General features: G+C 70.7%; 104 protein-coding genes and 3 pseudogenes (1 of these 107 only partly in view). 36 read left to right on the forward strand and 71 right to left on the reverse strand.

Annotated features, from left to right (window positions below; all coding sequences use genetic code 11):
- Positions 1–130 precede the first annotated feature (130 nt).
- The 5 genes from M1L60_RS20855 to uraD all read right to left on the reverse strand — a co-directional run bounded on the left by M1L60_RS20855 (position 131) and on the right by uraD (position 4,913).
- On the reverse strand, positions 131–1,624 hold the full coding sequence (locus tag M1L60_RS20855; RefSeq protein WP_253239137.1) for a DUF1996 domain-containing protein: 1,494 nt from the start codon (positions 1,622–1,624) through the stop codon (positions 131–133).
- A 214-nt stretch (positions 1,625–1,838) separates the two neighbouring features.
- Complete coding sequence (locus M1L60_RS20860; protein WP_253239138.1) at positions 1,839–3,194, reverse strand: 8-oxoguanine deaminase; 1,356 nt, start codon at positions 3,192–3,194, stop codon at positions 1,839–1,841.
- Entirely contained in the window at positions 3,191–4,051 is an 861-nt protein-coding gene (gene pucL / locus M1L60_RS20865; protein ID WP_253239139.1) for a factor-independent urate hydroxylase, read from the reverse strand. The genes M1L60_RS20860 and pucL overlap by 4 nt, the downstream gene beginning before the upstream one ends.
- A gap of 6 nt (positions 4,052–4,057) precedes the next feature.
- Positions 4,058–4,420 (reverse strand): hydroxyisourate hydrolase, encoded by a 363-nt coding sequence (gene uraH, locus M1L60_RS20870; RefSeq protein ID WP_253239140.1) that lies wholly within the window; start codon positions 4,418–4,420, stop codon positions 4,058–4,060.
- A complete protein-coding gene (gene uraD, locus M1L60_RS20875; RefSeq protein WP_253239141.1) occupies positions 4,410–4,913 on the reverse strand; it encodes a 2-oxo-4-hydroxy-4-carboxy-5-ureidoimidazoline decarboxylase in 504 nt (167 codons plus the stop codon). Before uraD ends, uraH begins: the two co-directional genes overlap by 11 nt.
- 165 nt (positions 4,914–5,078) lie before the next feature.
- Here uraD and M1L60_RS20880 point away from each other — a divergent pair, with 165 nt between their 5' ends.
- Positions 5,079–7,775: an ATP-dependent RNA helicase gene (locus tag M1L60_RS20880; protein ID WP_253239334.1), complete on the forward strand. Its 2,697-nt coding sequence runs from the start codon at positions 5,079–5,081 to the stop codon at positions 7,773–7,775.
- A 1-nt stretch (position 7,776) separates the two neighbouring features.
- Here the strand turns inward: M1L60_RS20880 and M1L60_RS20885 are convergent, their stop codons facing one another.
- From M1L60_RS20885 to M1L60_RS20900, 4 genes are all read right to left on the reverse strand, one after another.
- Positions 7,777–10,086, reverse strand: coding sequence for a putative bifunctional diguanylate cyclase/phosphodiesterase (locus tag M1L60_RS20885; protein ID WP_253239142.1), 2,310 nt, complete (start codon positions 10,084–10,086; stop codon positions 7,777–7,779).
- Between the two features lie 81 nt (positions 10,087–10,167).
- Positions 10,168–10,890 (reverse strand): PP2C family protein-serine/threonine phosphatase, encoded by a 723-nt coding sequence (locus M1L60_RS20890; RefSeq protein ID WP_253239143.1) that lies wholly within the window; start codon positions 10,888–10,890, stop codon positions 10,168–10,170.
- Between the two features lie 70 nt (positions 10,891–10,960).
- Positions 10,961–11,989: a hypothetical protein gene (locus M1L60_RS20895; RefSeq protein WP_253239144.1), complete on the reverse strand. Its 1,029-nt coding sequence runs from the start codon at positions 11,987–11,989 to the stop codon at positions 10,961–10,963.
- Positions 11,982–13,100 (reverse strand): transporter substrate-binding domain-containing protein, encoded by a 1,119-nt coding sequence (locus M1L60_RS20900; protein ID WP_253239145.1) that lies wholly within the window; start codon positions 13,098–13,100, stop codon positions 11,982–11,984. The genes M1L60_RS20895 and M1L60_RS20900 overlap by 8 nt, the downstream gene beginning before the upstream one ends.
- An 82-nt stretch (positions 13,101–13,182) precedes the next feature.
- Here M1L60_RS20900 and M1L60_RS20905 point away from each other — a divergent pair, with 82 nt between their 5' ends.
- Positions 13,183–13,869 (forward strand): hypothetical protein, encoded by a 687-nt coding sequence (locus M1L60_RS20905; protein WP_253239146.1) that lies wholly within the window; start codon positions 13,183–13,185, stop codon positions 13,867–13,869.
- Between the two features lie 1,093 nt (positions 13,870–14,962).
- On the opposite strand, the gene treZ is transcribed toward M1L60_RS20905, so the two are convergent.
- The 3 genes from treZ to glgX are packed head-to-tail and all read right to left on the reverse strand — an operon-like array spanning position 14,963 to position 21,076.
- Positions 14,963–16,696, reverse strand: a complete 1,734-nt coding sequence (gene treZ / locus M1L60_RS20910) for a malto-oligosyltrehalose trehalohydrolase (RefSeq protein ID WP_253239147.1) — start codon at positions 16,694–16,696, stop codon at positions 14,963–14,965.
- Positions 16,693–18,963, reverse strand: coding sequence for a malto-oligosyltrehalose synthase (treY, locus tag M1L60_RS20915; RefSeq protein WP_253239148.1), 2,271 nt, complete (start codon positions 18,961–18,963; stop codon positions 16,693–16,695). The genes treZ and treY overlap by 4 nt, the downstream gene beginning before the upstream one ends.
- A 1-nt stretch (position 18,964) precedes the next feature.
- A complete protein-coding gene (glgX, locus tag M1L60_RS20920) occupies positions 18,965–21,076 on the reverse strand; it encodes a glycogen debranching protein GlgX (protein ID WP_253239149.1) in 2,112 nt (703 codons plus the stop codon).
- A 221-nt stretch (positions 21,077–21,297) separates the two neighbouring features.
- Here glgX and M1L60_RS20925 point away from each other — a divergent pair, with 221 nt between their 5' ends.
- The 7 genes from M1L60_RS20925 to M1L60_RS20955 all read left to right on the forward strand — a co-directional run bounded on the left by M1L60_RS20925 (position 21,298) and on the right by M1L60_RS20955 (position 28,427).
- Entirely contained in the window at positions 21,298–21,525 is a 228-nt protein-coding gene (locus M1L60_RS20925) for a cation:proton antiporter regulatory subunit (RefSeq protein WP_253239150.1), read from the forward strand.
- Positions 21,526–21,529: 4 nt separating this feature from the next.
- The gene (locus M1L60_RS20930; protein WP_253239151.1) at positions 21,530–23,008 is read left to right on the forward strand and encodes a cation:proton antiporter domain-containing protein; all 1,479 of its coding nucleotides are present in this window, start codon (positions 21,530–21,532) and stop codon (positions 23,006–23,008) included.
- An 89-nt stretch (positions 23,009–23,097) separates the two neighbouring features.
- On the forward strand, positions 23,098–23,994 hold the full coding sequence (locus tag M1L60_RS20935) for a 3-oxoacyl-ACP synthase III family protein (RefSeq protein WP_253239152.1): 897 nt from the start codon (positions 23,098–23,100) through the stop codon (positions 23,992–23,994).
- The gene (locus M1L60_RS20940; RefSeq protein ID WP_253239153.1) at positions 23,991–24,725 is read left to right on the forward strand and encodes a glycosyltransferase family 2 protein; all 735 of its coding nucleotides are present in this window, start codon (positions 23,991–23,993) and stop codon (positions 24,723–24,725) included. Before M1L60_RS20935 ends, M1L60_RS20940 begins: the two co-directional genes overlap by 4 nt.
- Entirely contained in the window at positions 24,725–26,419 is a 1,695-nt protein-coding gene (locus M1L60_RS20945; RefSeq protein ID WP_253239154.1) for an AMP-binding protein, read from the forward strand. Before M1L60_RS20940 ends, M1L60_RS20945 begins: the two co-directional genes overlap by 1 nt.
- A gap of 50 nt (positions 26,420–26,469) precedes the next feature.
- Entirely contained in the window at positions 26,470–27,570 is a 1,101-nt protein-coding gene (locus M1L60_RS20950) for a cytochrome P450 family protein (protein WP_253239155.1), read from the forward strand.
- A 29-nt stretch (positions 27,571–27,599) separates the two neighbouring features.
- Entirely contained in the window at positions 27,600–28,427 is an 828-nt protein-coding gene (locus M1L60_RS20955) for an NAD-dependent epimerase/dehydratase family protein (protein WP_253239156.1), read from the forward strand.
- Here M1L60_RS20955 and M1L60_RS20960 read toward each other — a convergent pair.
- Positions 28,414–28,998 (reverse strand): fibronectin type III domain-containing protein, encoded by a 585-nt coding sequence (locus M1L60_RS20960; protein WP_253239157.1) that lies wholly within the window; start codon positions 28,996–28,998, stop codon positions 28,414–28,416. The two genes, M1L60_RS20955 and M1L60_RS20960, sit on opposite strands and share 14 nt — an antisense overlap.
- A gap of 60 nt (positions 28,999–29,058) precedes the next feature.
- Positions 29,059–29,784, reverse strand: coding sequence for an EcsC family protein (locus M1L60_RS20965; RefSeq protein WP_256516819.1), 726 nt, complete (start codon positions 29,782–29,784; stop codon positions 29,059–29,061).
- Positions 29,785–29,903: 119 nt separating this feature from the next.
- On the opposite strand from M1L60_RS20965, the gene M1L60_RS20970 reads away from it, so the two are divergent.
- Positions 29,904–32,231 carry a putative bifunctional diguanylate cyclase/phosphodiesterase gene (locus tag M1L60_RS20970; RefSeq protein WP_253239159.1) on the forward strand — a complete coding sequence of 776 codons (2,328 nt, stop codon included), beginning with the start codon at positions 29,904–29,906 and terminating at the stop codon, positions 32,229–32,231.
- Between the two features lie 58 nt (positions 32,232–32,289).
- The gene (locus M1L60_RS20975; RefSeq protein WP_253239160.1) at positions 32,290–33,198 is read left to right on the forward strand and encodes a proteasome assembly chaperone family protein; all 909 of its coding nucleotides are present in this window, start codon (positions 32,290–32,292) and stop codon (positions 33,196–33,198) included.
- On the opposite strand, the gene M1L60_RS20980 is transcribed toward M1L60_RS20975, so the two are convergent.
- The 11 genes from M1L60_RS20980 to M1L60_RS21030 form a co-directional block, all read right to left on the reverse strand.
- The gene (locus M1L60_RS20980) at positions 33,199–33,939 is read right to left on the reverse strand and encodes an alpha/beta hydrolase (RefSeq protein ID WP_253239161.1); all 741 of its coding nucleotides are present in this window, start codon (positions 33,937–33,939) and stop codon (positions 33,199–33,201) included.
- A gap of 14 nt (positions 33,940–33,953) precedes the next feature.
- Positions 33,954–34,589 carry an alpha/beta fold hydrolase gene (locus M1L60_RS20985; RefSeq protein WP_253239162.1) on the reverse strand — a complete coding sequence of 212 codons (636 nt, stop codon included), beginning with the start codon at positions 34,587–34,589 and terminating at the stop codon, positions 33,954–33,956.
- Positions 34,590–34,637: 48 nt separating this feature from the next.
- Positions 34,638–35,288, reverse strand: coding sequence for a hypothetical protein (locus tag M1L60_RS20990; protein WP_253239163.1), 651 nt, complete (start codon positions 35,286–35,288; stop codon positions 34,638–34,640).
- Positions 35,285–36,694 carry a selenium-binding protein SBP56-related protein gene (locus M1L60_RS20995; RefSeq protein WP_253239164.1) on the reverse strand — a complete coding sequence of 470 codons (1,410 nt, stop codon included), beginning with the start codon at positions 36,692–36,694 and terminating at the stop codon, positions 35,285–35,287. Before M1L60_RS20995 ends, M1L60_RS20990 begins: the two co-directional genes overlap by 4 nt.
- Before the next feature lie 59 nt (positions 36,695–36,753).
- Positions 36,754–38,757 carry a sensor histidine kinase gene (locus M1L60_RS21000; protein WP_253239165.1) on the reverse strand — a complete coding sequence of 668 codons (2,004 nt, stop codon included), beginning with the start codon at positions 38,755–38,757 and terminating at the stop codon, positions 36,754–36,756.
- Between the two features lie 41 nt (positions 38,758–38,798).
- Positions 38,799–39,419, reverse strand: a complete 621-nt coding sequence (trmB, locus tag M1L60_RS21005) for a tRNA (guanosine(46)-N7)-methyltransferase TrmB (RefSeq protein WP_253239335.1) — start codon at positions 39,417–39,419, stop codon at positions 38,799–38,801.
- A gap of 55 nt (positions 39,420–39,474) precedes the next feature.
- Positions 39,475–40,431, reverse strand: coding sequence for a TolB family protein (locus M1L60_RS21010; RefSeq protein ID WP_253239166.1), 957 nt, complete (start codon positions 40,429–40,431; stop codon positions 39,475–39,477).
- 99 nt (positions 40,432–40,530) lie between these two features.
- The gene (locus tag M1L60_RS21015; protein ID WP_253239167.1) at positions 40,531–40,854 is read right to left on the reverse strand and encodes an ArsR/SmtB family transcription factor; all 324 of its coding nucleotides are present in this window, start codon (positions 40,852–40,854) and stop codon (positions 40,531–40,533) included.
- Positions 40,851–41,303, reverse strand: a complete 453-nt coding sequence (locus M1L60_RS21020; RefSeq protein WP_253239168.1) for an SRPBCC family protein — start codon at positions 41,301–41,303, stop codon at positions 40,851–40,853. The genes M1L60_RS21015 and M1L60_RS21020 overlap by 4 nt, the downstream gene beginning before the upstream one ends.
- A gap of 113 nt (positions 41,304–41,416) precedes the next feature.
- Positions 41,417–42,667 carry a 3-phosphoshikimate 1-carboxyvinyltransferase gene (aroA, locus tag M1L60_RS21025; protein WP_253239169.1) on the reverse strand — a complete coding sequence of 417 codons (1,251 nt, stop codon included), beginning with the start codon at positions 42,665–42,667 and terminating at the stop codon, positions 41,417–41,419.
- 100 nt (positions 42,668–42,767) lie between these two features.
- Complete coding sequence (locus M1L60_RS21030) at positions 42,768–43,502, reverse strand: GNAT family N-acetyltransferase (RefSeq protein WP_253239170.1); 735 nt, start codon at positions 43,500–43,502, stop codon at positions 42,768–42,770.
- A gap of 331 nt (positions 43,503–43,833) precedes the next feature.
- On the opposite strand from M1L60_RS21030, the gene M1L60_RS21035 reads away from it, so the two are divergent.
- Entirely contained in the window at positions 43,834–44,433 is a 600-nt protein-coding gene (locus M1L60_RS21035) for a Type 1 glutamine amidotransferase-like domain-containing protein (RefSeq protein WP_253239171.1), read from the forward strand.
- A gap of 1 nt (position 44,434) precedes the next feature.
- On the opposite strand, the gene M1L60_RS21040 is transcribed toward M1L60_RS21035, so the two are convergent.
- From M1L60_RS21040 to M1L60_RS48535, 3 genes are read right to left on the reverse strand one after another with little or no spacing between them, the layout of a single operon-like run.
- Positions 44,435–44,878: a GNAT family N-acetyltransferase gene (locus tag M1L60_RS21040; protein WP_253239172.1), complete on the reverse strand. Its 444-nt coding sequence runs from the start codon at positions 44,876–44,878 to the stop codon at positions 44,435–44,437.
- Complete coding sequence (locus tag M1L60_RS21045) at positions 44,875–45,375, reverse strand: GrpB family protein (protein WP_253239173.1); 501 nt, start codon at positions 45,373–45,375, stop codon at positions 44,875–44,877. Before M1L60_RS21045 ends, M1L60_RS21040 begins: the two co-directional genes overlap by 4 nt.
- Positions 45,372–45,593, reverse strand: coding sequence for a hypothetical protein (locus tag M1L60_RS48535; RefSeq protein WP_438862139.1), 222 nt, complete (start codon positions 45,591–45,593; stop codon positions 45,372–45,374). Before M1L60_RS48535 ends, M1L60_RS21045 begins: the two co-directional genes overlap by 4 nt.
- 223 nt (positions 45,594–45,816) lie before the next feature.
- On the opposite strand from M1L60_RS48535, the gene M1L60_RS21060 reads away from it, so the two are divergent.
- Entirely contained in the window at positions 45,817–46,422 is a 606-nt protein-coding gene (locus tag M1L60_RS21060) for a hypothetical protein (protein ID WP_253239336.1), read from the forward strand.
- 334 nt (positions 46,423–46,756) lie between these two features.
- Here M1L60_RS21060 and ggt read toward each other — a convergent pair whose 3' ends face one another.
- From ggt to M1L60_RS21075, 3 genes are all read right to left on the reverse strand, one after another.
- Positions 46,757–48,544 (reverse strand): gamma-glutamyltransferase, encoded by a 1,788-nt coding sequence (ggt, locus tag M1L60_RS21065; protein ID WP_253239174.1) that lies wholly within the window; start codon positions 48,542–48,544, stop codon positions 46,757–46,759.
- A 283-nt stretch (positions 48,545–48,827) separates the two neighbouring features.
- Positions 48,828–50,741: an ABC transporter ATP-binding protein gene (locus M1L60_RS21070; protein ID WP_253239337.1), complete on the reverse strand. Its 1,914-nt coding sequence runs from the start codon at positions 50,739–50,741 to the stop codon at positions 48,828–48,830.
- A 2-nt stretch (positions 50,742–50,743) separates the two neighbouring features.
- A complete protein-coding gene (locus tag M1L60_RS21075; protein ID WP_253239175.1) occupies positions 50,744–52,585 on the reverse strand; it encodes an ABC transporter ATP-binding protein in 1,842 nt (613 codons plus the stop codon).
- 233 nt (positions 52,586–52,818) lie between these two features.
- Here M1L60_RS21075 and M1L60_RS21080 point away from each other — a divergent pair, with 233 nt between their 5' ends.
- On the forward strand, positions 52,819–53,364 hold the full coding sequence (locus M1L60_RS21080) for a Panacea domain-containing protein (RefSeq protein ID WP_253239176.1): 546 nt from the start codon (positions 52,819–52,821) through the stop codon (positions 53,362–53,364).
- Between the two features lie 366 nt (positions 53,365–53,730).
- On the opposite strand, the gene M1L60_RS21085 is transcribed toward M1L60_RS21080, so the two are convergent.
- Positions 53,731–55,197, reverse strand: coding sequence for an alpha/beta hydrolase (locus tag M1L60_RS21085; protein ID WP_253239177.1), 1,467 nt, complete (start codon positions 55,195–55,197; stop codon positions 53,731–53,733).
- A gap of 78 nt (positions 55,198–55,275) precedes the next feature.
- Here M1L60_RS21085 and M1L60_RS21090 point away from each other — a divergent pair, with 78 nt between their 5' ends.
- Positions 55,276–56,385 (forward strand): PQQ-dependent sugar dehydrogenase, encoded by a 1,110-nt coding sequence (locus M1L60_RS21090; RefSeq protein ID WP_253239178.1) that lies wholly within the window; start codon positions 55,276–55,278, stop codon positions 56,383–56,385.
- Between the two features lie 7 nt (positions 56,386–56,392).
- On the opposite strand, the gene M1L60_RS21095 is transcribed toward M1L60_RS21090, so the two are convergent.
- From M1L60_RS21095 to M1L60_RS21115, 5 genes are all read right to left on the reverse strand, one after another.
- On the reverse strand, positions 56,393–56,662 hold the full coding sequence (locus tag M1L60_RS21095) for a hypothetical protein (RefSeq protein ID WP_253239179.1): 270 nt from the start codon (positions 56,660–56,662) through the stop codon (positions 56,393–56,395).
- A gap of 68 nt (positions 56,663–56,730) precedes the next feature.
- Entirely contained in the window at positions 56,731–57,021 is a 291-nt protein-coding gene (locus M1L60_RS21100) for a hypothetical protein (protein WP_253239180.1), read from the reverse strand.
- A gap of 12 nt (positions 57,022–57,033) precedes the next feature.
- Positions 57,034–58,704, reverse strand: a complete 1,671-nt coding sequence (locus M1L60_RS21105; protein ID WP_253239181.1) for a sodium:solute symporter family protein — start codon at positions 58,702–58,704, stop codon at positions 57,034–57,036.
- 89 nt (positions 58,705–58,793) lie between these two features.
- Entirely contained in the window at positions 58,794–59,450 is a 657-nt protein-coding gene (locus M1L60_RS21110) for an HAD family hydrolase (RefSeq protein WP_253239182.1), read from the reverse strand.
- Between the two features lie 2 nt (positions 59,451–59,452).
- The gene (locus M1L60_RS21115; protein WP_253239183.1) at positions 59,453–60,316 is read right to left on the reverse strand and encodes an LLM class F420-dependent oxidoreductase; all 864 of its coding nucleotides are present in this window, start codon (positions 60,314–60,316) and stop codon (positions 59,453–59,455) included.
- Positions 60,317–60,591: 275 nt separating this feature from the next.
- Between M1L60_RS21115 and M1L60_RS21120 the strand changes: the two genes are divergently transcribed.
- A complete protein-coding gene (locus M1L60_RS21120; protein ID WP_253239184.1) occupies positions 60,592–61,752 on the forward strand; it encodes a glycosyltransferase in 1,161 nt (386 codons plus the stop codon).
- A 12-nt stretch (positions 61,753–61,764) separates the two neighbouring features.
- Here M1L60_RS21120 and fgd read toward each other — a convergent pair whose 3' ends face one another.
- On the reverse strand, positions 61,765–62,766 hold the full coding sequence (gene fgd / locus M1L60_RS21125) for a glucose-6-phosphate dehydrogenase (coenzyme-F420) (protein WP_253239185.1): 1,002 nt from the start codon (positions 62,764–62,766) through the stop codon (positions 61,765–61,767).
- A gap of 10 nt (positions 62,767–62,776) precedes the next feature.
- A complete protein-coding gene (locus M1L60_RS21130; RefSeq protein WP_253239186.1) occupies positions 62,777–64,582 on the reverse strand; it encodes a sigma-70 family RNA polymerase sigma factor in 1,806 nt (601 codons plus the stop codon).
- Between the two features lie 167 nt (positions 64,583–64,749).
- On the opposite strand from M1L60_RS21130, the gene M1L60_RS21135 reads away from it, so the two are divergent.
- The 3 genes from M1L60_RS21135 to M1L60_RS21145 all read left to right on the forward strand — a co-directional run bounded on the left by M1L60_RS21135 (position 64,750) and on the right by M1L60_RS21145 (position 66,904).
- The gene (locus tag M1L60_RS21135) at positions 64,750–65,136 is read left to right on the forward strand and encodes an ATP-binding protein (RefSeq protein ID WP_256516832.1); all 387 of its coding nucleotides are present in this window, start codon (positions 64,750–64,752) and stop codon (positions 65,134–65,136) included.
- 101 nt (positions 65,137–65,237) lie between these two features.
- A complete protein-coding gene (locus tag M1L60_RS21140; RefSeq protein WP_253239188.1) occupies positions 65,238–66,380 on the forward strand; it encodes a PP2C family protein-serine/threonine phosphatase in 1,143 nt (380 codons plus the stop codon).
- Between the two features lie 65 nt (positions 66,381–66,445).
- The gene (locus M1L60_RS21145) at positions 66,446–66,904 is read left to right on the forward strand and encodes a MarR family winged helix-turn-helix transcriptional regulator (protein ID WP_253239189.1); all 459 of its coding nucleotides are present in this window, start codon (positions 66,446–66,448) and stop codon (positions 66,902–66,904) included.
- Positions 66,905–67,036: 132 nt separating this feature from the next.
- On the opposite strand, the gene M1L60_RS21150 is transcribed toward M1L60_RS21145, so the two are convergent.
- Entirely contained in the window at positions 67,037–67,390 is a 354-nt protein-coding gene (locus M1L60_RS21150; protein WP_253239338.1) for a histone-like nucleoid-structuring protein Lsr2, read from the reverse strand.
- 188 nt (positions 67,391–67,578) lie between these two features.
- Here M1L60_RS21150 and M1L60_RS21155 point away from each other — a divergent pair, with 188 nt between their 5' ends.
- Together M1L60_RS21155 and M1L60_RS21160 are read left to right on the forward strand one after the other, a co-directional pair.
- Positions 67,579–68,007 (forward strand): hypothetical protein, encoded by a 429-nt coding sequence (locus M1L60_RS21155; RefSeq protein WP_221377811.1) that lies wholly within the window; start codon positions 67,579–67,581, stop codon positions 68,005–68,007.
- Positions 68,007–69,254, forward strand: coding sequence for a D-alanyl-D-alanine carboxypeptidase family protein (locus tag M1L60_RS21160; protein ID WP_369077247.1), 1,248 nt, complete (start codon positions 68,007–68,009; stop codon positions 69,252–69,254). The genes M1L60_RS21155 and M1L60_RS21160 overlap by 1 nt, the downstream gene beginning before the upstream one ends.
- Before the next feature lie 147 nt (positions 69,255–69,401).
- On the opposite strand, the gene M1L60_RS21165 is transcribed toward M1L60_RS21160, so the two are convergent.
- Positions 69,402–69,917: a DUF456 domain-containing protein gene (locus M1L60_RS21165; protein WP_253239191.1), complete on the reverse strand. Its 516-nt coding sequence runs from the start codon at positions 69,915–69,917 to the stop codon at positions 69,402–69,404.
- A gap of 200 nt (positions 69,918–70,117) precedes the next feature.
- On the opposite strand from M1L60_RS21165, the gene M1L60_RS21170 reads away from it, so the two are divergent.
- The gene (locus M1L60_RS21170) at positions 70,118–71,035 is read left to right on the forward strand and encodes a sigma-70 family RNA polymerase sigma factor (protein ID WP_253239192.1); all 918 of its coding nucleotides are present in this window, start codon (positions 70,118–70,120) and stop codon (positions 71,033–71,035) included.
- A 38-nt stretch (positions 71,036–71,073) separates the two neighbouring features.
- Here M1L60_RS21170 and M1L60_RS21175 read toward each other — a convergent pair whose 3' ends face one another.
- On the reverse strand, positions 71,074–73,359 hold the full coding sequence (locus M1L60_RS21175) for a HelD family protein (RefSeq protein WP_253239193.1): 2,286 nt from the start codon (positions 73,357–73,359) through the stop codon (positions 71,074–71,076).
- A 224-nt stretch (positions 73,360–73,583) separates the two neighbouring features.
- On the opposite strand from M1L60_RS21175, the gene M1L60_RS21180 reads away from it, so the two are divergent.
- Positions 73,584–74,099, forward strand: coding sequence for a hypothetical protein (locus M1L60_RS21180; RefSeq protein ID WP_253239194.1), 516 nt, complete (start codon positions 73,584–73,586; stop codon positions 74,097–74,099).
- Positions 74,100–74,156: 57 nt separating this feature from the next.
- Here M1L60_RS21180 and M1L60_RS21185 read toward each other — a convergent pair whose 3' ends face one another.
- Entirely contained in the window at positions 74,157–74,996 is an 840-nt protein-coding gene (locus tag M1L60_RS21185; protein ID WP_253239195.1) for a sigma-70 family RNA polymerase sigma factor, read from the reverse strand.
- A 288-nt stretch (positions 74,997–75,284) separates the two neighbouring features.
- On the opposite strand from M1L60_RS21185, the gene M1L60_RS21190 reads away from it, so the two are divergent.
- A complete protein-coding gene (locus tag M1L60_RS21190; protein WP_253239196.1) occupies positions 75,285–76,763 on the forward strand; it encodes a DEAD/DEAH box helicase in 1,479 nt (492 codons plus the stop codon).
- Positions 76,764–77,039: 276 nt separating this feature from the next.
- Here M1L60_RS21190 and M1L60_RS21195 read toward each other — a convergent pair whose 3' ends face one another.
- Both M1L60_RS21195 and M1L60_RS21200 read right to left on the reverse strand, forming a co-directional pair.
- Positions 77,040–77,285, reverse strand: coding sequence for a hypothetical protein (locus M1L60_RS21195; RefSeq protein ID WP_253239197.1), 246 nt, complete (start codon positions 77,283–77,285; stop codon positions 77,040–77,042).
- Between the two features lie 89 nt (positions 77,286–77,374).
- Complete coding sequence (locus M1L60_RS21200; RefSeq protein ID WP_253239198.1) at positions 77,375–78,244, reverse strand: helix-turn-helix transcriptional regulator; 870 nt, start codon at positions 78,242–78,244, stop codon at positions 77,375–77,377.
- A 100-nt stretch (positions 78,245–78,344) separates the two neighbouring features.
- Here M1L60_RS21200 and M1L60_RS21205 point away from each other — a divergent pair, with 100 nt between their 5' ends.
- Positions 78,345–79,427 carry an NAD(P)/FAD-dependent oxidoreductase gene (locus tag M1L60_RS21205; RefSeq protein ID WP_253239199.1) on the forward strand — a complete coding sequence of 361 codons (1,083 nt, stop codon included), beginning with the start codon at positions 78,345–78,347 and terminating at the stop codon, positions 79,425–79,427.
- On the opposite strand, the gene M1L60_RS21210 is transcribed toward M1L60_RS21205, so the two are convergent.
- On the reverse strand, positions 79,415–79,762 hold the full coding sequence (locus M1L60_RS21210) for a YceI family protein (RefSeq protein ID WP_308208519.1): 348 nt from the start codon (positions 79,760–79,762) through the stop codon (positions 79,415–79,417). The two genes, M1L60_RS21205 and M1L60_RS21210, sit on opposite strands and share 13 nt — an antisense overlap.
- 24 nt (positions 79,763–79,786) lie before the next feature.
- A complete protein-coding gene (locus tag M1L60_RS21215; protein WP_253239201.1) occupies positions 79,787–81,016 on the reverse strand; it encodes an RNA-guided endonuclease InsQ/TnpB family protein in 1,230 nt (409 codons plus the stop codon).
- Positions 81,017–81,030: 14 nt separating this feature from the next.
- On the opposite strand from M1L60_RS21215, the pseudogene tnpA reads away from it, so the two are divergent.
- Positions 81,031–81,285, forward strand: a pseudogene (gene tnpA / locus M1L60_RS21220) (IS200/IS605 family transposase); the annotation flags it as partial.
- A gap of 111 nt (positions 81,286–81,396) precedes the next feature.
- On the opposite strand, the pseudogene M1L60_RS47895 reads toward tnpA, so the two are convergent.
- A pseudogene (locus M1L60_RS47895) lies at positions 81,397–81,996 on the reverse strand (helix-turn-helix transcriptional regulator); the annotation flags it as partial.
- Between the two features lie 22 nt (positions 81,997–82,018).
- Between M1L60_RS47895 and M1L60_RS21230 the strand changes: the two are divergent.
- Positions 82,019–82,261 carry a hypothetical protein gene (locus M1L60_RS21230; RefSeq protein WP_253239345.1) on the forward strand — a complete coding sequence of 81 codons (243 nt, stop codon included), beginning with the start codon at positions 82,019–82,021 and terminating at the stop codon, positions 82,259–82,261.
- Between the two features lie 284 nt (positions 82,262–82,545).
- Here the strand turns inward: M1L60_RS21230 and M1L60_RS21235 are convergent, their stop codons facing one another.
- Positions 82,546–83,208 (reverse strand): hypothetical protein, encoded by a 663-nt coding sequence (locus M1L60_RS21235; RefSeq protein ID WP_253239202.1) that lies wholly within the window; start codon positions 83,206–83,208, stop codon positions 82,546–82,548.
- A gap of 17 nt (positions 83,209–83,225) precedes the next feature.
- Here M1L60_RS21235 and M1L60_RS21240 point away from each other — a divergent pair, with 17 nt between their 5' ends.
- Complete coding sequence (locus tag M1L60_RS21240; protein ID WP_221377799.1) at positions 83,226–83,402, forward strand: hypothetical protein; 177 nt, start codon at positions 83,226–83,228, stop codon at positions 83,400–83,402.
- On the opposite strand, the gene M1L60_RS21245 is transcribed toward M1L60_RS21240, so the two are convergent.
- The 5 genes from M1L60_RS21245 to M1L60_RS21265 form a co-directional block, all read right to left on the reverse strand.
- Positions 83,376–84,377 carry an App1 family protein phosphatidate phosphatase gene (locus M1L60_RS21245; protein ID WP_253239339.1) on the reverse strand — a complete coding sequence of 334 codons (1,002 nt, stop codon included), beginning with the start codon at positions 84,375–84,377 and terminating at the stop codon, positions 83,376–83,378. The two genes, M1L60_RS21240 and M1L60_RS21245, sit on opposite strands and share 27 nt — an antisense overlap.
- Before the next feature lie 147 nt (positions 84,378–84,524).
- Positions 84,525–85,253, reverse strand: a complete 729-nt coding sequence (locus tag M1L60_RS21250; RefSeq protein WP_253239203.1) for a hypothetical protein — start codon at positions 85,251–85,253, stop codon at positions 84,525–84,527.
- 86 nt (positions 85,254–85,339) lie between these two features.
- Positions 85,340–85,726, reverse strand: coding sequence for a hypothetical protein (locus M1L60_RS21255; RefSeq protein WP_253239204.1), 387 nt, complete (start codon positions 85,724–85,726; stop codon positions 85,340–85,342).
- A 120-nt stretch (positions 85,727–85,846) separates the two neighbouring features.
- Complete coding sequence (locus tag M1L60_RS21260) at positions 85,847–86,062, reverse strand: hypothetical protein (protein WP_253239205.1); 216 nt, start codon at positions 86,060–86,062, stop codon at positions 85,847–85,849.
- A gap of 54 nt (positions 86,063–86,116) precedes the next feature.
- The gene (locus M1L60_RS21265) at positions 86,117–86,947 is read right to left on the reverse strand and encodes a class I SAM-dependent methyltransferase (protein WP_253239206.1); all 831 of its coding nucleotides are present in this window, start codon (positions 86,945–86,947) and stop codon (positions 86,117–86,119) included.
- A 99-nt stretch (positions 86,948–87,046) separates the two neighbouring features.
- Between M1L60_RS21265 and M1L60_RS21270 the strand changes: the two genes are divergently transcribed.
- Complete coding sequence (locus tag M1L60_RS21270; protein WP_253239207.1) at positions 87,047–88,285, forward strand: ROK family protein; 1,239 nt, start codon at positions 87,047–87,049, stop codon at positions 88,283–88,285.
- Between the two features lie 111 nt (positions 88,286–88,396).
- Here M1L60_RS21270 and M1L60_RS21275 read toward each other — a convergent pair whose 3' ends face one another.
- The 8 genes from M1L60_RS21275 to M1L60_RS21310 all read right to left on the reverse strand — a co-directional run bounded on the left by M1L60_RS21275 (position 88,397) and on the right by M1L60_RS21310 (position 97,871).
- Positions 88,397–89,785, reverse strand: coding sequence for a GH1 family beta-glucosidase (locus tag M1L60_RS21275; protein ID WP_253239208.1), 1,389 nt, complete (start codon positions 89,783–89,785; stop codon positions 88,397–88,399).
- 62 nt (positions 89,786–89,847) lie between these two features.
- Positions 89,848–90,852 carry an ABC transporter ATP-binding protein gene (locus M1L60_RS21280; protein ID WP_253239209.1) on the reverse strand — a complete coding sequence of 335 codons (1,005 nt, stop codon included), beginning with the start codon at positions 90,850–90,852 and terminating at the stop codon, positions 89,848–89,850.
- Positions 90,852–91,922 carry an ABC transporter permease gene (locus tag M1L60_RS21285; protein ID WP_253239210.1) on the reverse strand — a complete coding sequence of 357 codons (1,071 nt, stop codon included), beginning with the start codon at positions 91,920–91,922 and terminating at the stop codon, positions 90,852–90,854. The genes M1L60_RS21280 and M1L60_RS21285 overlap by 1 nt, the downstream gene beginning before the upstream one ends.
- Before the next feature lie 3 nt (positions 91,923–91,925).
- Complete coding sequence (locus M1L60_RS21290; protein ID WP_253239211.1) at positions 91,926–92,906, reverse strand: ABC transporter permease; 981 nt, start codon at positions 92,904–92,906, stop codon at positions 91,926–91,928.
- Positions 92,903–94,018 (reverse strand): ABC transporter ATP-binding protein, encoded by a 1,116-nt coding sequence (locus tag M1L60_RS21295; protein WP_253239212.1) that lies wholly within the window; start codon positions 94,016–94,018, stop codon positions 92,903–92,905. Before M1L60_RS21295 ends, M1L60_RS21290 begins: the two co-directional genes overlap by 4 nt.
- A 71-nt stretch (positions 94,019–94,089) precedes the next feature.
- A complete protein-coding gene (locus M1L60_RS21300) occupies positions 94,090–95,778 on the reverse strand; it encodes an ABC transporter substrate-binding protein (protein WP_253239213.1) in 1,689 nt (562 codons plus the stop codon).
- Positions 95,779–95,865: 87 nt separating this feature from the next.
- On the reverse strand, positions 95,866–96,867 hold the full coding sequence (locus M1L60_RS21305) for a LacI family DNA-binding transcriptional regulator (RefSeq protein WP_253239214.1): 1,002 nt from the start codon (positions 96,865–96,867) through the stop codon (positions 95,866–95,868).
- Positions 96,868–97,022: 155 nt separating this feature from the next.
- Entirely contained in the window at positions 97,023–97,871 is an 849-nt protein-coding gene (locus tag M1L60_RS21310) for an NAD-dependent protein deacetylase (protein WP_253239215.1), read from the reverse strand.
- 46 nt (positions 97,872–97,917) lie between these two features.
- On the opposite strand from M1L60_RS21310, the gene M1L60_RS21315 reads away from it, so the two are divergent.
- From M1L60_RS21315 to M1L60_RS21330, 4 genes are all read left to right on the forward strand, one after another.
- Complete coding sequence (locus tag M1L60_RS21315) at positions 97,918–98,496, forward strand: TM2 domain-containing protein (RefSeq protein WP_253239216.1); 579 nt, start codon at positions 97,918–97,920, stop codon at positions 98,494–98,496.
- Positions 98,497–98,567: 71 nt separating this feature from the next.
- Entirely contained in the window at positions 98,568–98,933 is a 366-nt protein-coding gene (locus tag M1L60_RS21320) for a DUF2203 domain-containing protein (RefSeq protein WP_253239217.1), read from the forward strand.
- Between the two features lie 88 nt (positions 98,934–99,021).
- Entirely contained in the window at positions 99,022–99,687 is a 666-nt protein-coding gene (locus tag M1L60_RS21325) for a hypothetical protein (protein ID WP_253239218.1), read from the forward strand.
- Between the two features lie 34 nt (positions 99,688–99,721).
- A complete protein-coding gene (locus M1L60_RS21330) occupies positions 99,722–100,381 on the forward strand; it encodes a hypothetical protein (protein WP_253239219.1) in 660 nt (219 codons plus the stop codon).
- Positions 100,382–100,408: 27 nt separating this feature from the next.
- Here M1L60_RS21330 and M1L60_RS21335 read toward each other — a convergent pair whose 3' ends face one another.
- The 4 genes from M1L60_RS21335 to M1L60_RS21350 all read right to left on the reverse strand — a co-directional run bounded on the left by M1L60_RS21335 (position 100,409) and on the right by M1L60_RS21350 (position 106,797).
- On the reverse strand, positions 100,409–101,263 hold the full coding sequence (locus M1L60_RS21335) for an aminoglycoside phosphotransferase family protein (RefSeq protein WP_253239220.1): 855 nt from the start codon (positions 101,261–101,263) through the stop codon (positions 100,409–100,411).
- Positions 101,264–101,425: 162 nt separating this feature from the next.
- On the reverse strand, positions 101,426–103,948 hold the full coding sequence (locus tag M1L60_RS21340; RefSeq protein ID WP_253239221.1) for a DNA gyrase/topoisomerase IV subunit A: 2,523 nt from the start codon (positions 103,946–103,948) through the stop codon (positions 101,426–101,428).
- Positions 103,949–103,962: 14 nt separating this feature from the next.
- Positions 103,963–106,014 carry a DNA gyrase/topoisomerase IV subunit B gene (locus M1L60_RS21345; RefSeq protein WP_253239222.1) on the reverse strand — a complete coding sequence of 684 codons (2,052 nt, stop codon included), beginning with the start codon at positions 106,012–106,014 and terminating at the stop codon, positions 103,963–103,965.
- Between the two features lie 150 nt (positions 106,015–106,164).
- A complete protein-coding gene (locus M1L60_RS21350; protein ID WP_253239223.1) occupies positions 106,165–106,797 on the reverse strand; it encodes an adenylate/guanylate cyclase domain-containing protein in 633 nt (210 codons plus the stop codon).
- 189 nt (positions 106,798–106,986) lie between these two features.
- On the opposite strand from M1L60_RS21350, the gene M1L60_RS21355 reads away from it, so the two are divergent.
- The gene (locus M1L60_RS21355) at positions 106,987–109,779 is read left to right on the forward strand and encodes a helix-turn-helix transcriptional regulator (RefSeq protein WP_253239224.1); all 2,793 of its coding nucleotides are present in this window, start codon (positions 106,987–106,989) and stop codon (positions 109,777–109,779) included.
- A 151-nt stretch (positions 109,780–109,930) separates the two neighbouring features.
- On the forward strand, positions 109,931–110,707 hold the full coding sequence (locus tag M1L60_RS21360) for a DUF5995 family protein (RefSeq protein ID WP_253239225.1): 777 nt from the start codon (positions 109,931–109,933) through the stop codon (positions 110,705–110,707).
- Here M1L60_RS21360 and M1L60_RS21365 read toward each other — a convergent pair.
- Positions 110,693–111,892, reverse strand: coding sequence for an RNA polymerase sigma factor (locus M1L60_RS21365; RefSeq protein WP_253239226.1), 1,200 nt, complete (start codon positions 111,890–111,892; stop codon positions 110,693–110,695). The two genes, M1L60_RS21360 and M1L60_RS21365, sit on opposite strands and share 15 nt — an antisense overlap.
- Positions 111,893–111,899: 7 nt before the next feature.
- Positions 111,900–112,268 (reverse strand): YciI family protein, encoded by a 369-nt coding sequence (locus M1L60_RS21370; RefSeq protein ID WP_253239227.1) that lies wholly within the window; start codon positions 112,266–112,268, stop codon positions 111,900–111,902.
- 158 nt (positions 112,269–112,426) lie between these two features.
- Here M1L60_RS21370 and M1L60_RS48540 point away from each other — a divergent pair.
- Positions 112,427–112,756, forward strand: a pseudogene (locus tag M1L60_RS48540) (DUF2625 family protein); the annotation flags it as partial.
- Positions 112,757–112,808: 52 nt separating this feature from the next.
- On the opposite strand, the gene M1L60_RS21380 reads toward M1L60_RS48540, so the two are convergent.
- From M1L60_RS21380 to M1L60_RS21390, 3 genes are all read right to left on the reverse strand, one after another.
- Entirely contained in the window at positions 112,809–113,219 is a 411-nt protein-coding gene (locus tag M1L60_RS21380; protein ID WP_253239228.1) for a VOC family protein, read from the reverse strand.
- Between the two features lie 144 nt (positions 113,220–113,363).
- Positions 113,364–113,918, reverse strand: a complete 555-nt coding sequence (locus tag M1L60_RS21385) for a TetR/AcrR family transcriptional regulator (RefSeq protein WP_253239229.1) — start codon at positions 113,916–113,918, stop codon at positions 113,364–113,366.
- A gap of 94 nt (positions 113,919–114,012) precedes the next feature.
- On the reverse strand, positions 114,013–114,186 hold the final stretch of the coding sequence (locus M1L60_RS21390) for an MFS transporter (protein WP_253239230.1). It continues 1,347 nt past the right edge of the window; the window shows 174 of its 1,521 coding nt (coding positions 1,348–1,521); the start codon falls outside the window, past its right edge — the gene reads right to left on this strand; its stop codon occupies positions 114,013–114,015.

The raw sequence follows: 114,186 nt of genomic DNA on the forward strand, positions 1-114,186 counted from the left end.
GGGGCCCCCGCCCCCCCCCCCCCTCCCCCCCCCCGGGGGGCCCCCCCCCCGGGGGGGCGGGGGGGGGGCCCCCCACCGGTGGACGAGTGCGGTCACGGTTGGGGACTGGTGGCCGTGCCCGCACTCGCGATCAGAAGTTGCCGTACGTGTCGCACTTGGCCTTCTGGACCAGGCAGTCCTTGACCCGGTGGCCGAGAGCGGCGTCCTCCCAGGCGAGGAACGCATCGCCGTGCATCGAGCTGGCGTTGCCCGAGCTCAGCTTGAAGCCGGCGCTGGAACCCGAGGTCGGATAGCCGATCACGAAGGCGATCGACGGGATGGCCACCGGGAACTTGCCGCTGCACTTGCCGGACGAGTCGGCCCCGCCGGTGTGCGACTTGTGGTCGGGGCTGTCCAGGTGCACGCCGTCCCAGCAGTCCGGGAAGGTCAGGTGGAAGGTTAGCTCGGCAGTCTTGGCACAGACCGGCCAGTTGCCGTCGGCGCTGCGGCCGATCTCGCCACCGGCGCCGGCGCACCAGAACTGGCCGTTGGCGCCCTTCGGTGTGGCCACCTGGCGCTTGGCGTCGCCGACGACCATCCGGAAGCCCTGCGGCAGCGGCATGGTCCTGGTCGAGTCGGGCAGACGCGAGCCGTAGTAGACGGTGACACCGTGCGGTTCGACCTTCTGGCCGTTCTCGTAGAGACTCGGGATCCAGTACGACGAGTGGTCCTCGTCCGGCTTGCAGCTGGAACCGGTGTTCTTGAGCAGCGTGTCGGTCGTGGTGAACGCGTCGGTCGACTTGTTGCCCAGGAACGAGTGCATGTGCGAGCCGCCCGGCAGGCCCGGCAGCACGATCGGGTCGTCGGCCAGCGCGTGGCTCACCTTGCACGAGGCGTTGAACTCGGCCACCCGCACCGGGTTGCCGGTGACCGGCTTCATCTTCATCGCGTTGAACTCGGCGACCTGGGCCTTCCACTTGGCCTGGTCCATCACGACCCAGCCGGCGCCGGTGGCCGGCGGTGAGGTGGGCGTGGTGGTCGCCGGCGGCTTCGTGGTCGGGGCGGTCGTCGGCTTCGTCGTGGGCGGCGTGGTCGTGGGCGGCGTGGTCGTGGCCGTCGCGCCCAGCGTGAACCAGTTGATGTTGACGAAGTCACTGCCCTGCTTGCTCTTCAGTACGGCGAAGAGCTTCTGCTTGCCGGCCGGGGCCTTCACGGTGGCCGTCTTGGTGACCCACTTCTGCCAGCCACCGGTCCTGGCCACGGGGATGGTGGTGAGCAGGGTTCCGGTCTGCGAACCGACGCGCAGCTCGATCGAGCCGCCGGCGGAGTTGTCCGACGCGATCCGGGCCGTGACCGTGCTGCCGATGCTCACGTTGTCGTAGCGCAGCCAGTCACCGTTGGCGAGCCAGCCGACGTTCTTGCCGCCGTCCTGGTCACCGGTGTTCTCGGTCTGGGCGCCGGACTGGGCCGAGAATGCCTCGGCCTGCAGGCGGCCGGGCACGACGGTCTCGGCCGCGTTCGCGGTGGCGATGTAGACGCCACTGCCGCCGAGCGCGACGGCGACGGCCGAGGCCAGGACGACGCGGGTCACGCGGCGCCGGGTCTTGGGGTTGGGCGGGGCGACGTGGAGGGGATCCGTCCGCATTTCTAAATCTCTCGTCTCTGCCGTTCTGGTGAACCGGTGGGGGCAGTTTCACCAGGAGTATGCACAGGTCAGAGACTTGATTCAATCCGCGGAGAAAGAATTAGGAATGGCATTCCCAAGCGCCGCAGGTAGCCGCAATTCCTATTCTCGATAACGCTTTTCGGGGGAATTTTTCTTAAGTGTTTCTTAAATCCGCTGAGCGGCCGCCCGGTCGCTACGCGTGACGCGCCTTGTCCATCAGACGCCGGTGGGCCCGGGCCGCCTCGCGCGCCAGCGTTTCCGCGTCGGCGTGCACCAGCTCGCCCCGTTCCACCACCGGGCGCCCGCCGACCAGGGCCAGCTCGACCGGCGCGGCCGGGCCCAACACCAGCGCGGCCAACCGATCCTCGATCCCCGCGTGGCCGAGCCCGTCGAGCCGCCACACCACCAGGTCGGCCAGCTTGCCGGCCTCGATCGAACCGAGATCGTCCTGCCGCCCCAGACACCGGGCGCCGCCCATCGTGCCCAGTCGCAACGACTCACGGGCATTCAGCGCACCCGGGCCACCCCGGGTGCGGGCCGTGTAGAGCGCCTGCCGCAGTTCCTCCCCCAGGTGACTCGCCTCTTGCGAAGCCGAGCCGTCGACCCCGAGGCCGACCGGCACCCGGTGGTCGAGCAGTTCGCGCACCCGGGCCGCGCCCGCGCCGAGCCTGGCGTTCGAACTCGGGCAGTGCGCCACCCCGGTGCCGGTCGCGCCCAGCTTGGCGATCGCCGAGTCGTCCAGGTGGACACCGTGGGCCAGCCACACGTCGTCGCCGAGCCAGCCCAGCCGCTCGGCGTACTCGGTCGGCGTGCAGCCGAACCGCTCGCGGCAGAAGTCTTCCTCGTCGTCGGTCTCGGCCAAGTGCGTGTGCAGCCGGACGCCCTTGCGTCGGGCCAGTTGCGCCGCCTCGCTCATGAGGCGCTCGGTGACCGAGAACGGCGAGCACGGCGCCACGGCGATCTGCAGCATGGCGTCGGGTGACGGGTCGTGCCAGCGGTCGATGGCCTTCTCGGTGGCGATCAGGGCCTCGTCGGTGCTCTCGACGATGTTGTCGGGCGGTAGGCCGCCGTCCTTCTGCCCCAGGTCCATCGAGCCGCGGGTGGGGTGGAAACGCAGGCCGACGCGCCGGGCCGCCTCGATCTCGGCCTCGAGCACGTCACCGCCGTCGCGCGGGAAGACGTAGTGGTGGTCCATCGACGTGGTGCAGCCGGACAGCGCCAGCCAGCCCAGCCCGGCCCCGGCCGCCGCGCCGACGACCTCGGCGTCGAGCCGGCCCCAGATCGGATACAGCGTCCGCAGCCACCCGAACAGCGTCTCGTCGACGGCCAGGCCCCGGGTCGCCCACTGGTAGAGGTGGTGATGAGTGTTGATCAATCCGGGCGTGACCAGGCAGCCCGCGCCGTTGACGCGCCGGCCCTCTGCCGTGGGAGCCGTACCCGCACCCACCGCCGCGATCCGGCCGTCGTCGCCGACCACCACATGACCGTCAGCGTGATAGCTGTCCGAGTCGTCGACCGTAGCCACGGCGACGTTCTCGATGATGATCACGGGTACCACTCCGTTATCGCCGGGGGGACGTCGTCGCGGGTCACAGTGCCTTCGATCAGCCCGTACGGCCGGTCGCCGGCGATGAAGACCTCGTTGTGGTTGGACAGCTCGAAAGGTGACAGGTCGACCAGGTAGTGGTGCTTGTTGGGCAGCGCCAGCCTGATCTCGGCCACCTCGGGCAGTTCGGTCAGCACCCGGCTGCCCATCGCGTACAGCGTCTGCTGCAGCGAATAGCTGTAGGTGTCGACGAACGCGCCGGTCAGCGCCTCGACCGCGGCCGGGAAGGACTTGGCCCAGTCGGTGTCGTCGCGCAGATGCCGCCACCGGGCGTCGACCGCGGTGGCCAGGATGCGGTCGGTGGTCTCGGGCAGGGTCGTGTAGCGGTCCTGCGCGTACCCGTGGAACTCCGAGTCGGTCGCGTTGAGCAGGGTCAGGCCGGAGACGCCGCTCACCACCTGGGTCTGCTCGACGGTGACGGTGACCTCGGCCGTACGCGTGTGGTCGCCCTGGCGCCGGAACGAATGCGGCCCGAGCCGTTCCCAGCCGAACGACTCGATGCCGACCCGGGCCGCGCGGATCTGCGTGTGGGTCTCGACGAAGTGCCGGGCCAGCAGTAGCGCGAACTCCTCGGGCTCGCCGACCCCGGGCTCCTTGGCGAAGGCGTACACCGTGTTCTTCATGGTGTCGGTGGGCAACACGCCCGCGTTGTCGCCGGTCAGGTGGGTCGCGGCCAGGTCGCCCGAGAGCGCGACGCTGACGTTGAGATCGGCCAGCGTGTGCGTCTCGCCGTCGCGGGAGACACGGACCAGCCGCACCTCGGCCTTGCCGTAACGGTTTTCTCCGAGCACGATCGCCACGCGCGTTCAGCTCCCTCGATAGGTCGTGTATCCGTAGCGGCTGAGCAGCAGCGGCACGTGGTAGTGCCGCTCGGGGTCGCGGACGTGGAAGGCGACCGTGATCTCCGGGAAGAAGCAGTCGGCGCCCAGGTAGGGCTCGACGTAGAAGGACAGCCGGTAGCCGCCCGCCTGCCAGTCGTGCATCGGCACCCGGTAGCGCAGCCGCCCGTCGTCGTCCGTGCGCCCCTCGGCGATCGTCCCCCAACCCTGCGAGTCGCGTCGCTCCAACCGCACATAAACATCGCTGGCGGGCTCACCGTTCACCGTGTCGAGGATGTGGGTCGAGATCTTGGCGTGGAACGCGGGCGCGGTGCCGTCGTCAGAGGGCATCGAGCACCCGCTCGAGTCGCAGCAGCGCGATCCGGCGCAGCTGGTCGGTGACAATCGGGCGTTCGGTCGCCTCGTCATTAGTCAGACGTTCCCGCGCGGCGGCCAGGATCTCGCCCTGCGTACGGCCGCTCGCGAAGATCAGAAAGACATGGCCGAACCTTTTCTCGTACGCCTGGTTGGCCTCGATCAGCGCGACCCGGGTGGCCTCGTCGGCGCCCTGGGCGGCGGACTGCTCGCGCCGGGACCAGGCCGCCTCGGCCGAGTTGCCGGCAGCGCGCTCGCCGATGCGCGGGTGGGCGGACAGGCCGGCCAGCACCTCGGGCCAGCTCAGCGCCCGGGCGGCGGCATCGGCCGCGGCCAGCAGCTCGGCCCGCGACTCGTAGGGCCGTTTCGCGAGGACGGCGGCGCCCCAGGCAGGCGCGGCGCAGCAGGCGTGCAGATCGGGCTCGAGACGGGCGTCGGGCAGCGAGTTGAACACCTCGACCACGTCCATCGGCACCCCTTCCGGTATCAGTCAGCACCGTAGCGTTTTCCTGTTTCGCCAACCCTGCCATGCCGGTCCGACAGTTTTCGGTTATCCACATTCCGGCGATGTCCACAGGCGCCCGTCCGGTCCGGCGACTTTGTCGGACCCGTGCGCCAGGATGGTCCCGTGCTGATCGCCGACGACGCCCTGCCCGAGCTTCCGATCCGTGCGGTGCTGCCGCGGGTTCGCGAGGCGCTGTCCGGCGCGGGCGCGGCGGTGCTGGTGGCCCCGCCCGGCACCGGCAAGACCACGCTGGTGCCGCTGGCCCTGCCCGGCCGGGTCGTGGTGGCCGAGCCCCGACGACTGGCCGCCCGGGCCGCGGCCCGGCGCATGGCGTCGCTGCTGGGCGAGCGCCCCGGCGAGCGGGTCGGTTACACGGTGCGCGGCGACCGCCAGGTCTCCCGCCGCACCCAGGTCGAGGTGGTCACCACCGGCGTTCTCGTGCGCCGTCTTCAGCGCGACCCCGAGCTGGCGGGCACGGCCGCCGTGATCCTCGACGAGTGCCACGAGCGTCACCTCGACACCGACCTCGCGCTGGCCTTCCTGGTCGAGGCGCGGGCTGCCCTGCGTCCCGACCTGCAGCTGCTGGCCACCTCGGCCACGGCCGACGCGGGCCGGCTGTCCGAGGTGCTGGGCTCGGTCCCGGTGCTGACGGCGACGGCCCCGCTGTTCCCGGTCGACGAGGTCTGGGCGCCACCCACCGGGCCGATCACGCCGCCGCTCGGTCTGCGGGTCGACCCGCGCCTGCTCGACCACGTCGCCGCGACCACCCGCCGGGCGCTGGGCGAGGGCGAGGGTGACGTGCTCGTCTTCCTGCCCGGCGCCCGCGAGATCGACGCGGTGGCGGGCCGCCTGTCCGGGGTCGAGGCCGAGGTGATCCCGCTGCATGGGCGCCAGCCGGGCGCGGTGCAAGACGCGGCCCTGCGCGCCGCTCCGCGGCGGCGGGTGGTGCTGTCGACGGCGGTCGCCGAGAGCAGCCTGACCGTCCCCGGGGTCCGGGCGGTGGTCGACGCGGGGCTCAGCCGGGTCCCGCGCATGGATCACGCCCGCGGCCTCGGCGCGCTGACCACGGTCCCGGTGTCGCGGGCCGCGGCCGTGCAGCGCGCGGGCCGGGCCGGCCGTGAGGCGCCGGGCCGGGTCTACCGCTGCTGGTCCCCGGCTCAGCACGACCGGTTGCCGGCCCAGCCCGAGCCCGAGATCGCCGCGGCCGACCTCACCGGGTTCGCGCTCGACCTGGCGCTGTGGGGCCATCCCGACGGCTCCGGGCTGGCCCTGCCCGATCCACCGCCGCCGGGCGCGCTGCAGGCGGCGGTGACGACCCTGCGCGACCTGGGCGCGGTCGACGCCAGCGGCCGGGTCACGCCGCGCGGCCGGGCGCTGGCCGACGCGGGCCTGCATCCGCGGCTCGCCCGCGCCCTGCTCGACGGCGCGCCGCTGGTCGGGTCGCGGCGGGCGGCCGAGATCGTCGCGCTGCTCGACGACGACAGCGCCCGGGCCGACGACCTCACCGCCGCCTGGCGCCGGGCCCGCGGCCGCCGCGACCCGGCCTGGCGCAGCGAGGTCAACCGTCTGTCGGCCGCCCTCACCCGCAACCCGGCCGACGAAACCACCCCCGACGTCACCGACACCGCAGCCGCCCTCGACGAGCCCGCCCTCGCTGGTAACACCGACGCCGCAACCCCTGACACCGCAACCGCAACCGCTGCCGACGCCGACGCCGCTGCCGCTGCCGCTGCCGCTGCCGGCGGATCGTCCTCCGGGGCAGGCCCCGGCGCTCGTGACTCCGGCGGCGGAGGGCGGCACGGGCCGGGCGGCGGCCGGGCCCGCGCGGCCGGAACGGGGCCGGGCAACCTGCCTGACGATCTGGCGGCAGGGCTGGTGATCGGGTTGGCCTATCCGGAGCGGGTGGCCCGGGTGCGCGAGGCCGGCGGCCGCGACTATCTGATGGCGGGCGGAACGGCGGCCGAGCTCACCGGCGGCAGCGGGCTGGCCGGCGTCGAATGGCTCGCTATCGCCTCGGCCGACCGGGCCGCCGGAGCCCGGACGGCGCGCGTGCGGGCCGCGGTCCCGCTCGACGAGGCGACGGCGATCGAGGCCGCGGCCACGCTGCTGACCGACGCCACCGAGATCGGGTGGGCCGACGGCGACGTCGTGGCCCGCACGGTCCAGCGTCTGGGCGCGATCACGCTGGTCGAGCGCCGCATCACCGACCCGAACCGCGAGCTGGTGCGCGCGGCCCTGGCCGAGGGCCTCCGGCGCGAAGGGCTCGGACTGCTGACCTGGTCACGCGGCGCGGTCGAGCTGCGGGAACGGCTGGCCTTCGCCCATGCCGCGCTGGGCGATCCCTGGCCCGACGTCTCCGACCAGGCCCTGCTCGACCGGGCCGACGAGTGGCTCGAGTTCGGTTCGGCCCGCCGCCGCTCCGACCTGGGCCGCATCGACGTGGCCCCGGGCCTCCGCCGGCTCCTGCCGTGGTCGGTGGCCGGGCGGCTCGACGAGGTGGCCCCCGAGCGCCTTCCGGTGCCAAGCGGGTCACGAGTCCGGGTCGACTATTCCGATCCGGAGTCACCGGTGCTGGCGGTCAAGGTGCAAGAGGCCTTCGGGTGGCGCGACGCCCCGAGGCTGGGCGACGGGCGCGTCGCCGTGCTGCTCCACCTGCTCTCCCCCGCCGGGCGACCGGTAGCCGTCACCCGCGACCTGGCATCGTTCTGGGCGCAGGGCTACCCCCAGGTGCGAGCCGAGCTGCGCGGCCGCTACCCCCGCCACCCCTGGCCGGAAGACCCGACCACCGCCGAACCGACCCGCCGCACCAAACCCCGCTCGCGCTGACTCAGTTGGCCAGGTGGGCGGCTGAGGACGGGCCCGCGGGCTGCACCGGGATCATCGGGGGCTGCAGGCGGTGCAGGGGGCCGGGCTGGCCGAACAAGTAACCCTGACCGACCTGGCAGCCAAGTTCGGCCAGCGCGTGGGCCCGGGACGGCGTCTCGATGCCCTCGGCCACCACGACGATGTCCAGGTCGGTGCAGATGGTCAGCACCGAGCGGCACAGCGCGCCGGCCCGGTCGGGGGCGATGTCGACGTCGGTCAGGGTCGCGTCGAGCTTCACGATGTCGACCGGCAGCGAGTGCAACTGCGCCAATGCGTTGAAACCGCTGCCGAAGTCGTCCAGGGCTATCCGTACGCCGTAGGAGCGCAAGCGTTCCACCACGGCCGCGGCCGCCGCCAGGTCCTGGATGCGGCGGGTCTCGGTGATCTCGATGACCAGCCGGGACGCGGGCATGCCGGTGCGCGACAGGGCGGTGATCACCGACTCTTCCAGGCCGGTCTGGCTCAGGCGGGCGGCCGAGACGTTCACGTGCATGTCGATGGGGCGGCCGTAGATCAGCGCCAGCGCGGCCGCGTCCGTGCAGGCCTGTTCGAGCACGAAGTCGTCGATCGCGGCGACCAGGCCCGTGCGTTCGGCCACCGACACGAAGACGTCGGGGTGCACCGGGCCGGCCACCGGGGACGTCCAGCGGGCCAGGGCCTCCACCGCCACCGTCGCGCCGTCGGTGAAGCGCACGATCGGCTGGTAGAAGACCTCGAACCCGGCCGCCGCGGGGTTCCCCGAGGCCAGGGCCTGGGCCAGCAGGTGCGGCAGGTCGGCGTGGGGGCCGCCGTCGTTCGTGCCGGCGTACCGGGCCATCGCGCCCTTGCCGCGGCGCTTGCTGGCGTACATCGCGGCGTCGGCCCGGCGCAGCAGTGCGTCGGCCGTCATCGGCTCGCCCCGTTCGGGCACGACCAGGCCGATGCTGGCGCCGACGCCGACCGTGTGGCCGTCGATCACGAACGGTTCGCGCAGCGCGGCCAGGATGCGGTGGCCGGTCGGTTCCGCCTCGGCCGGCGAGTGGTCGAGCAGCACCGCGAACTCGTCGCCGCCCAGCCGCGCCACCAGGTCGTCCGGCGACACGCAGCGCTGCATACGCTCGGCGATGGCGTGCAGCACCCGGTCGCCCATGGCGTGCCCGAAGCTGTCGTTGATGAGCTTGAAGTCGTCCAGGTCGGCGAAGAGCACCGCCACCGGCCGCTCGCCCAGGGCCCCGGTCAGCCGCTCGCGGAACAGCGCCCGGTTGGCCAGGCCGGTCAGCGGATCGTGGTAGGCCTGGTGATGCAGCCGGCGCTGGCCCTCGGACACGCGGTCGAGCAGCACCGTGTTGTCGACGATCGTGAACATCTGGCGGGCCACGACCAGCCCCAGGCCGAGCCAGCCCAGGTACGCCTCGAACGGCGACAGCGGCTTGCCGGCCCCGCTGTTGATCGCGATCATCACGCCGGTCGCGGTCACCGGCACGTACGGAAGCAGCAGGTGCAACCACTCGCGCTCCCCCGCGTCGGCCGGGACCGGCGGGTCAGCCGGCCGGGACGACAGCGCGGCCACGGCCAGCAGCGCCGGGCCCAGCAGATGCCCGGCCGACGCCCACGGCGACAGCGGCCCACCGGCCAGCTGCACGAGCCGCAACGTGTCGCTGAAACCGAACGCGACCAGGGCCAGCCCGCCCAGCGCCAGCGGCCGCCGCGCGGCCCGCGAGTCGGGCCGGGTGAGCAGCAGCAACAGCACCATGGTGGCCAGCACCAGGTCGCTGATGGCGTACCCGGCGGCGGCCACGATCAGCCCGGTCGGCTGCCCGGACCAGTGGAACCAGTCGCGCGGCACCACCGACCAGACCAGCGCCAGCAGCGAACCCGCGATCAGCACACTGTCGAGCATCAGGGCGAGCTGGTCGCGGCGGGCCGAGGTCGGCACCGGCCGGGGCCGGGTGTACGGGGCCTGCAGCAGCGTGATCAACAGGACCGCGGGCAGCAGGAAGAACCCGACGTCGGACACCATCGTGACCGGACGGTCGGGCAGCATGACGTCCTGCACCAGCCACCAGAGCCGGATCAGCGCCCAGCCGACGAGCCCGAGGCCGAGGAGCACCCGCCACCGCCGTTGCAATCCGGCCCGGCGGCGCGCCGCCGCGAAACAGATCCACGCCGCGGCCGCCCCCGCGACCAGCTGCGTGGCGTCCGCGTACAGACGCCAGCCCGACGGCGCGATGAACTCACCGGCCGCGGTGACCCCCAGGACGATCGCCAGCGTGACGAACAGTCGCGCCGTCATCATCACCACCCAGTTGAGCCGCGGGCCCCCCGGTCCGCGACCGGAGTAACCTACCGCAGCTCCAGGCGCGACACTGAGTGCTCAGTCCACCGAAGTCAGATCGGCGACAATCACCGTCACGTTGTCGGGCCCGCCGCCGCGCAGCGCCAGGTCGATCAGCCGCTCGCAGCACGCCTTGGCGTCGTCGGCGGCCAGCATCTCCTGCTCGATGGTCTCGTTGGTGACCACGGCGGTCAGGCCATCGCTGCACAGCATCCAGCGGTCGCCGGCCTCGGGCTCCACGATCACGTAGGCCGGGCTGACCGGCTCGCCCTGCAGCACCCGGGTCACCACGGACCGCCGCGGGTGGCCGGCGGCCTCGTCGGGCCGGATCAGCCCCTGGTCGACGAGCATCTGGACGTACGTGTCGTCCTTCGTCAACTGGTTGAGCCGGCCCTCGCGCAGCAGGTAGGCCCGGGAGTCACCGACGTGCGCCATCGCGGCCCGGGTGCCCGAGAACAGCACCGCCGTGAGCGTGGTGCCCATGCCCTGCAGCGAGTTGTCGGCCTCGACCTGCTCGGCGATCCGGCCGTTCGCGACCTCGAGCGCCTTGTGCAGCGCATCCATCTGGTGGTCGTTGTCGATCGGCACGTCGAGCGCCGACATCGACTCGATGGCGAGTCGGCTGGCCAGGTCACCGGCGGCCATTCCACCCATGCCGTCGGCGACGACGAGGAGGCGGTCACCGGCGTAGTAACAGTCCTCGTTGTTGCTCCGGACATGTCCTTGATCGGTGCCGGCGGCCCACCGCAGGTGCAAGGTCATGGCGTGCAGCTTCCCAGATCATCGCAACCCTGTCTGCACGCGGTCCGCGGCGTTTCGCCGGAAAAGCGTGCTAGCTGGGGCTCAGTGGTCGCCCGAGGCATCGTGGATCGACCTCCGTCACGCGGCGTGTCGGTGCGATCCAGGACAGAGCGGAGTCGGTCACCGCCCACCCGCGGACCGCGACGGCGCTGTCGGGCGGCCGCACCGGTTCGGGGCAGAGAGTCTTGGAACGCACCTGATCATTGGGGATGAACCTCACCAGTCCACCATCTTCGAGCACCGTCGTCGAGGTGTCGTCTACGGCGATCAGCTGTCCGCGTAAAACATGAGCCGGTTTGCCCGCCTCGCCCACCTCCACCGCGCTGTTCGGCAACACCGGAGCCCGCAGGAAGACGACCCCGATGGCCAACGGCGCGAGCAAGGCCGCCCCCACCGCCGGCCAGTGCGTCACCAATCTCGCCGCCCGCGCCGGCACCGGCCCGGTCAGCAGCGGCCCGAACAACGGAGGCAGCCCCAGCAGCAGCGCCGTCGACGTCTCCCCGAGCCGGAACGCCTGCACGATCCCCGGCCACACAAAAACAAGAACAAGGACCCCAACCAGCACCGGTACGCCGATGGTGATCCACGCCATCAGCCAGCGCTCGGTGTGAAAACGCTGCACGGCGGTGAGCCCGAGGATCGCCACGATCAGCATGCCGAGCAGGGGCAGCAACCGCAGCTGCCACGTGAACGCGGCCAGCATGGCGGCGAGCAGCACCACCCAGTCCGGCATGCGCAACGCGGTCACCGCGAGCAGCGACCGGCCGGCGTCCTCGGGCGCGCTCACGAGCAGCACGCTGCCGAGCAGCCGCAGCACCAGCACGACCGCCGGCACACTCCAGATCAGCGTGATGAAGAGCGCACTGATCATGCCGAGCGGCGAGATGTACTGCACCAGCAGCAACATCGTCGGCAGATCCTGCCGGCTCAGATACCAGAGCCGCAGCACCAGCAGCACGAGCGGGAACGCGGGCAGGATGGTGAGCAGGTAGTTGAGCTGCGCTCGACGACGCCGCGCGGGGATCGGCCCACCCTTGACGTAGATGCTGTTCTCACTCACCGAACACGTCCTCCCACGGCTGCTCCCGGATGGCCGGCCGAGTCACCCGTGGCTGCTCGGCGACGGCAATCGGCGCCTTGCCGTTCTTGTCCACCTCGGACTGGAGGTTGCGGTCGTAGGCCTCCTCCCACCGGGAATCCTTCGGGTCGGTGTACGAGCGGTAGAGCGTCAGATCGACCAGCTTCTGCAACGCCGGGTTCTCACCGACGTTGATGCCGTACCGCTCGGTCGGGTCGAGCCCGACGTCCCAGTGGTCGAAGTCGTCCGGCGTACGGTCCTTGAACCCGGCCAGGATGGCGGCGTCGGTCGTGACCGCCTGCACCCGGCCCGCGCGCAGGTCGGCGATGCACTCGCTGATCTTGTTACGCGGCACGACGACCGCCTTCTCGTCCTCAGGGGCGTCCAGGCTCGTCGAGGCCGAGATCGAACAGACCCGCTTACCGCGCAGGTCAGCGATCGAGGACACCTTCGGAATGCTGCCCTTCATCGTCAGCACCGACTGCTCGGTGTAGAGGTAGGGCGCCGAGAACCGCACACCTTCGGCGATACGTTTCGGGGTGATACTGAAGCTGGCGATCACCAGTTTGACCGGCACCCGGGCGCCGTCGGCCGCAGTGGCCTGCATGCGCGGACGGTCCTCACTCTCGATCGAGTAGAACCGAACCTCCGACCGCCGGAACCCTAGATCCTCCGCGATCATGTACGCGATGTCGACGTCGAAGCCGCTCCACCGCCCGTTCTTGTCCCGGAGCGCCAGGCCGGGCTGATCGTCCTTGACCCCGATCGGCAGCTCCGTCCACGACACGATGCCGGCCTGATCCCGGAGGTCGGCCACGGACGGTGGCCCACCGACGAAGAGCCTCACCATCGCCAGCGCCAAGGCGAGCACGATGGCCAGCCCGAGCGCGGCCAGCCGGAACGCGGCCAGGTTGAAGCGCGGCGGCTCGATCAACGGCTCCGGCTCCGGCGGGGGCAGCCGCTGCTCGGCAGCCTCGCGCTCGGCCAGATCCTGCACGGCGATGTCCTCGGCCGTGCCTTCCGGACCTGGTGGCGTACGCCGTCGCACCGGCCACGTGAAACGGCCGGTCACCCCGCTGCGATCGGAACTCATGGCCGCCAATCGTGCCGCATGAATGTCACGGCTGTAGCACCCTGTCGGGTTTCACCCGCCCGTTCCGGGTAGTCCGATGGCCATGAAAGGTGCTGTCCTCGGTGCTGCGGCGATCAGTGTTCGCGTGGTGCGGTCGCGTCATCGGCGCTTCCTCCACCCGGACGGCCGCTCCTTCCCCGGCGAGCTCGTCGTCTGGGGCACGGGCCCCACCCAAGGCGCCGACCTGCTCGACCGCCCGGGCCGGCACTCCGCCGTCGTCCGGATCTCCAAAGGCATAGGCACCCGCGGCGGTCGACCCGACATCCGCGGAGTGGCGGTCCGGGTCGAGGGCGAGCACCCACTCGACCTGTTGTTCTCGACGGCGGGTGAAGGCCGTTTCACCCGGCACCTGCCCGCACCACGGCGCACATTCGACACGTTCTACGGCTCGATCCTCGCCTACCGGACGGGGACACGCCGCAAGGTCTACCTGAGCGCTCGCCCGGAATCACCCCTGGGCCGAACCCTGACCGGCTTCGATGACGGCTCCCTACTGCTGTCCGCCGACGACCGCGCCTTCGGGCGGGTCAGCTTCGGGTCCGCGCTCTCCGCCGACGAGGACGCCGCCCTTGCCTTCGACCCGGTCCGCCACACCGCCCCCGACCTCCACCCGACCGGCTTCGTCCACAGCTCCCGAGCCCTGGCCTACCGCCTGAGTCAGCGATGGCGCGGCGCCCAGCCCGCCGAACCAGCCCCATCCGCAGTCGAACGAACCGCCGCCCACCGCTGAACGCCGCCGTGATCCCAGCCTCCCGAGCTCTCGGCAGGATGGCTTCGGCGTTGACGACCCTGCGCACTGATCGCCGCCGTTGTCCTCGAAGCGGAACGTTTATCGCATCACGAAGGTCGAGCGCATCGGCAGCAGTGAGCCTGGACCCGGATGTTTTGACCTTTCACCCACGCAGCCAGTCCCCCGAGTTCCTCGCTCGCGCACCTCGTGGGTGAAGATCCTGGGGACTTCGCCCCCAGACCCCCAGCCATCGCTGGAGATGCACTCCGGCGATGGTCACGCTGGAGGGCTTGGGTGATCTCCGGTCAACGGCGTCAAAGCGAATCGCAAGGAGGGGGAGGCCGCAAGCAAAGAGCGCTTGCACCCTCCCCCTCCTCACGATGAGCTGCGGACTGCCGTCGCCCGGAGATCACCCAAGCCAGAACTCACCCTGATAAGAAAAACCCCAACCCCGCCCTCGCCACACCGCTCGCGGACAGACGTACCACCCCGACGGCATCTGCGAACACAGGCAAGGCCCAGCCGGCCCGTCCCACGCCGGCAGCTACCACTCCAGCTGCACCTGAACGGCGGGCAGAAACGATGTCCGCTCGGCCCGTCCGGCGCGCTGGCTGCAACCAATCCAGTTGCACCCGACCGGCGGGCAGAGCCGATGTCCGCCCACGCCGTCCCGCGCTCCGGCTACGACCACGTCTGTTGCACCTGACAGCGAAGAATCCACCGTCTCAAGACCCCCGGCTTCGCACCAACTGCAAAGCCGCGCACCTGAAAGCCACCCCCCAAATACGGAGCCCGCCCACCTCTCCGTTACCCACCGCAAAGCGCAACCGGCACGGTGCGAACGCGCGCCCCACCACAAAGCCCGGCCTGAGTGAGAAAAAGGCCCGGCTTAACCACAGAGCGGAAGCCAGACCACCAAGCCGCACGGGTTCCCCAGCTCAGCCATGCAATCAGAGAAGCACCGACCACAACGAACCGCAAGGTGAACCCCAGGCAAGGCTGAGGCCGAGGGTGACCATGCAGGGCGTGCGCTTCATCAGCCCAGCATGGTCACCCTCGGCCTCAGCCGTCCCAGCGCAAGAAATCCGCGTCCTTAACCCCGAAAAGCAACAACAACAGCACTCTCAGCAGGCAACTCAACCCGATCCCGCTGCAACACAACACCTTCAGAAGAAGTAGCCAGCAACACCCTGGACGGCACGTCGCGCAAAGAGACAGTCTGGGCAACCCCGGCCAGGTTGACCGCCACAGCAGTCGACCCCCGGCGCATTACCAAATGCTGATCGCCCTGCCACACCTCGACTTTATCCAGCCAAGGATCAGTCAATTCCGGCCGACTGCGGCGCAGCGCGATCAACTTCTTGTACAGATCCAGGATTTCCGCATGCTCCGGTTTTGCTTTCTCGTCCCAATTCAACTTCGATCGGAGGAACGTCTCCGGGTCCTGCGGGTCCGGCACTTCGGCTTCGGCCCAGCCGTGGGAGGCGAATTCGCGTCGGCGGCCGTTCTTGACCGCCGCTGCCAGTTCTGGTTCGGGGTGGCTGGTGAAGAACTGCCAGGGGCTGCTGGCCGCCCATTCTTCGCCCATGAAGAGCATCGGCGTGAACGGTGAGGTGAGCAGCAGCGTCGCCCCTACCTTGAGCAGGCCGGGGGACAGCGTGGCCGAAATGCGGTCGCCGATGGCTCGGTTGCCGATCTGGTCGTGGTCCTGCAGGAACGCCACGAAGCGGTGACCCGGCGTCTTCGCTCGGTCGACCGGGCGTCCGTGTCGGCGGCCACGGAAGCTCGACCACGTGTTGGCGTGGTAGAAGGCGCTGGTCAGCACCGTCTCCAGACATTCCAGGGAACCGAAGTCGCCGTAGTAGCCCTGGCGTTCGCCGGTCAGGGTGGCGTGCAGCGCGTGGTGGATGTCGTCGTCCCACTGGGCGTTCAGGCCGTAGCCGCCGGCTTCCCTGGGGGTGATCAGCTTCGGGTCGTTCAGGTCGGACTCGGCGATCAGGGACAGGGGGCGGTTGACGTGGGCCGACAGGGTCTCGACCTCGGTGGCCATCTGTTCGAGCAGGTGGATCGCCGAGTGGTCGGCCAGGGCGTGCACGGCGTCGAGGCGCAAGCCGTCGACGTGGTAGTCGCGCAGCCACATCAGGACGTTGTCGATGATGTAGCGGCGCACCTCGCCCGAGCCGGGGCCGTCCAGGTTGATCGAGTCGCCCCACGGGTTGGTGCCGGCGGCGCTCAGGTAGGGGGCGAACATGGGGGCGTAGGCGCCGCTGGGGCCGAAGTGGTTGTAGACGACGTCCAGCACCACGCCGAGGCCCTTGTTGTGCGCGGCGTCGACGAAGCGCTTCAGGCCGTCGGGGCCGCCGTACGCCTCGTGGGGCGCGTACCAGGCGACGCCGTCGTAGCCCCAGTTGTATTCGCCGTTGAACGAGTTGACGGGCAGCAGTTCGACCAGGTCGATGCCGAGCTCGACGAGGTGGTCGAGTTTGCCGATGGCGGCGTCGAAGGTGCCCTCGGCCGTGAACGTGCCGACGTGCATCTCGTACAGCACCGAACCCGGCAACTGCTTGCCCGTCCAGCTCTGGTCGTTCCAGGCGTACGCGTCGTGGTCGTAGACGCGGCTGGGGCCGTGCACTCCGTCGGGCTGCCAGGGTGAGCGCGGGTCGGGGCGGGCGTGGCCGTCCAGCAGGTACGCGTAGTCGGCGCCGGGCGCGGCCGACGGCACGTCGAGCCGCCACCAGCCGTCCTGACCGCGTTCCATCGGCCGGTCCTCCCCCGCGACCCGCAGTCGCACGGTCTTGTCCGGAGCCCACACTTCGAAGAGCGTCATTTCTCTTTCACCAGGAGTGCGACGGGGTAGGTACGCAGGAGTTCGGCCACCGAGAGGCGGTTCCCGCCGTAGCTGGTATTGGTGAACACTTCCGTCCAGCTGTGGCCGTCGAGTGACACTGCGGTGTCGCCCCAGCCGCTGTGGCGTGACAATCCGACCGGGAGCCGGGTGGTGATCGTCACGGCGCCGCCGCGGTCGAAGCCGAGGACGTGCTCGCCGCACCGGCCCTCGCCGAAGACCGGGCGGTAGCCGCCGAACAGTTCGGGGCGCTGCCGGCGCAGGCGCAGGGCGCGGCTGGTGACGAGCAGTTTGGCCGCGCCGGTCTCGTCGACCGGGGGCAGCCAGCCGTCGTCGAGGCGGGCCAGCAGCTCGCGGCGGGCGGCGAAGTCGACCGGGCGGCGGTTGTCCGGGTCGACCAGCGAGAAGTCCCACAGCTCGGTGCCCTGGTAGACGTCGGGGACGCCGGGCATGGTCAGCTGCACGAGTTTCTGGCCGAGCGAGTTGGACCAGCCGGGCGGCGTGATCGACTCGGCGAAGCCGGCCACCTCGCTGTTCAGGGCCGGGTCGTCGTAGATGCGATCGACCATGGTGCGCAGGGCCGCCTCGAAGCCCTCGTCGGGCTTGGTCCAGCTCGTGGCGTTGGCCGCCTCTTTGGCCGCCTTCAACGCGTACGCCTGGAGCCTCTCCCGCGAGATCGGCCACGCACCCACCGCTGCCTGCCACACCAGGTGGGCCAGCGCCGGGTCGGGCAGCGGCGCGGCGCGAACCCAGCGGCGCACCACCTCGGTCCAGTCGCCGGGCACCTCGGACAGGACGGCGAGCCGCGCCCGCACGTCCTCGCTGCGCTTGGTGTCGTGGGTCGAGAGGGTGGTCATCGCGTCGGGCCAGTGGCGGCGGCGCTCGTCGTTGGCGTCGTGGAAGTTGTCGGGGGTGACGCCGAAGTCGGCCGGGTCGTTGCCGACCTCGTTGCGGGCGGTGAACCTGGTCCAGCGGTAGAACGCGGTGTCTTCGACGCCCTTGGCCATGACGGCGCCGGTGAACTGCTGGAACCGGGCCGCCAGTTCGTCGTCGGGGTTGCGCAACCGGGCGAGGACCTGGTCGAGCACCGGGATCAGCTGAGGGCGCCGGCGGCCCGCCTCGGACCGGGCCCGGGCCAGGTGGCGCGAGCCGAAGGGCAGGTAGGAGCGGTAGACCGGGAAGCACGCGGCCAGTTCGGCCAGGGCCCGCGGGGCGGCCTCGATCTCGGGGGCGAGCCGGGCCATGCGGGCCAGTTCGGCCGCGAGCAGGACGGTGGCGGCGTGCAGCTTGGTCTCGTGCACCAGGTCTTGCCAGGACGTCTCACCACCGGTCAGGTGATGTTGCAGGGTGTCGAAGAAGGCCTCGGTGCCGGTGTCGACGAAGACGCCGCCGACCTCGGCCAGCGCGTCGTAGCCGGTGGTGCCGGCGACCGGCCAGTCCGGCATCTTCTCGCCCGGTTCGAGGATCTTCTCGACCACGAGCCAGGTGTCGGGGGCGGCGCGGTGCAGCCGTTCGAAGTAGGCGCCGGGGTCGCGCAGGCCGTCGGGGTGGTCGATGCGGATGCCCTGGACCAGGCCCTCGTCGACCCAGCGCAGGATCTCGGCGTGGGTGGCGTCGAACACCTTGGGGTCCTCGACGCGCAGGCCGGCCAGGTCGACGATGGCGAAGAACCGGCGGTAGTTGAGCTCGCTGTCGCCGCGGGTCCAGTTGACCAGCTCGTAGTGCTGGCGGTCGTGCACCTCGCGCGGGGTGCCCTCGCCGGTGCCGTCGGCGATCGGGAACCGCTTGTCGAAGTAGCGCAGCTCGCCGTCCTCGACGCGCAGGTCGTCGAGCGCGTCGGGCGAGTCGGCCAGGGTCGGGATCAGCAACCGGCCACGCGACCAGTCGATGTCGTAGAAATCGGAAAACTCCGACGCCTGACCGCGGCGCAGCACGTCCCACCAGGTCGGATTGGCGGCAGGCACCGCGATTCCCGCATGGTTGGGCACGATGTCGACCACCAGGCCCAGACCGGCGCCCTTCAACGCATCGGACAAATCGCGGAGTCCGTTGGAGCCGCCCAGGGCCGGGTTGACCTGGGAGTGGTCGACCACGTCGTAGCCGTGTTCGGAACCGGGAGTCGCGGTGAGCAGCGGCGCCGTGTAGAGGTGGCTGACGCCGAGGTCGGCCAGGTAGTCGGACAGCTCAGCGGTGGTCTTCAGCGGGAACTCGGGGCGGACCTGGACTCGGTAGGTTCCGGAAGGGGGCAATTCACACCGTCCTGTCGAGCACGATGAGGGACCGGTCGGGCACCCAGATCTTGTGGCCGGCCTCGACGACGGCCGGGCGATCCGGCGACGGCTCGGCCGTCTCGATGACCTTTTCCCACTTCTCGCCGTATTCAGCCGGAGGGGTGGCGAATTCGATCGGGGCGTCGTGCGCGTTGAAGAAGAGCAGGAACGAGCTGTCGACGTGGCGCTGGCCGTACTGGCCGCGCTCGCGGATGCCCTCGCCGTTGACGAACAGGGCCACCGCGCGCCCGAAGTCGTTGCCCCAGTCGTCGCCGGCCATCTGGCGGCCGTCGGGGGTGAACCATTCCAGGTCGGGCAGGGGGTCACCGCCGCCGCGGGCGGTCACCGGCAGGCCGGTGAAGAAGCGCCGCCGCTGGAACACCTGGTGGCGGTGGCGGAACGCGGTGAGCCGGCGGGTGAACTCGAGCAGCTGCTCGTCGGCGTCGCCCCAGTCGATCCAGGCCAGTTCGTTGTCCTGGCAGTACGCGTTGTTGTTGCCCTGCTGGGTGCGGCCGAGTTCGTCGCCGTGCGAGATCATCGGCACGCCCTGTGACAGCATCAGCGTGGCCAGGAAGTTGCGCCGCTGCTTGGCCCGCAGCTCGAGCACCTTGTGGTCGTCGGTCGGGCCCTCGATGCCGCAGTTCCACGACCGGTTGTGGCTCTCGCCGTCGCGGTTCTCCTCACCGTTGGCGTCGTTGTGCTTGTCGTTGTAGGCGACCAGGTCGTTGAGCGTGAACCCGTCGTGCGCGGTGACGAAGTTGATCGAGTGGAACGGTTTGCGGCCGTCGTCCTGGTAGAGGTCGGCCGAGCCGGTGATCCGGGACGCGAACTCGGCCAGCGTGGCCGGTTCGCCCCGCCAGAAATCGCGGACGGTGTCGCGGTATTTGCCGTTCCACTCGGTCCAGTTGGGCGGGAAGTTGCCGACCTGGTAGCCGCCGGGGCCGACGTCCCACGGCTCGGCGATCAGCTTGACCTGGCCGACCACGGGATCCTGCTGGACGACCTCGAAGAACGTGGAGAGCCGGTCGACGTCGTAGAACTCGCGGGCCAGGGTCGACGCGAGGTCGAAGCGGAAGCCGTCGACGTGCATCTCGGTGACCCAGTAGCGCAGCGAATCCATGATCAGCTGGAGGCTCTGCGGGCTGCGCACGTTGAGGCTGTTACCCGTGCCGGTGTAGTCCATGTAGAACTGCGGTTGATCGTCGACGAGCCGGTAGTAGGTGCGGTTGTCGATGCCCTTGAGCGACAGCGTCGGCCCGAGATGGTTGCCCTCGGCGGTGTGGTTGTAGACGACGTCGAGGATCACCTCCATGCCCGCCTTGTGCAGGGCCTTGACCATGCCCCGGAACTCCTGGGTCTGCTGGCCGAGCGTGCCCGTCGACGAGTAGCCCTGGTAGGGCGCGAAGAAGCCGAGCGTGTTGTAGCCCCAGTAGTTGCGCAGGCCCAGGTCGTGCAGGCGGTTGTCGTGCACGAACTGGTGGACCGGCATCAGCTCGACCGCGGTCACCCCGAGGCTCTTGAGGTGCTCGATGATCGCCGGGTGGCCGATCGCGGAGTAAGAGCCGCGCATGTCCTTCGGGACGTCGGGGTGCCGCTCGGTCAGGCCCTTGACGTGGGTCTCGTAGATCACCGAGTGGTGGTAAGGGATGTCGGGCCGGCGGTCGTTGCCCCAGTCGAAGTACGGGTTCACGACCACGCCCTTGGCCATGTAGGGCGCCGAGTCGAGATCCGACATCTGGTCGGGATTCTCCATGTCGTACGCGTAGAGCGACGGGTGCCAGTCGATGTCGGCGTCGACCGCCCGCGCGTACGGGTCGAGCAGCAGCTTGTGCGGGTTGTAGCGCAGCCCCCGGGACGGGTCGTACGGCCCGTACATGCGGTAGCCGTAGCGCTGCCCCGGCTCGACCCCGGGCAGGTAGGCGTGCCAGACGAACGCGTCCTGCTCGTGCAGCTGGACCTTGCGCTCGTTGCCGGACGGGTCGAACAGGCACAGTTCGACCGCCTCGGCCCCCTCGGAGAAGATCGCGAAGTTCGTGCCCGTGCCGTCGTACGTGGCACCCAGCGGGTACCGGTGACCAGGCCAAACCTGCATGTCGTGCTCCCACCCCTCGACCGTCGGCGCTGCGTTGCGCAGAGCTGGGTCACCGCGGCACGAGCCTCTTGCCCGGCCCACCGCCGAAGTAACCGTCGAGAGTCATTCTCTCGGATGGCTCCGACACTTTCCGCGCGGAGGATCCGATACCCAACGGAAGGGGACGTGACGAGCGTCGCGCTCCTGGTCACCCCCGGTAGGCTGCCCTAGGATCTGCGGGCATGGGTAAAGGCGTTCGCATTCAGGAACTTCCCGGGCTCGGCACCCGGTACGACGTCGACCTGCACTCCGGCAGCGACCGCGTCTCGATCGTGGTCGGCCGCGACGGCAAACGGCACCTCTACGTGTTCACCCAGGCCGGCGACGAGCCGGCCGCGGTGATCGAGCTCACCGAGGACCAGGCCCGCAAGGTCGGCGCCGTGCTCTCCGGCACCTTCTTCACGGACTGAGCCTGTGCACGCGAATCTCATCGGGCTGGGCGCCCTGATCCTGGTGGCCGGCCTGCTCGCCCGTTTCGGGCGGCGCATGGGCCTGCCCACCGTGCCCTTCTTCATGCTGGCCGGTATCCTGCTCGGGCCCAGCACGGGCGGCCCGGTCGCCTTCGAGCATCCCGAAGACCTCGACATCCTGGCCCTGTTCGGCCTGGTCGTGCTGCTGTTCCACCTCGGCCTCGAGTTCCCGGTCGAGCAGGTGCTGGGCAGCGGCAAGCGGCTCTACATCGCGGCCGGGGCCTACATCGGCATCAACATCGGCGCCGGGCTCGGCCTGGGCTTCGCGCTCGGCTGGGGCGCCAAAGAGGCGTTCGTGATCGCGGGCGCGGTCGGCATCTCGTCGTCCGCCATCGCCACCAAACTGCTGATCGAGATGCGCCGGCTGGCCAACGCCGAGACCCCGGTCATCCTCGGCATCATCGTCATCGAAGACCTGTTCCTGGCCCTCTACCTGGCCCTGCTGAGCCCGATCCTGTCCGGCGCGAACTCGGCCGGCGAGCTGCTGCTGCGCATCGGCATCAGCTTCGGCTACCTGGCCGTGCTGTTCGGGGTGGCCCGCTGGGGCGCCAAGTGGATCGGCAAGGTGCTCGACACCCGCGAGGACGAGCTGGTCGCGATCATCATGATCGGCCTCGTCGTGCTGGTGGCCGGCATCTCGGCCGACATCGGCGTCTCGGACGCGATCGGCGCCCTGATGATCGGCCTGGTCGTGGCCCGCACGTCGATCCGCGAGCGGGCGGAACGCATCGCCATCCCGCTGCGTGACGTGTTCGCCGCGATCTTCTTCATCGCGTTCGGCACCAGCATCGACGTCGGCGAGATCGGCTCGGTCGCCGTGCCGGTGCTGATCGCCGTCTGCATCACGGTGGTCACGAACGTCTCGGCCGGTCTGATCACGGCCCGGTTGTTCGGGCTCAACCAGCGCGGCGCGGCCAACGTGGGCCTGACCGTGCTCGGCCGGGGCGAGTTCTCGCTGATCCTGGCCACGCTGGCCGCCGGGGCCGGGCTCGACGACCGGGTCGGCCCGTTCATCGCGCTCTACGTGCTGATCCTGGCCGTGCTGGCGCCGATCCTGGCCGCCAACTCGAAGTACCTGGCCCGGATCATCCCCGACCGCCTGCTGCACGACCGCTGGCGTTACGTGCGGGAAGAGACGATCAGCACCGCCTGCACCCACCTCGACCGGATCAACATCACCGAGACCGACGAGGACGAATGCCAGGAGTGCGTCGAGCTCGGTGACACGTGGGTCCAGCTGCGCATGTGCCTGACGTGCGGCCAGGTCGCCTGCTGCGACGACTCGAAGAACAAGCACGCCACGGCCCACTACGAGGACAGCCGGCACCCGCTCATCCGCTCGCTGCAGGAGGGCGACGGCTGGCAGTACTGCTACGAGGACCAGACGCTGGTCCGCGAGCCCGCCGGATCGAGCCGTTCCTGAACGCGGGTATAACCGGCATCGCGTACGCCCTGCCGGCCCGGACGGAGCTGACCGACGACCTGCAACAACGGGTCGCGGGCGGCCTGCCGGTGCCGGCCGGGCTGTTCCGGCGCACGACCGGGATCCGGCAGCGCCAGGTCGCGGCCGACGACGAGTACGCGTCGGACCTGGCCGTCGACGCCGCGACCAAGGTGCTGGCCGACACCGGCACCGACCCGCGCGACGTCGACCTGCTGCTGTTCGCCAGCGCGACCCGGGACATGACCGAGCCGGCCACGGCCCACGTCGTGCAGGCCGCGCTGGGCAGCCGGGCCCACGCGCTGGACGTGACCAACGCCTGCAACAGCTTCCTCAACGGCATCGACCTGGCCCGCTCGATGATCCTGGCCGGGCGGGCCCGGAAGGCGCTGGTGGTGACCGGTGAGACGCCGACCCGGGCCATGCGACCGCGGCTGCGCGGGCTGGCCGAGGCGCGGACGGCGTTCGCCGGGTACACGTTCGGCGACGCGGGCGCGGCCGTGCTGGTCGAGCCGGTGGCCACGGGCGGCATCCTCGACGTCGACAGCGAGACCCACTCCGAGCACTGGGCGGTGGGCGGCATCTTCGGGGGCGGCTCGCGGCACCCGCGCAGCGAGGAGCACACGTATTTCAGCGGTGACGGGCGGCAGCTGCGCGAGGTGTTCGAACGGATCGGCGCCGGCCTGATCGAGCGCGTCTCGGCCCGTACGGGATGGGGCTGGGACGACTACGCCCGGGTGCTCGTGCATCAGGTGACGCTGCCCTACCTGGAACGGTTCGTAGCGGTCACCGGCGTCCCGCGGGACAAGCTCGAGGTGACGGTGAGCGAGCTGGGCAACATGGCCTCGGCCTCGATCGGGGTGCAACTGGGCCGCGTACACCCGGACCTGAACCCCGGCGATCGGGTGCTCATGGTCGGGCTCGGCGGCGGTGTGAGCTTGATGACCATGGTGTGGGAGCTGTCGTGACGGCGCCGCTGTGGGTGATCGTGCCCGCCTACAACGAGGCGGCCCGGATCGGCGCCACCCTCGAGGCGCTGGCCGCGCAGACCGACACCGACTTCACGCTGCTGGTGGTCGACAACAACTCGACCGACACCACGCGAGCGGTGGTCGAGCAGTTCCGGGCGCCGTTCCCGGTGCACGTGCTCGTCGAACGTGAGAAGGGCGTGGGGTGCGCGGTCGACACCGGCTTCCGGCACGCGATCGCGGCCGGGGCGGTGCATTTAGCCCGTACGGATGCGGATTGCCTGCCTTCTCCCGGCTGGGTGGGCGCAGCCCGGGCCGCTCTGGTGGAGAGCGACGGGCTGGCGTGTGGTCGGATCACCGCCCGGCACGACGAGCACGGCCCCTTCGGGCGGGCGTTCTTCAGCCTGCTGGTGACGCTCGCGGCGACCTTCGGACGGGTGCGCCCGGCCCATCGCAGCGACGAGTTCAAAGCTCCGTACCGAATGCATGCCGGCAACAACATGGCGATCACGGCCGCTCTGTACGAGGCGTGCGGCGGCATGCCGAGGCGGCCCTCCCCCACCGATCGCCTGTTCCTCAACCGGGTGCGCCGCACGACACCCGCGATCGTGCACAGCCGGCACATGGTCGTGGCCAACTCGACCCGCCGGATCAAGGCGTACGGCGTGCTCGGCACCGCGAAGTGGTACCTCGACAAGGGCAGCGGCGCGCGCACGGCGGACCCCCGCTGATGCTCACCGAGCTGATCTCCTCGCTCCACGAGGAGGACGACCGCCCGGCGCTGCCCGGAACGACACGGGGTGACCTGGCCCGGCTCGTGCGGGGCTACGCCGTGGCGCTGGCGGCTGAGGGCCTGACCGCCGGCGAGACAGTGGCTCTGGCCGTACGCCCGGGGGCACAGTCTCTGGCCACGCTGCTCGCGGCGTACCACCTGGGATTGCGCATCGCCGTGGTCGACCCGACGGCCGGGCCGGAAGTGGTGCGGGCCCGGCTCGCGCTGGCGTCGCCGCGTCTGGTGCTGGCCGACGCGGCGGCTCAGGCCGTGGCCGGGTGGGCGGCCCCGCTGGCCCGGCGCGCGCATCTCGCACTGCCCGACCTGAGCGCGATCGCCCCCGTCCGGACCATCGGCCGCCGGCTCCCCGGTTCGGCGCCGGCCCTGCGACCCCATCAAGGTCAACTTCCTTCCCCGTACGCCGGGGAGGGCGACGCGGTGGTCGTGTTCACGTCCGGCACGACCAGCCGGCCGCGCGCCGTCGTACATACCCGGGCCTCGATCTCGGCCGGGATGACCGCGGTGCGCGACCTGGTGCGCCCGGTCCCCGGCGCGCCGGTGCTGGGCGGCACGTTCTTCGTGCTGCTGCCGTCGCTGGCCGGCGGGGCGCCGGTCGCGCTGCCGGCCCGGCGCGGGCTGCGGCGGCAGTTGCGGGCGCTCGAGCCGCAGGCGGTTTATCTGACCCCGCCGCAGTTGCGCGCGGCGCTGGCCGAGGGGTGCCGGTTCAGCGGGCGCGTCTACAGCGGGTCGGCGCCGGTCAGCGCCGCGCTGCTGGCCGCGGTGCGCCGGGCCGGGGCGAAGGAGGCGTGGGGCGTCTACGCGCTGACGGAGGTCTTCCCGGCCGCAGCGGTGGAATCGGCCGTCAAGAGCGCTTTCGACGGTGAAGGAGACCTGGTCGGGTCGCTGCTGCCCGGGGTCGAGGCGCGAGTGTCGCCGTCCGGCGAGGTGCTGCTGGCCGGGCCGACGGCGGCCGACCGTTACCTGGGCGAGGAACCGTTCGACTGGGTGGCCACCGGTGATGTCGGGCGGGTCGAGGGGCGCACGGTGGTGCTGGGCGGGCGAGCCAAGGACATGATCCTGCGCGGGGCCGAGAACATCTATCCCGGGCTGTACGAGCCGGCCCTGCACGTCGCGGGCGTCGAACTGGCCCTGCTCGTGGGCGTCCCCGCCGGGGACGGGGATGAGCGCGTGGTCGCGGTGGTGCAGGCCGCTCCGGGCGTGGCCGAGCGTGATGTGCGAGAGACCCTGCGGGAGCCGTTGGCGCGGATGGGCTCGGCGCGGCCGGACGCGCTGGTCTTCGCGGATATTCCGTTGGCCGGCCGCTCCCGCAAGCCCGACCGCGCGGCCACGGCAGCGCTGGCTTCTCGTCTCGCCGCCGGCGCTCCCCCGTCGAAGACGGTCGCTCCCCCGCGCCCACGCACCGCCGTGCTGCCTCCGCCGGCACGGGTCGCCGGGCACAGTGTGCCCGATGAGCAGCTGGACAGCGGCGGGTTATCCACAGGCGATGCCCGTCGGGTGCCGGATCAACGGCGGTCATCCACAGGCGATCCCGAGGCCGACGAAAAATCGCGTAACCTCCGCTACCCAGGGTGGGCGGGGGAGGCGGTGGCACCCCGCGAAGATCCGCAAGATCGTCGTGAGGCAGGCGAGTGAGCGGGGCGGCTCGGGGGCGGGATCGGCGGGTTTATTTGCGGAGTCATCCGGTGTTGTTCGCGCTGCTGGCGGCTACTCGGCGGTGGCCGGTGCTGCGGGTGGGCGGCACGGTGCTGGTGCACGGGCCGGAGGAGTTCCGGGCGGCGCTGACCCGGGTGCCGCTCGATCGGACGGCGGCGGGCACGACCGGGGGCGCGGCCGGGGAGCTGGCGGGCGCGGGGGCGCTGTTCGATCAGCAGGGGGCTGAGCATCGTGAGGCTCGGCGGGCTGCGGCGACGCTGCTCGGGGTGGCGGGCGTGGCCGAGTTGCGTCCGATCTGGGCCAAGCTGCTCGATGATCGGCTGCCGGTGCTCGGGGCGGGCGGCACAGTTGATCTCGTGCCGTTGACGGCCGAGATCGCGGGGGCCACGGCGGCGGCGTTGCTCGACCTCGATGTGGATCCGGTGGAGCTGGCCGACGCGGCCCGGTCGTCGGCGGCTGCGGCGGCCCGGGCGCATCTGCCGGGGCTGGGCGCGCGGCGGGCCGAGCGGGCAGCGGCCACCGCCGCCGAACAGCTGCTGGATCTGGTCGCTCCGCATGTGCTGGATCTGGTCGATCCGAGTGAGGCGCCTGAAGGCCAAGCTCGGCCTGCGGCCGAGCGCCCGGCGCCTTGGGGCCAGCGGCCCGCCGAGGCGGGGTTCAACTCGATGCTGGCCGTGGCGGCGATCAACACGACGGTGGCGGCGTTGCCGCGGGCGGTGGCCTGGGTCTGCGACGACACGTTGTGGGAGCACGCTGGGAACCCGGTGCTTGTAGACGAGTTGTTGCGGGTCACGGCGGCTACTCCCCTGCTGCCCCGGGTGGCGGCGGCGGACAGCGAGGTGGGTGGGTGCCCGGTGAAGGCCGGCGATCGGCTGCTGCTGATCGCGCGGCACGCGGCCGACGCCCACCGCCGGGATCCCGGCGTGGATGACCCGGCTCCGGCCCGTACAGCGCAATTGGTCTTCGGGGTCGGGCCCCACGCCTGCCCGGGCGCGGGGCTGGCCCGCGCGCAACTCGCCGACCTGCTGGCCGCGCTCGCGCCCTACCGGCCGGTGGTCGTCCGGGCGCGCGCCGACCGTGGGTCCGCCCTGCCGGGCTGGCGGTCATTGGTCGTACGGAGCAGCGCGTGAGCGGCGCGGCGCGAGATCAAGAGGGAACAGTGAGGATCGCGGTCACCGGGGCCAGTGGGTTCTGTGGTGGGGTGGTCGCGCGCCGCGCCGCCGAGGCGGGCACCGAGGTGATCTGTCTGGGGCGGCGGCCGGGGCCGGTCGGTAAGCACGTCTTCTGGGATGCCACGGCGGAGGCACCCGATCTGAGCGGGGCGGACGTCGTCGTGCATCTGGCCGCGGTCGTCGGCGACGAAGGGGATGAGCGGAAGTTCGCCGCCGTCAACGTCGATGGGACGCGGCGGCTTCTCGAGGCGGCCGGCGATACCCCGGTGGTCTGGGTCAGCAGCGCGAGCGTCTATCGCCCTGGCCCCTACGAATTGCCCGTGACCGAGGACCACCCAACCGACGGGCAACGGACGGCCTACGGACGGACCAAAGCCGCCGGTGAGCGCCTGGCCCTGGATGCGGGGGCGGTGGTGTTGCGGCCGCGCGCGGTCTACGGGGACGGTGACCCGCACCTGCTCCCCCGGCTGCGGCGAGTCGTTCGGGGTGGCCGGGCCTGGCTGCCGGGGCCGGACGTGCCGTTGAGCCTGACCTCGGCCGACAACCTGGCGACGGCTTGTCTGGCCGCGCACCGGTGGCCGGCGGGCGCTTACAACATCGCCGACGCGACGCCGTACTCGCGGGATGCGGCGGTCGCGGCGGTGCTGGGGGTGCCGGTGCGACACGTGCCGGTCCGGATCGTGCGAGCGCTGGCCGCAGTGACGAAGGCTGTCACGCCGTACGCGATTGATCAGGTCACCGACGGCCTGGTGCTCGACATCGGGCGGGCGCGCGGCCAGGGATGGGAGCCGGCGGCCGGTCTCACGACGTCTTGACGACTCCGGAGCGGGCGACCGTGGCCGCGACCGTGCCGTCGTTGCCGTAGCCCTTGCGGCTGGTCACCATGTCGACCGAGAACACGTAGCGGGTCCCGCGGTCGAGCCCGGTCACCGTGGCCGTCCGGTAGCCGCAGGTGGCGCCGGGCGTCACGACCGTCCAGCCGATGTCGCGCTGGGGGCCGAGCTTCGAGTCCTGGCTGATCGCGGTGATCCGGTATTCGACGATGTCCGCCGTGGCGGGGTCGTACCAGGTCACGGCGCCGCTGGTGGCGCCCGTGGTGACGTCGGCGCCGTTGATCACGTTGCCTTTGACCGGCGGGCAGGCGGGGGTGCCGGTGGGGGTGGGCGTCGGCGTGCCGGCCGGCAGGGGCAGGAAGCCGCTGGGGAACGGACTGCGGGTGCCGGTGGGGCGGCTCGGCGCGGCCGACGTGGTGGGGCTGCCGGTTTCCACCACGACCCACGACTTGCCGCCGCCCTGGTCCTCGGTCGTGCTCGCCTTGTCGTCGCTGCCGCAGCCGGCCAGCAGCAGCGGCGCGAGGACGACGAGCTCCAGCCGACGACGACGCACGCAACCCCCTGGTGGATCGGATCCCGTTCAAGAATCCGATCGTCCGGGGCGACGATTTATTTAGCCGGGCGAGCCGCCCAGGGCGGCGGCCGGGTCGGGGCGGCGGGCGTGGCGGTAGACGTCGCGGGCGCGGTTGGCCAGGTCTTTGGTGGCGGCCGAGTTGACCCAGGTGCCCAGCACGATCGAGGCGCCGGGGATCATCTTGGCGAACAGGCGCTTGGCCGCGCGGACGCCGGCCATCTGGGCCAGTTTCAGGCCGAGCCGCATCATCACGCCGCTCAACGGGCGGGAGGCCGCCCCGGCGAACAGCTTGACGGCGCGTTCCCGGCCGGCCGCCACGCCCAGGGCGAGACGGGCGGTCTGGGCCACCTTGTGCACCCGCTGGAGCACCAGCAGGTCGGTGGCCCGTTCGGACGCGGCCGGGTCGTGGCCGTAGGCGGCGGCGATGTGCAGCACCATGCGCGCCTGGTTCCAGGCCAGCACGCCCACGTCGAGCACGGCGCCGGGCAGGCCGGTGGCCCCGGAGACCGCGCCCGAGATGCGGGCGAGCGTGGTGAACCGCTTGACGGCCAGGTCGGCCAGCTGGTCGGGGGTGCGCTCGGGGTTCTCGGCCCGCATGCGCTCGGCCCAGGCGGCGGCCTCGGGGCCCAGGCGGCGGACCGCCTCGAGCGCGAGGTGTTCCGGCGCGTACTGCGGGTCGGCCTTCATGCGCGCCCACAGGGAGCCGGGGGGCGCGACAGTCTCGGTGTGCTGCTCAGTGGACGGGTTCGAGGCTTCGGTCACCAGATCGCTCCGAGGGGGGAAGGGAACGTTCCTTTGCCATTGTGCCGTGCACATGCACGTGCAGGCGAGCCTTCGTGGTCGTTGTGTTCAACCAGAGACCTGTCCGGCCGATATTCCGGAGCGTGACGAACGACCGCTCCGTGGCCCGGCTGCGCTTGACGCCGTTGCTGGCCACTGCCGTGCTCATGCAGGTCACAGCCATCGTGCTGTATGCGGTCAACCTTGCCCAGCCCCCGTTCGGCCCGGCCTGGGGCTGGCTGCCCGGCATCGTGCTGATGGGTGTGACGGCCGTCGCATGCTGGCAGACCGCCGGGACGCCCGGGCTGGACCGGGTGGCCGTCCGGCTCTGGCGGTCGATCGCCATCTGCGCGGCCCTGGTCGGCCTGGGCACGATCGGTGACGCCCGGCAGTCCCTGGTCGATCCCGAGCGGGTCAACCAGCAGCAGCACGACCTGCCCACCTCGATCTGCTACGCGATCGCCGTCGTCATCGTCATCTGGGCCCTGCTGCGCCTTCCGCTGGGCGGCAACCGCAGCACCACCACGCGGTTCGTGCTCGACGCGATCACCATCGGCGTCACCGTCAGCGTCTTCGGGTGGTATTTCACCGTACGGGCCATGAACGCAGGCGACGGGCAGCGCACCACGGTGCCGATGATGATGCTCGCCGTGCTGGGCCTGATCGTCGCGCTGGCCCTGGTCAAGGTGGCGATGACCGGCATGGGCGGGCTCGAGCCGGGGACGCTGCGCTGGTTCGCCGCGGCGGCCGTCCTGGGAACGGTCGGCGGCGGGCTCGTGCCGCTGGTCGTGCACATGCCGCCCGGGGTCAGCGCCGCCCAGGTCTTCAGCCCGGCCACCATGCTGTGTGTCGCCCTCGCCGCCGACCGCCACCGCCGGGCCGCCGCTCTGCCGCCGCGCCCGGCTCGGCGCCGGTTGTTCAGCGTCGTCCCGTACGCCGCTGTGGCCGCCACCGACGCCCTGCTGCTCTGGGTCAGCGGCGACTCGGGCCACGTCGTGCTCGTCGTCGCGGTGGCCGCCACGGCCCTGACCGCGCTGGTCGCCGTGCGCCAGGTCGGCGCGCTGCGCGAGAACGGGCGGCTGCTGCACCGGGTCGACGAGCAGCTGACCCAGCTCAACGATTACCAGCAGGAGCTCACCCACCGGGCCACCCACGACGGGCTGACCGGGCTGGCCAACCGCGCCCTGTTCGAGCAGTCGGCGCAGGAGATGCTGGCCCGCGACGAGCCGCTCTGCCTGGCCATGGTCGACCTGGACGACTTCAAGACGATCAACGACCGGCTCGGGCACGCGGTCGGCGACGCCTTCCTGGCCGCGATCGCCGACCGGTTCCGCACCCAGTTGCGCGACGGCGACCTGGCCGCGCGGCTCGGCGGCGACGAGTTCGGGCTGCTGCTGCCCGGCCTGACCAGCGCCGACGCGGCGGCCGTGCTGAGCCGCCTGAACGAGGCCATGGCCCGGCCGCTGCGGGCCGGCGGACACGAACTGCTGGCCCGGGGCAGCATCGGGGTGATCGAGGCCTGGCCCGGCGCCACCGCGGCCGAGCTGTTGCGGCGGGCCGACGTCGCCATGTACGCGGCCAAGGACCGCGGCAAGGGCCGGTTCGCCATCTACGACGACACGCTGGAGCGCACCCACGAGGCCGACCAGCAGCTCGGGGCCGACCTGCGTCAGGCCCTGGCCGACGAACGGTTCACGCTGGCCTACCAGCCGATCGTGCTGCTGCCCGGCGGCGAGTGGATCGGCCTGGAGACGCTGGTGCGGTGGCCGGACGCGAGGATCGGCCCCGACACCTTCATCCCGATCGCCGAGCGCACCGGCCTGATCGTGCCGCTCGGCAGCTGGATCCTGCGCACCGCCCTGGCCCAGCTCGCGGCGTGGAACACCGAGTTCGGCGCGGTCGCCCCCCACCATCTGGGGGTCAACGTCTCGGCTCGCCAGTTGCGTGAGCCGGGCTTCGCCGAGGAGGTCGGCGACGCGCTGGTCGAGTTCGGAGTACGTCCGAACCAGCTCGTCGTCGAGGTCACCGAGACCGCGGTCTTCGACGGCGGGGTCGCCCTGGACACGCTGGTCGCGCTGAAGGCGCTCGGGGTGCGGGTGGCGCTGGACGACTTCGGCACCGGCCACTCGTCGCTGGGTCTGCTGCGTACGGTGCCGGCCGACTCGCTCAAGGTCGACAAGTCGTTCGTGGCCGGCATCGGCGGCGCCTCGGAGGAGGCGGTCATCGCCTCGGCCATGATTCAGATCACCGAGGGGCTGCACCTGCGGGCGGTCGCCGAGGGGGTGGAGACCGCGGCGCAGGCCGACACGCTTTACGAGCTGGGCTACCGTTTCGCTCAGGGGTACCACTTCTCCCGCCCGCTGCCGCCGGCCGAGGTGCGCTCGCACCTCCTCCAGCGGCAGTTGGCAAGATCGTCCTCGGCTCGGAATTAATCCCCGGGCCGGGTTGTTCGCACGGTTTACCCCTCGATGGAACACAGGAGGCCTCGACGTGCTCGATCCGAACGAGCTCTACGAGCTGGCCGACGACCTGCCCGAGACGAGCGAGCCGGTGCTGGTCCAGGCCCTCACCGGATTCGTGGACGCGGGCAGCGCCATCCAGCTGGCGCGCGAAAACCTGCTCGAGCGCCTCGACAGCCAGGTCGTCGCCACGTTCGACCTCGACCAGCTGCTCGACTACCGCTCCCGGCGGCCTCCGATGATCTTCGACGAGGACCACTGGGTCAGCTACGAGGAGCCCAGCCTGGCCCTGCACCTGGTGCGCGACCAGCTCGGCACCGAGTTCCTGCTGCTGGCCGGCCCCGAGCCCGACCTGCAGTGGGAGCGTTTCATCGCCGCCGTGACGGGCCTGGTCGAGCGGTTCGGGGTGCGCCTCACGGTGGGGCTCAACGCCATCCCGATGGCCGTGCCGCACACCCGCCCGGTCAGCGTCACCGCCCACGCCACCGACAAGTCGCTGCTCGGCGACCGCGAGCCCTGGTTGCAGAAGGTGCAGGTTCCGGCCAGTGTCGGCAATCTGCTCGAGTTCCGGCTGGGCGAGAGCGGCCACGACGCGATGGGCTTCGCCGCGCACGTGCCGCACTACCTGGCCCAGACGACCTACCCGGCGGCCAGCGAGCTGCTGCTCGACTCCGTCTCGTCGACCACCGGCCTGGCCCTGCCGACCGGTGAGCTGCGCGAGGCGGCCAAGGTCGTCCGTGAGGACGTGGACAAGCAGGTCGCCGAGGACGAGCAGGCCGGTCGCCTGGTCACCTCGCTCGAGGCCCAGTACGACGCCTTCCTGCGCGGCCGCGAGGGCAACCTGCTGGCCGACGACAACCGCCCGCTGCCGACCGCGGAAGAGCTGGGCGCCGAGCTCGAGCGCTTCCTGGCCGAGCAGCAGAACCGCGAGAACGATTAACTAGCCTTTCGCGAAGAAGTCCAGCGCGCGGGGAATGTGCCGGTCCCAGTACGACCACTCGTGCCCGCCCGGCTCGAACTCGCTGTCGAGCGGGAGGCCGGCGCGGGCACAGGCGTGCACGAAGCGCTCGTTCTGCTCGAACAGGTGATCGCCGGTGCCGCAGCGCAACATCAGGCGCGGCAGGGTCGCCCGGTCGGCCCGTTCGAGCAGGTGGAACAGGTCGTCGTCGGTGCCCGCGGTGTCGCGCCCGGCGAAGACCCGGTCCATCACCTCGCGGATGTGCGGGCGCTCGTCGTTCTTCTGCAGCCAGGCCACGTCGAGCGCGCCCGAGAGGCTGACCGCGGCGGCGAACCGCTCGGGCTGGCGCAGCGCCCACTTGAAGGCGCCGTAGCCGCCCATCGACAGGCCCGCGACGAACGTCTCCTCGCGCTTCTGCGAGACGTTGAAGAACCGGTTGACCACGCGCGGCAGTTCGTCGGACAGGAACGTCCAGAACTTCATCCCGTACGCCTCGTCGGTGTAGAAACTGCGGTGCACCTGCGGCATCACGACGGCGAGCCGGTGGTCGTAGGCGTAACGCTCGATCGACGTGTACCGGGTCCAGGCCGTGTGGTCGTCGGTGAGCCCGTGCAGCAGGTAGAGCAGGGGCGGCGGGGTCGGCCCGTCCTGCGGCAGCACGACGGTCATGGACGTGGCTAGGTCGAGCGACTCCGCGTAGAAGTCAACGGTGATCAGGGCCATCGGCCCACCGTAGATCAGAGCAGCGCGCGCAGCCGGGCGGCGAACCCTTCCGGGTCGGCGAGGTGACCGAACCCACGCTCCGGGGCCGGGCTGCGGCCGGCGCCGGCGAGCGCCAGGCGGCGGGTGGGTGGTTGCTCCTTCCAGCCCGCGTACGCCTTCAGGAGCGCCGGGTCGCGCCGGGGCTCGGCGAACTGGCGGTAGGGTTCGGGCACCGCGGCCAGCCCGGCCCCGTCGAGCAGCCCGTCGACCGTGCCCGGCAGGGTCCCGGCCGGCTCGTCGAAGGTGAGCACGCAGTGGGTGGCGTACGCGTCGGCGAACGCCACGGCCAGCCAGGCCGCGGTGCCGTGGCCGACGACGATCGGCGCCCGGTGCAGTTGCAGGCCGTGCACGAGCCCGGCCAGGTCGCCCGCGATCCGCTCCAGGCTGTAGTCGGCCCGCGGCGGGCTCTGGCCGTGCCCGGGCAGGTCGGGCGCGATCACCGTGCCCTCGCCGGCCAGCTCGGCCGCCACCGGCCACCACATCGTGCGGTCGAACAGCAGCCCGTGCAGCAGCAGGACGGGCCGCCCGAACTGGCCCCACCGGTCGTAGACGAGCCGGTTGAGCGGGCTGTTCGTGGCGTGCGTGGAGCGGCGCGGAGGCTGCGGCTGCATGGCGCACGGCATACCCCGCCGGTCCGGGTTGAATGCGTCGGCCACCTACTAATTAGCTGAGAGTGCGATGGTGAGCGCGCCCGCCCCGACCATGACCCCGGCCCACAGCCGGTCCATGTTGAACCAGGCCCGGCGCAGGATGTTGACCCCGACGAACTCGTAGACGGCGACGGCCAGCGCGGCCATGACCGCGAACATGGCCAGGGTGTGCACCCCGGCCGCGGCCAACCCCTCGAGGGCCGCGACCGGGGTGCCGTCCATCCGCGTCCCGGGCATCGCGTGATCGGCGTGGGCCGTGGTCGCCCCGGCCGCCAGCACGGGCAGCAGCATCAGCCCGGCGCCGTGGGCCGAGGACATCAGGAACGACCAGCCGGCCAGCTGCGGCGTCGACAACCGCATGCCGGCCCAGCGGAAGTGCCGTTCGGAGAGCAGCCGCCACAGGCCGAACGCGACCAGCACGATCCCGCCCACGATGCCGACCACGTTGCCCGCCACCACCGACTCGGTGGCCGCGACGACCGAGGCCACGATGGCCACCGAGGCCAGGTGACCCAGCGCGATCGGCGGCAGCGACTTCAGCAGGACGAGGCGGGAGCGTTCCTGCATGCCCCGGGCCACCGCGAACAGCCAGCCCATGGCCGGGTTCAGCCCGTGGAAGGCGCCGAGCCCGGCCAGGGCCAGGAGTTGTCCCCAGCTCACGCGGAGGGGAAGCAGTACGAGTCGGAGCTGGCGTCGCCGCCCTGCAGACGGGTCTGGTGCACGCGGCGGCCGCGGAACTCGTCGCCGTGCGGGAAGAACTTCGGATCCAGCGTCAAGCCGCCCTCGGCGGCGACGTCGATCTTGGCGAGCCAGGCGCCGACGCCGTCCGGATAGAACTGGTCGTCCCACGAGCCGTACAGGGAGTTGGTGACGTAGACCCGCCGGCCGTCGCGCGAGACCTCGACCATCTGGGGGCCGCCGGCCAGGCGTTCGTCCGGGAAGGACGGGTGGGCGACGCGGCCCACGATCCCGCCCAGCCGCACCGAGCCGACCTCGACCGGGTGAAAGGGGTCGCTCACGTCGTACTGCTTGAGCTCGCCCGTGCCCCAGCACGAGACGTAGAGGAACTTGTCGTCGACCGAGAGGTCGATGTCGGTGACCAGCGGGGGAACGGCGCCGAAGGGCTGCAGCGCGGGCGGCAGGTCCTCGGTGGCAGCGGGCTCGGCCGGGATGTCGATCACCTTCGTGACCTTGAACTCGCCGGCCTCGCGGTGCCAGACCCAGATCGAGGCCGACAGGTCCTCGACGCTGACGACCACGCCGACGAAGCCGTACTCTTTCGTCGGTTCGTGCGCGGGGCGCAGTTCCAGCGTCATCTGGTACTGGTCGCCGAGGTCGACCGACTGCACGAGGGTGCGCTTGGCCAGGTCCCAGAAGTGCAGGCGGTGGCCGTACTGGCGGCCCAGCAGCAGCTCGGGGTCGATGCCGTTCTCGATCATGTCGGGCGTGCCCCACTCCGACGTGACGAGCACGTCGCGGGTCAGATGCCACCAGAAGTCGTACGCCAGATGCTGGTCCCCGCGGTCGGCCTCCCATTGCCCGCGTACGTCGAAAGTGGTGTGGTCGAGCACGGCGATGCCGCCCGGCCCACCCCCGTCGCGGCCGTTGCCCAGGGCCGACACGTAGATGCCGTCGGGTCCGCAGTGGATCGTGTGCGGCCGCGAGTAGTCGGCCTTGGCCGCGAGTTCCTCGGCCGGGATCTCTTTGACGAGGCGCGGCGCCCGCGGGTCGTCCTTGGTGTCGAGCACGTAGATGCGCGACGACCGCAGGCCGGGCACGATCAGGTAGCGCCGCTCGACGTGCGGGTGCGGGGCGGTCGGGCAGAGCGCGCTGCTGCACGCGTTCCAGCCGAAGTGGTGCAGCTCGTCGCCCGTGTGGGGCAGGTCGGTCCAGCCCACGACACGGCCGTACGTGTCCGAGCCGGGGTCGGTGTCGATGACGGCGATCGCGTCGGGCTGTTCGGCCGCGCGGTCGAAGGCGGCCACGTAGGCCAGCTTCTCGGCCGGGGCGCCCGCCGCGTCACGCGGAGTCGGATAGAACGTCGGATCAGGAGTCCACCGGGTCATGCCGCCCATCCTCACCCGACCGGCAGCCCGTGACCAGAGTCACAACTGTCAACAGGTTGTCAACGAGCGTCCAGGGGCAGCCGCACGAGCACGGTCGTGCCCTTGCCCTCGTGGTCGACCAGCTCGATGCTGCCGTGGTGCCGGGTCACCACGGCCCGGCTCAACGTCATGCCCAGCCCGGAGCCGGGGATGGCCGAGTCGCGGGCCCGGCTGGTGCGATAGAGGCCGGTGAACAGCTTCTCCCGCTCGTCGACCGAGACGCCCAGACCGGTGTCGGACACGGCCAGCTCGGCCGCCCGGCCCGCCGCCTTGAGGGTGATCCCGATGTGGCCGCCGTCGGGGCTGTACTTGATCGCGTTGCCGAGCAGGTTGTCGATCACCTGGCGCAGCCGCTTGCGGTCCCCCGGCAGCACCAGTTGGTCGGGCAGGTCGTCCTCGATGACCAGCGGCGCGCCGTCCACGGCCGACCGCGCCCGGGCCACCGAATCCCGTACGACCTCGGCCAGATCCATCGGCGTGAGCTGGACATCGGCGTGGCCGGTGTCGAGCGCGGACAGCTCCATGAGCTCGTTGATGATGTCCCGCAGCTGGTGGGCGTTGCGCTCGATCACCTCGATCAGCCGCGGGCCGTCCTTGATCAGGCTGACCTCGTCCGCCTCGCGCAGCAGCTCGGTGTAGGCGCTGATCGAGGTCAGCGGCGTGCGCAGCTCGTGCCCGACCAGGGCCAGATACTCGTTCTTGCTGCGCACGAGCTGCCGCTGCAGGTCGTCCACCAGGTGTTTCTCGACGAACTGGCCGATGTGCGCAGCGATCCCGGACATCAGGGCCAGCAGCTCGTCCTCCGGGTCCTCGATCGAGTCGGCGAAGACCGTGAGCACCCCCAGGGTCTCGAAACCTTCCCGTACGGGCACGGCCAGAGCCGAATGCAGTGCTCCCGACGCGGCGGTCTCGGGCGAGATCAGGCTCTGCGGCCGGCCCACGTCGCGGATCCACAACGGCTTGCCCACCTGCCACGCCCGCCCGGCCAGCCCCACCCCGAACGCCAGGTCGACCGGCACCTCGATGTCGGACTGCCAGCCCGGAGCGCTCCAGCGGGCGACCGAGCGGACCACCCCGGCCGCCTTGTCGACCAGCCACAACTCGGCGTGCACCCACTCCAGCGTGCCGACCACGGCCTCGAGCACGCGCGGGCCGGCCGCCTCGATGCTGGGCGCGTCGGCCAGGGCCGTGGTCACGGCCAGCTCGCAGGTGCGGAAGCGCTCGACCCGCTTGCGGCGGGTGACGTCCTGCACGGCCTGCACCGCGCCCACGGTCTGCCCGCCCGGCCCGGTGATCGGGTGGGCGTCGACCAGGTAGTGCCGGGCGCGACGGTTGTGGCCCTGGAGGACGACGTCGCTGTCGTGCAGGTGCTCGCCCCGCAGCGCGCTGTGCAGGCCCAGATCCTCGCCGGCCGGGCCGATGTCGGCCCAGATCCGGCGCATCCGCTCGTTGACGAAGACGATCCGGCCCTGGTCGTCGCAGGCGGTCACGCCGTCGTGCAGGCTGTCCAGCACCGCGTCGAGGAAGCGGCGCTGGCGCTCGATCTCGTACCGGGAGAGCTGCTCGGTGATCAGCAGCGCGCCGACCAGGGCCGCCCCGGCCACCGACGACTGCTCCTGGGCCGACCACCGCCGCGGCTGGACGTCGGCCGCGCAGCAGACGGCCAGGACGGTGCCGTTGCGGTCGCGCATGGGGTGGCCGAGATAGGCGCCGGTGCGGCCGGGCGGCACCCGCTCGTCGGCCGACAGGTCGTCGATCACCAGCGGGACGCCGGTCTCGGCCACGATCGCGGCCAGGGTGCCCTTGAGCGGGGCCTCGATGCTCCCGTCGTCCTCGGTCAGCCCGTAGCCGCCGTACAGCTTGAGGGTGTCCTCACGGACGAGGTGGATCACGCCGACCGGGGCGTGCGCGGCCTGCGCCAGCAGTTCCGCCAATTCGTCGGCGCCGCCGCTCTCGAGCGAGGCCGGGTGCAGCTCGGCGACCTCGTGCAGCAGGTCCTCGTCGAGACGCCCGGCCCCTTTCACTCCACCAGCCTATAAGGCCCTAATTACGCATAAGACCTATTTCAGGTACGACGGCGGTAGCGCAGGTCGGTGATCGGCCGCCCGGCCCCGGTCCCCCGGCGCTCGAACTTCGTCTCGGGGCGCCCGGCCCGGTCGTGGTCGAGCGGCTCGAGACCCGGATCGGCGTCCAGCGTCCCGGCCATCGCTTCGGCGTAGTCGGGCCAGTCGGTCGCGCAGTGCAGCACGCCGCCCGGGCGCAGACGGTCGCGCAGCAGGGCCACGTTGGCCGGCTGCACGAGGCGGCGTTTGTGGTGACGGGCCTTGGGCCACGGGTCGGGGAAGTAGATGTGCACCGCGTCGAGACAGCCGGGGGCCAGGCGGTGCACCAGCTGCATCGCGTCGCCCAGAGCCACCCGTACGTTGGACAGCTTTTGATCTTGAACTTCGGCCAGCAGATTGCCGATGCCCGGGGTGTGCACCTCGATGCCCAGGAAGTCGCGGCCCGGCTCGGCGGCGGCCGTCGCGGCCAGCGTGTCACCCATGCCGAAGCCGATCTCGAGCACCTTGGGCGCCTCGTCGCCGAAGAGTTCGTCCAGGTCGAGCGGGGTACGGTCGCCGTCGAGAACGGTCAGACCATGGCTCGGCCAGAGGGCGGCGTGGGCGTCGGTGTGGCGGGCGCTCATGCGGCCCCGGCGCGGATGAAAGGTGCGGATGGGCGGATGGTTCACGCCTGCCTTTTTAGCGCACGGGCTGGACGCTGGGCTGGGAGCCCTCGTGGAACGGGATGCGGGCGCCGGTGGCCAGGCTCACCACCATGACCCAGGAGCCCTTGCCGTACTGGCCGGTGGCCACCGCCCGCTTCGCATCGATGTAGGCCATCTCGCGGTCGAGCGCACCCCCGACGGTCCGCTTGGCCCGGGTCTTCGTGTCGTACTCGACCAGGTGCACGGGCCGGTCGGCCGCCTTGGTCTCGCCCTTCTCGTACGCCGTCCAGGCCAGCTTCGCGCCGTCGGCCCGCCAGCTCGGCACCACGGCGAACCCGCGGTTCTGCAGGCTGCCGCCGCCGTAGGCCGCGATCGTCTGCTCGCCGCCGGTGGCCACCGTGCCCACGCTCAGACAGGCGTCGTAGACCGACTCGCAGTCGCCGCCCCGGAACGCCACCTTGGCCCCGTCGGGCGACCAGGCGACCGCGTCGTCGGTGGCCAGGCGCTCGCTCAACGACCCCGTGCGCGCGGTGACCGGCGACGGCTCGGGCGGCAGATCCTCACCCCGGCAGTCCCGCGGGAACAGCACCTCGGCCGGCCCGCCGGACGCAGCGATCTTGTAGACGCCGGGCCCGCCCGAGCACGACAGCGAGGCGAAGGCGATCGACTTGCCGTCCGGCGACCACGAGGGCCCGGCCGCGGCCCGGGCCGACAGCCGGCGCTGACCGCTGCCGTCGGACCGCATCACCCAGAGCAGACCGGACTTCAGGTACGCGATCGACTTGCCATCGGGCGACCAGCGCGGCCGGGCATGGGTGCCGCCGGTGGTGAGCCGCTTCTCGGAGCTGTTCCGGCTGACGTAGACGTCCCCGTTCCGGACATACGCCACCAGACTCGACAGGCTCGCCGGGGCTGCCTGCGCCACGGCCGGGTGCACCATCGCGCCCGCGGCCACCCCGGCCAACGCCAGATTCCTGACCAGCACCTTCATGACGAACGCCCCCCGACGCGCCGAACCTGCTACGTACACCGAGAGGATCGTCGCAACCGTGGTGCTCCTAAGTGATTCCCGGCCGGAAACCCCGGATTTTCACTCAGCCGGGTCTTGCTCGGCCAGGTGCTTGATCAACGCGAGGCGGTCGTCCCAGCGGCGGGCGGCGGCGGCCATCCAGCGGGCCGTCTCGTCGAGGCGCTCGGCCCGTACCTCGTACTGCACTTCGCGGCCCTTACGGTGGGCGGCGACCAGGCCGGCCCGCTCCAGGACGGCGAGGTGCTTCACCACCGCCTGCCGGGTCACGGGCAGGTCGGTGGCGAGCACGGTCGCGGTCGCCTCGCGCCGACCGGCCAGCCGGTCGAGCAGCTGCCAGCGGGTCGGGTCGGCCAGGGCGGCCAGCACCTGCAGTTCGGCTGTCACTTCTCGGCGTACTCCCGGACGATCTCGACGATCCCCCGCCAGCCCTCGTTGTGACTGTCGTAGCCGGCGGTCTCCTCGCGCTCGGGCGGCAGCGGCACCTTCATCGAGGCGAAGCCGGTCTCGACGACCCGCAGGCGGGTGCCGTCGGCCTCGGGCTCCACGAAGAACTCGACCAGCGTCGAGTTGCCCTCGTCGGCCACCTCACCGGGGAAACCGCTGGCCCATCGGTAGGCGAGATAGCGCGGCGGCTCGACCGCAACGATCAAGGTCGGAAAGACGCCGTACTGGCCATGGTCGAGCCGCATGATGCCGCCCGGCCACAGCTCGATCTCGGCCGGCTCTCCCTGCCCGAACCACACACCGACATGTGCCGGCTCGGTGATCACCGCCCACACCCGCTCCACCGACGCCTTGACGAACGTGTCCCGCTCGATCCGATCCCGCTCCATGACACTCCTTCCGCAGCCCATTGCAATGCGCAACCCCAGGGTTGCACATTTTCTGAGGCGCGCAACCCCCGAGTTGCACTTGAAGTGTCGCGCGCGGGTGCTTCGCACTCCGCTCAGCTGAGCGCCTCCAGGTCGGCGAAATAGCCGGGGTACGTCTTGGCCACGCAGTCGGGGTCGAGAATCTCGATGCCGGGGGCGCGCAGGCCGAGCAGAGCCAGGCTCATCGCCATGCGGTGATCGCCGTACGTGTGGAAGGCGGTCGGGCGCGGAGGGCCGGGGTGGATCGTGAAACCGTCCTCGTCCTCGACGGCCTGGAGGCCGGCCCGGCGTAGTTCGGTCACCACAGCGTGGATGCGGTCGGTCTCCTTGCGGCGGATGAAGCCGATGCCGCGGACCCGGGTCGGCGAGTCGGCGAACACGGCCACCGCGGCCAGGGTCTGCGCGGTGTCGGAGATGTCGGCCATGTCGACGTCGACGCCGTGCAGCGCGCCGGACGAGGTGACGGTCAACGAATCGGCGGTGCGGGTGACCGTGGCCCCCATCTGCTCCAGCACATCGGCGAAGCGAACATCGCCCTGGAGGCTGTCCGACCCGAGACCGCGTACGGTCACCCGGCCACCGGCTACGGCGGCCGCGCCGAGGAAGTAGGAGGCGGCGCTGGCGTCGGGCTCCACGTCGTACGCGCATGGCCGGTAGGTCGCGGGGCGGACGGTGAGGTCGTCCACCCGTACGCCGAATGCGGCCATGACGTCCCGGGTCATCTCCACATAGGGCACCGAGACGAGTTCGGAGGTCAGCGACACTTCGAGGCCGTCGCGGGTGAGCGGGCCGGCCATCAGAAGGCCGGAGAGGAACTGGCTGGAGACGTGGCCGCTCACGTGCACGGGACCGCCGGGCAGGGGGCCGCTGACCGCCGCCGGCAGGAAGCCCGACTCGCCCAGTTCCTCGACCTTGGCGCCGGCCTGCCGCAACGCGTCGAAGACGGGGCCGAACGGACGGGCCTGCAGTTGGGCTGAGCCGTCGACGACCGTACGGGAGCCGAAGATCGCCGCCGCGGGCAGGAGGAAGCGGGCGGTGGTGCCGGATTGGCGCGCGTCGACCACGGCCCCGGGAGCCGGGCGGCCGCCGCCGTGGACGACGACGGTCCGGCCGGGCTCGTCGGGCTCGACGGTCGCGCCGAGTGCTTCGACGGCGCCCATCATGGCCCGGGTGTCGTCGGCGAACAGGGCGCCCCGCAGTGTCGAGACGCCGGAGGCCAGGGCTGCGCACAGCAACGCGCGATTGGTGATGCTCTTGGAACCGGGTGGCCACACCTCCGCGTCGAGCTCTCGTCCGACCGGCCGCACAGTTCGAGTCGATGTCATACCGCCATCCTTCCGCCGCTGCTCGACCTTGAGCTCGCGCATTTCCGGAAGGTGGACACCGTGGCCCGGCCATCGCGCGCCCGGGCCACGGTTCGACGCGTCAGTCGAGCGCTATGTACAGGCGCTTGCCGGCCGGGCGGTAGCCGACTCGTTCATAGACCCGCCACGACTCCGTCCCGGAGGCTTCCAGCCAGGCGATGTCGGCGCCGGCCGCGAACAAACGAGCCGTCACGGCGGCGGTGATCGCCCCGGCCAGGCCCCGGCGACGGCACTGCGGGCGGACGGCGATGCCGGCCACCTCGCTGACCCCGCCGTTCGGCGGAACCGCCTGGCCTCCGCCGGCGCAGCCGCCGTTGCCGTCGACCGCCATGATCGCCACTCCGCCGGCGGCTTGCTGCCGGGCGACGCGAGCGGCGTCCGCGACGGTGGCCGTCGGCGCGCCGCCGAAGGCCTCGTTCTGCACGCTGATCATCGCCATCCGCTGGGTGTCGGTGACCGGTGCGCCGAGCCGGAATCCGTCCGGGACCGGCGCCGGATCGAACGAACCGGTGGAGCAGACCAGGTAGTCGTGTCGCTCCTCCACTGCGAAACCGGCCTCGATCAGTAGCGCTTCGAGACCGGGGGCGCAGCCGGTGACGTACTCCAGGCGGGGTTTCCGGCCCGCGTCATGGAAGGCCGTCACCAGGTCGGCAACGTCCGCCTGGGTGATGGCGGCGCCGGGTCGCGGCGTGGCGTAGTTGATGTGCGGGCTGTCGGTGCCGGGGTCGAGCCCGATGACGAACGGCCCGGTTTCGACCGGTGCCGGCCGCCTGGACAGATTGGCCACGACGGACATTTGGATACGAGAATCCATGAGCAAGGTAGACCTCTGAGCATGAGAAGACGTTCGCGGGCGAAGACACGTCGGGCCGCGGAACGGGCAGTCGAACCAGCGCTCACCGGCCGGGCCGGCAGCGCACGTCCAATACCTCAGGCGGCCGCTGGGCGCGCTGAGATCACAGGCTTCAGTCCCTCATGCAGAGCGTCCACGCGGACTGCGCGGAACCCCCGCAGGCTGCCACCGTGATCACCCGGCCGTCAACCGATTTTCCGCCGCCCCCCGACGGTGCCGACCGCGTCGCTCCACCAAGGACGACGTGGCCGGCGCGGTCCGCCATACTGCCGCGATGCACGTCTTTCTCGGCAGTCAGGGACTCGGAGCACTTGGCGCCTGGCTCGAGGGGCAGCCCTGTCGGCCCCGACGGGCGATTCTCGTTCCGACGGCGAGCAACCCGATGCCGCAGGCGCCGTGGGTCGACGTGGCCGAGGCGGCGATGATGGCCGAAGCACTGTCGGTACATCGCCTCGATCTTGAAACGGCAACACCGCGGGAGGTGTCGGCGGCCCTGGACGAAGCAGATCTGGCTTTCGTCACCGGCGGATACCCGATCTTCCTGCTGCAGCACGCCCAGCGGACCGGCTTCGCCGATGGTGTGAGGCTCCGCGTCAAGTCCGGGCGAATGGCATACGCAGGAATGTCGGCCGGAGCCGCACTGGCCGCCTCGGATCTCGCGGGCTACCGGGACGACGACGATCCGGGACGGGTGACGGACACGGCGGGGCTCGGACTCGTGTCGTTCTATCCGCTGTCCCACGCCAACCGCGGCCGGGAGGAGCGCTACGCCCGGATCATCGCCGACGAGGGCGACCGCTACGACTTCCTGCCGATCCGCGACGACCAGGCGGTGATCGTCCGCGACGGTGTCCGGGAGATCCGGCCCAGCTGAGTCAGCCGACCTCGTAGTGACGTAGTTGCACCGGCTGACCGTCCGGCCCGGTCCAGTCCGCCGCCGTGACGTGCGTGAAACGCCAGCCTGTGGCCTCGTAGAAGGCGACCGCGGCCGACCTCTGCTCGTCGACGACGTTCAGGGTGAGGCCGTGGCCGTGCTCGGCGGCCCAGGCTCGTGCCCGCGCGACGAGGGCGCGGCCGACCGAACGGCCGCGATGCTCCCCCGGGATGACGAACAAGCGGCAGAGCTCCCTTTCCCGTACGGCGACATGGCCGGCGATCGTGCCGTCCGCCGCCACGGCGACCCAGGCGGCGTCGGCCGGAGCGAGCCAGGCTCGCGGGTCGTGGGGCCAGTTCAGCGGGTAGGCGTCGGCCGCGTGGACCAGGCGGAGGGCATCCACACAGCGGCCCAGGTCGTCATCGCGCCGCTCTCGGACGATCACGACAGGCGGTCGATGAAGGGGGCCTTGCCGGCGCGGTACCGGGGACGGTCGTGGGCGTCCTCGGCGGCCAGCGACCGCTTGAGCTCGGCATACTCGGCGGCGGCGTCGGGGTGCGTCCGCAGGTGGTCGCGGAAGGTCAGCAGGCGGGGCCAGATGTCGGCCGAGTCTTCGTAGATGTGCAGGTGGTGGGTGCGGCGGGCGGCGTCGGGATAGCAGAACGACCACTTGCGGGATTCGGCGTCGCCCGGTTCGGGGGCGTGGACCCAGCCCAGCGCGGCCATCGTGTGGTCGATGCCGGCCGCGTCGTAGGAGTCGATGCGGGCCATCATGTCGATGATCGGCTTGGCGGCCAGACCGGGGACGGCCGTGCTGCCGATGTGTTCGAGCGGGCCGGTCAGCCAGGGCAGCAGGGCCGGCTCGACGCGGCGGCGCTGCTGCTCGAAGGCGTCGGGCCAGCTGGGGTCGTACGCAAGGATCTTGATCGGGTCTTGTCTCACGGGCGCCTCCAGAACTGGCGGGCGGCGTAGCCCTCGCGGCGCAGCCAATGTTCGGTGTAGACGAAGTCGTCGATCTCGATGATTGGCGCGCTCAGAACCTCGGCCAGCTCGCGGGCCAGGTGGCTCTTGCCGGAGCCGCTGGGACCGTCGATCCCGACGATCCGGGTGCCGTCGGCGGGCTCGACGGCGGCGATCTTCCGGGCTATGTCGACGGTCACTCCGGCAGCCTAACCAGTTCGCGGCCGCGAGCCTCCGGCAGCTTGGGAATGTCGTACCCGTCGATTAGAATGTATGTACGAAAAGGGCCTGTGAGCTGCTGATCTTCGGCGTGTCTCGAACGCCGAATGTCAGGTTTGGGCCAGTTAGGAGATCGACGTGACCGCGCCCGTTCGGACTGTCCCCTCGACCAACCCCGTGCCCGTCATCCCGCCCTACGCGACCATGCTCGGCTTCACCCGCTACGTGACCCGCACCGGCCCGGCCAAGGCCACTTTTGTCGGCGGTCTGCGCAAGGCGCGCGAGCGCCGGTCCGGCTTCAACCCGCACGGCCAGCTCGTCAAGGCCCTCAAGGCCGACATCGCGTTCCGCACCGGCGGCAGCTACCTGTCCGGCGTGGTCGACCTGGTGAAGGAACGGTGGAAGCCGCTCTACGGCACGGTCAGCGCCGGCGCCAAGACCTACCTGACCTCGCTGGGCGACCCCGAACAGGTCGGCCTGGCCCAGACCCGCGACGCGCTGGCCTCGGTCGGCCCGCTGGTGGTCAAAATCAACCCCCACTTCGGACTTCGCTACGAGGACGGCCGCCGCGAAGCTGTCCGACTGCACTTCGACGAGGCCCCACCCACCGCCGAGGCAACGACGGCCATGCTGCACCTGATGGCCCGCCACATGGACCAGATCCTCCCCAACGCCGACCCCGTCCTGGTCGACCTACGCCGCGGCGAGGTCCACCGCCTCGACCCTTCCGCCAAGCCCGCCGACATCGAAACCTGGCTGGCGGGCGAGGCCGCCGCCTTCACCGCCATGTGGAGCACCACCGCCGCCTGACCCTCACCACCCCGCGACCGCCCCGTCTCTGACCGGGGCGGTCGCGCTTGCTTCCGAGCGGGGCGGTCTCGCCGGCCGCGTCGCTGGGGCAGGCGTGCTCGATGTCGATCCGCGGAACTCGCTGCCCTGTCGGACCAGCTGAGCACGAGCGGCTTCCGCGCCGTCCACGCCACCGCCGGCCGCGAGCCCGATCACGCAGGAGCCAGCCATCCGGGAATGATCCTGCGCTGCGTACGCGCACGGCGGCGAACTTGCCGAACGGGATGCCGCCCTGCTGGTCGAGCAGGGAACGGCGAGGGCCCGGCCGTTCGGCCGGGCCCTCGTTGTCAGGTGATCAGCGGGTGGGGTGGACCACGGCGGCGGCGCCGGAGCCGCGGCGGGCGGGTTCGGCTGAGGCTATGAAGCCGCCGTTGCGGGTGAACTCGATGGCTGTGGCTGCGCCGAGTTCCGGGACGTCGGCGGCGAACGTGTGGCCCAGGGCGGTCAGCGAGGGGCCGTAGGTCGTACGGAAGGCAGGTTCGGCCTGGATGCCGGCGGTGTTGCGCTGGGAGGCGCGCGGCGCGGCCATTGCCTGCGGCAGGGTCTGGCCCAGCACCACGCGGTTGAGCAGGATCTGCAGGACCGTGGTGATGATGGTGGCGCCGCCCGGTGAGCCCAGGGCCAGGAACGGCTGGCCGTCCTTGAGGACGATCGTCGGGGACATCGAGCTGCGCGGGCGCTTGTTGGGGCCGGGGAGGTTCGGGTCGGCGGCGGGGGCCTGGGTGTTGGTGAAGTTGAAGTCGGTCAGCTCGTTGTTGAGCAGGAAGCCGCGGCCGGGGACGACCATGGCGTTGCCGCCGGTCTGTTCGATGGTGAATGTGTACTCGACGATGTTGCCCCAGCGGTCAGCGACCGTCAGGTTGGTGGTGCTCTGGCCCTGTTCGGTAGGGCCGCCGACCTTCGCGGGGGTGCAGCCCTTGGCGTTGATGTCGCCGGGTGGGACGGGCTTGGTCAGGGCCTTTGCGGGGTCGATCTGGCAGGCGCGCTGGGCGGCCCAGCGGTCGGAGATCAGCTTGTCGACCACGCGCTGCGGGGTGTACGCGCCGACGTAGCGGTTGCGGTCGGCGAACGACAGCGCGGACGCTTCGAGGTAGTAGTGCAGCGCCTTGGTCACGTCCGTCTTGGACAGGCCGGCCGTTTCGAGGATGTTGAGGGCCTCGCTGACGGCCACGCCGCCGCTGGACGGGGTGTTCATGCCGTAGACGGTGAGGTCGCGGAACTTCGACTTCGTCGGGGCGGGGTGGCGCAGGTCGTAGCGGGCCAGGTCGTTCAGGGTCAGCGTGCCGGGGCGGATCGGGTAGGCCCAGGTGCCGACCGGCGTGGCCGAGACGGGGGGCTTTTGCACCGTACGCACGATGTCTCTGGCTACCGATCCCTTGTAGAGCACGTCGGTTCCCTGGCGGGCGATCAGGCGGTACGTGTCCGCCAGGTCGGGGTTGCGCAGGGTCGAGCCGACGGCGGGCGGGGCGCCGTTGGGCAGGTACAGGGCCTTGGTCGAGTCGAACTGGCCGAAGGCGGCGGCGTTGTCGGCGACCTGCTGGCGGAAGGTGGCGTCGACCTTGAAGCCGCGGTCGGCGACCTTGGCGGCAGGCTGGAGCAGGCTGGCCAGCGACTTGGTGCCCCACTTCTTGGTGGCGGACTCCCAGGTGGCCAGGGTGCCGGGCGTGCCGACCGAGAGGCCGGAGACGCGGGCCTCGGCGAACTCGTACGGCAGGTTGTCGGTGGGGTCGATGAAGTGGGTTTCCTTCATCGTGGCCGGGCCGGACTCGCGGCCGTCGATCGTCTGGACGCTGCGTTTGCGGGCGTCGTAGTAGACGAAGAAGCCGCCGCCGCCAATGCCGGCCGAAAAGGGTTCGGTGACGCCGAGAGTGGCGGCCGCGGCGACGGCCGCATCGACTGCGTTGCCGCCGCGGCGCAGCACGTCGATGCCGACGGCCGTGGCGGTCGGGTCGACCGTGGACACTGCGCCGCCGTACCCCGTTGCGGTGGGGCCGAGGGCCGAGCCGCCGGCAAAGGCCGGCGAGGGCGCCACGAGCAGCGCCCCGGACAGGGTCAGCACGCCTAGGACCGGGCGAATCCGCATTGATCCTCCGAATTTGATCTTCGATTTTTTGGCTGGGTTCGGGCCCGCCATCCCTAGCCCCCACCCGCCTCGGGGATTGGTGGGGAGGTTATGCGGATGTCAAGGGAAGCGGGTCGAGTTGTCCACAGGTGGGGGCGCCGCGTTATCCACAGGTAGGTTGCCGGGGTCGGTCAGGGCACAGAGCAGTTCGTCTATCTCTGCCTACCAGATTCGTGGCTGATGCGCTGCTCGAGCCACGAAAGCGTCCGACTGGCGATCGGACGATCCCGGCCGACCGCGCCCGTCAGGAATGCGCTGCCCAGGTCGCGAACATTTCTGCGTACGGGCCACCGGCGGCGACCAGTTCGGCGTGGGAGCCGGTCTCGATGATGTGGTGGTCGTCGACCACGATGATGCGGTCGGCTCGCATCGCTGTGGACAGGCGGTGGGCGACCAGGATCGCGGTGCGGCCTTCGAGCAGGGCGTCCAGGGCTGCCTCGACCCGCAGTTCGGAGCGCAGGTCGAGGCTCGAGGTGGCCTCGTCGAGCACGACCACGCGCGGCTCGGCCAGGAAGGCCCGGGCCAGGGCCAGCAGCTGCCGTTCGCCCGACGACACTGATTGGCCGCGTTCGTGCAGTGGGGTGTCCAGGCCCTCGGGTGAGCGTTCGACCAGGTCGCGCAGGCCCACGGCGTCGACCGCGGCCCACACCTCGTCGTCGGTGGCGGTGGGGCGGGCGAACGCGATGTTGTCGCGCAGGGAGCCGGCGAACAGGAACGGTTCCTGCGGGACGACGCCGATCTGGGTGCGCAGCGAGGACAGGGTGACGTCGCGCAGGTCGTGGCCGTCGATCAGGATGCGGCCGGATGTGGGGTCGTAGAAGCGGGTCACCAGCTTGGCCAGCGTCGACTTGCCGGCGCCGGTCGGGCCCACACAGGCGACCGTCTCGCCGGGAGCGATGCGCAGCGTCACGCCGGAGAGCACGGGACGGTCGGGGAGGTAGCCGAACGTCACGTCGTCGAAGACGATCTCGCCGCGAACCGGGGGCAAAGTGATCGCGCCCGGCAAAGAAAGCACCGACGGCGCCTCCCCCAGTAACGAGCGGATCTTGCCGATGGCCGCCTTGCCCTGCTGGTACTGGGTGTAGAGCTGGACCAGCTGCTGCACCGGCTGGAAGAACGAGTTGATGTAGAGCACGAACGCGGTCAGCTCGCCGATCGTCAGCGCGCCCCGCAGCACCATCCGGCCGCCGATCAGCAGCAGCACGGCCATCGCGATCAGGCCGATCACCGACGTGCCGGGGCCGTAGATCGCGTTGATCCGGCCGGTGAAGTCGTTGGCGTCGCGGTAACCCCCGACGACCTCACGGTGGGCGACGACGTTGCGGTCCTGCCGGTTGTGGGCGGTCACTACGCGTACGCCGTTGAGGCTCTCGGCCAGGTCCGCGAACATGGCGGCGATGGCGTCGCGCTGGCGGTTGTAGCCGCGGTCGGCCGCGTGCCGGAACCACAGCGAGGCGATCGTCAGCGGCGGCACGACCAGCGCGAGGGTGATCAACGCCAGGGTCGCGTTGTAGTGGAACAGCACCCCGGTGACCACGACCATGGTCAGGCCCTGGATGAGGAACTGGGCGAACCCGTCCTGCAACAGGCTCTGCAACGACTCCACGTCGGAGGTCATCCGGGTCATGGTGACGCCGGCCTTCTCGCGGGTGTAGTAGTCGAGCGACATCCGCTGCAGGTGGGCGAAGATGCGGATGCGCAGGTCGCGGGTGGCGGCCGCGGCGAGCAGGCCGCTCTTGCGCATGCGGATGGCGGTGGCCAGGCCGGTGAGCAGCACCGCGGCCACGAAGCAGAGGGTGGCGACGATCAGGACGCGCAGGTTCCCGGCCGCGATGCCATGATCAATTCCCACTTGTACGAGGTAGGGCCCGGCCTGCAGAAGCAGGGTTTCCACGAGTACGGCGATCGACGCGGCCAGCAGCAGGCCGGGGCGCCCGATCAGCAGGCGACTGAGCGAGATCTTGCGGCCGGAGTCACCGACCGGGTCGAACGTGACACCCGGGTCGCCATGGTCGGGCTCGCGCGCTTCGAGCTTGGCGACGCCCGCTTGCAGGTCGTCCGGGATGCCGGCGAACGGCAACCCGTTGCCCTTGCGCCCGGCCGCACCCATGGTCGGCCGCCCGCCGACGTTGAAGCCCCCGAAACCACCACCGAACATGCTCACGACGACGCCACCTCCGCGTCCGCCGAGCGGGAGGCGGGAGGCTCGGGTGAGGAGGAGTCGGTGGCGGGCAGGCCGCCATCGGAAGAATCGACGGACGAAGCCAGGACTGCGGCGTAGCGGGGCTCGGACTCGAGCAGGGAGGCGTGGGTTCCGTCGGCGATGACGCGGCCGGCTTCCATCAGGACGACGCGGTCGGCCAGGCCGATCGTGGACAGGCGGTGGGCGACGATCAGCGTCGTGCGCCCGCGCATCTGGTCGCGCAGCGACGCGTGGATCCGCTGTTCCACGGTGACGTCGATGGCGCTGGTGGCGTCGTCGAGTACCAGCACCGGCGGGTTGACCAGCAGGGCCCGGGCGATGGCGACCCGCTGCCGCTGCCCGCCGCTCAGCGTGTAGCCGCGCTCCCCCACCACCGTGTCGTAGCCGTCGGGCAGGTCGCGGATGAATTCGTCGGCGCCGGCCGCCACGGCCGCGGCTTCGACGGCATCGCGCGTCGCGTCCGGTTTCCCGTACGCGATGTTGTCGTGGATGGACAGCGAGAACAGGAACGGCTCGTCGGGCACGATGCCCACCTGTTCGCGCAGCGAGGCCAGGGCCAGCGAGCGCACGTCGTGCCCGTCGATCGTCACCCGCCCCTCGGCGACGTCGTAGAAGCGGGCCGCGAGCCGCCCGAGGGTCGACTTGCCCGACCCGGTGCCGCCGACGACGGCGACCGTCTCCCCCGGTCGTACGCGCAAATTCAGTTCGTTCAGGGCCGGGGTGCCATTGGGGTAGGTGAAGGAGACGTTCTCGAACGCCAGATCTCCGCGCAGGGGCACGACGAGCGGGTCGGGGCCGTCGACGACCTCGCTCGGCGTGTCCAGGATCTCGTAGATGCGGCGGGCCGAGGCCGAGGCCCGCTGCCCCATCATGATCATCATGCCGAGCATGCGGAACGGCGGCTGCAGCATCAGGACGTATGAGTTGAAGGCGACGATCGTGCCCACCGTGGTGCTGCCCTCGATCACCATGTAGCCGCCGACCAGCAGCACCAGCGCCAGCCCGAGCCGGGGCAGGTTGTCGAGCAGCGGGTTCCAGCGGCTGCGGATCCGCGCGTCCTGGCGGTAGGCCCAGCGGATCCGGTCGGCGCTCTCGGCCAGGGCGTGCAGCTGGCGGCCTTCCGCGGCGAACGCCTTCACGATGCGTACGCCCTGGATGTTCTCGTCGACGACGGTGGCCAGCCGGGCCAGGCGGGCCTGGATCATCCAGGACACCGGGAAGATCGCCTTGCGCATCGTGACGCCGAGGATCCCGATGACCGGCATGGTGGCCATGGCCACGACGGCCAGCGGCACGTTGATCGAGAGCATCAGCCCGAACGCGACGACCGCGATCAGGCACTGGACGAGGATCGACGGCCCGAACGACAGGTAGAGCTGCACGGCCCGGATGTCGGAGCCGGACCGCGACATCAGCTCGCCGGTCTGCACCCGGTCGTAGAAGCCGAACGGCATCCGGACCAGGTGGGTGTAGACGATGTTGCGCAGGTCGTACTCGAGCTCGTAGGCGGTGCGCAGCAGATAGAGCCGGGCCACGAAGTTGATCAGGCCTTGCAGCAGGGCGAAGCCGACGATCCACCAGACGTAGGGGCCGAGCTCGGCGGTCTTCTCGACGATGGCCCGGTCGATGCCGATCCGGACCAGGTTGGGGATCTGGACCTGCACGATGAGACCCGCGAACGAGAGCACGAGCGACGTGATCAGCAGGGCTCGATGGGCTTTGACCAGGGGCAGCGCGCGGCGCAACCAGCCCTTGCCGACGTCCGGATGGATGGACGCCCGGGGTGCGCGGCGGCTCAACGGCGCCTCCTGAAGGACGATCTAGTTAGCCTGGCTAACGATACTCCAGGACCGGCCCGACGGCCGGAGTGACGCGGCCCACCAGAATGACGGCCACCGCGAAGAGCACCTAGCACACAACGATCTCGGCCAGCAACCTCGAGAGCCGCGCTCAGCATGAACTGTATGGTCCGGCCCTGCTTGGAGCGGGCGGCGGACGAATTTTGTCGGTGCCCGGGGATAGCATCGCGACCATGACCGCCTCCGCGCACGACATCGCCGCAGCACTGCGTGAGCGGCTGCCCGGCATCGGCGTAAAGAAGCTGCACAAGCTGCTCTATTATGCTCAGGGCAGCCACATAGCTACCTTCGACATACCGCTCTTTTCAGAGTCGATTCGCGCCTGGGACATGGGCCCGGTCGTTGCTGAGCTTTGGCGCGACGAAGACCGAGGTGAGCCTCCGCCGGAACCGCACGATCTTGGTGAGGCCGAGCTGAACACGGTCGGCTACACCGCGAGCCGTTACGGCCGGCTGAGTGGAAACCAGCTCGAGCGGCTCACTCACACCGAACACCCCTGGCAGGCAGGCGATGCCAGGAGGAAGGTCGGCGACTCGGATCGCATCGAGGTGGAGTGGATCCGCCGGCACTTCGTCGCGGAAGCAGCGAGTGACGCCGACGACGACGGAGACCTCGATCAGTCGGTCATCTCAGCTTCGATCGCCGACACTCGGACGCCGACCGACGCTGGACAGCCTGACGACATCGAAGTTCTGGTCGGAAAGCTTGGTCGTGTCTAGCCGGTCGAGCGGATGAATCTTTCCGATTTCAACGAGTGGGTCGATCGCTGGATCCAGCTGGATTCTCCCGACGTCGAGTTGCGGTTGGCGGTGCGAGCATGGCTGCTCTCACGATTGGAGGACCCCTACCTCGGCATGAAGCGCGAGCCAGGGTTCGACAACTTGTGGTCCTGCGCTATACCGGGAACGCGCCGGGATTGGACCGCCGTCGCCTGTTCTTACTTCATCTTCGAATCGACCGGAACAGTCCGGTGCAACAGCCTTGTCACGTTGAGCTGGCCCTTCTGAGGTCACCAACGACGAGGGAACTCCCGGCGCTTTCGGCACGCCCTCGATAGCGGCCACCTAGCAGCCGACCCGTCGGGATTACCCGATGCCGAACGGGGGCGGCTCCACGGCCGGGCAGCGGGTGCCGGGCGCCACCGGCACCAGGGTGAGCAGATATTTGTCGACCGCGGCGGACACGCACGGGCTCTTGTTGTAGACGACGTGACCCCAGCCGTCGTAGGTGAGCAGCCGGGCCGACGGGCCGAGCCGGGCCGCCACCTGCTGCGCCCAGACGTACGCGGTGGCCGGGTCGTGCACCGAGTTGACCAGCAGCACCGGGGCCGGGCCGGTCAACGGTGCGATCGGACGCTGCGGGTTGTCGGGCGGCGACGGCCAGCCCAGGCATCCGGCGACGGCGGTCATGGCCAGCGGTGAGACCAGCATCTGGGGCGCTTCGACGGCCAGCGTCCGCAGGCGGCGCTGCAGGTCGGCGTAGCCGGTCGCCGGGAAGTGCCAGTCCTCGCAGAACACCGGCGAGAAGCTGTGGTCGATGAGGTCGACCGGTGACGTTTTCCGGGCCGGAGGGCGGCGGCCGGTCAGCATCGCGTCGCGCAGGTAGTAGGCGAACGAGTACCACTGCGGGTCGTAGAACGAGGTGAACGCGGCCATGGTCAGCTGGGCCACGGTCAGCTTGGTGGGCGGGTCGTACGGGTTGATGAGCTGACCGGCGCGGGCCCGGGCCATCGCCGCGATGAACAACTTGGGGATGTTCTGGCCGCGCAGCACGCATTTCGGGTCGCGGGCGCACCACTTCACGAACTCGTCGAACGCGTCCTGGGCGGCCGCGGTCCCCTGCCCGAGGAAGCGGTCGAGGTCGGCGCTGTGGTCCATCACGCCGTCGAGCACCAGGGCCCGCAACCGGCCGGGGTACGACTCGGCGTACTGCTGGCCGATCAGCGTGCCGTACGAGGCGCCGTAGAACGAGATCTTCGCCTCGCCCAGGGCCGCGCGGACGGCGTCCAGATCGTGCACGACGTTCACCGTGTCGACGTGGCCGAAGACCGGGCTGCTGCGGGCCGCGCAGTCGGCGGCCAGCTTGCGGTTGTACGCGAGCATAGCCGCGTACTGCTGGGCCGACTCGATCAGCACCGGCGGCTGGGTGTCGACCAGGTCGCGCGAGCACAGCACGGGCGCGCTGCGGCCGACCCCGCGCGGGTCGACCCCGACGATGTCGAACCGCTCGCGCACCTCGGCGCCGAAGAACGAGCCGGCGTTGAAGGTGAAGTCGACGGCCGAGCCGCCCGGGCCGCCCGGGTTGACCAGCAGGGTGCCGAGCCGCCGGGCCGGGTCGCCGGCCTGGCGGCGGGCCATGGTCAGGGTGATCGCCGGGCCGGCCGGCTGGGCCCGGTCGACGGGCACCTTCAGCGTGCCGCACTGCACCGTGGCGTCCTCGGGGCAGACGGCCCAGGTGATCGCGGCCGGGGTCGCCGGCCGGGCCAGGGCGGGCGTGGTCCCGTACGCCAGCAGGGTGAGCACCGCGAGGGCCGCGGCCGGGAAAGCTCGCACCCCGCCCATCCTGGGGGCCGCGAAGATCATGAGTACGGTAATCAGGTGAAGTTCAGCGTGCCGTGGCACCGTGGGCCCATGACACCCGCCACCCGGACCCGTCTCGTCCTCGCCACGGCCGGCACGTTCCTGCTGGTCGCCTGCTCCGACGGCGAGGCGGCCACACCCCGGGGCGAGGCCACGTTCGCGCCGCCGCCCTCCTCGTCGGCCTCGCCTTCCGCACGAGAGAGCCGGGCTCCAGACCTGAAGAACCCGCAGACGATTGTGAGCGGGCTCGAGGTGCCGTGGGGCCTGGCCTTCCTGCCCGACGGGGCAGCGCTGGTCAGCGAGCGCGACAGCGGCAGCATCCTGCGGATCGGGGCGGGCGGCGGCAACCCGCAGATGGTCCACGAGGTCAAGGGCGTCGACGCGGGCGGCGAGGGCGGCCTGCTCGGCATCGCCGTCGACCCCGACTACGAACAGAACAAGTACGTCTACGCCTACTACACCGCGTCCGGCGACAACCGGATCGTCCGCTTCACGCTCGGCGGCCCGCCGAAGGTGATCCTCGACGGCATCGACAAGGCCGGCATCCACAACGGCGGGCGCATCGCGTTCGGGCCCGACGGGTTCCTCTACGTGGGCACGGGTGACGCCGGCGACGGCCGCGCGTCGCAGGACCGCGACGATCTGAACGGCAAGATCCTGCGGATCACCCGGGACGGCAAGGCGGCGCCGGGCAACCCGGACGAGGGCTCGCCGGTGTGGTCGATGGGTCACCGCAACGTGCAGGGCCTGGCCTGGGGGCCGGACAAGAAGATGTACGGGATCGAGTTCGGTCAGAACACCTGGGACGAGGTCAACGTCATCGAGCCCGGTAAGAACTACGGCTGGCCCGAGGTCGAGGGCAAGGAGGGCGACGCCAAGTACGTCGACCCGATCGTGCAGTGGAGCACCGACGAGGCCTCACCCTCGGGGGCGACGGTCGCGGGCGCCACGCTCTACGTGGCCGGCCTGCGCGGTGAGCGCCTGTGGACGGTCCCGCTGGGCGGCGGCGAGCCGAAGGCCGAGCTCAACGGCGAGTACGGCCGGCTGCGTACGGTCGAGGTGGCCCCGGACGGCGCGTTGTGGGTGACCACTTCGAACCGCGACGGCCGGGGCGACCCGCGCGACGACGACGACAAGATCCTGCGTTTCGCCGCCGGATAGAACGGACCTACTTGTTGTTGGGTGGCAGTTCGGGCAGGGCCGAGATCGCCGCGGCGTACTGGGCGATCTGACGGCCGTTGGGCACCACGCCGACGGCGCGGAGCTGGTCGTGAATGGCCTGGGCGACCTGATCCTCGTTGTGACCGCGATGGGTCTGCATGATCTTGTTCACGACGTAGTCGACACGGATCTGTTGCTGCCAGCCGGCGGTCCGGTAACCGCCCGACCTGGCGTTGCTGATGGGGGCGATGGCTTCCATGCCCCGGGTATCGGTCACGGCCGGGGCCAGTGGAGAAGTCCGGGGCGGTGCAACCCGATGACAACCGGGTCACACCGCCCTCGACATCAGTCGGCCGGGGGCCGGGTGTCGTCGATGTCCGACGGGTCGGGCGGCTGGGGCGGGTTGAGCCGCAGCCAGAGCAGGAACAGCAGGCCCAGCGCCAGCATGCCGAGGCCCATCCAGAGGTTGATCCGGACCCCCTGGGCCTTGTCGATCTCGGCCTGACTGTCGAAGAGGCCGAGGATCGTGACGATGACGCCGTAGACGACGAACAGTCCGCCGATCACCCGCCGCACGTCGAACAGCTTGGCCGCCGCCGACAACTTCTTCTGGTCGACCTGGTCGTTGTCTGCCATGTCGAGGCCTCCTTACCAGACCGGGATGTACAGGGCGATGGCCAGCACGACGGCGATCGTGCCGAGCAGCACGGGGTTGCGCCACCAGACCTTGTCGCCGGAGACGACCACCGTGCCGTTGCTGGTGCCGCCGAGGCCGTAGACGAGACCGCGCAGCTCGTCCTCGGGCTTCGAAGGCGTGAAGAAGGTGACCGCGATGGCCACGACGACGGCGGTCACGAAGGCCACACCGGCGCCCCAGAAGCTCTGCTCGAGAGCCGAGTTGAAGGTGATGGCGTCGGTCAGGTAGGCGACGTAGAGCGCGAGCGAGGCCAGGAAGCCCAGCAGCAGCGACCAGAAGCCGGCCCACGGGGTCATCCGCTTCCAGAACATGCCGACGATGAAGGTCGCGAACAGCGGCGCGTTGAAGAGCGAGAACAACTGCTGGATGTACTCCATGATGTTGCCGTAGCCGGAGGCGATGAACGCCGTGCCGATGCCGATGATCACGCCGCCGATCGTGGCGTAGCGCCCGATCCGCAGGTAGTAGTCGTCGCTACGGCCCTTCTTGATGTACGCCTGCCAGATGTCGTACGTGAAGACGGTGTTGAAGCCGCTGACGTTGGCCGCCATGCCGGCCATGAACGACGCCAGCAGACCGGTGACCGCGACCCCCAGCACGCCGTTGGGCAGCAGATCCTCCATCAGCAGGGGAATCGCGTTGTTGTAGGTGAGGTCGCCGTCCTTGGCCCCGAGCCCGGTGATCGTGACCGCCGCGATCAGACCGGGGATGATGGTCACGCCGGGGATCAGCAGCTTGGGGAAGGCGGCGATGATCGGCGTACGCCGGGCCGCGTTCATGTTCTTGGCCGAGAGCGCGCGCTGGACCTCGGCGAAGTTGGTCGTCCAGTAACCGAACGACAGCACGAAGCCCAGGCCGAAGAGGATGCCGATCCAGTTGGCGCCCAACGGGTTGTCGGCGCTGCTGCCGGTGTTCGACCACGTGTGCAGGGCGGCGTCACCGAGCGGGCTCTGCCGCACCTTCTCGAACAGGCCGTCGATGCCGCCCACCTTGACCAGGCCGATGACCGTGAGCGGGATCAGACCGGCCAGGATGACGAAGAACTGCAGCACCTCGTTGTAGATGGCCGAGGAGAGGCCGCCGACCGTGATGTAGGTCAGCACGATCGCGGCGCCGACCAGGATGGACACCCACAGCTGCCAGCCCAGCAACGCGTCCAGGATCAGCGCCAGGGCGAACAGGTTGACGCCGGCGATGAGCACCTGGGCCACGGCGAAGCTGAGCGCGTTGAAGATGTGCGTCGGCTTGTTGAAGCGCCGTTTCAGGAACTCGGGGACGCTGCGCACCTTGGAGCCGTAGTAGAACGGCATCATCACGATGCCGAGGAACACCATGGCCGGCACCGCGCCGATCCAGTAGTAGTGCAGCGTGAGCAGGCCGTACTGGGCGCCGTTGGCCGCCATGCCGAGGATCTCGAGCGCGCCCAGGTTGGCCGAGACGAACGCCAGGCCGGTCACCCAGGCCGGCAGCGAACGCCCCGACAGGAAGAAGTCGGCGCTGGTCTTGATCGCTCTACGGGCCGCGAAGCCCACCCCCAGGACGGTGGCGAAATAGAGGACCAGGATCAGGTAGTCGATGATGTCGAGATCGAGCCGGAGCCCGCTCTCCGCGGCAAGCGCCACAGGCCACCTCCAAGGGAAAGTCGTCCGCCACCTACCCGGGGCGAGAATCTTTCACACCTGGATGTGTCCTTCGCGTTAACGGTCACGAATCACCGAAGGGTGTCGATCGCCTCCGGGGTGAGTTCGGCGATGTTCTTGACAGTCAGCGACGCTTGGGCCAGGGCGTCGGCCGCGGGCGGATAGACGCCGTGCGGGACGGCGATCACGGCCATTCCGGCCGCGGCCGCCGAGCGCAGGCCGTTGCTCGAGTCCTCGACGGCGGCGCAGACGGCCGGGCTGAGACCGAGCTTCTCGGCAGCGGCCAGGTAGACGTCGGGGGCCGGCTTGCCGCGCGGCACCTCCTCGGTCGAGAGCGTGACCCGGAAGGCGCCGGTCAGGCCGGCCGTCTCGAGCACCTGGTCGATCAGGATGCGGGCCGACGAGCTGGCCAGGCCGAGCGGGAAGTGGGCGCCGAGCCGGCGGACGGCCTCGACCGAACCCGGGATCAGGGGCAGCGACGTGCGGTAGCGCTCGGCCATGCGGTTGAGCACATCGGTGGCGACCTGTTCGGGCGTACGCGGAACGCCCACCTCGTGGGCCAGGTGCCCGGACCATTCCGGGGTGCTCATGCCCATCATCCGGTCCTGGGTGTCGGGGAGGAACTCCCGGTCGTACTCGGCGACGTAGCCACGGCGGACCTCTTCCCACACCTCCTCGGAGTCGATGATCACGCCGTCCAGGTCGAAGACGACCGCCTCGATGCCCATGCTCAGAATGCCTCCGCGGCCGGAATGATCTCTTTGGCGAACACGTCGAACTGCTTGGTGTCGTACACATTCTGCAGGCCGCCGTGGCCGACCTCGAAGCCCATGGCGTGCAGCCGGCGCAGCCCCTCGATGATCGCCCCGACCCCCTCGTTCAGATCGAACCGGTACATCACGGTCTTCTGGATCTCGTCGTAGTCCCGGCCGACGTCGTCGCAGTGCTGCTTCAGTACGTCGAGCTTGTGCTGCAGTTCGGCCGTGGGGAACAGATTGCAGGCGTCGGCGTACTGCGCGACCAGCCGCAACGTCTTCTTCTCGCCGCCGCCACCGATCAGGATCGGCAGGCGGGGCCGGCTCAGCGGCTGAGGGATGTTCATCGGGCGGTCCAACTGATAGTGCTCACCGTGGAACGGCGTCTCGTCGCCCGCGAACATCTGCCGGCAGATCCGCAGCGCCTCTTCGAGCCACTCGAACCGCTCCTTGGTCGGCGGGAACGGCAGGCCGAGACCGTGCGCCTCGTGCTCGTTCCAGGCGGCGCCGAGGCCGAGGATCGCGCGGCCGCCGCTGAGCACGTCGAGCGTCGTCACGGCCTTGGCCAGCAGGGCCGGCTCGCGATACACGACGCCGGTGACCAGCGTCAGCAGCTTCGCGCGCTTGGTGTGGGCGGCCAGGAAGCCGAGGCTCGTGTAGGCCTCGAGCATGTCCCATTCCGGCGGGCCGATCGGGCCGATCTGCCAGAAGTGGTCCATCACGCTGATCCGCTCGAAGCCCGCCTCGTCGGCCGCGGCGGCGACCTCGCCCAACTGCGGACCGAGCCGGGCCGCGCCCTCGGGCCAGGTGAAGTTCGAGATGTGCAAGCCCAGTTTCACGGCTGTTCTCCTCGTCTGCGGACATTCCCGCCCAACGGATCAAACCCTACAACCAAACCCCATTCCCGTACGGAGCGTAGCGGCCGAATGGATCTTTCGGACCGCTCGAAGCCGACGGGCCGGTGTGACCCTCAACCGTTCCGGTGAGTTGCTGTTCGGTTGCCGACCGGTAGTTTCCTTGATCAGGATCCAGCCTGAGGAGCACCGCCATGCCTCCTTCGCCGCTTTCCGCAGCGACGAACCATCGCCGAAATCTGTCACCCTCCGTAAGCGTCGTGATCCCGGTCCGCGATCCGGCCGGACTGCACCTGATGCTGCGCGGGATGCCGCCGGTGGACGAGATCGTCGTGGTGGACGTGGAGGGCGACCTGCCCGAACTGCCGGGCGCGATCCTCGTGCGTCCGGGGTCGACCGGTGCCGGCTCCGCGCTGGCCGCGGGCGTCGGGGCGGCCCGCGGCGACGTGGTGGTGACGCTCAACGGCGACGGCTCGACCGACCCGGCCGAGATCCCCCGGTTCGTGGCGGCGCTGGTCGACGGGGCCGACGTGGCCCTGGGCTCGCGCTACGCGGCCGGCGGGCGCGATCTGACCGGCGGCCGGTTCCGCCGCTGGGCCGACCGGCTGCTGATCTGGTTCCTCAACGCGCTGCTGGGCCTCCGCCGCACCGACCCCGGTTTCGGGTACGCCGCGTTCTGGCGCGACACCGTGGCCGACCTCGGCCTCCCCGGGCGGCGCTCGGCCCCGACGGTCTGGGGTGCGGGACCGGAGATCGGGCCGGTGCTGGCGCTGCGGCCCGCGCGGCGGGGACTGCGCGTGGCCGAGGTCGCCAGCGTGGCCTACCCGCCGGTCCGCCGGACGCTGCGGGCCGACCGGGCCCGGCTGCACCACTGGGTGCGGACGGCGCTGCGGGAACGGGGCCGACCGGCCGGGCCGGTGTCGCGGCCGGCCGTCGACGAGCAGCGCACCCGCGCGTACGTCATGCCGAACGACCGGATGCGGCGGACCAACGAGACCGGCGCGGGGCGGCGGGCTCTGGATCGGCGGGCCGTCGAGGCGCTGGCGGCCGGACGACGGACCAGCGAGCGGCTGGCCGAGGAGCGCTGGGAGCAGGCCGACCGCAGGGAGGTCCGGCCGCTCTGGGCGACCCCCGGACGCCGTACGGCCGCACCGCACCACCTGGCCAACGGCGCGCCCCCGGTGTGGCGCGACGGGCACCCGGAACGACTCGGCGGGCCCGACACCCAGCCCCGGCCCGGCCCGGCGCCGTGGCCGGCCGACGGCCCGACCCAGCCCACCCCGCGCCCGGAGGTCGGATCGCGGCGGCGGCGCATAGCGGGCGCCCGTCAGTCCCAGCCCGACCTGCGCGTGATCAACGGAGAGGGCGCGGGACCCACTACCGGCCGCCGCGCCCGCCTCCGGTCGGTCAAGAAGCCCTAGCTTTTTTGTCGGTCAGGAAGCCCTGGACCGCAACTCGGGCAGGATGCGCTCGGAGTAGAGGCGCAGGAAGCGCTCCTGGTCGGGGCCGGGCGCATGGAACACCAGGTGCTTGAAGCCCATGTCGAGGTATTCGACGACCTTGCCCAGGTGCTCCTCGGGGTCGGACGAGACGATCCACCGGGTGGCGGTGCGCTCGACCGGCAGGGCGTCGGAGAGCCGCTGCATCTCGATCGGGTCTTCCACGCCGGTCTTCTCGTCGGGCGAGAGGGCCAGCGCACCCCAGTGCTGGGTGTCGTTGCGGGCCTTCTCGTGGTCGTCGTCAAAGCTGACCTTGACCTCGATCAGCAGGTCGAGGTCGTCGATCTTGCGATCGGCCTTCTCGGCGCCCTCGCGCACGGCCGGCAGCAGCGTGTCGGTGTAGAGCGCGTGACCCTTGCCGCTGGTGGTGATGAAGCCGTCGGCGATGCGGCCGGCCAGCCGGGTCGCGGCCGGGCCGGAGGCGCCGATGTAGACCGGGACCGGCGTCTCGGGCTTGTCGTAGATGGTGGCGTTCTCGGTGCGGTAGAACTGCCCCTCGTACGTGACCCGGTCTTCCGACCACAGCTTCTGGATCAGCAGCACGGCCTCCTTGAGGCGGGCGAACCGCTCCTTGCCGTCGGGCCACTGCAGGCCCAGCGGCACCTCGTTGAGCGACTCGCCCGAGCCGACGCCCAGGATCGCCCGGCCCGGCGCCAGGCAGCCGAGCGTGGCGAACGCCTGGGCGACCACGGCCGGGTGGTAGCGGAACGTGGGGGTCAGCACGCTGGTGCCGATCAGCACCCGCTCGGTCCGGGCGGCCAGCGCGCCCAGCCACGGCAACGCGGCCGGGGCGTGCCCGCCGTCGTGCCGCCACGGCTGCAGGTGGTCGCTGACGAAGACCGAGTCGAAGCCCAGCTCCTCGGCCAGCACCCCGTACTTGAGCAGTTCCGCCGGCGGGAACTGCTCCGCCGAAGCCTTGTACCCGAACCGAATCATGAAGCCGACTCTAACCCGCGGCCTTGTACGCCTTCCCGGCCTCCGTCGGGCTGTCGCCGTCCTTGTACAGACCGAAATCGACACTGTCCCCCACAGCGGGCAAACCGAACCAGGCGTAGCGCTCGACGAACGACCGCTTCTGCATGCCCTTGGTGCTGCCGTTGATGAACGTGACCAGCTGGGCCTGGGTCGGGTACTTCGGGGTGCCGCTGAAGTTCATCAGGCCGTACTCGGTGACCCAGATGGGCTTGTTGTAGCGCTTGTGCACGGCGTCGACGTAGCCCAGGAACTGGTTGATCGACGCGCTGGAGAAGTCCGAGCCGTACCAGTGCAGGGTGATGAAGTCGACGCGGTAGCCCTTCTGCTCGGCCCCGGTCATGAACCGGTCGAGCCAGCCGCCCTTGGTGTCGCCGCCGAACGCGACGGCGGGGCTGCCCAGTCGCTGGCCGGTCGCCTCGAGCTTGGGCCACGCGTCGAGGGCGGCTTCGACGGTCATGTTGGCCTGGCCGCCCATGTCGGGCTCGTTGAAGCCGAGCAGGACGTCGCCCTCCTTCTTGGCCTCGGCCAGGGTGGCGTCGGTGACGTTCTTCTGACCCCAGATCATCGGGACGAACTCGACGTCGGCCGGGCCGGGCATGCTGCGGTTGGTCGACGACCAGTTGTAGTACCAGGCGGCGCCGACGTCGTCGAGGGCGGGCTCGGCCGCGGCGAACTCCCAGACGCCGACGCCCTTCTTCTTGCTCGCCTTGGCCGTGATCACCACGGGAGCCTTGGTGGTCGGCTTGGGCGTCGGCTTCTTGGTCGTCGGGGTGGGCGTCGGCTTCTTCGACGGGGTGGGCTTGGCGCTGGTGGGGGTGGCCCTGGGGGCGACGACGGCCGCGGTGACCGGCGGCGGGGCGTCGGGCTGCTGGGTCACGACCACGGCGGCGGCGCCACCGGCCACCGCTGTGGTCGAGAGCGCGGCCGTCAGCACCTTGCGGGACAGGCTGAAGCCGACCTTGGCCGCGACGTGCTTGGCGCTGAACGCGGCGCCGGCCTTGACGGCGACCCCTTTCGTCACCAGGCCGGCGGGCAGCGGGACCAGGGCCATGCCGGCCAGGAGGCGCTCGGCCGCCACTAACCCGTTCCAGGCCGGGGAGCAGTAGCGGCACTCGCGGGTGTGGCGGGCGATGCGCTTGCGCCAGAGCGGGCTGGGCCGCCCGTCCCACTCGGCGGTGAGCGTCTGCAGGTCGGGGCAGGGCGGCGTGGCGACCAGCGACCGCACCACGACCCGAGCCGTCTCGAGCTGGCCCTTCATGCGCTGGATGCGCACGGCCGCGTGCTGGCGGGTCACCTCGGTGGCCTCGACGATCTCGTCGCGGGTCAGCTCGCCCGACGCCTCGAGCCACCACAGCGCGAGCAACTCGCGGTTGTCCTCGTCGAGCCAGCGGGTCGCCTCGGCGGTCTCGCGGCGCTGGCCGCTGAGCTCGAGCCGGGTGATGGCCAGATCGGTGAAATCGGCCCCGGGGTCGCGGACGTCCTCGTGCAGCAGCGTCTCGGGGGCGCCGCGCCGGGCCCGGAACCGCTCGCGCACCTGGCGCACGGTGATCGCCACCAGCCAGGACCGGAACGCCTCGGGCTCGCGCAGGTCGCCCAGGTTGCGCAGCACCCGCAGCATCACGTCCTGCACCACGTCGTCGACGTCGGCGTGACCCTCGAGCGCCCGCCCGACGATCGTGTAGACCAGCGGCAGGTAGCCGGCGACCAGCCGGTCGACCGCCACCGGATCGCCCGCGCGCGCGGCCATCACGATCGTGATGTCGGGTTGTTCCGCCATTGTCCAACCTTCCCGAGGGACGTCCCGTGCCGATGGCCGACCGGCCACGGGAAGGGAGACGCCCAAGCCGCCCCTGGATAACACGTTTTTCCGCGATGATCAGTTGAGCGGTGCGCTGCAGGCCACGATTAACCCCCGGGCGGAGCGGGAACCACAAGACCATGCGTATGACAGTCCGGCTGGATCTGCCTCGTGAAGCGGGAAGCGTGCCCACCGTTCGCCGGCTGCTGCGCTCGACCCTCGCCGTCCTGCACATCGACCACGAGGCCCAGGACGATCTCGAGATCGCGGTCACCGAGGCGTGCTCCAACGTCGTGCGACATGCCGCCGGCACCGAGATGTTCGAGGTCTGCCTGGACGTGGCCGAGAACCACTGCTCGATCGACGTGCGCGACAACGGCCCCGGGTTCGACCCGGACAAGGTCGGGCCGTCGCAGGAGAGCAGCGAGAGCGGGCGCGGGCTCGAGCTGATCAAGGCTCTGGCCGAGAACGTCCGCATGCACTCCGTAACGAGGAGCGGCAGCTTGATCCACTTCGAGAAGTCGTTCGCGTAGGCACCTCGTGCCGGGGGCAAGGGGGCACCGCTTATGATGCTTGCTCCGCTGCAACTATTGCCTGCAGTCGTCTTGAGTCGTCTACATGGAGAGGAGTTCGAGTGTCCGTCCGTCCGGCTTCCGTCGGCTCGTTCCTGCGCGCAGCGCCGCCCGACCGTCTTCCCGAGGTGGCGGCCCAGCATCTGCGCACCTGGTTTCCGGTCGACAACGTGGAAGTGTTCCTCAGCGACCTGACCATGAGCGCGCTCTGGCCGGTCCTCGATCCCGAGGCCGCCCCCGGCGGTTCGTTCGCGCAGCGGTGCTTCGGCAGTCAGCAGGCGGTCATCAGCGGCGGGGCGGGCGAGGTGCTGCTTCCGCTCACCACCTGGGGCGACCGCCTCGGCGTCCTGCGCATCCAGCTCAGCGTGGGCGACGCCCGGGAGCATCTGACCGAGTTCACCGCCGTGGCCGACGAGCTGGCCCTGGCCCTGCGGGCCGCCGACAAGGACACCGACCGCTACCGCCAGGTGGTCCGCCGGCAGCGCCTGACCATGGCCGCCGAGTTGCAGTGGGAACTGCTGCCCGGCCGCTCGCTGGGCGGCGAGCGGTTCCGCCTGGCCGGTCAGCTCGAGCCCGCGTACGCGATGTACGGCGACCACTACGACTGGTCCGTCACCGACGACCGGCTCACCATCACCGTGCTCAACGGCGACGGCGACGGCATCGAGGCCGCCCTGCTGACCACGGTCGCGGTCAACGCCATGCGCAACGCCCGCCGCTCCGGGGCCAACATCGTCGAACAGGCCGAACTTGCCTCCGACGCCATCTATTCGCGCTACGGCGGCAACTCGCACCTGGCCACCCTGCTGCTCGAGATCGACCTGACCGGCGGCACCGTCGAGGCGGTCGACGCCGGGTCGCCCAAGGCGCTGATCGCGCGTGAGGGCGATATCGTCCCGGTCAGTTTGGAACAACAGTTGCCACTGGGAATGTTCGGCGACAGTCGTTACGAGACGCAGAAATTCCAGCTCGATGCGGGCGCCCGGCTGCTCGTGGTCAGCGACGGCGTGCACGAGGCGGCACCCGGCGGAAAACCCCCGTACGGTGATTCCGCCCTGCTCAGCGCGTTGCGCAGGACGCGGTTACAGCCGCCGACCGAGGCGGTGGGTACGGTGATCCGGGCCTTGCGGGACTACCACGAAGGCACCGACCCGGCGGACGACGCAGTGATCATCTGCCTGGATTGGCTCCGCCGCACGGCATGATTTCGGCCGCGGCCGGGTAGGGGCACTGCGCAGCCGAGCACGTCCGACGGACAGGAATTGCCGCCATGGATCGGGTCACCGACGTCGCCGCCGCCGTCGAGTCGACGGTGGACGCGCTGACGGGCGTGCTCGACGCCGCCGATCAGGCGCAGAACCCCAGCGTGCCGCCGGCCCAGCTGCGGGTGCTGTCGATCATCGCGCAGAACCAGCACACGAACATGAGCCGGCTCGCCGAGGCGCTCGAAGTGGTGCCGTCGTCGGCGAGCCGGCTGTGCGACCGGCTCGAGGCCACCGGGCTGCTGCGCCGGGTGCCCGACCCGCGCGACCGCCGCGAGGTGCGGCTGCTGCTCACCTCGTCGGCCCGCAAACTGCTCGACCAGTTGCGCGAACGCCGCCGCGCGGCCCTGGCCGACGTGCTCGACCGCATGTCGGCCGGCGACCGTCAGGAGCTGGTGCACGCGTTGCGCGCCTTTGCCGACGCGGCCGGCGGCGAGGCCGGCAACGAAGCCTTGCGTACGGCGTGAGTCGCTTAGCCGCGGGCAGTCCGGCCCGCGGCGCCTCGCGCACATAGCCGCACGTCGGCCCACTTTGCGGCGCCTTGCTTAGGTGCGGGCCCGCCCTTTCCCGGCCGGACGCAATTCAGCGCCCGTGGCCGGTCAGTGACCGTTCGCGGCGCGGTATGCCTGCGTCACGCTCTGTGGAATACGGCCGCGCTCGGAAATCTGATGCCCGTTGGCCGTGGCCCACTCGCGGATCTGGCGATTCTCGTCGCGGGAACCGGCCGTGCGACCGCCCGGAGCACCCGGACGCCGCGGTGAGACCCGGGCCGCGGCCCGGCCCAGCCGGGTGCCCGCGTTGATGTACGGATCCAGGGCCTTACGCAGTTTCCCCGCGTTGGCCTCGGAAAGGTCGATCGTGTAGTTAATACCGTCCAGACTGAAGTCGACCGTGCGATCGGCCTTCTTTCCGTCCAGATCGTCGATCAGAGTGGTGATTACCTGGCGCGCCATGACGACTCCCGAGTCCATCCGACCAACCGCGCCCAAGTGTTGCTCGCCACTGCCTTCGGGCGCAATAGTCGAGGGCATATTCGCATTCTTTGCGTCCCCACTATAGAAAACGCGGCGCGACATTCACCGGAATCACCGTGGAAAGCTCGGCTTGGCCGGGCGGCCGGGCATCACCTAGTGTCGCTGGCATGGACCGCGACGCCGACTGGCAGGAACAGCGACGGCAGGCCATCGCCGGTCACGCCGCCGCGCTCGAGGCCGGCCGGGCGGCCGAGGCCCGGGAGGCGTCGGCCCTGATCGACGACTTCGTGCGCCGGGCCGCCGAGCGCGGTTTGACACCAAATATCCTGATGGCTCGAACCTTCGACGGCCGGGCCACGTATCGAACCCATGTGCGTGGCTGGTATCTGAAGTCCAACCGTTCCGTCGCTGTGGGCGACGACGGGGAGTACTACGTGCTGACCGTGCCGGCCTCGTTGCGGGCCCGCTTCACCGGGGCCGAGCTCACTCCCAGCACGCCCCGGCTGATCGTCGGCGCGGGCGGCGGTGACGGCGAGACGGTGCCGCTGCGGCAGTTGCTCGACCAGCGGCTCGAGGCGGGGGTCTCCTGGCCTTGATCCGCCGCTCCCTGGCCGCGCTCGGCGTGGCGCTCTTGACCGTTCCTCTCTCCTCCCCCGCCGAGGCCGCAGCTGCTTTGCCGGGCGCTGCCCGCGCGCGGGTGGACGTGCCCTGCCCCAAGCCGAAGGTCGCGCCGCCGCCAAACCGGCCGCCCCGCCCCGTGCCGCCGCCGGACGACCCGGTGGGCAGCGCGATCGGCGGCGACACGCTCGCCACCCACGGCCTGGTCATCCCGGCCGGAGCCAAGCCGCCGCCCGCCGTCACGGCCACCACGTGGATGGTCGCCGACCTCGACACCGGTGAGGTGCTGGGCGGCTGCGGCCCGCACGTCTTCCAGACCCCGGCCAGCGTCCAGAAGACCCTGCTGGCCGCCACTGTGATCGACAAGCTGAACCCGAAACAGAAGATCACCGTCGCTCGTAGTGACCTGAACATCGAGCCCGACAGCTCGGCGGTCGGCCTGCTCGTCGGCGGCCAGTACTCGATCTCGACGCTGTGGCTGGGCCTGATGCTCAACTCGGGCAACGACGCCGCCAACGCCCTGGCCCGGCTGGCCGGTGGCGGCGGCGCCGACGGCGTGGCCAGAACCGTGGCCGCCATGAACGCCAACGCCCGGCGCCTCGGCGCGTACCAGACCCACGCCGTCACCCCGTCCGGCCTGGATGGGCCGGGCCAGTTCACCAGCGCGTACGACCTGGCCCTGATCGCCCGGGTCTGTTTCGCCAACGCCGACTTCCGCCGCTACGTACTCACGAGAAGCGCACAGATGCCCGCCCAGCCCAAGCTGAAAAAGGGCGGCTTCCAGTTCCAGAACGAGAACAAGCTGGTCTACAACTACCCGGGCGCGCTGGGCGGCAAGACCGGCTTCACCACGGTGGCCCGCCACAGCTACGTCGGCGCCGCCAAACGCAACGGCCGCACGCTGGTGGTCACCCTGCTCGGCGCCGAGGCCCGCCCCCAACGCGGCTGGCAGCAGGGCGCCGCCCTGCTCGACTGGGGCTTCGCCCTCCCCAAGGACGAGTCGGTGGGCAAGCTCGTCTCCCCCGACGACCTCGCCCCGAGCCCGTCCCCCATCCCGAAACCCGCCGCCCCCAAATCGGCGGTCAGCGGAGCCGAGGCCGACGACTCGTCCCAGCCGATGTCTTTCCTCGCAGCCGGCACGGTAGCCCTGGTATTGGCCGTAGCTCCCCTTCTGCTCCTGCTGACCCAGCGCCGCCGCCGACGCCCGGGCCGCCGCCAGCCCTGAAGCGAATTACCGAGGCGGCCGTGGCTGTCTGTGGATAACTCGGCTCCTCAATTTGGCCCGGGGCCTATCTTTTTGCCCATGCCCCTTGGCGGGTGGGGGCTAGGGATGGCGGGCCGAACGGCAGCAAGATCGGGAAAGGGCCAGGCCTCAGGGAAGCTGCCAGCCTGACCAGAGCAGGCCGAAGACCCAGATGACGGCGACGGCCAGGGCGGCCGTGAACTCGATGAGCAGGGCCAGGCCGGCCGCGGCAACCGCGCCCTTGGTCGAGGGCCAGGCCCGGCCGGGGCCCAGGCGCATGCGTTCGACCAGGTAGATGCCGAGCACGAAGCCCAGCGGCAGGCCGATCACCGGGACCACGAAGAAGCCGATGACGCCGAGCAGGCCGCCGGCCAGCAGGGCCGAGTTGGGGACGCCGGCGTTCTTCAGGCGGCGGCCCGGGGCCATGTATTTGATCAGGGTGCCGAGCAGAGCCACGGCAGTCGCGACGCCGAAGGTCAGCCAGCGGACGGCGCCGCTGCCCTCGCCCAGCGCGGCCCACAGCAGCACGCCGCCCCAGCTCAGCAGCAGACCGGGCAGGACCGGCACCACGACCCCGACGACGCCCACGGCGATCGCCAGGCCGGCGATCAGGTTGATCACCCATCCGCTGTCGGTCAGACCCATGCGCCCAAGGTGCCAGCCTGACGCACCCAGCGAAAAGGGGCAGGCCGGAAATCTCAACCAACCCACAGGCGGGACCGATGGAAAGGCGTCCGGGAAACCCGCTGTGACTACAACCTTCGCGCACCCCAAAGCGACTCCAACGGGACCCGTCCCCTCCCGAATCTCCCTGTGTACGCCGGAGAGCCACGAGGGGAAATCACATGACCAGCACCGCGACGACCGTTGCCGACATCGCTGCCGACACCGCCGCCACGACGGTGCTGACCGCGGCCGAGCAGGAAGAGATCATCCGCACCCACATGCCGCTCGTCGGCCACCTGGTGCGCGACATGCTCAGCCGCATCCCGAACCACATCCACCGCGACGACCTGACCAGCGCCGGCCTGCACGCCCTGGTCACCGCGGCCCGGGGCTGGGACCCGCAGCGCGGCATCCCGTTCCACCGCTTCGCCAGCACCCGCATCCGCGGCGCCATCCTGGACGAGCTGCGCGCCCTCGACTGGGCCACCCGCTCGGTCCGCACCAAGGCCCGCGCCACCGACACCACCCGTCAGGCCCTGACCACCACGCTGGGCCGCACGCCCACCGCCGACGAGCTGGCCCAGGCCCTCGGCACCACGACCACCGACCTCAAGCAGACCGACACCGACGTGCAGCGCGCGACCGTGCTGTCGCTGCAGGGCTTCACCACCAGCTCGGCCGACGACCTGGTGACCGAGAAGACCCCGGGCCCGGAGGACATGCTGATCCGCCGGGAGCAGATCGGCTACCTGCACCACGCGATCGGCTCGCTGCCCGAGCGGCTGCAGGTCGTCATCACCGAGTACTTCCTGCACGAGCGTCCGATGGCCGACATCGCGGCCGACCTCGGCGTCACCGAGTCGCGGGTCTCGCAGCTGCGCGCCGAGGCGCTGTCGCTGCTCAAGGACGGCCTGAACACGCACCTGAGCCCCGAGCTGGCCCCGGTCCCGGACAACCCGGAGAGCATCGTCGCCCGCCGCCGGGCCACCTACTACAACAGCATCGCCGAGAGCACGTCGATGCACAGCCGGCTCGCCATGACCAACGCGCACGGCCACACCTCGTTCAGCCGGGGCGTGCCGGTCGCGGCCGCGTAAGTGAAACAAGGGGCTCGGCTTTCGCCGAGCCCCTTTCCCTATGCGAGGGCGCTGAGCACCTTCGGCAGCTCCGCCGTGTGCAGCACGCCGAGCCGGCGGGTCGCGCGCGTCACCGCCACGTACAGATCGGACAGGCCGCGCGGGCTCTCGGCGATGATCTCGTCGGGCTCGACCACGATCACCGAGTCGAATTCCAGACCCTTGGCCTGCCGTACGGTCATCAGGACGACCTGATTCAGCAGGTCGGGCTGCTCCCCCACGGCCGCGCCGGGCACCGCCTCGACCAGCGCGCGGCCCAAGGCGGCCTCGCGCGCCTCGGGCACGATCACGGCGACCCGGCCTTCCCCGGCTTCGGCCGCTTCCAGGCGTACGGCCGCAATGACCTCGGACGGCAACGCGACCGACGGCACCCGGAGGGCCCACGGGTCGACGCCGGCCGTGCGCACCGAGCGGGGCGGTTCCAGGCCGGGGTCGACCGCGGCCAGCACGTCGGCCGCCACCGCCATCACCTCGGCCGGCGTCCGGTAGTTGACCGTCAGCTCGACCAGGTTCCAGCGCTGGGCCACGAACGGCTCGAAAACCTGCTCCCACGTCGTGGTGCCGGCCAGCTCGGAGGTCTGCGCGACGTCGCCCACGACCGTCATCGACCGGCTCGGGCAGCGGCGCATGAGCAGGCGCCACGCCATCGGCGAGAGCTCCTGGGCCTCGTCGACGATCACATGCCCGAACACCCACGTACGGTCGGCGGCCGCCCGTTCGGCGGCCGTGCGCGTGTCGAGCACCTCGTGCCGCTCGACGAACGCGCTCGCGTCGACGACGTCGGTGGCCGAGAGGATCTCCTCCTCCTGGTCCTCGAAGTCGAGCGAGCGCGAACCCTCGACGATCTCGAGCACACCCTCGGCGTACTCGATGGCCTCGCGCTTCTCCTGCGCGACCTGCCGGGCCTTGAGCGTGTCGTCGACGCCCAGCAACTCGGCCAGCTCGTCCAGCAGCGGCACGTCGGCCGGGGTCCAGCGCGCGTCGTGCCCGCGCAGCAACAGGGCCCGCTCGTCGGCGGTGAGCTCGACACCCGCCGCCTCGAGCCGGTCGGGGTCGCTGAGCAGCTCGCGCAGCACCCGGCGCGGGGTCAGCACCGGCCAGAAGTCGAACAGCGCCTGCTGAACGTCGATGTCCTCGCGCAACTCGCGCCGGGTCTCGGCCAGGTCGGCCTCGGACAGCAGGTTGTCGCCGCCCAGCGGGTCGGCCCCGATGCGCTCGGCGATCTGCAGCGACAGCGCGTGGATGGCCTCGGTCACGAAGATCGAGCGGGCCACGTTGTGCGGGCGGTCGGACCGGCGGGCGGCGGCCCGGGCGTCCTCGAGCACGGCCCGCTCGATGCGCAGCGGGTAGCCGTCGTGGTCGACCTCGACGTGATCGGCCGGCACGGTCTGCCAGTCGGTGACCGCACGGGCGAGTACGTCGAGCATCACGGCCCGGCCCTTGAGGGCCGCGGCCGCCGGCGATTCCACGGCCCGGGCCCGTACGCCGGGGAACATGTCACCCAGCGTGGCCAGCAGCACCCCGGTCTCGGCCAGCGACGGCAGCACCTGCGAGATGTAGCGCAGGAACGTCGGGTTGGGGCCGAGGATCAGCACGCCCTGCTTGGTCAACTGCCCGCGGTACGTGTAGAGCAGGTAGGCCGCGCGATGCAGGGCCACCGCGGTCTTGCCGGTGCCCGGCCCGCCCTGGACGACCATGACGCCGTTCAGCCCGGCCCGGATCACCTCGTCCTGCTCGGCCTGGATGGTCTCGACGATGTCGCGCATCCGGCCCGTGCGGTTGGCGGTCAGCGCCGACAGCAGGGCCGCCTCGCCGGTCACGTCCTCGCGGCCGCCGGCGCCGGACTCGATGTCGAGCACCTCGTCGTCGATGGCGGTCAGCGTGCGGCCCTTGGTGCGCAGGTGCCGCCGCCGGGTCACCCCGTCGGGCGACACCGCCGTGGCCAGATAGAAGGCGCGGGCGGCCGGGGCCCGCCAGTCGACGAGAAGCGGATCACGATCGTGTTCCTCGGCCGACAGCCCGAGTCGTCCGATGTAGCGCGGCTGGTCGGCGGCGAAATCGAGCCGGCCGAAACAGAGACCGTTCTCGACGGCATTCATCTGCGCGAGTTGTTCGGCGTAATGACTGCGAGTCGCCTCACGTTGCGCGCGGCCCTGAGGTGTGCCGCCGGCCTCGAGCAGAATCGCCCGGAGGCGGTCGTCGGCCTGCGTACGCAGGCCGTCCAGCCGCTTGTAGAGGGTGGTGAGGTACGCCTGTTCGGCACGGAGGTCGTCGTCTCGCGTCACCGCGGCGGAGCTTGACAAAGCCACTCCCCTTTGTGTTAAAATTCGGGCCCTGGCGGCCTTTATGGCCGTCTTTTTTTGTGCACGGGAAACGCTTAGATTAGCGCATCGATCCCCGTGCTCCCAGCCGTGAGATCCAGGTTACGGCTCGCCGATGAAGTGTCGTCCATCGGTCAAAATTCACGGCGAGCCGTTACGCGCAGCGGCCGATCCCGATTAACCCGGTCATGACCCACAACCACCCGATCCGCCGCATCGCCGCCCTGTCCCTCGCCGCTGCCGCCACCCTCGCCTTCTCCTCGGCGTGCACCGGCGACGACGAGGCCCCGGCCGGCGCGGCGGCCCAGGCGGCCGCGGGCGGCCCCGAAGCCAAGAGCATCGAAGCCGCCAAGACGGCCGCCCAGACCGTCTTCGACCGCTTCGCCGGTGGTGACTTCGCCGGCGCCTGGGACATGTACACCGCCGCCGGCAAGGCCGCGATCACCAAGGACGACTACGTCAAGCTCAACCAGGCCTGCTCCCGCAAGGGCCTGGCGATCCAGCTCACCAGCGCCCGCCTGGAGGGCGAGAACCGGGCCGTGGTCATCGCCAAGCAGCTGGTCGCCGCGCAGTCGTACACCATGGTCTACGAGGCCGACGCCTGGAAGCTCGAGCCGGCCAAGGAGGGTCTGGCCCTCTACAAGCAGGGCGCGGCCAAGGCCATCGCGGCCCAGAAGAAGGCCGGCACCTGCGCCAACCAGTAGCCCGGGAAATCAGGTGCCCGCCGCGAACCGCGGCGGGCACCCGGTACCTCGCAGTGCTCAGGCGGCCACGGTCAAACCGTCCGGGCCGGTCCGGGCCAGGCGCGTCGACAGCGTCCCCCGGTTGCCGATCTGGTCGTAGTAGGCGGCGCGACGGCGGGCCACACAGCCCTCCTTGACCCGGCTCTGGGCGGCCAGCGCGGGGTCGAGGTGCGTGTTCAGGCCGTCGCGCAGCAGCGTCAAGGCCTCGGCCCGCAACTGTGACACTCGCGACTCGGTGACCCCCAGTTCCTCGGCGATCCGGGCCATCGGCCGCTCCTCGAAGAAATAGCCCTGCACCACCGCGCGCAGCCGCTCCGGCAGCGCGTCGATCGCGTCCCGCAGATAGCCGAGCCGCTCCCGCCGGATCAGCAGCTCCTCGGGGCCGGCGCTGGGCTCGGTCACCATGTCGTCGGCGCCGGCCGTCGCAAAGCCCTGCAGGCTGAACACCACGGCCCGCTGGACGTCGTCGTCGGCGTGCTCGATGTCCTCGACGGAACAGCCCAGCCGGTCGGCCACCTCGCGGACCGTGGGCATGCGGCCCAGCTCGGCCGTCAGCTCCTGCCGGGCCGTATCGGTGCGCCGGGCCCGCTGGCGCACCGAGCGGCTGGCCCAGTCGAGGCCGCGCAACTCGTCGAGCAGTGCACCCCGGACCCGGGCCGCGGCGAACCGGGCGAACGGCACGCCACGGTCGTCGTCGAAGCCGCGGGCCGCGTGGACCAGCGCGGCGTACCCGGCGGAGAGCAGATCATCCCGGTTCACGTGGGCCGGGACCCGCGCCAGCATCTCGCGGACCAGGTGTCCGACGAGCGGCATGTGGGCCTGGACGACGTCCTCGCGACGGCGGTCGGCAGCGCTCATGGGGGGTCTCCTCGCGTACCTGGCCGGAGGGGGGTTTCCGGCGCTGAGGAGAAAGGTGATCCCGTTAAAGTGCGAAATGGGTCCCATGGAGGTGCAGAACGGTTGCATCGCCGGGACCCCGAACGGGCGGGTATGCTTGATCACGCGGCCCGCCCAGTCTTGCCTCGGGCCGCCTGCCGGACCGCCGTCATCAGCGCGGTCCTTCGGATCGACCACCACGCGCCGCGACTGAGAACAAAGTCTGCGCCGGGCAGGACGACCCCTCGATACTTTGGGAGTTCCCGCTACATGTCCACGTTCACCGATTTCGGCGTGCCCGCCGTGCTCACCACGGCCCTCGCCGAACTCGGCATCACCACCCCGTTCCCCATCCAGGCCGCCACGCTGCCCGACTCGCTGGCCGGCCGGGATGTGCTCGGCCGGGGCCGCACCGGCTCCGGCAAGACGTACGCGTTCGCCCTGCCCGTGCTGGCCCGCCTGGCCGCCTCGAAGTCCCAGCGCCGCCCGGGCCGCCCGCGCGCGCTGATCCTCGCCCCGACCCGCGAACTGGCCACCCAGATCGACGCCACGCTGGCCCCGCTGGCGGCCAAACTCGGCCTGCGCACCCTGACGGTGTTCGGCGGGGTCGGGCCCAACCCGCAGATCAAGGGCCTCAAGGCCGGCGTCGACGTGCTCGTGGCCTGCCCGGGCCGGCTCGACGACCACCTGCGCAACGGGCACGCCTCGCTCGACGCGGTCGAGATCACCGTGCTCGACGAGGCCGATCACATGGCCGACCTGGGCTTCCTGCCGGTCGTACGCCGGTTGATGGACCAGACCCCGCGCAACGGTCAGCGCATGCTCTTCTCGGCGACCCTCGACAACGGGGTCGACGTGCTGGTCAAGCGGTTCATGAACAAGCCCGTCACGCACTCCGTCGACTCGGCCACCGAGGCCCCGGTCGAGATGTCGCACCACGTGCTGCACGTGCGCGGCGACGACCGCTTCCCGGTGCTGGTCGACCTGCTCCAGGCGCCGGGCCGCTCGGTCGTGTTCACCCGGACCAAGCGCCGGGCCAAGGTGCTGACCCGCCAGCTCGTCCAGGCGGGCGTGCCGGCGGTCGAACTGCACGGCAACCTGGCCCAGAACGCGCGCAACCGCAACATGGCGGCGTTCTCGGACGGCACGGCGGGCACGCTGGTCGCGACCGACATCGCGGCCCGGGGCATCCACGTCGACGACGTCGGCCTGGTCATCCACGCCGACCCGCCGGTCGAGCACAAGGCCTACCTGCACCGCTCGGGGCGTACGGCCCGGGCCGGCGCCGCGGGCACGGTGATCACGCTGATGACCGACGACCAGCAGGCCGAAGTGCGCGACCTGACCCGCAAAGCAGGCGTACGGCCGAAGACCAGCCGCACCCGGCCGGGTGACCCGCTGCTGGCCGAGCTGGCCCCGGGCGAGCGTACGTTCGTGGCCCCGACGGCCGCGCCGGCACCGGTCGCAACGGCCGGCGGTGGCGCGCCCCGCACGGGCGCGCCGCGCCGTGGTGGCCGGGGTCGTGGCCCGGCCCGTCCGGCTGAGGGCGCTGTGCCCGAGCAGAAGACGGGCGGCGGTCGCGGCCGGCGTGGCGGGGGTGCGGGCTCCGGCCAGCCCCGGTCGAGCCAGCCCCGCTCGGGTCAGGGCCGTACCGGCTCGACCCCGGTGCACACCACGCAGTCCCGTAGTGGCGGGGCGGCCGCTTTCTCCGCGGGTAGCCGCGTGGGCGGGCGTCGCGCCGGTCGATGACCCTTTTTGAGAACGGCCCGGCGCTTCTTGTTGGCGCCGGGCCGTTTTGCGTTTCGAGCCCAGGGGTTGTGGGCCGTTTGCGTTCGAGCCTCCGCGGCTGCGGGGTTTGTTGTGGCTTGCGCTGGGACGGTGTGAGGGCGGGGGATGGCCCTGGGTCGAGACGCGAGCGGAACCTCGTCTGTTGGCTCAGCCCAGGACCGGTTTACCGTTAACTCGGTCACAACAGGTCGAGCATGGTTTCGATCCTCGCTTTGAGGAGGTCGTCGAAGTCGCCTTCTATTTGGACGCTGACCACCCTTCGCCGACAGCACGCGCCATGGAAACCATCACTGGTGGTGTGCCCTCAAGCGGATAGCGGAACCATGCAGTGTCGGAGTCGTCGTCCGTTTCGTCCAGCGCGCCGACCAGAGCGTCCTCGTCTGCCGCATCGTACTGATATCCGATGTAGCCACTGAGATGCTCGAAGAAGCGCACGACGTTCTCTTCATGGATCCAGCCGGCGACAACCACGAGACTCATCATCGTTCAACGGGCGGCCCCGGATCGGCCCGCGCCCACCACGCCACGCAGACACGCCGTCCCGGTCGCGGGCTGAGTTCGAGCGGGCGGCCTCACTGACCCGCAACGAGCGGGAACGCACCCTGTTGCTGGACCGCGCTGCCGCCTGCGACCAACCGCAGGGGTGAGATGGCCCGCAGCGCCTCGGCCGTGGCGTCGTCGGCCGGGAGCTGGATGATCAGGCGCAACCCATTGTCGCCGGGCACGGACAGGATCTCGTAGGCCAGCCGCAGCGACCCGGCCTGAGGGTGTTCCAGACGCAGCACGCCGTGCGGCCGGGGCAGACCGGGCACCCGGTCGACCCGCTCGGTGAACTCCGCGCCGGCCAGCCCGGCCATCTCGGCGGCGAAGTCGGGGCGGGGCGGGCCGTCCTTGAGCGCTGCCACCTGTTCGTCGGCCATGTGGGACCAGTCCGGGTAGGCCGTGCGGGCGCGGGGATCGGTGAAGACGTACCGCAGCAGGTTGGGGCGGTCGCCGTCGAGCAGGCCGATCGGGCCGGCCAGGCGGTGCAGGCCTGCGGTGTGCGCGAGCACGTCGCCGACCTGGTTGACCAGCATGGCGGCCGCCGGTTCGAGCTGGTCGAGCAGTGCCCGCAGGCCCGGCCGGACGGTTCGGACCGGCTCCGGGGCCAGGCCCGTGCAGCTGGCGCCGGAGATCTTGGTGAGCCGCTGCAGGTGGGCACGCTCGGCCGCGGTCAGCCGGAGCGGCCCGGCCAGCGCCGCCAGCACCTGCGGGGACGGGTGGCGGTCGCGGCCCTGTTCGAGGCGGATCAGGTATTCGACGCTGACGCCGGCCAGCATCGCCACCTCGGCCCGGCGCAGGCCGGGGGTGCGCCGCCGCTGACCCGGGGGCAGCCCGACCTCGGCCGGGGTGACCTCGGCCCGCCGCGTACGCAGAAAGGTGCCCAGCTCGTTGTCGCCCACGACTCGACTGTAGCCACGGCCGGGCCCGTGAGGGTGTCCCCGCGACTACCACCATGAGCGCGGTCTCCCTGGGCGTCGGGAACCGTCGCAGGGTCGGGGCATGACGACAAAAGTGGTGGTTGTGGGTGGTGGCTACGGCGGCATCGTGGCGGCCCGCGGCCTGGACGACATCGCCGACGTGACCCTGGTCGAGCCGCGGGAGACGTTCCTGCATCACACGGCCCATCTGCGCGCGGTGGCCGATCCGGCCTGGGCCGAGAAGATCTTCATCCCGTACGACGGCCTGCTGAGCCGGGGCCGGGTCGTGCGCGACGCCGCGGCGCGGGTGGATCCGGGGCTGGTCGAGCTCGTGTCCGGCGCCCGGTTGGAGGCCGACTACGTGGTGCTGGCGACCGGCTCGGCCGGCCCGTTCCCGACCCGGCTCGAGGGCACCGGGCGCGACGCGGGCGCGCGACAGCTGCGCGACCTGCACGAGGCGCTCGGCCGGGCGTCGGCCGTGCTGCTGCTCGGGGCCGGGGCGATCGGCCTCGAGTTCGCCGGCGAGATCGCGGCGTTCTGGCCGGGCAAGCCGGTCACGCTGGTCGACCCGGCGCCCGAGCTCCTCAGCGGATTGTTCCCGGGCGAGGTGACGGCCGAGCTGGAACGTCAGCTGGCCGGTCTCGGGGTGCGGGTGTTGCTGGGTACCAAGGTCGACAGCCGGCCGGACACCCCGGCCGGCACGGTCAGCCCGTTCGAGGTCACCACCGCCGACGGCGACCGGATCGCGGCCGATCTGTGGTTCGCCTGCTACGGCGGCACAGTGCCGAGCAACTACCTCGGCGCCGGGCTGGCCGCGGCCCGGCAGCCCGGCGGCCGGCTGGCGGTGGACGAGCACCTGCGGGTGGCCGGGCACGACCGGGTCTTCGCCGTGGGTGACCTGAACGACACCCCGGAGCTGAAGACCGGCCGGGCCGCCGACCGTCAGGGCGAGGTGGTCGCGGGCAACATCCGGGCCCTGATCGGGGGCGGGCCGCTCACCGCGTACGAGCCGTTCCCGCCCGGGATGATCCTGTCGCTGGGCCCGCGCGGCGGTGTCGGCTACGCCCCCGAGTTCGGTCTCATGGGCGCCGAGGCCACCGCCGAGTTCAAGAGCGACTTCCTGCTCGACCACTTCCGGGCCAAGCTCGGCGCTCAGGCGGCGTAAAGGTCCAGCTCGATGCGGACCGGCCGGGCGATGACGGCCCGGCCGGTGGCGACGCCGGCCGCCACCCGGTAGACGACGGCCGAGGCGACGAAATGGCCGCCACCGGCCCGTTCGAGCGTCAGCGTCACATCGCTGTCGTGGCCGCGGACGCGCAGCACGCCGTCGAGCAGCCAGCCGGCGTCGGTGCGGCGGCAGCCGGTGCTGCGGAAAGCGATCGTCGGGTGCTGCCCGGCGTCGAGGAACTTGCGGCCGGTGATGTCCTTGTCGCGGCGCGCGTCGTCGCTGTGGAAGCTCGACGCGTCGAGCACGGCCGAGGTGCTGCTGGGTACTGAGATGCACCACTTGACATCCTCTCCGCCCTAAAGGACGGAGATTCCCTCCATGCTGCGCGTGGAACACGCGGCGTCCGGGTGGGTTCCCGCTTCGTTGCGCGCCGCCGGGACGAGTCCCGGTCTTACGTGCGCTCCACGGGCGTTGAAGTCCGCCTGCCCGGCGGCCTTGACGTTCTTCGCGGCGTTGACGTCCCGGTCGTGGGCTGCTCCGCAAGAGCAGTCCCACGCTCGGACGTTGAGCGCCATCTTCTCGTTGATCCGGCCACACGCCGAGCACATCCGGGTGGACGGGAAGAACCGGTCCACCCGGCCGAACGTGCGCCCGTAACGCTGAGCCTTGTACTCCAGCATGCCGGTGAAACTGGCCCACCCGGCGTCGTGCACGCTCTTGGCGAGCCGGGTCCGGCCGAGACCGGCCACGCACAGGTCCTCGACGTACACCGCTTGGTTCTCGCGGATGATCGTCGTGGACAGTTTGTGCTGCCAGTCGCGCCGGGTGTCGGCCACCCGGGCGTGCGCCCGGGCGACCTTCACGACGGCCTTCTTGCGGTTGGCCGAGCCCTTCTGCTTGCGGGAGAGGTCCTGTTGCAGCCGCTTTAACCTCCGCGCGGCCCGGCGCAGGAAATTCGGCGCGGCGACCTTCGTCCCGTCGGACATGACCGCGAAGTGGGTCAGGCCCAGGTCGATCCCGATCTCGGACTCGACCGGCGTCAACGCCTCGTCGGTCACCTGGACGACGAACGACGCGAAATACCGCCCGGCCGCATCCCGGATGATCGTCACGCTGGACGGGTCCGACGGCACCGTCCGCGACCAGCGCACCGGCAGGTCACCGATCTTCGGCAACCTGAGCCGGCCGTTGTCCAGCACGCGGAACCGGGAGTTCTTCGTGAACCGGATGGCCTGCCGGTTGTCCTTGCGCGACCGAAACCGAGGCGGGGCCAGCTTGCGGCCCTTGCGCTTGCCCGTGATCGAGGCGAAGAAGTTGCGGTACGCGGTGTTCAGGTCCGCGAGGGCCTGCTGCAACACCACCACCGACACCTCACCCAGCCACGCACGTTCCGGCGTGGCTTTGGCCTGCGTGATGATCCGCTTCGACAGCTCGGCGTCCGAGACGTACGGCAAACCCTGCTCGCGGGCCTCCTGCCGCAAGCGCAGCCCGTCGTTGAACACCACCCGCGCGCACCCGAACGCCCTCGCCAGCTCGATCTGCTGGCCAGGCGTCGGATAGACGCGGAACTGGTACCGCAGCTGCACGACAACCACCGTAACTGGTCGAGTTCAACGGCGAAACCAACCACGTGCATCTGCTCGTGCACTACCCGCCCAAGGTGGCCGTGGCCCGGCTGGTCAACTCCCTCAAGGGCGTATCCTCGCGCCGCCTGCGGCAGGAGTTCCCTGACCTCGTGCGGCACTACTACCGGGCCAACAAGCTGTGGTCGGGTTCGTACTTCGCGGGCTCCGTTGGCGGGGCGCCGCTGAGCGCCGTGAAGCAGTACATCGAGCAGCAGAACCGCCCGGTTTAAGGCACTGCTCGGGCCTTGGCGGCCCTCCCAGCGTGGGCCTTCACCCCCGGCCTGAAGGCCGCAGCACTGGCCCGCATTCCGGTAGCGCGGCCCGGTTGGCACGCCGAGCTTGCTCAGGATGTTGCGCACGTGCGTCTCGACGGTCCGTTCCGAGAGCACCAGCCGCTCGGCCAGGGCCCGGTTGGACAGTCCCCCGGCGACCAGTCCGGCGATCTCGCGCTCGCGGGCGGTGAGGTCGTCGCAGGCCAGCTCGGCGGCGGCCGCGACCACCACCGGCAGGTCAAGGCGGCGGCCCGTGGCCAGCGCGGCCCCGGCCAGCGACCGGCTGTGCCGCGGGTCGCTCGTGCGCAGGTGCCGGGCATACGCGATCCGGGCCCGGGCCAGATAGCCGGGCGCGCCGATCCGCTCCTCCATGGCCACCGCCGCGGCGAAGTGGACCGGAGCCTCCGGCCGGCCGAGTGCGGCCGCGATCGTCCCCAGCGACCGGTCAGCGGCGCCGTGGCAGCTCGACATTGAGTTCAGATAGAGCCCGGCCCGCGGCCGCACCCGGTCGTAACAGTCGGCGGCCAGGCCGAGATCGCCCACCGCGGCCGCCAGCTCGCCGGTCACCACGGTCACGAACGTCCGCCGCCCGTCGGCCGACAGCCCGGGCAGCACGCCTCGCAGCCTCCGGGCCGCGGCCCGGGCGCCCTCGTCGTCGCCGCGACCCATCGCGATCAGGCCGAGCTGGGCGATGACGAGCGCGGCCAGCCGGTTCGCCTCGGCGTCGTACCCGGCCAGGTCGCCCCGGGCCAGGCAGGCGTCCAGCCGCCAGGTGCGTCCCCACAGCTCGGCGTCGGGCTGCCCGCTCGGCCCGGCCAGCTCGCAGCTGCACCGGGCCAGCGCGAAGACCTCGTCCAGGTCGTCGACCGGGTCGATCGTCTCGTGCCGGGCGTGCACGGCCGCCACCAGCGCGTCCGGCCGGCCGGAGGCCTAGGCCAGGGCCATCGCCTCGCGGCTGATCCGGCCCGCGCGCTCGGGGTCGCGGTCCTCGGCCAGCAGGAACGCGTGATGCGCCAGCACCATCGCCCGCTCGCCGTCCCGGGCCCGCCCGAAACAGCTCGGAGCACGGCCACCGCGCCCGCACCCTGCTCGGCCGCCGCGCGCAGCCGGTCGAGGGCGACCACCTCGCCCACCCGGCCCAGCAACCGCACACCCATGCCGACCAACGTGGCCCCACGCGGCCCGGATGTCCACCTCTTTCACGACAGAGGCGGGCCCCTAGGTGGCCGGGACGTCCACCTCGATCTCGTCGGAAAGGGTGAACCCGTCGCACAGTTCGAGGTCGTCGCCGCTCCAGAAGCGGCCCGGGTCGTACCAGTTGGGCTGGCGGCCGCGCGGCAGCAGCCCCATGTCCTCATAGGTGACGGCCACGACCTCGGCGCAGTACGCCGTCTCGAGCGCGGCGTCCGTGGCCGGCCCTTTGCCGCCGCGGACCCGCCAGCGCGGCCGGATCTGGGGCACCCGGCCCCGTACCCAGCGCCAGGCCAGCTGGGCCGAGGACGGGAACGGCGTGCCGTCGAGCCGCGCCACCGTCTTCAGGGCTTTGTCTTCCATGGCCTGGTCGACGCCCGGTTCGAGCTGCCGCAGCCAGCCCCGCTGGCCGTAGCGGTGGGCCCATACGCTGACCGCGTCGCGCAGGTCGTGCAGCTGGACGCCGCGCTGGAACGTGCCGGACCACAGGTCGGGCAGCGACCGGCCCAGCTCGGCGTGCCACATGAGCGGCGGCATGTCCTCGACGACGATCGACATGCCGACGTGGTTGACCGGGCTGTTGGTCAGCGTCTGGATCGCCCGATCGGGGCCCGAGCGCCCGCGGAAGATCCAGATGTCGCCCGTCCGGGTCAGGTCGATGGCCTCATCGAGGCTTAAGGCGGCGTCCACGTGTCTATCCTCAAGCAATGCGTTGGTGGAAAGTAGTGGGATTGGCCGGGCTGGCCGGCGTCGCGGCGACCGGGGCCGTCGTGGCCCGGGCCGAACGGAAGCGCCGGCAGTACACCCCCGACGAGATCCGTGACCGGCTGCACCAGCGGGTCGCCGAGGCGGCCGAGTCAGACGACATCAGTATCGCGGAGTAGCGACCACAACCCGGCCCCGTCGGGCGCCGAGAACCAGGTCTTGCCCCCGGAGCCCACCGCTTCGGGATTTCCGGACGGCCCGGGGATGGCACCCGCCAGCACCGACTGGGTGGGAGACAGCTGCCGGATGGCCACGGCGGCCACATTGTCCGGGTGGGCGTGCGCGAACTCGGAGTAGATCTCCTGGTCGTGCTGCCCGTCGTCGCCGACCAGCAGCCAGCGGATCTTGGGGAACTCCCGGGAGAGCCGCTGCAGCGTGGTGCGCTTGTGTTCCTGGCCGCTGCGGAACCAGCGGTCGGGCGTGGGACCCCAGTCGGTGAGCAGCAGCGGGCCCGCCGGGTAGAGGTGGCGGGACAGGAAGCGGGTCAGCGTCGGGGCGACGTTCCAGGCGCCGGTCGACAGATAGAAGACCGGGGCGCCCGCGTTGGCCGTGACCAGCCGCTCGTACAGCACCGCCATGCCGGGCACGGCCATGCGCGCGTGCTCGTCGAGGACGAACGTGTTCCAGGCCGCGAGCAGCGGACGCGGCAGGGCGGTGACCATGACCGTGTCGTCGATGTCGCTGATCAGGCCGAACCGGGCCTCGGGATCGACGACCCGGATCGGCGCCTCGGCCGGGGCCGCGCCCTCGGTGAACAGCCGTACGCTGCCCCAGCCCGGCTCGAGGTCGCCCTTGACCCGGGTGTCGACGTAGCCGCTGCGGTCGGTGCGGGTCTCGGTGATGCTGTCACCGATCTGGATCTTCACCACGGCGTTGTTGACCGGCGAACTGGTGAAGCTGCGCCAGCCGCGCACCTTTTCCAGCCGTTTCAGGGTGGGCCGGCCACGGGTCAGCACGACCCGCGCCATCACCCGGGCCCAGCCCGGTGCGCCGTAGCCCGTGTACGCGGTGATCACCGGCCGCCAGCCGCGGCTGCGCAGTCGTCGCTCGACGATCTCGTGGAGGGCATCCTCCACCCGCGCGGCCCGGTGCATCCGAACCACGGCCGCCTGCCCGCCCGTCGGAGTTGATGCCACGCTCTGGCCCCCTGCTTCCCTGGTCTCGGCGGTCGTCCTGCCCGGTTACCGTACCCGGACAGTCTGACAACCGCGTGGGAACGGGATCTGCTCCAAAGACGACCGTCAGGCGACAGCTTTGGCCATGGCCGGCATCTCGGCCGTCGCCCACTGGTCGGCGAACCACTGGTCGTCGGCCACCACGCGCCCGGCCACCCCGGCCCGGACCAGCGCCGCGGCGGCCTCGGCGCGCAGGCTGCGCAGGGCCTCGGCGGCCAGCTCGGACTCGTGCCAGGCGGCCTGCTCGAGCTTCTGCGCGTCCTCGTACTGCGACAGGCGGTGGACCCGGACGGCGTTGTGCAGCAGGCCTTCCAGCACCACCGGGTGCAGCCGCGGGTTCCAGCCCCGGTGCGCGAGCACGTCGTTGAGCTGCTCGATCGAGATCTCGCGGCGGCGGCAGGCGGCGGTGGCCGCGCTGTGCAGCCAGCGCTCGCGCACCGCGTTCTCGCCCGGCTTGCGGCGGCGGCTCATCAGCGGGTACGCGGCGGCCCGGGCACTCTCGCGGGCCTGCCGGTCGGCCTCGTCGTAGGCCGCCCAGGCCGCGTCGACCCTCTCCTGGGCCGTGGCCCATTCGGCCCGCAGCCGGGTGGCGGTGGTCGCGGCGCGTTCGGCCGCGACGGCGACCTCGCCCGCGAACCGCAGGGCGTCGGCCTGGGGGCCGGTCAGCGGCGGGGCCGGCGCCTTGGTCGGCACGGACACGAGCGCCCCGGCCACGGCCACCACGAGCAGGATCACGACCCACAACGCGGCGGCGTAGGGAAGGGAGACGAAGAAGCTTTGCACGGCGGATTCCATCGCAACCTCACACGCTGTCTACCCGGATGGTGCGGAGAAGCGGCTCGCTGTCAGCCGCGGACAAATGCGGGGGTGTCAGGTGAAGATCAAAGACGAGGCGGACCACGTACGGCGTAAGTGCGCCCGAAGAGGCCGGAGAGCACGATCAGCACGGTCAACGCTGTTGCCGCGGCCGCTGCCGGAACCATCGGCGCTGCCGCGATCACGATCGCTCCGACCGCCACCGGCGCGGCCGGAACGCTCACCGGCTCGGCCGGGGCTGGAGAGTCGGCCGCAACGGGGACGGCAGGCGCAACTGGGACAACGGGTGCCACCGCGACGGCGGACACGGCCGGGGCGGGGGCCGCGGTCGCGAGGTGGCCCGGGGCGAGCTGGGCCGCGAAGGCCAGCGCGAGCATGGCCAGCCCGGTGAGAAAGCGCAGCAAGCGATGCCCGTCCCAGTCCCGGGGGAGCACTCGCGCCACTGCCGTCACACCACTCAACTTACCGTTTCCGCCCGATACGCGCAGGACCTCAAAGAAGTACGGCTGTTCCCGCACGAATCCCCCGGACAGGCGAAAGGCGCCGCAAGCGGCGCCTTTCGTGGGACTGACCTACTTGCTGGGTTCTGGTACGTCCAGGTCGCACGAGACCTTCGGGTTGACGCCGGCCCAGTTGAGCGGGCCGGCGATCGTCGTGACGGCGATCGTGCTGAACTCGGCACAGCTGGTGTCGCTGGTGTCGCTGAAGTAGCCACGCTCGTAGGCGGCCACGCCACCGAGCACGAGCCAAATGATCAAAAGCAGCCCGCCGATCGAGCCTGCGCGCATTGGGGGCCTCCTATGTCGTGGGGATGCCCACCGATACCCAGATTCGTTCAGCCGCTAAACGAGCGGTTTCACTGCCTGCAACGTGTAGGTGTGCGGCAGCCGCTCGGGCCGGTCGGCGAGCTGGTACTCGCCGTTACCGGTGTCGCGCATCTGGCCGCCTTCGAGGGCCTCCCACGGCACAGTGGTGTGCTCGACCAGACCGGTCACGGTCAACCCCGCTTCGAGCACGGCCGTCACGACCTCGCCCAGGCCGTGATTCCATTCGGCCGTACGGTTGTGGGCGAATTCCACATCGGTCTCGACGTACGTGCCGCCCTCGTCCCAGATCAGCGGCTCGGCCTGCTCGAAGTACGGGTACTCGAGGGCGATCACCCCGTCGGTGCGGTCGTAGTCGAGCGACCACAGCACCGGGTGCCCCTCGCGGATGAAGAGCCGGCCACCCGGGTTCAGCAGGTCGGCCACCGTACGGGCCCAGCGCTTGACGTCGGGCAGCCAGCAGAGCGCGCCGATCCCCGTGTAGACCAGGTCGTACGTCTCCCCCAGCGCATCGACCGCGCTGTACACGTCCGACTGCACGAACCGGACATCGGTCTTGGTCCGTTCGGCCAGCAGCCGGGCCTGTTCGAGCGACTTGGGCGAGAAGTCGAGGCCGGTCATCGTGGCCCCGAGCCGGGACAGCGACACCGTGTCGGTGCCGATATGACACTGCAGGTGCACGCCGCGCAGGCCGGCGATGTCGCCGAGCAGAGGCAGGTCGAACCGGACGACCTCGCTCAGGTGCGCGGGGTCGGCGGCGAGGCGCTCGACGGGGTAGCCGGGCGAAGCGGCGTGGGCCGCCGCGCGGTCGTCCCAGTTGGCGCGGTTGAGGTCGAGATAGTCGGTCACTCGGGCACGATATGCGGCCGGGTACACCGTCGGCTTTCGAATTTCGGCTGAACTGGCGTTAGATGGCAGTCCGGCAGTCGAGACGGCGGGGGTGCGGGGTTGGAGACCAGGCGTACGACGGTGCGTGATGTGCGCCGGGCGAACCGGTCCAGCCTGCTCACCGACCTGTTCCACGGCGGATTGCAGAGCCGCCAGCAGCTGGCCGCGAGCACAGCGCTGAGCCAGGCCAGTGTCAGCAATCTGATCGGCGAGATGATCGAGGAAGGCCTGGTCGAGGAGGCCGGCCTGGTCGGCTCGGACGGCGGCCGCCCGCGGGTGCTGCTACGGGTCCGGCCCGGCTTCCGCTACGTGGTCGGCGCCGACGTCGGCGAGACCCGGGTGCTGGTCGAGCTGTACGACCTCGAGATGACCCGGCTGGCCGCGGTGACGCTGGAGCACGGCGAGGGGCCCGAGCAGGTCGCCAACCAGGTGCTGAGCGGCCTGCGGACGGTGCTCGACGAGGCCGGCGTGGCGCCGCGCGACGTGCTCGGCTTCGGGGTCGGCGTGCCCGGTGTGGTCGGCTCGGACGGCGTGGTCGACTCGCAGTCGACGGGCTGGGACGCGGTGCCGCTGGGCGAGATGCTGCGGGCCGGCACCGAGGTGCCGATCTTCGTCGAGAACGGGGCCAAGACCCACGGCCAGGCCGAGATGTGGTTCGGCGCCGGGCGCGGGGCCCGCCACGTGGTGGTGGTCATGACCGGGCTCGGGGTGGGCGCGGCCGTCGTGATGGACGGGCGCAGCTACTACCGCGGGGCCAACAGCAACGCCGGCGAGTGGGGACACACCACGCTCGTCTACGACGGTGACGAATGCCGGTGCGGGGCGCGGGGCTGCCTGGAGGCGTACATCGGGTCGGACCGGATCACCCGGCGGCTGGCCGAGGCGACCGGGGAGGCGTACTCGAAGGAACTGCTGCCCCGCATGCTGGCGATGCCCGATCTGCCGCGCGCCGCGGTCGAGGTGTTCGAGCAGACAGCCGGGTATCTGGGCGCCGGGCTGGCCGACCTGATCAACCTGTTCAGCCCGGAACGGATCGTGCTCGGCGGGGTCACGGGCTCGGCGTTCGGCACGCGGTTCCTGCCCGAGATCCGGGCGGCCGCGGCTCGGCACGCGCTGCGACGGCCGTACGCGCAAACTTCGATCACGATCTGCGAGCTGGGGATCGACGCGGTGGCGATGGGCGCGGCGACCCTGCCGATCGCGCAACTGCTGGCCGAGGGCGGCCTGCCCGACCAGACCGAACAGGTGCTGGCCTTCACCCCGCGTCAGCGCCGCCCCGGGGAACGGGCAAGACGCTGAGCCGAAACGTCAGCGCCGCGCTCCTCAGAAAGAACGGGCAAGACGCTGAGCCGAAACGTCAGCGCCGCGCTCCTCAGAAAGAACGGGCGCGGCGCTGACATTCGGCGTGCTTCAGCCGCGCAGGGCGGCGATCGAGTCGCGGAACCAGAGCGCGCTCTGCTTGGGCGTGCGCTCCTGCGTCTCGTAGTCGACGTGCACGATGCCGAACCGCTTGGCGTAGCCCTCGGCCCACTCGAAGTTGTCGAGCAGTGACCACGCGAAGTAGCCGCGCACGTCGGCGCCCTGCTCCCGGGCCGCGGCCACGGCCGCGATGTGCGAGGCCAGATATTCCGTACGGTCGTCGTCGGCCACGTAGCCGGCCGCGTCCGGCTGGTCGTCGAAGGCGGCGCCGTTCTCGGTGATCACCATCGGCAGACCCGGGTAGTCACGGTGCAGGCGCGTCAGCAACTGGGTGAAGCGCTCCGGCGTGATCGGCCACCCCATCGCCGTACGGGCCGTGCCCGGAAGCACCGAGCGGACCACCGGCTCGCCGTCCGCCTCGTGGGTGCGACCCTGCTCGTCGGTGCCGGCGAAGTCCTGCCCGTAGTAGAAGTTGACGCCGAGCGTGTCGAACGGGGTCGAGATGATCTCGAGGTCGCCGTCCTGCACGGGCAGCGCCGAGCCGCGGGCGGCCAGGTCGGCGACGACGTCGGCCGGGTAGGCGCCCTTGCGCAGCGGGTCGAGGTAGAGCCGCAGTCCCATGCCGTCGGCCCGGCGGGCGGCATCCCGGTCGAGCTCGGTGTCGCCGTACGGGTCGGCCGTGCCCATGTTGAGCGTGATGCCGTACGAGTGGGGCCGGGTCTCGGCGGCCCGCATGCGCTGGGTGGCCAGGCCGTGCCCGAGCAGCAGGTGGTGGGTGGCGGCCAGCGAGGCGTCGAAGTCCTTGCGGCCGGGCGCGTGCACGCCGATGTTGTAGCCGAGCCAGGCCGAGCACCACGGCTCGTTCAGCGTGGTGAACGTGTCGACGCGGTCCTGCAATTTGTCGAAGACCAGCATCGCGTAGTCGGCGAACCGGTAGGCGGTGTCGCGGTTGGGCCAGCCGCCCGCGTCCTCGAGTTCCTGCGGCAGGTCCCAGTGGTACAGCGTGACCCAGGGGGCGATGCCGTTCTCGAGCAGTTCGTCCACGAGCCGCTCGTAGAAGGCCAGACCGGCCGGGTTGACCGGACCGCGACCGCCGGGCTGCACCCGCGGCCAGGCCACCGAGAACCGGTAGCTGTCGACGCCGAGGCTCTTCATCAGCGCGACGTCCTGCGGCATCCGGTGGTAGTGGTCGCACGCGACATCGCCGTTGTCACCGTTGACGACCGCACCGGGAACGCGGGCGAAAGTGTCCCAGATGGACGGTGTCCGGCCGTCTTCGGCGGCCGCGCCCTCGATCTGGTACGACGCCGTCGCCACGCCCCACAGGAATTGCGCGGGGAGTCCGGTGGCGAGCGGGACTGAGGTGGTGGTGGGGTTCATTCCGCTCCATTGGGGATAAGGGAGGGGCCGGCCCGTAGCGAAGAACGGACCGGCCCCCGTTTTCATCCGACGGGTTGCTCCGTGGGATGCAGCCAGCACGCGACGGAACGTGCGGCTCCGTCCGGGGTGCCGGGGCGGCCGAGCACCGGGATGTGCGTCGAGCACGGCTCGAACGCCTTGGGGCACCGGGGGTGGAACGAGCAACCGCTGGGCATGCCGGCCAGGTCGGGGGGTGACCCGGGGATGCCGGCCAGCTCGCGGCGCGGCCCGCGCAGGGCGGGGAACGAGCTCAGCAGACCCTTCGAGTACGGGTGCAGGGCGTCGCGGTAGATCGTGCCGGCCGGCGCCTCCTCGACGATCCGGCCGCCGTACATGATGGCGATCCGGTTCGAGAACTCGACCAGCAGCGACAGGTCGTGCGTGATGAAGATGACCGAGAAGCCGAGCCGCTCGCGCAGCTCGATCAGCTGGCCCAGGATCTGCCGCTGCATGACCACGTCGAGGGCGGTGGTCGGCTCGTCCATGATGACGACCTGCGGCTGCAGGATCAGCGCCATGCCGATCATGACGCGCTGCCGCATGCCGCCCGAGAGCTGGTGCGGGTACGCGTCCATCCGGTCGGGCGAGATGCCGACCAGCTTGAGCATCTCGCGGGCCCGGGCGTTGCGGCTGTGCTCGCTCATCTTGGGGTCGTGGGCCTTGAGCACGTCGGTCAGCTGGGTCGAGATCTTGTGCACGGGGTTGAGCGAGTTCATCGCGCCCTGGAACACGATCGCCGTCTCGGCCCACCGGAACGCGCGCAAGGCCTTGTCCGAGAGGCCCAGAACGTCGTACGGGTCGCTCTTCTCGGGGTGGTAGATGACCTCGCCGCCGGTGATGACCCCCGGCGGGGCGAGCAGCCGGGTCAGCCCGTAGGCCAGGGTCGACTTGCCCGAGCCGCTCTCGCCGGCCAGGCCGAGCACCTCGCCCTTGTGCAGGGTCAGGTTGACGTCGCGGACCGCGCGCACAGCCTTGTCGCCCAGGCCGTACTCGACGTTGAGATTGCGAATCTCGAGGACGGGTTCCATTACTTGGCCGCCTCTCGGGCCACAGGTGTCATGGCGTCAGGATGTATCTGTGCTCGCGTGTGCGGCTCGGCCGAGTTGGACAGCACCGGGGTGAAGCCGATCCGCATCCGTACGGTGCCGCCGGAGGCCGTCTTGAGCTTGGTCTTGCCCGCGCTGCGCAGGCGAGGGCTGACGAACTCGTCGATCGCGAAGTTGATCAGCGAGAGCGCCGTGCCCAGGAACGCAATGGCCAGACCGGCCGGCACGAACCACCACCACGCGCCCTGGGCCAGGGCCTGCTGCCCCTGGGCCCAGAACAGGATCGTGCCCCAGTTCCAGCCGGCGGCCGAGACGATGCCGATGAAGGCCAGGGTGATCAGCGACAGCACGGCGAAGATGACCGTGCCGATGAATCCGGAGGCGATGACCGCGGTCAGGTTGGGCAGCAGCTCGAAGCCGACGATGCGCCAGGTCTTCTCGCCGGTGGCCCGGGCCGCCTCGATGTAGTCGCGCCGGCGCAGCGACAGCGTCTGCGCCCGCAGCACCCGGGCGTTCCACGACCACGAGGTGAGGCCGATGATCAGGGCGATCAGCAGGTTGCTGGCGCTGTCCAGGATCGACGTGATGATGATCATCAACGGGATGGCCGGGATGACCAGGAACACGTTGGACAGCGCGGACAGCGTGTCGTCGGTCTTGCCGCCGAGGTAGCCGGCGGTGATGCCGATGATCACCGACAGCACGGTGGCGATGGCGCCGGCCAGGAAGCCGACGAACACGACCGGGCGGGTGCCGTCGAGCACCTGGCTGAACACGTCCTGGCCCAGGTGGGTGGTGCCGAACCAGTGGTCGGCCGACGGCGGCTGGATCAGGTCGTTGCTGCGCGCGTCCGGGTCGTACGGCGTGATCCACGGCCCGATGATCGCGAACAGCACGTAGAAACCCAGGATTACCAGGCCGAAGGACGCCTTCTTGTTCTTCAGGAACAGGAAGCGCTGGCGCTTGGCCCGCCCCGGCTTGGCGCTCTCGGGTGCGGCCATCGCCCCCTGTCCGGGAATGACCTGGGCGGTGCTCGAGGTGGGGATCGTCATCGCTCAGCCCTCCTTACGGGTGCGCGGGTCGAGGAGCAGGTAGGCCAGATCGGCCAGCAGGTTGGCCACCAGCACCGCGATCGTGATGACCAGGAAGATGCCCTGCATCAGCGGATAGTCCTTGGCCCCGAGCGCCTGCAGCAGGATGAACCCCACACCCGGGTACGAGAACACGATCTCGACCAGCAGTGTGCCGCCGACGATGAAACCGAGCGACAGCGCGAACCCGGAGATGTTGGGCAGCAACGCGTTGCGGGCGGCGTAGCTGACCGCAACCCGGCGCTCGGAAAGCCCCTTGGCGTGCGCGACGGTGATGTAGTCCTCGGACGACACCGTCACCATCATGTTGCGCATGCTCAGGATCCAGCCGCTGACCGACGAGATCAGGATCGTCAGCGCGGGCAGCAGGCTGTGCTGCAGGGCGCTGGGGATGAAGTACTGGTCCCAGGCCGGCACCAGCGCCGAGTCGAAGCCGCCGGACGACGGGAAGAAGCTGTCCGGGCCGGTCAGCAGGTAGATCGCGATGATGCCGAGCCAGAAGTACGGCACCGACGAGAAGAACGTGGTGACCGGCAGCAGGCCGTCGGTCCACGACCCGCGGCGCCAGCCGGCGAAGACGCCCAGGCCGGTGCCGATCAGGAAGCTGATCACGGTGGTGATACCGACCAGCAGGACCGTCCACGGCAGCGCGTCACTGATGATCTGCGAGACCGGCGACGGGAAGAACGTGAAGGACAGGCCCAGGTCGCCCCGGAACAGCTGCTGCCAGTAGTCGATGTACTGGGCCCACAGACCCTTGTCGTCGTCCAGGCCGAACAGCACGTAGAGCGAATTGATGGCCTCGGTGCTGAGCTGGCCACGGAACTTGGCGATCAGCGACTGCACCGGGTCACCGGGCACCAGCCGCGGGATGAAGAAGTTCAGGGTGATCGCGGCCCACAAGGTGAACAGGTAGAACGCGATGCGTTGCAGGAAATACTTCATTTCGCGGCCTCTTTCACGGTGGCCTCGTCGTACAGCCAGCACGCGGCCCAGTGGCCGGGCTTGTCGCCGATCTCCAGGCGGATCGGCAGGTCGACGCTGCAGCGCGACATGGCCATCGGGCAGCGCGGGTGGAAGCGGCAGCCGGACGGCGGGCGGATCAGGCTCGGCGGCTCGCCGTTGCCCCGGTCTTCCTCGGCCGCGTCGACGTCGCCGGCCAGCCGGTCGGGGTCGGGCGCGGAGTCGATCAGCAGCCGGGTGTACGGGTGGGCCGGGGTCTGGGTGACGGTCTCGCTGTCGCCGCCCTCGACCATCCGGCCGGCGTACATCACCAGGGTCTCGTCGGCGAAGTAGCGGGCCGAGGCGATGTCGTGGGTGATGTAGAGGATCGCCAGGTTGAGGCGCTCCTTGAGATCGCGCAGCAGGTTGAGCACGCCGAGGCGGATCGAGACGTCCAGCATGGACACCGGCTCGTCGGCCAGCAGGGCCTCGGGCTGGGCGCCCAGGGCGCGGGCGATGGCCACGCGCTGACGCTGGCCGCCGGAGAGCTCGTGCGGGAACTTGTCCAGGTAACGTTCGGGCGGGGTCAGGCTGACCCGGGTCAGCAGCTCGTTGAGCGCGTTCTCGAGGTCGGCCTCGCTCTTGCCCGCGTTGTGGTGGATCTTCAGCGCGCGGGTGAGGTGGTAGCGGATCGTGTGCACCGGGTTCAGCGACGCGAAGGGATCCTGGAAGATCATTTGGACCCGGGCCGCGTACGACCGGAAGGCCTTTCCGCCCTTGACCTTGGTCGTCTCGCCGTGCAGCTGGATGTCGCCGTCGGTCCGCGGGTACAGCTGGGCGAGCAGCCGGGCCACTGTGCTCTTGCCGGAGCCGGACTCGCCGACCAGCGCGACCACCCGGCCGCGGCGCAGGGTGAGGTGCACGTCGTCGACGGCGTGCACGGCCGTCCGTTCCCGGGAGAGCAGCTGGCGCAGTCCCCGGCGTACGGGAAAGTGCTTGGTCAGGCCGATCGCCTCGAGCACCACCTCGCCGACTGTGCCAACCCCGATGCCTGGTCCTCCGGACGGCACGGAGAACCCGGGTGAGTTGGAGGCCTTCACGTCCTGAGTGGTCATGCCGGTTTCCTTCATTTCAACGGCGGGAGGCCGCCCCCACCCGGCGGCACGGGTGGGGGCGGCGACCACGATCAGGAGTTGGCGGGCTTCAGCTTGCCGATGATGAGCGACACGTACGGCTGGGTCGGCTGCGCGCCCGAGTACGGGTCGGCGTCCGTCGGCCATCCGGTCCAGTTCTTGTCGCTGTAGGCCGCACCGACGTTGTCGGCGCCGACCGGGAACATCGGGGCCTGCTCGACGAAGACCTTCTGGATCTGGTTCATCGCCGTGGTGCGGGCCTCGTCGCTGGTCGCGTTCTTGTACGCGGTCAGCGCGGCGGTCGCCTCCGGGCTCTTGAAGCGGCCGAAGTTGCCCTGCTGAGCGGCGGTGCCGATCGGCTTGAGGAGGTCGCCGTCCATGACGGTCTGGTAGATGTCGTACGGCGTGGCGCCACCGTTCGTCCAGCGCATCGAGGCCTCGAAGGCGCCCGTCTGCACGTTCTTGTCCCAGACGTCCTGGTTGGGCTTCTCGACCGTGGCCGCGATGCCGATCTCGGCGAAGTTGCTCTTGATGATCTCGAGCGAGGTCTGGTAGTCCGACCACGGCGCGGGGTCGCTGAGCTTGATCTTCACCGGCTTGCCCGACGGGTCGCTGAGGACCTTGCCGTTGAGCTTGTAGCCGGCGCCGGCCAGCAGCGCCTTGGCGCCCTCGATGTCGTTCGAGAACTCCTTGCCCTTGTACTCCGGCGCGATGAACGCGTCACCGGCGCCCGGCGGCAGGCCGGTCACACTCTTGATCTCCGGGTGGAAGTACGAGGCCTCGGCCTGGGTGAAGATGTCGGCCCGGTTGATCACCATGTTCATGGCCTGACGCAGCTTCACGTCGTCGAACGGCTTGATCGTGGTGTTGATGTAGAGGCCGTGGATGCCGAGCACGCCGGGCGCCCACACCTTGTGGTGCTCCGGGTCCTTGTCGATGAACGTCGCCTTCGGGTTGGGCAGGAAGACGAACGACCACTCGGCGTCACCGTTGGCGAGCGCGGTGCCCTGGGCGTTGTTGTCGGCGTAGGAGACGTACCGCAGCTCCTTGACCTGCGGCACCGTGCCCCAGTAGCCCTCGGTGCGCACGGACAGCGTGACGCCGGCCTGGGTGAAGGACTTCAGCGTGTACGGGCCCGAGCCGACCGGGGTCTTGTTGACGTCCGTGGCCGGGTCGGCGATCTTCTCCCAGATGTGCTTGGGCACGATCGGGGTGCTCGCCATGATCTTGTTCTGGTTGACGAACTGCGGCGACTTGAAGGTCACCTTGACCACGTTGCCCGCGACCGTGATCTGGTCGAACGGGATGGCGTTCTGGTTGAGCGCCTCGTTGCTCTTGAGCAGGTTGAACGTGTACGCCACGTCCTCGGCGGTCAGCTTCTGGCCGTCCGACCAGGTGGCGTTGTCGCGCACGGTGACCTCGGCCGACTTGTAGTCGTCGGCCCACTTGACCCCGCTGGCCAGCCACGGGATGGCCGGCTCGGCCGGACGCACCGGGTTCCACTGGGTCAGCGGCTCGTAGATCATCCACTTGTAGCCCAGAGCGTTGGCCGAGGAGGTGCCGGCGAACGGGTTGTGGTTCTCGGTCTGCGTGCCGTTGGGCATGCCGATCTTGAGGAAGTCGACCGACGACTTGTTCGCGTTGTTGGCGTTGTCGGCGTTCGGCGAGTCGCCGCACGCGGCCAGGCCACCGGTGGCGAGCACGCTCGCCACGGCGACCGCGAACAGTTTCCTTCTCTGCATCGCGAAAATCTCCTCTTTCACATGAGGGCGTGAGTTATCGCGGCGCCGGCCCTCTTGGTGGGCCGGCCCCGTGGGTGAGCTGCGTGGTCAGGCCACTGTGGAAGGTCGGACGGTGAAGGTGGTGGGGATGATGGTGGGACGGACGGGCAGGGGTGTGCCCTCGAAGTGGGCGAGCAGCGTACGAGCCGCGGCCTCACCCATCTCGCGCAACGGTTGGTGCACGGTCGTCAGCGGCGGCTGGGTGTGCGCCGCGGTCGGTATGTCGTCGAAGCCGACCACCGCCACGTCCTGCGGGACGCGGCGGCCCGCGTCGAGCAGCGCCTGCATGGCGCCGATGGCGGCAAGGTCGTTGTGGGCGAAGACGGAGTCGAACTCCACCCCGGCCGCGATCGCGGTCTGCACGGCCTCGGCCCCGAGAGCGACAGTGAAGTCGCCCAGGGCCAGCCGGTCGGTGGCGATCGGGTGGCCGGCCTCGGCGAAGACCGAGGCGAAGCCGGCGTGGCGTTGCTGGGTGCAGCCGAACTTCTCGGGTCCCGAGATCACCAGAGGCTTCGTACGCCCGATCTCGAGCAGGTGCCGGGCGGCCGAGCCGGCGCCGTCGTGCTGGGTCGTGCCGACGCTCGGGATCTCGCCCGAGGTCTGGTCGCGGTCGTCGATCAGCACCACCGGCAGGCCCCGGCGGTGCAGGGTGGCGATGTAGTCGAGGGTCCCCTCGGGCTCGATGACCAGCAGGCCGTCGAACGACTTGGCGGACACCTGGGCGCCGAACTGGCGCATCGACTCCTCGCCGCGGTTGCAGGTGAACAGCAGCAGGCCGTAGCGCTCGGTCTCGAGCACGTCGACCGCGCCCTGGATGACGTCGCCGATCCACGGCCAGGTGAGCGAGGGCACCAGCATGCCGACGACCCGGGTGCGGCCGCGGGCCAGCCCGACGGCCCGGGAACTCGGCACGTAACCCAGTTCGTCGATCACCGCACGGACCCGCGCGGCGGTCGACTCGTCCAGCTCACCCTTGCCGTTGAGCACCCGGGACACGGTCGTCTTGCTGACCTTGGCCCGAGCCGCCACATCGGCGATGGTGATTGGCACTGGTCCTCCTGACGTGTCACCGCTTCGTGTCAGCCGGATTTCGGAACCGGTTTCGGAAGCGGTTTCGGCAGTTAACGCCAGTGAGGCCGGTCACGTCAACGGGCCGACTCTATTTTTAGGTTTCGTTACGATAAACGGCGGGTATAGACGCCGGACTAAATGCGGACGGGTCCGGACGAAACCTTGGCCAGGTGAGGCAGAACGATGCCCAATGGGGCATCGATGTGGAGACCCGCGTACGGCTCGCCCCGCGTCACGCCCCGGTTGACGATCGCGACCCGGATGCCGTCCTTGACCGCCCGCAGAACGAAGCGGCGACCGGACATTACGGTCAGCGAAGAACCGAGAACCAGCAGCGTACGGGCGTTGCCGACCAGCGCGAAGCTGCGGGCCACCCGCTCCGGGGGCACCGTCTCGCCGAAGTAGACGACGTCCGGCTTGAGCATGCCGCCGCAGCTCAGACAATCGACCACCGTGAACTGGTCGAGGTCGGTGTCGTCGAGCTCGGCGTCACCGTCGGCGTTGATCGCGACCGCGGCCGCGTCGAAGGCGGGATTGGCCTCGTCGAGCCGGGCCGCCAGCGCCTCGCGGGCTGTGAGATCCCCACAATCCAGGCAGATGATGCGGGCCAGGTTGCCGTGCAGCTCGACGACGTCGCCGGCCCCGGCCGCCTGGTGCAGGCCGTCGACGTTCTGGGTGATGATGCCGTTGATCGCGCCGCGATCCTGCAGGGCGGCGACGGCCCGGTGGCCGTCGTTGGGGTGGGCCTCGCCGATCGTGCGCCAGCCCAGGTGCGACCGCGCCCAGTAGCGACGGCGGGCGATCGGGTCACGGGTGAACGCCTGATAGGTCATGGGCGTGCTGCGGCGGGCCGACCCGGACGGGCCGCGATAATCCGGAATGCCGGAGTCGGTGGAAAGGCCCGCGCCGCTCAGAACCACCACGTCACCGTCGGCGATCCACGCGCCGAGCTCGGCCACCTGCTCCACAACCTGTAGGTCCACCTCACCATGGTCCCTCGTCCCACCCACCACGGCTATCGTTACGCCGGTGACCCCGCCCGGAGCCGTCCCCCACTCCCCCGGCGACCCGCTCGACCCCACCCCCGCCGGCCCACCGCCGGCCGGCCGCTCCCACCCGCACGACTCCGCCTGGGTCAGCACACCGCCGGCCGGCCGCTCCCACCCCGCCGGCCGCCCGCTCGGCCCCGCCTCCGCGAACCCAGTGGCGGCCGGGCCGGGCGCCCTCGGTCACCCGCTCAGCCCCGCCGCCGTAGGCCCGTTGACAGCCGGGCCGGGCACCTTTCCCCTCGCTTCCAGACCCACTTCCTCGGCCGCCGCTGAGTTGCCCGAGTGGGAGCGGCTGCGTGTGCTTCGGGCCGAGTCGGAGTTCGAGTCCGTACGCAAGAACGCCCGGGTCGCCTACCTGCTGTGGGCCGTCTGCGGAATCTTCGGCGGGCATCGCTTCTATCTGGGCGACACCGGGCGGTCGATCGCCATGCTGTTCACGCTGGGTGGCCTGGGCGTCTGGACACTGGCGGATCTGTTCTTCGTCGGCCGCCGGGTGCGCGCCGTCAACCGCGCGCGGCGGGCCGAGATCATGGCTCGCCACGCCCTGATCGACGCCTGACCCGCCTCGTTTCCCAGTTCGACTCCTCGCCCTCCTTGGCGTGATCGACTTGAGCTGGCACTCTCAGTGGCATGGGGTTGTTCACGCTGGGTGAGGCGCGGGACGAACTGAAGCGGTTGCGGCCCGTACTGGAAGAGATCGTCGCTCTCCGAGCCGACGCGGCCGAACTGGGCGCCGTGATCGGGGTGGCCGGCGGGCCACCGACACCGCTGGGCGGGCTGCCGGAGTGGAAGGCGACCACGGCCCGCCTCGACGACCTGATGACCGAGGTGCAACAGACCGGTGCCGTGCTCAAGAGCCTGGCCCCGCTGCTCATCGACTTCCCGGGCGAGGTGGACGGGGTCGACGTCGACCTGTGCTGGCTCGAGGGCGAGACCGACCTGGGCTGGTACCACCGCTCCGACCTGGGCTTCGCAGGACGCCGGCCGTTGCCCTAGGCCGGCCCCGATGGATCACCCGGGCAGCGGCATCGCCTCGCTCCCGCGTGATCCATCGGACGGGCCTTGATCCTCTACCCTGACGTCGATGGGCGTCGAAGCGGGGGCGTGGGTCAGAACCGGGTGGACCGCCGGTCTCGCCGTGCTGCTGGCCGTGGGCACGTTTGTCGCGCTCCCGTCGGTCACCGGGTGCGCGGGCGTGATCGCCGCCGGTTTCGCCGCGTACTCGATCCACTCCGCCCTGCGCGCTCTGTCGCTGCGGTCGATGTCACGCTGGGCCACCGCAATGGGATGCGCCCCGGTCGATCCGGCCACCATCGACTGGCCCTGGCAGAACCTGACCCTGCAGGGCAGCAGCCAGGTCCGCTCGGCCTGGACCGGCGACATCGAGGGCCTGCCGGTGACCTTCGGCGAGGTCCAGTGGTCGGGCGGGGCCTTCTCCGGCGCCGTGATCGACCGCGACGGCAAGGGCATCTTCGTGGTGGTCGGCCTGCCCCAGGCCCAACCGCCGATGGCCATCCGCTTCCCCCACAAGTTCATCGGCGACTCGCCCCGCCTGGAGCAACCGGCGGTGCGGCACGCCTTCCGCATCATGGAAATCCCCCCGTTCACGGTGCGCGACACCGAACTCTTCACCGTCGAACCCCGCGACCAGGCCCTCGACCCCGGCTCCACCTACCGCGCAGTGCGCCGAGCCCTGCATGTCGTCCGCCTGCTCGACATCGGCCCCGACCGCCCCCTCCCGGCCGCCTGATGCCGGCCCGTCCGCCTTCTGATGGCCGCCCGCGATGCTGATTCGCAAGCGCTGGTGGCAGCCGCTGTGGCTGAGCGTGCTCGTCGTGGCGCTGATGCTGGGCCGCGCGCTCAACCGGGGCCGCGACGACTGGTCGGGGACCGTCGCTTTCCTCGTGATCGTCACGGTGACCCCTTCCGCTTTCCTGCTCACCCGCGTCCTGTTCCGCCGTCACCTACGACGCTGGGCCGCCCGCGGCGAGTGGACGGAAATCGACCCGGACGAACGCCGCTGGCCCTGGCCGGACGGTCGGATCAAAGTTCCCCGGGCCTGGCAGCGCGAGATCGATGGGCTGCCGGTGACCTTCGGCGAGATTCGATGGAGGAACCACGACTTCGACGGGACGGTCCCGCGGCGCAAGGGCAAGGGCGCCTTCGTCGTGGTGCGCCTGCCCCACCCGCAACCGTCGATGGTGCTGCGGCACACCTTCGAGCCGGTGGGCGATTCGCCCCGCCTCGACCAGCCGGCGCTGTTCGAGGCCTACGTGGCCGGCGAGATCGGACCCTGGGCCGTCCGCGGCGACGAGCTGTTCACCGTCGAGCCGCGCGACGTCTGGCTCGACCCGCAGATCGCCGACCAGGCCGTGCGGCGGGCGCTACGAACCGTCCAGCTGCTCGACCTCGGCCCCGACACTCCCGGCGCCGAGCCACGGTAGCCGGCACCGTCCACCAACTTCCTGTTTCTACCGCTCGCGCACTGTGTCCAGGGTCGGCCAGGGCGGGCCCTCCCGCAGCGCCCGCAGCAGTTCCTCGCCGAACCGGATACCGTTCGGCAGTTGGTCGCCGATCTTCCAGCGCCACGCCGCGACGATCGCGAGGACGAGCTGCCGGCACTCGTCCAGCAGTTCGTGGTCGACGCCCGGGTAGTGCTCGACGACCGCCGCGGGGACGTGGGCGAGATCGAACTCGACCGGCCCCCGGCAGAACGTCTCGAGGTCGATGAACAACGGGCCGTCCTTCGTGCTGAGCACATTGCCCGGATGCGGCTCGCCGTGGAGCAGTTGTCCGGCGGCGCCACGGTCGTCGATCGCTCGTCGCAGCGCTTCCAGCCGGCCGCCGAGGAACGCACGGTCGGCGTCACCGAGCCGCGGCGACTGTTCCGGGTCGGCGACCACCGCTTGGGCCTCAGCGACGCGATCCGTGAACCGCGGGGCCGGCCAGTCAACCTGTCGCAGGCGCACATGCAACAGCTCCAGCGCCTGAGCGAAGTCGGCCGGCGAGACGCCCGCAGTCACCGGCTCGTAGTAGGTCCACAGCGTCACCGCGAAGCCGTCCCGCGTGTACACCGCCGGGCCGGCCCGCGGCTCCAGGTCGCCCACCGGGCATCCGGCCGCGACGAGTCGCCGAGCGAGCTCGATCTCGAGCTCGGCCGCCCCGTGCCCCAGCGGGGCGACCCGGGCCAGGACATCAACCGGGACCAGCCGCAGGGCCAGCCGGTTCGAGTTGTGAAGAACGACCGCGTCACCGGCCACCAGATCCAGCGAAGCGGCGACCGAGGTGGCCGCCGCGATCGCCCGCGCGACCTCGGGCATCTCCATGCGCGAATCCTGGCATACCGGCCCCGGGCCGTCTCCCCGATTTCCGCCGCCCGCGGCCCGCATCCCGGCCGGGTGCGCGTTTCCGGAGCCCTAGCGGCAGCTGCCCGAGGCTGCGGTTTCCGGAGCCCTCGCGGCAGCTGCCGAAGGGCTCCGGAAGAGGCGTCAGCCCCGCTCGATGAGGTGGCCGATGATCTGCGGACCCATCAGCACCGCCTCGCCCGAGCCGTCGCGGCGCGCGTCCGGTTCGGGCAGGTCGATCGGGTCGCCCGTGCTGCTGGCGCCGACCGGGCGCGGACCCACCCACGCCACCGTCAGCCGCGTCTCGCCCTTGAGGAACCGCTGCACCCGCACACCGCCGGTCGCGCGCCCCTTGGCCGGGTACGACGCGAACGGGCTCACCTTGACCTGGGTGCCGGTCGACGTCACCACCATCGGCTCACCGTGGTCGTGGTCGGCCGTGGCGACCGCGTTGAACGAGATCACCTCGGCCCCGGCCGACACGTTGACACCCGCCATGCCGCCACCCTTGAGCCCCTGGGGCCGCACCGTCTTGGCCGGGAACCGCAGCAGCGCCGCATCCGAGGTCACGAACACCAGCGACTCGGACCCGTCGGTCAGCCACGTGGCCTGCAGCACCTCGTCCCCGTCCTTGAGGGTGATCACCTCGAACTCGTCGGACCGCACCGGCCACTCCGGGGCACACACCTTGATGACACCCTGCCGCGTGCCCATCGCGAGCCCCGGCGACCCGGCCGCGCCCAGCGGGGCCAGGCCGACGACCTTCTCGCCCTTCTCCAACGGGACCAGCTCGGACGCCGACATGCCGCCGCGGATCGAGACTGTGCCCGACTGCTCCGGCAGCACCGGCAGCGGGAGCACGTCGGTCTTGAAGGCCCGCCCCCGGTTGGTGACCAGCAGGATCCGGCCCCGGGCGGTCGAGTGCACCACGGCCCGTACGGCATCGTGCTTGACCCGGCCCGATCGGCGCCGAGCCTCGGTGGCCTCTTCGCTCTCGGCCGCCGTGCGGGCGATCAGCCCCGTCGCCGACAGGATGACCTGACACGGGTCGTCGGCCACCTCGAGCGGCCCGGCCGGCGCCGACGCGGCCAGCACCTCTTTGAGGTCACCGTCGATCAGCGTGGTGCGCCGGGGCGCCCCGAACGTCGCCGCGACCTCGGCCAATTCGTCGGAGACCAACTGCTGCAGCACGTCGAAGTTGTCGAGAATGCGCGACAGCTCGGCGATCTCGCCCCGCAGCCGCTCCTGCTCGGTCTCGAGCTCGATCCGGTCGAACCGGGTGAGCCGCCGCAGCGGAGTGTCCAGAATGTAGGTGGCCTGAATGTCGCTGAGGCTGAACTCCTGCATGAGCGCCGCCTTGGCCGAGGCCGCGTCGTCGCTGCCCCGGATGATCGCGACCACCCGGTCGATGTCGATCAGCGCGATCAGCAGACCGTCGACCAGGTGCAGCCGATCCTGCCGCTTGGTGCGCCGGAACTCGGTGCGCCGCGTGACCACGTCGTACCGGTGCTGCACGAAGACCTCGAGCAGCGCCTTGAGCCCCAACGTCTGCGGCTGTCCGTTCACCAGCACCAGGTTGTTGATGCCGAACGACGTCTCGAGCGGCGTCAGCCGATACAGGTCGGCCAAAAGCGCCTGCGGGTTGACCCCGACCTTGCACTCGATGACCAGCCGAGTGCCGTGCTCCCGGTCGGTGAGGTCTTTGACGTCAGCGATGCCCACGAGACGAGCCGGCTGCCGCTGCCCCCGCTTGGGCCCGGAAACGTAGAGCTTGCCCTTCACCTCATCGGTGATGGCCTCAATGATCTTCTCGGTGCCTACCCCGTACGGAAGCTCGGTCACCGTGATGGCCTGACGACCCCGGCCGCCTTCGAGCAACCCGGTCTGAGCCCGGGCCCGCATGCGCACCACACCACGCCCGGTCTCGTACGCCCGCCGCACCTCGTCGAGCCCGAGCAGTTGCCCACCGGTCGGCAGATCCGGCCCCGGCACGAAACGCATCAACTTGTCGAGGCTCGCCTCGGGATGGGTGATCAGATGCTGCGCCGCCGCCACCACCTCACCGAGGTTGTGCGGAATCATGTTGGTGGCCATACCGACCGCGATGCCCGACGTCCCGTTCACCAACAGGTTCGGAAACGCCGCGGGCAGCACCTTAGGCTCGAGATCAGACCCGTCATAGGTCGACTTGAAGTCGACCGTCCCCTCCCCCAGCTCACCGACCAACAACATCGCCTCACGCGACATCCGAGCCTCGGTGTATCTCGCTGCCGCCGGTCCGTCGTCCGGGCTCCCAAAATTTCCATGCCCGTCGATGAGTGGAGCGTTGAGGGAGAAGTCCTGCGCGAGCCGTACGAGAGCGTCGTAGATTGCGACATCTCCGTGTGGATGGTATTTACCCATCACATCGCCGACAACTCGGGCACTCTTCACATAAGGGCGGTCAGGGCGGTGGTTCTGCTCCGACATCGACCACAGGATGCGGCGGTGGACGGGCTTGAGGCCGTCACGGGCGTCGGGGAGGGCGCGCGAGTGAATGACCGAGTACGCGTACTCCAGATAGGAGTCCTCGACCTCGGTGGTGAGCGGGTTGTCGATGACGTGGGCGCCGGCCTGGTCGAAAGCGGACAGGTCGACGCGGTTGTCGGTGTTCTTGCGGCGTGCCATCTAGCTTCGGCCCCTCAGGCGTCGATCGTCTCTTGGTCGATGCGGCCCGCCGCCTCGATCAGCCAGTTCTTGCGCGGTTCGACCCGCTCGCCCATCAGCAGCTCGAGGGTGGCCTCGGCCCGCTCGGCGTCGTCGAGCGTGATGCGCCGGACGGTGCGGGTGGCCGGGTTCATCGTGGTGTCCCACAGCTCGTCGGCGTCCATCTCGCCGAGGCCCTTGAACCGGCTGACCGGCTTGTTGACCGCGCCGCCCTCGCGCTCGATGCGGCTGACGGTCGCGTCCATCTCTTGCTGGGTGTAGGTGAAGATGGTCTGCGAGTTGCGGCCCTTGGTGACCACTTTGTGCAGCGGCGGCATGGCGGCGAAGAGCCTGCCCTGTTCGATCACCGGGCGCATGTATTTCGCGAACAGGGTGATCAGCAGGGTGCGGATGTGGGAGCCGTCGACGTCGGCGTCCGCCATGATCATGACGCGGCCGTAGCGCATGGAGCTCAGTTCGAACGTGCGACCGGAACCGGCCCCCAGCACCTGCACAATGGCCGAGCACTCGGCGTTGTCGAGCACCTGTTGCAGGGACGCCTTCTGGACATTCAGGATCTTGCCGCGAATGGGCAGCAATGCCTGATATTCCGAGCTTCGGGCCATTCGCGCGGTTCCGAGGGCGCTGTCCCCTTCTACGATGTAAAGTTCTGATCTTGCGATGCCGGTGGCGCGGCAGTCGACCAGCTTGGGCGGCATTGAAGCGCCCTCGAGCGCGGTCTTGCGGCGGGCCGCGTCTTTCTGCTGTTTCTGGGTCAGGCGGACGCGGGCCGCGTCGACCACCTTTTGCAGCACCGTGCGGGCCTCGGCCTTGGTCCTCCGGCCGTCGATCCACTCTTTGACGTGCGCCTCGACCAGGCCCTGGAGCACCCGGGTGATGCCGGCCGTGGACAACTCGTCCTTGGTCTGCGAGGTGAACTGGGGTTCGGGGATGCGCACGTGGATGACCGCGGTCATGCCCTCGAGCAGGTCGTCGAGGACGGGCGGGTCTTCCTTGGGTTTGAGCAGCCCGCGCGTGTTGCGGATGGCCTCGGTGAGGGCGCGGACGAGGGCCCGCTCGAAGCCTTTGCGGTGGGTGCCGCCGTGGGTGTTGCGGATCGTGTTGGTGAAGCACTCGATGGTGCGCTCGTAGCCGGTGCCCCAGCGGAACGCGATCTCGACCTCGGCCCGGCGCTCGACGTTGGACTGCATCACGCCGTTGGCGTCGGCCGCGTTCTCCTTGTACGTGCCCTCGCCGTTGACCAGCAGCAGGCCGGAGACCGGCTTGTCGCCCGCGTGGGTGAGGAACTCGACCATGTCGGTGAGCCCGTGCGGGAAGTGGAAGGTCTCGTTGGTCGTCTCTTCGGCCGTCTCGTCGCGCAGCGTGTACATGACGCCGGGGACGAGGAAGGCCGTGTTGCGCAGCTTGGCCCGGACGGCGTCGACGTCGAGCCGGGCCCCGGTCTCGAAGTAGCGGGCGTCGTACCAGTAGCGGATGGACGTGCCCGTGGGCTCGCCGCGCTTCATCCGGCGGACGACGCGCAGGCCTGACTCGGGATGAAAGCGGGCCTGCGGGCCGGGACCGTCGAAGGAGCCGGGGACGCCGCGCTGGAACGAGATCTCGTGGACCTTGCCGTCGCGCTTGACGGTGACGTCGAAGCGCAGCGACAGGGCGTTGACGGCGGAGGCGCCGACGCCGTGCAGGCCGCCGGAGGTCTTGTAGCCGGAGCCGCCGAACTTGCCGCCGGCGTGGAGCCGGGTGAGCACGAGTTCGACGCCGTTGAGCCCGGACTTGGTGTTGATGGCGGTGGGGATGCCGCGGCCGTCGTCGTCGACCTGCAGCGAGCCGTCGGCGTGCAGGATCACCGCCACTTTGGTGGCGTGGCCGCCGACGCCCTCGTCGGTGCAGTTGTCGATGATCTCGTTGGCGAGGTGGTTGATGCCTCGGCTGTCGGTGGAGCCGATGTACATGCCCGGGCGTTTCCGGACGGCGTCCAGCCCCTCCAGGTGCGTGAGGTCATCAGCCCCGTACAGGATCTCCGCGGTCACGAGGTGGCACTCCCGATCGGCCCAAGGTGGTGGTCAATTCGCGGCGAGCCTACCGGGACCCTCCGACACTTCTGGTCAACCGAGCCGGGAGGGCCCACCTGTGAACCGATAATTCGGACAAAAGATATGGTGGGTGACCTACATTACGGCTTACGCGGCCGCGGGAACCGCCCACAGGTGGCGCTTGGCCGTGCGGGCGTGCTGTGGCGCCAGCGCTCGCCAGAGGTCGAGCGGCCGCGGCTTGCCCGAGACCCGTACGGGCGGAAGCTCTTGATAGGCGACGAGCTGGTCGGTGACCGCCCGGGTCTCGGCGCAGACGACCACCGTGTCGTGCGGGGCGTACGCCTGCAGGCGGGCCGCCGTGCTGACCACGCTGCCACTGATCATGCCGTGCCCGAAGTCGCGGGTCGCGTCCACGTCGACGATGACGTCGCCGGTCGCGAGCCCGACCCGGGTGCGGACGGCGAACCGGCCGGCCAGGAGGTGCCCCCTCAACGCCTCCTGGACCGACAGGCCCACCCGCACCGCCGCAGCGGCCGCCTCCGCGCCGAAGCCGCCCGCGCCGGTGCCGAACACCGCCATCACCGCGTCCCCGACGTACTTCTCCACCACTCCGCCCCCGGCCCGGACCACGTCGGACACGAGGCCGAAGTAGTCGCGTTGCAACGCGCGGACGTCCGCGCAGTCCAGCTCGTCGACCAGCGAGGTGAAGCCCACGATGTCGATGAAAAGGACGGTGACGGTCTGACGCCGCTCCTGCTCCGCCATAGCGATTGCGGTCATGTCTTCACGCTCCCCCAAGTCACTGCTTGCCCCGGGCAGTACGGTGCCAGCCGCAGTCGAGTAGCGGATCTGCAGAACGACGTATCTCCGACAGCGCGCGGACACTGTCGCGCACTAGTGACTTATGTGACGAGAAACCGACCGAACCGCCGAGAACGTGACCGGTCGATGGGCATTAGGGTGACCTTCATGGCCGGCGAGGGGGAGGACGGGCCGCTTGTCGGACGCACCGGCACGCTGGCTCAGATCCAGTCCGACCTGCGCAACGCGGGACCAGGTGGTACCTCCGCGGTGTTCGTCACCGGGGAGAGCGGGGTGGGCAAGAGCCGCCTGCTCCGGGAGACCGTCTCGTCCCTGCGTGACGCGGGTTTCGCCGTGCTGTCCGGCACCTGCCTCGACATCGGCGATGCCTCCCCGTTGCACCCTGTTCTTCAGGCCCTGCGGCAGTTCGACCACAATGTTCAGCCCGCCGGTTCCGCCGGGGCCCTGCTCGACCGGGTCTCGCAAGACCTGCGCGAGGTGGCCGGCGACCGTCGTCTGCTGCTCGTGCTCGACGACCTGCAGTGGGCCGACCGCAGCACCCGCCAGCTGCTGCTCTATCTGCTGGCCGGGCTGGGCGACGTCAAGATAGCCGTGCTGGCGGCGGTGCGGGCCGAGGCGCTGCAGGGGACTCACCCGCTCCGCAAGGTGCTGGCCGAATTGCGGCGGCTGCGGTCCGTACGCGTGGTCGATCTGGCCCCGCTCGACCGCGACCAGACGGTGGAGCTGGTCACCGCGATCACCGGCGGCCGGGTCGAGCCCGAGGACGCCGACCGCGTCTACAAGCGCAGCGGCGGCAACCCGTTCGTGGCCGAGGAACTGGCCCGCGACCTGCGCGACGGCCGGGTCGAGCTGTCCGACACGCTGCGTGAGATCTTCCTGTCGCGGGTCGACGAGCTGCCGCCCAACGCCCACTCGGTGGTCCACGCGATCGCGGCCGGGGTCGAGCCGATCGGTCATGACGTGCTGGCCCGGGTCGTGCCGCTTTCCGAGGCCGAGCTGATCGAGGCGGTGCGGGCCGCGGTCGCGCACCGCTTCGTCATCAGCGACACGGACGGCTACCGGCTGCGCCACCGCCTGGTCGCCGAGATCCTGGTCGACGAGGTTCTGCCGGCCGAGGCCACCGTTCTGCACCGCCGGTATGCCGAGGCGCTCTCACTCGACGAACCTGATCATCCTCGGCTGGCCCTCCACTGGCAGAAGGCCGGCGAGCCCGCCCGCGCGCTGCCCTCGGTGGTCGCGTCGGCCCGCTCGGCCGAAGAGCTGTACGGCTTCACCGAGGCCCATCGCTACTGGTCGTCGGCGCTCGAGCTGACCACCGGCGACTCCCCCGAGCGCACCGAGCTGCTGGCCCACGCGGCCGAGTCGGCCCACCAGTGCGGCGAGCACCTGCGCGCCCTGTCCCGGCTCGACGACCTGTCCCGCCGGTCCGACGCTCCCAGCCAGTGCGACCTGCACCTGCGCCGGGCGCGTTACCTGGCCGCGGCCGGGCGCACGGCCACGGCCGAGGCCGAGTACGAGCGGGCCCTCGAGGCGCCCGACTGCTCCCCCCGCCAGCGGGCGTCGGCCGCCGCCTACCTGGCCGAACTGCTGCTCCACCTGGGCCGTTACGCCGACGCCAACGCCCGCGCCAACGACGCGCTCGAGATGGCCGAGGTCAACGGATCAACTGCCGATCTGGTACGGGCTTCGGCCGCGCTCGGCTTCAGTGCCGCCTTCCGCGAGGATCCGGACGCCGGCCTGGCCGTGATCCGCAACGCGGTCGACATCGCCGAGCGCAGTGGGCACCCCGACGAGCTGGGCGTGGCCTATCTGCACCTGGCCGAGCTGCTCACCGGCCCGCTCAACAACATCGAAGAGGGCGTGCTGGTCGCCCGGCGGGGCGCGGAACGCCTGGCCAAACTCGGGGCCGGCCGCACGTACCAGACCCGGCTGCTGGCCATCGCGGCCAAGGGACTGTTCCGGGTCGGGCAGTGGTCCGAGGCCGACGCCGTGCTCGAGACGGCGATGCGGCACAGGCCGTCCGGCGCTGACGCGGTCGAGCTGCTGCTCGCGCGGTGCCAGCTCTGGGTCGGTTTCGGCGACGTCGAGGCGGCCCATCGCGACCTCGACGCGGTGGCCACGCTGCTGGCCGGCGGCGGGGCCCGGCACGTGCTCCCGATGCTGACGCTGCGGGCCGGCCTGGCCATGTGGCAGGGCGAACACCCGACCGCCCGGGCGTCGGTGCAGCGCGGACTGACCGAGACCCGCTCCGACGACCTCGTGCTCATCGGCGTGCTGGCCTGGCACGGGCTGCGGGCCGAGGCCGAGGCGCACGCGGCCGGTCAGCCGGTCGACCCGGGCGCGTTGCGCCGGCTCAAGGTGGCGGTCGAGCGGATGGCGGCCGGGGTCGGCAACGCCGCCGCGCCGGTGCGGGCGGTGATGGACGGTTATCTCGACCTGTGCGCGGGCGAGCTGAGCCGGGTCGAGGGGCGGCAGGATCCGGCGCCGTGGGCCCGGGCCGCGGCCGCCTGGGACAAGCGCGGGCAACCGTACCCGGCTGCGTATTCGCGGCTGCGGCAGGCCGAGGCGGCCCTGCAACGGCGTACGCGGAAGGCGGCCGCGATCGGGGCGTTGCGGGAGGCGTACGCCACGGCGATCGCCATGGGCGCGCGCCCGTTCGCGGCCGAGATCGTCGCGGTCGCCCAGCGGTACAAGGTGGCGCTGGCCGACGACGTGCCGACCGTGCCGTTCGAGATCGAGACGACCGACGAGCTCAGCCTGCTCACCACGCGCGAGCGCGAGGTGCTGTCGGCGCTGGCCGAGGGCCTGACCAACCGCGAGATCGGCGAGCGGTTGTTCATCAGCGAGCGCACCGTCGGCGTTCACGTCGGGCACATCTTCGACAAGCTCCAGGTCCGCACCCGCGTACAAGCGAGCCGGGTCTATCTCACGGCGGCGTGACCTTTTCGTTATAAACGCGCGCGCCGCTACGTAGATCTACCGATCCCTACGTACGCCGGTTTTGGAAGTCTGTGGCCACGGGGGAGCACCACCCGGCGGCCACCGCCGCCGGGTGGTGCTAGGGGCCCTCCGCCGATGTGGAGGAGAACCGATGAACCAGTCGGTCTGGGGACCTGTGCAACGGGAGATGACCGATCTCCTCCAAGGGCACCCCGACGACGTCCCCGCCGTGGTCGAGCAGCTCAAGGAGCTTCAGAGCATCCTGGGTCACGTGCCGCCGCTGCTGCGGGAGAACCCGCTGTGCGACTTCAACCAGCTCTACCTGACGATCACCGAGGGTGTGCTCGAGCGGTTGTACGCCGGCAAGTTCAAGGACCCGGCTTTCCTGTCCCGCCTCGACGTGGAGTTCGCGACCCGCTACTTCGACGCGCTGCGGGCCTGGGCCGGCGCCGGCACCAGCCCGCGCTGCCCCGAGGTGTGGGTCTGCCTGTTCCAGCGCATCGGTGGGCCGGACTGCCGTCCGCTGCCGTCGGCCTGCGCCGGGGTCAACGCGCACATCAACTACGACCTGCCGTTCGCGCTGGTCACCACGTTCGACCACCTGGGCCGCGACCCGATCGACGACAGCGACCAGCACCACGACTACCTCGAGATCAACGACATCTTCGCCGACGCGATCCCCGGCCTGCGACGCGGCTACCTCGAGAAGTGGCAGCTGCTGATCGACACGATGAACGGCTGCCTCGACGACTGGTGGCAGGGCGAAGCGGTCGAATACACCCGCAACGTGGCCTGGCGCAACGCGCAAAAGCTGTGGGGCGTACGCCATGACATGCTGGCGACCGACCGCGAGCGCGCCGGCCTCGACCGAACGGCGGCCGGCCTCAGCAAGTTGCTGCTCTCGCCGCTGGGCTCATTCCTGCAATAGCGCGCGGGCCCGCAGATACCGCTGCTCCGGGCCGCTGGTGGTCAGTTTGGCCGCGGCCAGATAGGCCTCCCGCGCCTGCTCGGCGAAGCCGGCCTGTTCCAGCAGGTGAGCCCGGACGGCGGCCAGGCGGTGGTTACCGGCCATCCGCTCGTCACCGGCCAGCTCCCCGATCACGGCCAGCCCGGCCAGCGGCCCCCGGGTGCGGGCGACGGCGACGGCCCGGTTCAGCGTCACCACCGGCCCCGGCGAGATCGTCTCGAGCACCTCGTACAGGGCCAGGATCTGCGCCCAGTCGGTCTCGGCATCACTGGCCGCCTCGTCGTGCAACGCGGCGATGGCGGCCTGCACCTGGTAGGCCCCGATCGGCCCGCGACCCAGCGTCGCCGACACCAGACCGACACCCTCGGTGATGCGATCCTTGCTCCACAGTGACCGATCCTGCCGATCGAGCGGCACCAGCTCCCCGGCGGCCGTCGTGCGGGCGGCCCGACGGGCATCGGTGAGCAGCATCAACGCGAGCAGCCCAGCCGTCTCGTGATCGCCGGGCACGAGCGCGCGCAACAGCCGCGCCAACCGGATCGCCTCGCCGGTCAGCTCGGCCCGCTGCAACTCCGGCCCACCGCTCGCGGTGTAACCCTCATTGAAGATCAAATACAGCACTTGCCGTACGACCTTCAGCCGCTCAGCCCGCTCCGGCCCGGCCGCCGGCGGCGGAAATTCGGCCCCGCTCCGGCGGATCGTCTGCTTGGCCCGGCTGATCCGCTGAGCCATGGTCGCCTCCGGCACCAGAAAGGCGGAGGCGATCTCGGCCGTGGTGAGCCCACCGACGGCCCGCAACGTGAGCGCCAACTGCGACGGCGGCGACAGCGACGGATGCGCACACAGAAAGAGAAGAGCCAGCGTGTCGTCCTGGTCGGGCACGTCGCCACCGGGGTCGGCCAGGGCCTCGGCCGCTTCCCGGCGGCGCCGCGCGCTGTCACTGCGGAACTCGTCCACCAGCCGCCGCGTCGCCACCGAGATCAGCCACGACCGGGGGTTGGCCGGCGTGCCCTCCCGGGGCCACTGGATCGAGGCCGCGAGCAACGCCTCCTGCACAGCATCCTCAGCCGCGTCGAACTGACCGTAGCGGCGCACGAGCGCCCCCAGCACCTGCGGCGCCAGCTCCCGCAACACCCCGTCCAGCACGACCGGCTCAGTTCTCCTCGTAGTCGGGCGGACCGTCGGGCACCTCGCGCAGTTCCACCTTGCGGGACCAGTGGGCCACCCGCCCGGCGAGCTCGACCGCCCGCTCCTCCCCCGCCACGTCGAGAATCCAGAATCCGGCCAGCGACTCCTTGCTCTCCGCATACGGTCCGTCGGTCACCGCCACCTGCCCGTCCTCGTAGCTGACGGTCTTGGCCGTCGACGGGAAGGCCAGCCCGTGGGCCGCCACGAGCTCCCCCGACTTCCCCAGTTCGGCGTTGAAGTCCCCCATGAACGTCATCATGTCCCGCACCCACGCCGGGTCAGCCGTGGCCGCCATCTCGCCACCATCCCCGAACATCATCACGATGTACTTCATCGCCGAACCCCTCTCGCTTGCCGTTGTCGCCCGGTAGTCGGAGCCGCCGACTCCCGCTCGACATGCTCGCCGAACTTTCTCAGAATTTCCGAGTCACCAGCCACGGCGTCCCTCCGCGATCAGTGGCGCTGGAAAGCTGACGGCACGGAACAACCGACCTGGGCGGAAATCACGACGACGGCCGCCGCGGCTCCCTATCCGGTGCAGGTGCTGCCGGTCGACCCCGAACAGGCGGCCGGCCGACCGCCGGGCCGACGATCCACTACTTCGGCCCGGAAGATCGGGCTCGGCAGGATCTCGAGCTGGGCTACGGCGACTGGTTGCACGCGATGCCGGCCGGCGCCCTGACCGAGTTCGCGGCCGGCCTGCGGTGGCCCGGCTGGGCGGCCGAGGTGGCCGGCGTTGCACTCGACGAGGGCATCAGCGCCTTCCCACCGCCCTGGACGGTCGAAGGCAAAGACGTCACGGCAATGTCCCGCCAACCCGTCTGGCTCACCGAGCTCGTGACGGTGCACCAGGACATGGCCCGCCAGCTCGGCTTCAGCCGCGACCAGGCCAGACCGGCCCCTCGTCGGTCCACACCACACCGCGGTTGCGGCAGAGGCAGAAGGGATGACCGACGGGGTCGGTGTAGACGCGCCACCCGTAGCCGTCGGCGCCGATGGAATCCTGCTGCAGGGTCGCGCCGAGGGCCAGCACCCGGCTCTGCTCGGCCTCGATGTCGTCGACTTCGAAGTCGAGGTGGAACTGTTTGGGGTGCTCGTTGTCGGGCCACTGCGGGGCGCGGTAGTCGGCCACGGTGTTGAAGGCCAGCTCGATCTCGCCGAACTGAACACCGGCCCAGTTCTCGTCGCTGCCCGCCTTGACCGGGCGACCCGTCACCTCGGCATAGAACGCGGCCAACTTCATCGTGTCCGGGCAGTCGATGATGAAATCCGTGAGTCGGAGCATCCGGTGAGCCTGCCACAAGACGCCTCACGACGACTCCCGCTCCACGAGAGCTGGAACCACCGCAATGTGAGTGCCAGCGGCAACGGCGGCAGGTCTGGACTGTCATCGCCGTCCGGATCGGCCGCTCCCCGGCAGTGCCGGGTGTCAGGGCGCCTCCGGGTCGCGGTTGGCCAGGGCGGCGATTTGCTCGCTGAGGTAGTGCACCGTCGGCGGCGGGATTGCGGTGCCGGTGAGTGCCTCGTGCAGCCAGAGGCCGTCGGCGGCCAGTTGGGCGAGCAGCATGTTCAGCTGGCGGCCGGTCGGCGGAGGGCTGCCGGGCGATGGCGGGGCCCAGCGGTGCAGCACGCCGGTGAGTGGCGCGCTGAGGTCCGGGTCACCGGCGGTGTCGAGCAGCAGCAGGAGTTCGGCCCGGGTGACGCTCTGGGTTGTGGTGCGGATGTAGGCGGTCAGGCGCTCGACGTCGGACAGTTGGTCGGCGGGCGCGCCGGCCAGGCCGGTCATCGTCGCCTCCCATTGGCCGGCAATGTGTTCCTGGACCCCGCGCAGCAAGTCCTCGCGGGTGGCGAAGTGGTAGACCAGACCGGCCTTGGTCAGTCCGGCCTCCTCCGCGACCGACTCGTAGGTCACGCCGGCCACGCCGTCGCGACCGATCACGCGCAGGGCGGCCTCGATGATGACGGTCCGCTTGCTGGGGCGCATGGTTGCCGCTTTCGTCATGGGTCCGGAACGCAGGGCTGAAGTCAGTGACCGGACCGCGGGGCTGAAGTGAAAAGGCCGGGAGGCTGGGCTGGAGTCAGTGGCCGGGACGCAGGGCTGAAACACTAGCGGGGCCGTGGTGCCGCAGGAGCCGTGCGGTGACCGCGGCTCCGGCGGCCAGGACGACGGCGATGACGGCCATCGTGACCAGGTAACCGGTGTCGTACGCGGCGTTGGCGGCCTCGAGGATCGCCGGGTTGCCGGCCCCGGA

The sequence above is a fragment of the Paractinoplanes aksuensis genome, from assembly GCF_024137025.1.
Taxonomy (GTDB): Bacteria; Actinomycetota; Actinomycetes; order Mycobacteriales; family Micromonosporaceae; genus Actinoplanes; species Actinoplanes aksuensis.

Excerpts from the sequence above, each read along its gene's own strand:
- M1L60_RS21325 (WP_253239218.1), top strand. The coding sequence starts at position 99,022 with ATGGGCGTCGAAGCGGGGGCGTGGGTCAGAACCGGGTGGACCGCCGGT.
- M1L60_RS21285 (WP_253239210.1), bottom strand. The coding sequence starts at position 91,922 with ATGACGATCCCCACCTCGAGCACCGCCCAGGTCATTCCCGGACAGGGG.
- M1L60_RS21370 (WP_253239227.1), bottom strand. The coding sequence starts at position 112,268 with ATGAAGTACATCGTGATGATGTTCGGGGATGGTGGCGAGATGGCGGCC.
- trmB (WP_253239335.1), bottom strand. The coding sequence starts at position 39,419 with ATGAGCGCCCGCCACACCGACGCCCACGCCGCCCTCTGGCCGAGCCAT.
- M1L60_RS21380 (WP_253239228.1), bottom strand. The coding sequence starts at position 113,219 with ATGCTCCGACTCACGGATTTCATCATCGACTGCCCGGACACGATGAAG.
- M1L60_RS20900 (WP_253239145.1), bottom strand. The coding sequence starts at position 13,100 with ATGAGTTCCGATCGCAGCGGGGTGACCGGCCGTTTCACGTGGCCGGTG.
- M1L60_RS20995 (WP_253239164.1), bottom strand. The coding sequence starts at position 36,694 with ATGACCCGGTGGACTCCTGATCCGACGTTCTATCCGACTCCGCGTGAC.
- M1L60_RS21330 (WP_253239219.1), top strand. The coding sequence starts at position 99,722 with ATGCTGATTCGCAAGCGCTGGTGGCAGCCGCTGTGGCTGAGCGTGCTC.
- M1L60_RS21275 (WP_253239208.1), bottom strand. The coding sequence starts at position 89,785 with ATGAACCCCACCACCACCTCAGTCCCGCTCGCCACCGGACTCCCCGCG.
- M1L60_RS20945 (WP_253239154.1), top strand. The coding sequence starts at position 24,725 with ATGCTCACCGAGCTGATCTCCTCGCTCCACGAGGAGGACGACCGCCCG.
- M1L60_RS21320 (WP_253239217.1), top strand. The coding sequence starts at position 98,568 with ATGGGGTTGTTCACGCTGGGTGAGGCGCGGGACGAACTGAAGCGGTTG.
- M1L60_RS21385 (WP_253239229.1), bottom strand. The coding sequence starts at position 113,918 with ATGCGCCCCAGCAAGCGGACCGTCATCATCGAGGCCGCCCTGCGCGTG.
- uraD (WP_253239141.1), bottom strand. The coding sequence starts at position 4,913 with ATGGACGTGGTCGAGGTGTTCAACTCGCTGCCCGACGCCCGTCTCGAG.
- M1L60_RS21100 (WP_253239180.1), bottom strand. The coding sequence starts at position 57,021 with ATGGCAGACAACGACCAGGTCGACCAGAAGAAGTTGTCGGCGGCGGCC.
- treZ (WP_253239147.1), bottom strand. The coding sequence starts at position 16,696 with ATGACGCTCTTCGAAGTGTGGGCTCCGGACAAGACCGTGCGACTGCGG.
- M1L60_RS21190 (WP_253239196.1), top strand. The coding sequence starts at position 75,285 with ATGTCCACGTTCACCGATTTCGGCGTGCCCGCCGTGCTCACCACGGCC.
- M1L60_RS21020 (WP_253239168.1), bottom strand. The coding sequence starts at position 41,303 with ATGGAGCGGGATCGGATCGAGCGGGACACGTTCGTCAAGGCGTCGGTG.
- M1L60_RS21035 (WP_253239171.1), top strand. The coding sequence starts at position 43,834 with ATGCACGTCTTTCTCGGCAGTCAGGGACTCGGAGCACTTGGCGCCTGG.
- M1L60_RS21090 (WP_253239178.1), top strand. The coding sequence starts at position 55,276 with ATGACACCCGCCACCCGGACCCGTCTCGTCCTCGCCACGGCCGGCACG.
- M1L60_RS21155 (WP_221377811.1), top strand. The coding sequence starts at position 67,579 with ATGGACCGCGACGCCGACTGGCAGGAACAGCGACGGCAGGCCATCGCC.
- M1L60_RS21350 (WP_253239223.1), bottom strand. The coding sequence starts at position 106,797 with ATGACCGCAATCGCTATGGCGGAGCAGGAGCGGCGTCAGACCGTCACC.
- M1L60_RS21145 (WP_253239189.1), top strand. The coding sequence starts at position 66,446 with ATGGATCGGGTCACCGACGTCGCCGCCGCCGTCGAGTCGACGGTGGAC.
- M1L60_RS21180 (WP_253239194.1), top strand. The coding sequence starts at position 73,584 with ATGACCCACAACCACCCGATCCGCCGCATCGCCGCCCTGTCCCTCGCC.
- M1L60_RS21070 (WP_253239337.1), bottom strand. The coding sequence starts at position 50,741 with ATGTTCGGTGGTGGTTTCGGGGGCTTCAACGTCGGCGGGCGGCCGACC.
- M1L60_RS21280 (WP_253239209.1), bottom strand. The coding sequence starts at position 90,852 with ATGGAACCCGTCCTCGAGATTCGCAATCTCAACGTCGAGTACGGCCTG.
- M1L60_RS21290 (WP_253239211.1), bottom strand. The coding sequence starts at position 92,906 with ATGAAGTATTTCCTGCAACGCATCGCGTTCTACCTGTTCACCTTGTGG.
- M1L60_RS20890 (WP_253239143.1), bottom strand. The coding sequence starts at position 10,890 with ATGACCTTGCACCTGCGGTGGGCCGCCGGCACCGATCAAGGACATGTC.
- M1L60_RS21195 (WP_253239197.1), bottom strand. The coding sequence starts at position 77,285 with ATGATGAGTCTCGTGGTTGTCGCCGGCTGGATCCATGAAGAGAACGTC.
- M1L60_RS21080 (WP_253239176.1), top strand. The coding sequence starts at position 52,819 with ATGACCGCCTCCGCGCACGACATCGCCGCAGCACTGCGTGAGCGGCTG.
- glgX (WP_253239149.1), bottom strand. The coding sequence starts at position 21,076 with ATGCAGGTTTGGCCTGGTCACCGGTACCCGCTGGGTGCCACGTACGAC.
- M1L60_RS21170 (WP_253239192.1), top strand. The coding sequence starts at position 70,118 with ATGACCAGCACCGCGACGACCGTTGCCGACATCGCTGCCGACACCGCC.
- M1L60_RS21360 (WP_253239225.1), top strand. The coding sequence starts at position 109,931 with ATGAACCAGTCGGTCTGGGGACCTGTGCAACGGGAGATGACCGATCTC.
- M1L60_RS21340 (WP_253239221.1), bottom strand. The coding sequence starts at position 103,948 with ATGGCACGCCGCAAGAACACCGACAACCGCGTCGACCTGTCCGCTTTC.
- M1L60_RS21130 (WP_253239186.1), bottom strand. The coding sequence starts at position 64,582 with ATGGCGGAACAACCCGACATCACGATCGTGATGGCCGCGCGCGCGGGC.
- aroA (WP_253239169.1), bottom strand. The coding sequence starts at position 42,667 with ATGACATCGACTCGAACTGTGCGGCCGGTCGGACGAGAGCTCGACGCG.
- M1L60_RS20905 (WP_253239146.1), top strand. The coding sequence starts at position 13,183 with ATGAAAGGTGCTGTCCTCGGTGCTGCGGCGATCAGTGTTCGCGTGGTG.
- M1L60_RS20885 (WP_253239142.1), bottom strand. The coding sequence starts at position 10,086 with ATGACGGCGCGACTGTTCGTCACGCTGGCGATCGTCCTGGGGGTCACC.
- M1L60_RS21060 (WP_253239336.1), top strand. The coding sequence starts at position 45,817 with ATGCTCGGCTTCACCCGCTACGTGACCCGCACCGGCCCGGCCAAGGCC.
- M1L60_RS21245 (WP_253239339.1), bottom strand. The coding sequence starts at position 84,377 with ATGCACCGGGCCGCGCGGGTGGAGGATGCCCTCCACGAGATCGTCGAG.
- M1L60_RS20980 (WP_253239161.1), bottom strand. The coding sequence starts at position 33,939 with ATGGCCCTGATCACCGTTGACTTCTACGCGGAGTCGCTCGACCTAGCC.
- uraH (WP_253239140.1), bottom strand. The coding sequence starts at position 4,420 with ATGCCCTCTGACGACGGCACCGCGCCCGCGTTCCACGCCAAGATCTCG.
- M1L60_RS21250 (WP_253239203.1), bottom strand. The coding sequence starts at position 85,253 with ATGGAATCCGCCGTGCAAAGCTTCTTCGTCTCCCTTCCCTACGCCGCC.
- M1L60_RS21230 (WP_253239345.1), top strand. The coding sequence starts at position 82,019 with ATGACGAGCGCGGCCAGCCGGTTCGCCTCGGCGTCGTACCCGGCCAGG.
- M1L60_RS21165 (WP_253239191.1), bottom strand. The coding sequence starts at position 69,917 with ATGGGTCTGACCGACAGCGGATGGGTGATCAACCTGATCGCCGGCCTG.
- M1L60_RS20855 (WP_253239137.1), bottom strand. The coding sequence starts at position 1,624 with ATGCGGACGGATCCCCTCCACGTCGCCCCGCCCAACCCCAAGACCCGG.
- M1L60_RS20985 (WP_253239162.1), bottom strand. The coding sequence starts at position 34,589 with ATGCAGCCGCAGCCTCCGCGCCGCTCCACGCACGCCACGAACAGCCCG.
- M1L60_RS21335 (WP_253239220.1), bottom strand. The coding sequence starts at position 101,263 with ATGGAGATGCCCGAGGTCGCGCGGGCGATCGCGGCGGCCACCTCGGTC.
- M1L60_RS21135 (WP_256516832.1), top strand. The coding sequence starts at position 64,750 with ATGACAGTCCGGCTGGATCTGCCTCGTGAAGCGGGAAGCGTGCCCACC.
- M1L60_RS21260 (WP_253239205.1), bottom strand. The coding sequence starts at position 86,062 with ATGCGCGCAGGCTCGATCGGCGGGCTGCTTTTGATCATTTGGCTCGTG.
- M1L60_RS21240 (WP_221377799.1), top strand. The coding sequence starts at position 83,226 with ATGCGTTGGTGGAAAGTAGTGGGATTGGCCGGGCTGGCCGGCGTCGCG.
- M1L60_RS21355 (WP_253239224.1), top strand. The coding sequence starts at position 106,987 with ATGGCCGGCGAGGGGGAGGACGGGCCGCTTGTCGGACGCACCGGCACG.
- fgd (WP_253239185.1), bottom strand. The coding sequence starts at position 62,766 with ATGATTCGGTTCGGGTACAAGGCTTCGGCGGAGCAGTTCCCGCCGGCG.
- M1L60_RS21010 (WP_253239166.1), bottom strand. The coding sequence starts at position 40,431 with ATGAAGGTGCTGGTCAGGAATCTGGCGTTGGCCGGGGTGGCCGCGGGC.
- M1L60_RS20925 (WP_253239150.1), top strand. The coding sequence starts at position 21,298 with ATGGGTAAAGGCGTTCGCATTCAGGAACTTCCCGGGCTCGGCACCCGG.
- M1L60_RS21030 (WP_253239170.1), bottom strand. The coding sequence starts at position 43,502 with ATGTCCGTCGTGGCCAATCTGTCCAGGCGGCCGGCACCGGTCGAAACC.
- M1L60_RS21150 (WP_253239338.1), bottom strand. The coding sequence starts at position 67,390 with ATGGCGCGCCAGGTAATCACCACTCTGATCGACGATCTGGACGGAAAG.
- M1L60_RS21295 (WP_253239212.1), bottom strand. The coding sequence starts at position 94,018 with ATGACCACTCAGGACGTGAAGGCCTCCAACTCACCCGGGTTCTCCGTG.
- M1L60_RS21205 (WP_253239199.1), top strand. The coding sequence starts at position 78,345 with ATGACGACAAAAGTGGTGGTTGTGGGTGGTGGCTACGGCGGCATCGTG.
- ggt (WP_253239174.1), bottom strand. The coding sequence starts at position 48,544 with ATGCGGATTCGCCCGGTCCTAGGCGTGCTGACCCTGTCCGGGGCGCTG.
- M1L60_RS21185 (WP_253239195.1), bottom strand. The coding sequence starts at position 74,996 with ATGAGCGCTGCCGACCGCCGTCGCGAGGACGTCGTCCAGGCCCACATG.
- M1L60_RS21110 (WP_253239182.1), bottom strand. The coding sequence starts at position 59,450 with ATGGGCATCGAGGCGGTCGTCTTCGACCTGGACGGCGTGATCATCGAC.
- M1L60_RS21300 (WP_253239213.1), bottom strand. The coding sequence starts at position 95,778 with ATGCAGAGAAGGAAACTGTTCGCGGTCGCCGTGGCGAGCGTGCTCGCC.